Source organism: Patescibacteria group bacterium, from assembly GCA_041664365.1.
In the GTDB taxonomy this organism is placed as follows: domain Bacteria; phylum Patescibacteriota; class Patescibacteriia; order UM-FILTER-42-10; family UM-FILTER-42-10; genus JAHJEX01.
In genome coordinates this window covers 1-104871 of record JBAYKW010000003.1, presented here as the reverse complement: position 1 = coordinate 104871, position 104871 = coordinate 1, and the positions used below count along the sequence as shown (strand labels likewise).

Genomic DNA, 104871 nt, shown 5'->3' with positions numbered 1-104871 from the left:
CGACACACAAGTGTGTGTCGCGTAGGGATGAGAAAGCCGCAGCGATGTGCGAGTTCTCGCCAGAGGCGAGAGGCGAGCACCGCGAGGCGGGGTCGACCGCGATATTCGTCAGAATATCGACGGGTGACCGAATCTCTCTCCGCCAAGAGAGTGCGGACTACCGATTAGGTAGTACGCAGTCTCTTCGAGAAAAGCATTCGAACGGGTGCGAGCGAGGCAAAGCCGAGCGACAATCAATCCGAGTATACGCAGGATTGATTGGCACCCCGGACAACGAGTCCCGCCAAAGGCGGGACGAGGCGAAAATCCCTCTCTCTCCGCCATTCGACTCCTCCTCGCTATCGTTCGGAGTCGCTCATGGCCTATCGGCCACTCAATTAGTACCTAACAACTGAATCGAATGCCTCGAGTGAAATCGAGAGGCACTAGCTCGTGGTCTACAGCGTTTGATAACGCTTCCGACCACTTTAATGTGGAAATAGAGTGCCCTGAGCAAAGTCGAAGGGCATAATGATGAATAATCTGCTATAATATAAGTACATTTTACTATTGATATTAAAAGCATGGATATCGACATTATCAAACCAGACGCAACAAAGGATGAAACAATATCCTCTCAGGATTACGGCAAAACCATAATTCAGTGGAAATTTCCTGAATACGAGGAACATGAACGAGGAATTATCTGGTATATTGTCGCGGGTATCGTATCTGCAGCATTTCTTACATATGCAATTGTTGTATCAAATTTTCTTTTTGCAATAATCATAGTTATTGTTGATTTGATCATTCTAATTCAGATCAACAGAAAACCGGACCGCATAGATTTTAAAATTACTGAAGAAGGATTAATGATCGGATCCTCTTTTACTCCATTCAGAAATATTAGTAAATTCTGGATTATCTATAACCCACCAAAGGTTAAAACTCTATACATTAATTATAAATCTACAATCAGACCTGGCATCACCATCCCTCTGGAAAACAAGAACCCGTTGCGGGTAAGAGAAGTATTACTTAAATACATCGAAGAAGATATTGAAAAGGAAGAAGAATCAAACAGTGAACAGATTAGAAAGTTTCTCAAATTATAAATCCGCATTGAAAATCTGTTCGCGAAAATCATGCCTTGTTAAACACATGCGGTCATAGCTCAGTTGGATAGAGCGTAGGATTGCGGATCCTAAGGTCGGAGGTTCAAGTCCTCCTGGCCGCACCATGTATATCATATTATGGCAACCGAATTAGCCACTTTAATATCAGAATTCCCGACAGTAGGCCCCCGTACAACTCAACGCTTGAAGAAGCTAGGAATTGAAACGGCAAAGGACCTGCTTTTTTATTTTCCTTTCCGTTATGAAGATTACAGCAATATATCCAGCATTGAAAAAGCTCCGCACAATCAAACAGCCACAATCAAAGCCCGCGTTGATCTGATCCGGAACAAACGCTCCCCGAGAAAAAGGATGATTATAACGGAAGCGATGCTGAGCGACGAAACCGGATCAATCAAAGCCGTCTGGTTCAGACAGCCATACCTGACAAAAACCATATTACCCGGAGACGAACTGTATCTCTCAGGTAAAATTGAAGGCGATTTGTTTTCTTTTCAGATGATTAATCCTGTATATGAAAAAGTAAAATCCATCCCCCTGCATACTGCTCGGCTTGTACCGGTCTACTCCACGACCTCGGGCATTACCCAAAAGCAAATAAGATTTCTGGTAAAAAACGCATTTCCGGCCATCAATAGTATCGATGATTGGCTGCCGACCACTATCAAAAGAAAATATAATTTTCTGGAATATGCTGAAGCGATAAAACATGTTCACTTTCCGGAAACGAAAGAACTGCTTAGAAAAGCAAGGTCGAGAATTGGTTTTGATGAATTATTTATTATTCAACTGGGTGCGATAAAATCAAAACTTGACCTGGCAAAAAAACAGGCGCCAACAATTAAATTTCAGGAAGAATTAATAAAAAACTTTGTTACTAAATTACCGTTTATTCTGACTGAAGCGCAGAAAAAGTCCTCCTGGGAAATAATAAAAGACCAGGAAAAAAATAATCCGATGAACAGGATTCTGGAAGGCGACGTAGGATCCGGTAAAACTGTTGTTGCGGCACTCGGAATGCTGAACACAATCGCAAACGGATATCAGACAGCACTGATGGCGCCGACGGAGATATTAGCCCAGCAACATTTTGATACTTTAAACAACCTTTTTCGAAAAGAAAAGGATATTAATCTCTGTTTACTTACAAGCAATCACATTAAAATTGGGAAGGGAGATGTAATTTCCAAAAAAGAATGCCAGAAAATGATTCAATCAGGAGAAATTAATGTTATAGTAGGCACTCACTCCCTGATACAGAAAAGCATTGTTTTTAAGAATTTAGCATTTATCGTCGTCGACGAACAACATCGATTTGGCGTAAAGCAAAGAAAAGAAATAAAAGAAAAAAATCCAATTAACATAAAATGGACTCCTCATTTACTCTCTATGACAGCTACCCCGATTCCCCGCTCGTTAGCGTTGACTGTTTATGGCGATCTGGATTTATCAGTGATTGATCAGCTGCCGAAGGGAAGGAAAAATATTTCAACATCCATTATTCCAAAAAACAAAAGGCAGGACGCATATGGTTTTATCCGAAAAGAGATTGAAAAGGGGCGACAAATCTTTGTCATCTGCCCGCTGATTGAAGAGTCTGATGCTCTTGGTGTAAAAGCCGTAACTTCAGAATTCGAAAAGCTGAATAATGAGGTGTTTCCGGAAATTCCCATCGGCATGCTACACGGAAAAATGAAAGCGGGCGAAAAGGAAGAAGTTATGAAAAGTTTTGTCGCAAACAAGTTTAAAATACTGGTTTCAACTGCTGTTATCGAGGTAGGGGTGGACGTGCCAAATGCGACCATTATGATGATTGAAGGCGCGGAACGCTTTGGCTTGGCGCAGTTACATCAGTTTCGTGGCAGAGTGGGAAGAAGCACACATCAGTCATATTGCTTCCTTTTTACCGAACAAGCCAGCCCGGACGTGATTAAGAGGCTTCAAGCCCTGATTAAAAGCCATAACGGCTTTGCTTTGGCTGAGAAAGACCTGGAACTGAGGGGTCCCGGGGAAGTTTATGGCAGTAAACAATCGGGGTTTTTCCCTAACTTAAAAATCGCCCGGTTAACCGACTATGATCTTGTAAAAAAAGCCCGCTTAGAAGCCGGACTAATTTTAGAGTCAGATCCTGATTTGAAAATCAATCAGATACTACAAAAAAAGATTGCTGAGTTTACTAAGAATATTCACCTGGAATAATTTAAATCGTAAAAGCAATCTCTGAAGCCTCATTGATGCTTTTTACCGGATAGCAAACAGCGTCTTTATGGTTTTTTGTATTACTCGGAATTATTATATTTTTAAATCCTAGTTTCGCGGACTCTTCCAGACGCTTGTCAATATTAATTACCGGGCGCACTTCTCCGCCCAGGCCCACTTCCCCCATCACTGATAATGTGTTGGGTAATGGAATATTCTTGAGCGCGGAAATTATAGCAAGACACACGGCCAAATCAGCGGACGGTTCTTTAATCTTCACTCCTCCGACAACATTGATATGAATATCCTGATCCTCTATTCTTATACCCATACGCTTGGTCAGAACAGCCAATAACAATTGAAGTCTTTTCTGGTCAAACCCTGAAGTTTTTCTCTGCGGATAACCGAAACCGGCCTTGGTAACCAGCGCTTGTACTTCCACCAAAAAAGGGCGACTGCCTTCCATAATGCAGGTAATCACCGAACCCGATATCTGTTTTGCACGATCTTTCAGGAGCAGTGCAGAAGGATTAAGTACCTCTGCCAACCCGTGATCTTTCATTTCAAAAATTCCAATTTCGGATGTTGAACCAAAGCGATTTTTAATTGCCCTTAATATTCTTAAAGACTGATACCGGTCACCCTCTAAATAAATCACACTGTCCACCAAATGTTCCAGTGTACGTGGTCCGGCCACCGCGCCCTGTTTGGTAACATGTCCAATTATAACAATGGCGATTTTACTGTTTTTTGCCACTTCCATAAGCTGTGCTGTTACCGCTTTAATCTGTTGCGGACTGCCGGATTGGGATTTTATTTGACTTGAAGTGAGCGTCTGGATTGAATCAATAACCGCCACCTGCGGTTTTCTTTCGGACAATGTTGCGCATACCATTTCCGCATCAGTCTCTGAGATAAAGTGCAGATCATTTGCCGTTATCTTTAACCGGTCCATGCGCTGTTTTACCTGCTCTGCTGACTCTTCGCCGGACACGTAGATAACTGATTCAGTTTGGCTTATTTTTGCCGTTACCTGCAGTGCAAGAGTTGATTTGCCGATTCCAGGGTCGCCACCAAGTAGGATTACTGACCCAGATACCAACCCTTCGCCTAATACCCGGTCAAATTCACCGAAACCAGTTTTGAATCTTAATATTTCGCCCCCTTTAATGTCACTAAAAGAAATTGTCTGCGCCAAAGGAGCGGACGGCTTGTCACTCACTGTGGCGACATATCTCCCCTCCTCAAGTGTTCCCCACTGTCCGCATTCCGTGCAACGGCCCTGCCATTTCGGATATTGTGAATCACAATGATTGCAGGAAAATATTTTTTTCTCTTTCACATTCATATTTTACAGAAGAAAAGACTCCCAAAAAAAGGAAGTCAACATAAATTATTAAACGCTATTTTACCAGCTCTGATTCAATAATATTTTTCAAATCATCATAACCTATCGTTCCGCTGATTTCCTGGTCATTAATAAAATAGTAAGGTGTTCCATCGATTTCAAATCCCGCTGCCTGGTCAATACTCTCCTGAACCAAAAGCGCGGTAGTGCCGGAATCAACACAGGTATCGAATTTTTCCACATCGAGACCCAAATCCTGTGCTAAATCGGAAAACCGTCCCTTGTTTAAGAAAAAGCTATTCTCGAAAAGCAGATCATGCATTTCCCAAAACTTATCCTGTATTTGCGCGCAACGGCCGGCCATTGCCGCATCAACGCTGGAAGCGGTTGGATAATCCTTCCATACCAGCTGAACAGTATCAGGATACTCCGCTACAATCTTTTTCATTGTGGTATTCATTGACGCGCAGTGTGCACACCCGAAATCTCCATATTCAAATATTGTCAATTTCGCATCTTTTTTTCCAATAGTTGGGTCAGTATCTAACGCTTCCGGTACTGATGAATTAACAGGGACAAATGTATCATTGGCAACAACCCCTCTTTTCACAAAAGAAAAATTACTTTTTGATTCCGAGCTTTTGGATGCGGAATCGCGGAAAATTGACAAACCAAACAGGAAAATCAGCACGAATCCCATAAGACTTAAAATACTGATACCAACCAATAGTTTTGTGGAACGTACTGATACTTTACTTTTTACTTTCAAATTGGATGATGTATTTTTTCCCCGTTTTTCTATAGCCATTTTCTAACTTATTTTAGTTTAATTGAGTTAAGCTCCCCGGTAATTTTGTTTGTAAAATACAGGATTCTCTCATCCGGTGAAAGATAAATCTGATTAACAACATAACCACTGCCGTCCGCTCTGGAAGGCGTTGCGAGCTTTGTTTTAACCCCTGTTACAAGGTCGATTCTATATATGTTATCATTGACTGAATTTGCCAATTCGGGGTACAAACCGCTTCCCTTTTCAAGACCAATCGGCACCCCGCAAAAGACCGCCCCGCCACCGATCGTGCATTTACTGGACCAGGTTTTCAGACCGGTGCTTATCGTGTTTTCCCCCGTACTGTCACCGCCGACGTCAGCTATCTTTAATTCTGGCAAATAGTCAGAGTTGGCGGAATAAGTGCTATAGATCATCTGGGTGCCCGCTTCATTCCACTTGCCCTCAAAACCTCTGCCCTGCACTTCTAATAATTTAAAATTTTCTCCGTTCTGTCCGATAAAAAATATCTGCTGTGCATCGCCTTCTGAAGTTTTTCTGAAAGTAGCGACAGTCTGACTGGTCGGCGACCAGTTAATTTCAACATCCCTGTCCTTGTCCCCTAATAATTCAATCTGCCTGATTGCCGTGCCGTCCGCGTTGGATACTCCCAGAAAATTATTACTGCTGTCCTGATCAATGTATTCAAATCCCAATTGCTCACCCGTGGCAGAAAACTTAATTTCATCCATCTCTTTTGGCAAGGTCACCTGGCTTTTCGAATCGAAATCGTAGATAATACTGGTACCGTCCGGAAAACTGATTACCGCTTTATTACCCGTCGGCGACCATTCTACGCTTTCTGCGTTCGGAAAAAGATCCTCACTGATCAGAGTTTTGATTTTCCCGTCAGCGGAAACTTGATAAAACTTGCCTGTTTTTTTATCATAAAATCTTAAATTATTACCGATAATTTTTGTACTGACGATCTCACCTTCAGCTACCTGATTAGTCAGAGTGTTTCCACCATTGGCAATCGGGGAAACGACGGGCAGGCTGGAATTTGTATTTATATTTACGTTTGCTACAGGACGGTTGGTATTATCGTTTGCGATCGGCAAGTCGTCTGAATTAACAATTACCCCGTTGACATTCACCTGTCCCGGCTGTATCCCATCATCTGCGCGGAAGAAAATAACGTAAATCAGATATCCCATAAATATCACAACCGCGATAAAGGCGACGATCAGTCCCGCGATCTTAACGCTGTTTTTTATTTTCATAATATAATATTAAATATTTTCTATCTTAATTAATCTCCTGCGCAACGCATATTTGTAACTCTTCCACAACCTTTACGTGCCTCATCTGCAGGAATATATGACCCATTATCATGCAAAATGTCCAATAAAATCCAACTACATTTTGATGCATCACTTGAAAAGTTACCGAATTTACCATCCATCACGCAATGTGCCCATTGAGGAGCACCATCAGTAAAATTGACCCAACCACAATGTGAACCCACCATATACGCACCGCCTGTTACTCCAGTTATACCCCAATAAACGTCACCGCATTCTTGATTACTAATGAACCATTCGTCATTCTTTACATCAAATGTTGTTTGACTTGTATAGGTATGATTCTGCATCGTTATCTCACTTTTTTCAGTTGTTTTAACCAATGAATTAGGACCAGTAATAGTCTCAATTACGCAAATATTGTCCGGATCACTACTCCACAATCCGGCACATTTTTCCCCTTCTGCGGCATTGATAACTTTTGACGATTCACATCTAATAGGCTCATGAGCGGTTTCATCAATCTCCGCATCAAAATCACAGAGTCTACTGGCTAATGTACTATCTCTGAGTTCCTGAACAACCGGGATGGTGAGCGGTGTCAGCGCGGTGATGCTTGGATTTAACGTATTCAAAATAAAAAATGAAGTGAGCGCCAGTACCAGCCCGAAAATAGCGCTCATAATCTGCTCTTTGGCACCGCTGATGATGGAAGGATTGCCGGCCGCTGTGATCCATTTATAACCGCCGATTACCATCATCGCTGCCGCCAAAATACCGGCGGATGTTACAAAAAACTCATAGAATATCCGGATATAGTCCCCGAGATCATCCACTGATGTCTTATCACCAATCGGAATATTCAAGTCAATCTTAGCAAGTGTAATTTGTGGTATTAAAATTATACTCAATGAGACGAACAATGCTATGACAATTAGTTTTTTCATAAAGTTTTAAATTATTTATCTTCTTCTGGGAGATTTAATAGCGCCTGTCTAAATTTGAGTGCTTTATCAAGCTTTTTCTGTATTTTTTTCTTCTCATCAACAGCATCTCCTAATTCTTTATTCCTCTGTAAAACTGATTTTAATACACGCGCGGTCCAAGCTGGAAGGACATCTGCATAAGGTATAAGTTCAACAAGTGACAACATCCACCCCTCAATCTTTTCCTTCCCCTCTTGTTCAATTTTCAAAATAAACGCTGCTAGCATAAGCTGGATGTCAAATAACCAGTCAACCCACCCCCACAATCCAAAGCCTACAACATCAAGTACATCCTTCCCCAGCACCGCTGCTAACACGGTCATTAACAGGATTAACGTTTTTCTAAGACCGGCGATTTGCTCATCTATTTTTTTAATCTTGTTCCTGTATGTATTTACTTCTATTTGTATTCTTTGTAATAGACTGTAATCCCCTCCCGCACCTGCTACATTTTTATCCTTATTACTTTTTTGATTCTGACGATCTCTTTCTCTCTCTCTAGCTAACCTTTCCTCCACTTGTTGCTCCTGACTTTCCTGTACATTCATCGGTTGTGAATCGTCGTCGTCATCATCTTCATTTCCTGAAAAGTCCAGATTAGAGAGCAGATCATCCGCATTCCCCGCGCCACTCAACCTACTGTTATTTTCCCCAAGACTCGGACCTGCCATTCCTCTCTGCGCTCTGTTCCGCAATCTGTATTCAAGTTTTCTCCTTAACTGATTCGCTCCCGGTTGCTCCCGTTCATTCCTGATCCCCTTGAGCATATTATCCGCCCCCGATTGCTGCTGTGGATTCAGATCTTCCGGCAAGGAACCGGCGGCTGTCCCCTGTGAAGGCATGTTTGGGTTACCACCTCTCCGGTCGGCCAACTGGCTCATCCTGAACTGTCTTTTTCTGTTTTCAAGCTCTTTTTTTCCTTCTTGTCCGCCCACATCTCCTTTTGATTGACTCTCTGCTTTTGGAGAAGTAACAGCAGACTGTTCTTTTTTATCCGGATTCGCTGCTCCCCTTATTCTGTCTTTGTGACCTGCACCATCAAACCGGATATTCAATTTTAATGAAGAGATATCCAAATCAATTTTTTCTACCGGAAGATCAATATCAGACTCCAGAGTAGTATTTGCGGTCTTTGCAGCTACTTCTAGAGAATCCTGTACTGCAGTAGAATTGCTTAATGTATCAGCCATATACTATTGCTATTCTTTCTGATAATTATCAGCCAACATCGCAATTTCAGAGACAGATTTGATTAAGTCCTCTTTCATCTTATTTATCTCTTCCTCAATCTTTTCTTCTTCTGCCGAATCGTTAACTAATTGTATTACCTCTTGTCTTGCTTTTATCTTCCTGAAAGTTTCGAAAGTCATCACGCTTACCAAATTATCAAATGCTCTTTTCAATTCTTCCGGTGTATGATCCCGGTCAAGCACGCCGATAAAATTTTCCGTTGCCTGATCTATTTTAATACTTCCCGCCGTACTGCCTGTTTTTACCGAGATTCCGGGTCTTTCCATGATTTTTCTGGTGGAGTTAATTTAATTCTGCCAATTCGCCTCGATAACTTTCCATTCAATACCTTCTTTAATAAATTTTATTATTATATCTTGATAGATAACTTTCGCTTCTTCACCTTCATTTGTCTGGTTTCTCTGGGTAGTAACGGTAAATTGTGCTTTTTCGTCCGCTTCGTTTATTGAGTCCGTGGTAACATTCAACGCTTTTGTGGTTATGCCAAAATATTTGTCATCTGCACTGCTATTTGCCCTTTGTTCCGCAACAAATCTTTCTGCCCAGTTTTTCATGCTTGCAGTCATATATCCTTCCAGCTTGGTGATATTCTCATAGTTGCTAAAAGAGGAATAACTACCAAACCGTTCAGCGAAGTTACGGGCGATCGGTTGTAATAAAGCTTCCACGTTCGCGGTGCCGCCGGCGGTGGAAGTGCTGTTTGTATTTGTGACTGTAGTATTCGTGTTTGTTACAACGCTGTTTACATTCACAGCCTGATTTGTATTCACATTGCTATTGATGGCGGTATTTGTATTTGTCCCCGCATTTGTATTTGTTACATCAGTCCGGTCTGAAGTGTAGAAAATTATAACCACAACGATCGTGATGATCACAACCATTGCCATCATTATGATAAATGCAATTTTTAACTTTTTGTTCATGCGGATTTCTATTTAAAAATTATTTTATGCTGTTTGATTTGCCATTTCCTCTTCAAATTCCTTTTTCGCATCTTCTATTTCCAAAAGCTGCCGTGGATCTGACGTGATTAACTGATCTTCAGTATATGACGCTACTATTTTTATTGCTGCGTGTTTCGCCCCGGCAAAAAATATTCCTTCTCCCAATCCAGATTCGATCAGCAGGTATTTCTCACCCTCCGTAAGCATAAAAGTGCTCACCAGCAGATCAATTCCCGCCGGTGACTGTTTTAATAATAGTTGCAAAGAAGAGTTGGTTACAATCGCCTGTCCGTACGGAGAGCGTAAAAAGTCATTTACATCTTGTGTGATAGTAGTAACTCCCAGATAGTATTTACGGCAACGTTTTACCAGTGCGAAAATAAATTTCGCCGAATCCTCATTTTGCATCAGCCACCATGCTTCATCAATAACCAGAACTCTCTTTTTCACCTCGGACCTTACAATATTCCAGATGTAGTTGATAATTGTATAAATCCCGATCGGCCTTAGCTCGTCCTCCAAATCACGCACGCTGAATACTACTAACTGATTCTTCGTATCAATATTTGTGGGACTGTTGAACAAACCAGCAAATGTTCCTTTGGTATATTTTTTTAATCTTTCAGATAAATCAGCTCCTCCCTCCATACCCAGTAAAATATCTTCAAAATCCTGCATAATCGGCGCTTCAATTTTAGTAAGATCGGACTCCGCCGAAATATCCTTCTTGGCATATGTCTCAATCAACGCGCGGTCCACCAGTGAGTCTTCCGCATGAGTTAAATCGCCAAGCATGAGACGAACCAGGCCTTTCAGCGTAATAACCGCCGAACGGATAATATCGGCCGGTTTATCTCTGCCCGACACCGGGCGCGGCAGATCAAATGGATTTATTTTACTTTCCGAGTTCAGGGAAATATCAATATATGCACCACCCACCGCATCACTCAGATGCTTATACTCCATTTCCGGATCTATAATAATAACCTCCGTTCCCAGCATCAAGCTACGAAGTACCTCTAACTTCACAGCGTAACTTTTTCCGGCTCCGGAAGTAGCAAACACAACCGTATTGGCATTCTGCAAACTGAAACGGTCAAAAAGAATTAAGCTGTTATTATGCCGGTTAACTCCGTATAAAATTCCGTTATCTGAAGTCAGTTCGGAAGAAATAAACGGGAATGACGACGCGCACGGAGAAGTATTCATATTAAAAGTAATGTATAATTCATCGTTCCCGAGCGGCAACGTAGAATTAAAACCCTGCTCCGATTGGAATAATACTCTTTTAGAATAAACGAGTTTCGAACCGAATATTGATTCGATCCTTTCAGTAATTTTATCCAGTGTTTTAACATCGTCCGAATAAGCAGAAACGTACAATGCGTATTGAAAAAACTTTTCAGTTCCCTGAGTGATTTCATCCCGGAGCATTTCGATATCTTTCAAAGCAGTTTCTCTCAACGGGTCGCGTGGCGCACCTTTTTCTGCATCCGAAAGTATCTGCGCTTCAAGGGCGCCGACTTTGTTTTTTAATTGTTTTAAAATTGCTTCAGGTTTGACAGGATAAAAATACATGGCAATATCCATCGGGATATTGAGGTTGATTACCGGAGCAAACCATCCTACAGCGATATATCTGGGATAAGTCACCACAAAAACAGTACTGACAAATTTCGTGCCCAGTTGAACAAAACGAGACTCAACTTTAAATGCGGACGGAGCGATAAGATCACGCACAGAAACCACACCCCGCTGGAAAGACCGCTCGGCTTCAAGAATCTCCTTTTCCTCTTCAGCCAATGTCCTCGCTCGTTCTGCCTCTTTTAATGAAGACGCCGCTTTCTTTGCTTCTTCATCATCTTTGATATCTGCTTTTTTGAATAGTTGGACCATAGTTTTCCTTTTTATTTTTTATCCTCTTCTTCCATGATGCTGGCATCTTCTTCCACCTGAAGTTTATCCAAGCCGACCAGCTGTTCCTGACTGAAGATTTCCGGGTTATAAGTGTTATAGAACAGCTCAATGATACTCTGGGTATCCAGCTGCACTGATTTTAAACCGATAGATGACAGGCCATCAGTCACATAATCGACTCTTTTAAACAGCTCAGTTCTGTATTTGTCGAACTTCTTTCTTTTAAGATGAATAACAGATGTTGGAGACAATGCTTCTTTCAACCTGGTAAAATATTTTTTTTGTTTGTCTGAAACAGGTGAATAGGGAACAACAACGTAAAATCTTTTACTCATGATATCTGCTATCTCCACCAGCTCATTAATATATTGGCGGTATTCTGCTGTTTGCATTCTGAGCAGTTCGTTGGTTTGTTCCTTTTCAACTTTCTTAAGTCTATCCAGATATTCTTCAATGTTTAATCTTCTGGACTGGATTACTATCTGAATAGAGAAATCGAATGAATTCAAAAACTGCGTATAACCCTGAATAACAGCGATCTGCTCGTCTTCTGATTTTAATGCAAAGTTGATTGAAGATACTAAAATTATCGCCCTTAATGTCCCGTCTTTCAAAGCAACCACGTTATCTTTGATTTCAAGAATATCAAGATGGCTCTGGGTGGAAGCTTTTGGTTTTTGTCCTGCTAGCTGTTTAGAATGCATATTTGTTTTGATTAGACTTAAAAATTGACATCATCTTCGTCCTCTTTAAACGCCCCTCCCGTGTCGACTACCAGTGACAAACGAGTCAGTTTTGAATTTGTAACAGCCATTTTTGGAGCTACAACCACGGCAGTTTTAATGGAATTTTTATGGCTTATTTTACTTGCTCCGCTGACCACTTCTTTGCTCCAAATCTTAATTTTCGGCTTCCTGATTGTATACAGGATATTAAGAAAAAAATAATGGAAAGGCTGACCGTTAATTTTAGCGAATGCAACAATGCCGGCCAACCCGAACATAAACAGGGCAGCAAAAATAAATGTTATAAATCCTAATACTTGGTATTCAATGAAAATGATTCCGAATGCCACTAGAAAAATTATAAATTGCCGGACGGAAATCGGTCCGATAATTTTATCTTCTACTTCAATAAATTGGGGAACTACAAACCGCATATTTTAAAATCTTAACTGTCTATTTAGATCCCCTACCGCTTCAAACTCTTCATCGGTCAGATAGGAACGGCCGTCCATTTTCCTGCTTGTTATCACATCCTGGACGGATTTTCCTTTATTCATACCTTCATTACCGATGTCTAGATATATCTGATAAATCTCCGATTTCTTCCAGGCTTGGATCGCTTCCGCTTTCTTGGTATATGATTCCTCTTCCAACAGATCAACTTTCTCTTTTATTTTTTCAATTGACTGCTGGGGGTTCCCGCCGAGCCTTCTAAAATCCACCAAATTCAAGCTTCTTATTTCCTCTATCGGACCCATTAATCTTGGCGGCGTCTTGATATCCACAATTTTTGGCCTGCTGTCAAAAACCGGCATCGGTCTTTGCATCTTTGGGATAATTGGAATCCGTCTATCAATAATCGGCTTGTTAATGACCGGCTGTGGTTCCGGTTTGACCGCATTTTCTAATTCATTTTTCTTCTGCAAATGCAGATTGAGAACCGCTTTCTTAATCTGTTCATTTGCTACTGCTTTTCTCATCCTTTCCTGCTGCTCTCTCTCTTTTTCCGCTTCCTGCAACTTCATCATCTGCCGGTATTCAATTTTTTTGATCTCGGTTTCATTATGAAAACTCAGCGCCTTCTCTGCGGTTATTTTCACGATCGATTCCGCAATCTCAGGTTCAAGTTCTAAACCGCCGACTTTTTTTGAACGGACCAAAAGCTCTCTTAATTGGACGGAAGTTCGAATATCTCTCAGACGGGATGTTATTAGGCTTTCAAATCTTTTTTGCAAAGATTCATCAGTAAAATTTAATCCGACCTGATTTGCAATCTCTTTAACAACTGTGCCGTAATCAATAGTTCTGGCCGATGAGGAAATTTCCTCATTATGCATTTTTTTCACTTCCTCCTCATCCTCTACATCAAAATAAAAACTTGCGTTAACTCCTTTATTCGGAACCATCCGATCTTGAAAAACCGGTTTTAGCTGAGAAGCTGTTACCGTACTTACTTCGTCCTGTTTTCTTGGTAGGGGGGCCGGTTTAACGGATGGCGTTATCATCTTTTGATTAGCCAACTGCGCAACCGCTTTTTTGATAATGGATGGATCTATTTTACTCTTTGTTGGCGCGGAAACCACCGGCGCAGAAGCAACAACAACCTCGTCCTCACCCATTAATTTGGCTCCTTTTACATAGCTGTACTGCCCTTTTTGGTCTTTAATTAGAATTCTGGCACCTTTTAAAATCTGCTTTTCTTCATCGTCTTTCTTTCCGGAAGCAACATTTACTTTCACCGATTTTGCTGTGTTGATTTTGTTTTTTTGATCCTCCATTTTATTTCAGTGTTGTTATTGGTCTTGATTGCGTAATATAAATTTTATTTTTTTCCATCGCCCATTCTATGTCTTGGGGATGGTTATAATGTTTTTCTATTCTTTTGCAGACTTCGGCAAGTTGAATGATTTGTTTGCCTGTGAGTTTCTGCTTTTCCTGCATTGATTTTACAACAGTGACTGTTTTTGTTCCCTTACTACCATTCTGAACAATCATTTTCTTTTGCTCAGAGATATTAATATCTAAAATGATTTTATTTTTCTTATCTACCACATAGGTATCCGGCGTAATCTGTCCTGAGACGATTGATTCACCCTGGCCGAACCCCGCCTCAATCACCATCTGATCCAGATCGTTGGTAACCGGGTGGGCTGTAAATGTCACGCCGGATATTTCCGAATTAATCATCTTTTGGACTACGACGCCGACACTTACTTTGGTCTTGTGCAGTTTTTTCTCAAAGCGGTAAAAAATCGCGCGGGGGGTAAACAGCGATGACCAACATTTACGCACTGTTTCAACCAAATTTGCTTTAGTAATAAACAAATATGTTTCCAGTTCGCCCGCCCAGGATGCAACGGATGAATCCTCGGCTGTCGCGGAAGAACGGACAGCAACATATTTGGTTTTCAATTTATTAAAAGCGGTCTGGATCTCTTTTGCGATATCATCCGGGACAACTAATTCGTGGATTAATTCCCGGATTGCATTGGAAACCCGGTCCACACTGTTAATATCACTCAAATTTACCTTTTTTAACAATGCGTCTATCTCTACATCCAGGTCCGTTTCTTCCAAAAAACGCTCAAATGTGCCGGAAAGTACCACAAACCCTGGTGGAACTGGCAATTTTGCCTTTGTCATCTCACCCAGTTGTGCGCCCTTTCCTCCCGCTTCTGCTACACTTTTTCTATTTAATTGTGAAAAAGTTTTGGTAAATTTTGCCATGAAAAATCTTTTATATTATAGCATAAGTGATAATAATTAACAACATACCGTGTGAATAGTAACTCATATTCTAGCTTGAATAATTTCTCGAAGTGTTGCGGATAAATTAGATTGCCAAATACTCAATAACCATACAATCAGTACATATAATAAATAGTTGATTCCACTTGATTTTTTTGCTAACTTATGGTACAATAAGATGGTATTCACACAAATAACGTAATATTCAATGAATTTAGATACTGTTCGAAACATTATACTGGCGGTTGGATGGCCAGTATTGTTTTTTTTCAGTATTTACATCTTTAAGGTGGGCAAGCAAGTATATTCCGTAATCAAAGACTCTCTGGTAGGTAAAATCACCAAGGCACTGGTTTATTCGATGCTCGTTGAGATGTATTCTCTGGGAATTGTCAGTACTGTGTACCTCGTTGATAACGCTCAAGGTGTTTATGTTGTTCTGCCGGTGTTTATTATTTGGGGAGCGGTTTTTATGTGGAGTATTAAGACAATAAAAATATCTAGCGAGGAGACTAAAAAAATAACAAATAATTAACTAATAAATTTATGTCACTAGAACTTATGAGAAATGTAATATTATTCATTGGTTGGCCAATATTGATTGGTGGCTCAATCTATATTTTTGTCAAAGGCAGAAGCGTTTACCAGTTAGTTAAAGGATCGCTGGTCGGTAAAATAACAAAAGTTTTGGTTTATACTATGTTGGTAGAGATGTATTCCCTGGGGATAGTCAGTACCGCATATATGTTTGAAAATGCCAAAGGAGTTTATTGGGTACTGCCAGTTTTTGCTGGCTGGTTTGTAACATTTGTTTGGACATTGAAGGCGCTAAAATCTGCCGGTGAAGAAGCCAAAAAAATTACCCAAGGATAATAAAAAATCATTAACATTAAAAAAATGGCAAACGGAGAAGAATATAAAAATATAATGAGCGAGATGATAAAAAAGCAAATTGTCATCTTAGGTCCGGATATTGCGATCATGAAAGCAAAAAATGTTACAGAATTGGCAATCAGCGCTGACGGTGAAGTAACTGAAATCAACGGCGATCCACAGGTGGCATTACAAAGATTAATTGATGAATATGTCGCGCTGTCCGGATTAATTGTTAAAAAGACAATGGAACCATTACTGGCAAAATATCCTTCTGTTGTAATCGAAAATAAACAATAAATTACAGCTGGACTCATGGATCAAGCGAATGTATCAGTGATATTTGTTTTTTCGATTGTAATCATTGCGGTTATAGTCAGTTTTTGCGTTTATATCAGAAAATTAAGAGGCACATTAAAAGCTGAAAGTGAAAAAAGAGAATCAGAAAATAACCGGCGCATGTATGAACTTTCCATACTTAAAGAAATCGGGGAAAGGGCAGGGTATTCTTTAAACACCCAGAGAATCGCCGATATTATCACCGGATCGTTAAAAGAACTGATTGATTATTCCACTACCTCTTACATTTTGGAAGATACTCAAAAGAAGGAATTGCTTTTCAAGTGTGAAGTTGAAGAGAGCGTCAGTCCTAAATTCGTGGAAGATGTAAAGGGAAAAATGGTAGCAGCACTATCAGTCCTGACAGATCAGAATTATCAGAATAGAACAATCGAAGAAGTAATTGCCGGTACCATCTTGGATGATGATAATAATGAGCCATTGAGCTCATTTTTTAATATCCCATTAACTGTTGGCAACAAAGTAGTGGGAATATTAAATGTATCAAGCACCAAAACCGGACTATATAAGGAAGATGAAATGACTATTCTGTATAAGATAACCGCGCAAGCATCCAATGCCGTAACACGTCTGCAGGATGTATTAGACTCGGAGCAAAGCAAGCTTAACGCCATGGTAGTCAGTATGGCTGACGGAGTCCTAATGATTGATAAAGACAACAGGGTTTATGTCACAAATCCCAAGGTTAAGGATCTTCTAGGTATCGAGAATAAAGAAACATCCATATTTGACATAATCGAAGCTTTTGAAGGAAAAGTAGACTTCAGGACAAAACTGGAAGAATGTATTAAATTGAATCGGCAGGAAGTAATCGAAGAAACATACATCCAACACCGATATATCCGGATTTTGTTTTCACCGGTTAAAGATAAAAACAGTGAGACACTCGGCGCCGTAATTATTCTGCACGACATAACCCATGATAAGGAACTGGAAAAAGTCAAAGAAGACTTTACCAACATGATGGTGCACGATTTACGGTCTCCTTTAAACGGCATTCGGTTGATTTCCGAAATGCTGCAGGATAAAAAAATGCCGAAAGACCAGTTTTTACAATCCGCTAAAATGATCCACGGCAGTACAACTAACATTTTAGAACTGGTTAACGATTTGTTGGATGTTGCCAAGCTGGAAGCGGGTAAATTTATTGTCACTAAGTCAAAGGGAGATTTAAAAAGAGTTATTGAAGAAAGAATCAATTTTTTCCAAAGTTTAGCAAGTGAAAAAAATATTGTTTTAAATTCTTACTGGGGACCGGATATTGAACAGGTTCCATTTGATGAAAAAGAGATAATTCAAGTTCTAAACAATTTACTTTCCAATGCCATTAAATTCACGGAAGAAAAAGGAGTCGTGAAAGTTCAAACATTGCTTCTGAAAAAAGATGAGGACATAGAAAGCAAAGCGAAGCAGGCGGGAATCAAATGGTTTATTTCAAATTCATCTGAGGTTTTGCAAAAACGAGAAAAAGATGTCATAATTTGTGCAGTAACAGACAATGGCTCTGGTATTCGAAAAGACCAGATTAAAAAGTTGTTTAATAAATTTGAGCAGGCGGAAGGGCAAAAAAAGACCCAGGCAAAAGGAACCGGTTTAGGTCTGGTTATTGCGAAAGGAATCATTGAAGCGCACGGCGGACTGGTTAGCGTTGAATCAACTGAAGATAAGGGTAGTACATTTTTCTTTATCTTACCTTTAGAATAAATTATTATGACAAAAAAAATCTTAGTAATTGATGATGATAGCGCTATTCAACAAGTTATTAAATCATCCCTTGTTCCTGAAGGGTACGATGTCAGGACAGCGGATAATGGGCAAGCAGGTTTGGATCTGGTAAAAGAATTCCAGCCGGACGTAATTATGCTGGATATTATGATGCCAGTGATGGGGGGTTTTGATTTCTTAAAACAAAATAAAGAATCAACGATACCTGTTATTGTCCTTTCATCTCTAGGCCAAGACGGTAACGAAGAAAAAGTTAAAGCTTTAGGTGTCAAATATTTCCTGCAAAAGGACAATATCCATATAGATGATATTAAAAAGTTGATTTCCAATATTCTTAACTCTGCACCAAAGCAATAGAATAAACCAAATTAAAAAAACCCGGCTGATCTGGCCGAGTTTTTTGTTTTTAAATACTCTCTGTCATTCTGAATTTATCCCCCTGGGTTATATCTTTCCACAGGATGAAGTTCTTCATAAAATTCGGCAAGCTCTCTTATTCTATCCCCGTCCAACCGCATTTCAAATTGCGGTCTGTCTGGATCATCAAAGGTCACCACTAAATCCTGGAATTCACCATTTTCATCAGTAACAATTTCAATATTATAAGAATCAGAAGGCTGCGAAGGCCCGCCAATATCATCAATATTGTCAAAGCCAACCTGTTCTGTGCCGTCTTCTTTCTTAATGACTAAAGCCTGTTGAAGTAAAATTTCAATAGTTGGGCCATGACTGCCGGCGGGTATTAATACTCTTGAATTATTTTTTAATTTTTTTACTAGTTTTTGATAATGCTCCACCAAATAAGCAAAAGCACCTGCCTGTTCCCTTTTCCATGCTTCCGCTTCCGGATTATGCAAGCTGAATACGTAATTAACTGTAGCGATCTGCGCATCTTCCGCCGCCTTCGCCTTCGCTACTTCATCTAAATCATCATAATTTTCCGGCAGATTAGAATTATAAACCGCAGTATGGTCATGAGGAGCCGGCGTTTTGATCGTTTCAAAATTCAACAAATCATTTACACGAGTCACAAATTCATTTTCACTATCCAGCTCGTCCGCATAGATATGGGCAGTTTCTAAAGCCCTGCCCATAGAAACTTTTTTGCCATTTACTTCTATTTCTCTTTCCGGACCGGCACTTGAACCGATTGCTTTGATTGCATCAAAATCATCCGGTTTAATGCCTAAATCCTTTGCACGCTGACGGGTTTCCTTTCGGCCATATTCACTTAAGTTTTTTTGTTTGTCACGATCCCCATGACGCATTATTTTTAATGTAAGCGCTACGTTGCGACCCCACTCTTTTCGCTCTTGTTGTTCTGGTTGAAGACCGGGCTGTTTTGGTTTAAATCCGGGTTCTGGCATAATAATTCTTAAATTAATTAATTATATTTTCTATTATTACAGCTTTTTTACTATTCCTTTCGTTGCATCCACTTCCACCATATCCCCGTCTTTAAATACTTTGGTGGCAATTTTCGTGCCAATTATACAAGGAATCCCTAATTCTCTAGACACAATAGCAGCATGGCAAGTAATTCCCCCTTCATCAGTAACAATTGCCGATGCTTTTTTCATTATACTTATAAACTCAGGATGAGTCATGCTAGTTACTAAAATATCTCCTTTTTTAAATTTTTTCAGTTCACCATGATGTGAAATTATATTTACCCTGCCCTTAGCTTTCCCTTGGCAGGCAGTATAACCCGATAATTCCTTACTGTGTGCTATTGGTTTAATCAACGCAGTTATTGTATTTGCTTTTTTACCACTATAAATACTTAGCTTGCCTTCTTTAAGAACGAGTGCGTAACTATTTTTTCTTTCTTTTACCAATTTCTTATAGTTTATTTTTTTTGATCCCATTAATACTTCTTGTAGCTCTTCAGATACCAAATAATTTGTTTCTGTGAACAAAATACTCAACCTCTTGCTAATTTCTTGCCAAAATCCAGCATAATAGTAATAAGCATGACGTCTATAATCGTCACGCATTTCTTTTAGATAGGCAAAAGCATGAACTATCGCCACCATCTTTTTTAGTTTTTTGTCCTTAAGATTTTTTACAAATACTTTGTATTGCTTTAAATCTTTTTTTTGGTTAGTGATTAGACGTTTTAATTCGGTCTGAGAATGTTTTATCCCAGATAATTCTTCTTTAACATTATCGACTGTCAGTAAATTGTCAGTAAATTGGTAAACTGAAAGCCAGGAATTTCGACGAATATAATTTTGTAAATCTTTGTTTGTTACTTTTCCTCTCGTTTTTAATTTCAGTAATTCAACCCTTGCTTTTACTATTTTGGTAAAGCGGTAGGGAGTACCTATGGCATGCAAAATTTCAGGCTGCTCAGCAAAAATACGCTCAATTTCTCGACCCATACCTTCTAAAACCAGAAAAGCGCAAAATTGCTGCTCGGAAAATATGATGAGTTTTTTATGAAGGACTTTGATAAAACGAGCTAACTGCTGATTAGTAAGTTTGCTAAAATCTCTATCAGTAATTTTCTTAGACCAATTATTAAAATTTTTAAACGACTGTTCATAAGCAACTGCAAAGTCTTTTATGTCTTTCTTCAGAAGCAAACGTTTATAATTTTCAGTCAGTTGTCCAAATTCCTTTTCTTCAAAATAAATCGCATAGAGCTTACCATCCGGGACAACTAGTTTATTATTAGACATATTTAAATTGGCTGTTTTTTGAAAAACATGAATAAATGACTCCATCATAAATGGGGTATAATTTCTTGCCCACAATTTTTTCCAATTATATTTGTTTGCTTTACTATTCATTTCAATTTCCTAAATCATATTTTTTTGATAATTTTTACCCAACTATGATTTGCATTGACCTCTACTTCCATACCATCTTTGAGAACTTTGGTGGCAATCTTAGTCCCGATAATACAAGGGATATTTAACTCCCGCGATATTATAGCTGCGTGGCAAGTTAAGCCTCCCTCATCAGTTATAATAGCCGCCGCTTTCTTCATTGCCGGTACATAATCCGGCCTAGTCATAACAGCAACTAATATATCACCTTGCTCAACTTTATTAACTTCCCTAGCACTATGGACTATTCTAACCTGACCGCGTGCCTTTCCCATGCAGGCAGTCAGCCCTCGAAAATCATCAACATCTGATAACTTTTTATTTCCTAATATTTCATGCATCACATTTTTATAATCCTTACCGACCACTGCTTCGTGTCCATTTAAATCCCAATAAAAAACACAAGCTTTGATTCTTTGTTGTAATAATTTTCTATTTACCTTATTTTTAAATATTTCACTTACTTCGCGTGGTGATAAATATTTTATTTCTTCCGGAGTAATACCCGTACGACGACAAATCTCTTTTAATATCAAATAGGTATAATGCGCAATCCAGAATGTTCCCCGCTTTCTTTCGTCTTGCCAATATGTAAAATCCTCTGATGTTTTTAATAAAAATTTTAATTCCTTGCTTATTTTCAATTCTACAATTAATTTATCTTTTAACAGCCTACTTCTGGTCGGTGTATTTTTAATATTATTTATCTTTTTATCAATATTGGTCTTTTGTGAAAGAATCTTTTTCAATTCATTCGCGAAATGATTGAATGTCAGTATGTTGGCATCAATATAATTGTTTCTAATCCAGAAATATTTTTTCTGATACTCCTTCAATAATTTGTTTTTATTTTCTCCCCTCTTAACAGCCTTTGCAATTTGCAAGAGCTCTATTTCCGCTTCATTAATAAAAGACAAATGAACTGGAGCAGTCAGAATAGAAAATACTTCCGCAAATCTTAATTTTTTATTTATTGGATTGACATCGTATATTTTTTGTATCATTTCGGCTACAATTTCATCCGTTCCTAAAGCGAATCCATCGATAATAGAACTACAACTGTTTTTATGTAAGATTATTTCCAGAAACTCATCATGTAACTTTATTAACTCTTGATTTTTTAGAATTTTTAAGTTGACTTTATCAATTTCCAAACACTTTTTGTAAAAACTATCTTGCTGTGGCTGCCAAGCAGAAATCATAGTACGACCCAGTTGATAATTTTTTTTACCGGCCTTCAATACAGCCGAGTAGACCCTCTTCATATCTTCTATTTCAATATACCAGTCAGCTTTGCCATCATTAAAAAAGCAATAATGGACAGCATTATGCGTTCCCTTTTTCTTTTTGATATCTACAGTTATTTCCGCTTCTGCTATTGTATGGATTAAATATGGCGCTCCATCAAACCGCTGATGGTACCATTTTTTACCACTCCATTTTTTAAGATTTTTTTTCAGCAGACCTTCTACATATTTCATAAAACTATTTTAATTTTTTTATTATACCGCGATTTGCGTCTACTTCCACGAAATCTCCGTCCTTTAATATTCTGGTCGCAACTTTAGTGCCCAGTACGCAGGGAATATTAAGCTCCCTGGAAATAACAGCCGCGTGAGAAGTAAGCCCTCCCTCATTTGTAATAATGGCTCTAGCATGACGGATAATTGGCATGAAATCCGGCCTGGTCATATCAGTTACCAGTATCTCTCCTATCTTAAATTTTCTAAAATCTGACGGTCCCAGAATTACGCGTACCTTACCAGTAGTTTTTCCTTGGCATGCTGAAATACCAATGAAAGATCGCTGTCCTTTATTTACCGGCAATCTGTTTTTTATCCTATCTCCCTCTAGATACATTAAATTATTATCAACTGCCACAAGTGAGACCTTACTCCTTTTTTGCAGTTTCCTCCTAATTATCTGTGGTGAAAAAACTAAATCACTGTATTCAAACCAGAAAGACTTAACAGCTAAACTCATTGGCACACCAGACCTTTTGACTGCTTCATCTAAGAATCTAGATAAAGTGTAAGAACCAATATGATTGATATACTTTCTTTTATCACGAATTATTTCCGTCGGTTTTAAAATATCGATAATTAATTTTTCCTCAGGTAAAAGTTTAAAACCTTTTATTTTTTCAAATGATTGATGTTTGGATGCCATAGCAGTAGCTGCCAACTTAAGGACTCTACTTGCATTCAAAGGTTTTGTGTAGATATAAGCCGGGCCCATATAGTAAAATTCTTTAATATACTTTTTTATTAAAGCATCTTTTTGTCTTTTACTTTTTTCTTGCTTGATTTTTAAAAGTAGTTTTTCACTATCCACCATGAAACTTTGGTGTTTACCAGCCAAAAGCTGGTTAATAATTTGCGGCGCCTCTTGGTACCGGAAAAACAGTGATTCAGTGATCCGAGCCGATAAAATAGCTTCATAAACAAAAGTTGGCCCCCCTAAGCCAAAATGATAAGCATAGTGATTAACATAAGACGTCATCTGGTCAACTAATTGGCGATTACTAAGTTTAGGTATTTTGGCTATGAGCTTATCTGAATATTTCTTAAAATCCTTGGCTTCTTGAGTAATTAAAGTAGCAATATCTTGTATATATTTAGGACCATTTTTTCTTACATAAACTAATAGCTTATTAGTCTCTCCTTCATATTTAGCTTCATCTATATATTCGTCGGCATACTTCTGACGACAATTGATACTTAAACCATAAAAAGGGAATTTAATTAAATGCCGATAATTGTTAGCTTCAACTACTTTGAGTGGTATAGAAGCCAAAAATGGTTCACAGGAGATCCCCGACGTTTTGTCGGCAATGAATTTGATATCCAAATTAATTCTAGCTTTATCTTTTAGCATTGTCTTATTCTTTTGCTCTTTCTAATATTTTAACTAAGCCTGTTTGAGCATTGATCTCCAGTAAATCATTGTCCTTAATAATTCGAGTACCATTTTTAGTATCTATGACGCACGGCACTCCCAGCTCTCTTGAAACAATAGCGGCGTGGGAAGATAGCCCGCCTTGATCAGCAACAATCGCAGCAGCTTTTTCCATCGCTGGGACAAAGTCAGGCGTAGTAAACTGAGCTACCAAGATGTCCCCTCTTTCTATTTTACCAATATCTTTCTTGTCTAAGCATATTTTGGCCCTCCCCCTGATTATCCCGCCCAAACTAGCCATTTTACCTTGCAATTCATTAGAATCCACAATCTCAACACTATATTTTTCTTCTAACTTTTTTATTTCCTTAGGATCAACAACTAATTTTGTTTTGGCATCTTCAACAACCATGGCATAGTTGGTAAAACGACGTTGCATTTCGGTCTTGTCTGGTAATATTTTACCATCTAAAGCACCATACATTTCCTCTACAGATAATTCCATTACCCAATCCTCGTTGAATTTGTTTCTTCTGGCAATTTCATGATACATAAAACTAGCTCCAAAGTCGGCTCTAAAAAAAGCCTCTACCCTTCTGTTTCTAGTATAGGAATGTAAACGAGCTTGTTCAATTGTACGTTTAAAATCAGCTTCTGGTTTAATTTGACTTAATGCCCAGTTATAATCCTCTTTTACTTTTTCAGGCGAACTATTATTGATCAATTTATTAAGACCTTCTTTGCTATGCAAAGACTCTTTTATCCTATCAATTATATCTTGTCTAGTATAAGGCTTACTGGTAGCTAAACCGCGATTGATATAAGCGAATCTATCTAAATGATTATTTAAATCATTGTCTGCTGATTTTGATAAGTTATTTAAATCTTCTTTATTCTTTTTAAATTTATTTGCGATTGTTATTAATTTCCACCTTTCTTCAGCTACTTCAGTCATTTCCTTAGGGTCAGTAAAAATCAAAACTAATTTTCTAAAATCAGAGTTGGATATTTTTATATATTTTAGCAAAAATTCCTCTATTCTATCTTCATAATAAATATCAATCGGGTACTGTGCATACCATGAGCATGATAACAATTTATATTTATTTAACAGACTATCTAAAGTTTTTTTCATCTCTAAATTACTTTTTTTTGACCAATCAGTTTTTTGTAATTTTAAACCTAAATTATAAAGTTCTTCTGAATTTTTAAGTTCTCTGTTGCAATAGTTATCAAGCCAATAATTATCCTGCTTTAAGTTATTAATTATTTCTGTTTCAAAAGCATCATATTCTTTTGCCGGCCAGTACATCATATGATTCAAATAAACTCGATTTACTATATGATTCTTAAAGCCAACTTGATTGGCAATTTCATGGCTAAAGCTAGAGTTAATCATAAAACGCAAAAAAATTGGTAATTTACCGGACGGCTTAATCCTCCACTCTCCTGATCTTATTACTGCTCCCGCCATAAAATTTTTATTTAATGATTGATAAAATTACTATTTTCCTCCCGCTTCCATCATTTCTTCTAGCATCTCCCTGGGAATCATCTCATCAATTTCAAAAGCTTCACCGCGTTCATCTTCTGGTTTTGAATACTTGATACGCATTTGCGTTTCACCATTTATCACATCAATTTCTATATCAAAACCCTCAGCAAAATTAAAACCGTTATTATTCAATGCTTGCACTAATTTATTTCGCACTTCCACGCCTTTTAATTTTTCCACTACCTTACATAAAAAAACATCTATCACACCGGCATGCGAACCCATGAATCTCTCCAGCGTATCACTATATTTTTCTTTTTTATCCTCATCGCTGACAATCTGATCAAAACGGGACGCAATTGTCATATACTTATTAAGTATCTCTGAAACATTAGCTGCTGATTTAGCATATGTTGTACTATCGTTATCACCCGCATTTTTGGCTATTTCATCACTATTCTCAACAACAAATTTTAATGCCTGTCCATTTTTATAAGCTTTAGTAGCCTCAGCTAATAATCCCGGATCGTCATAATGAAAACCCAGTCGCGGATCTACTGCTAATTTGGTACCTATTTTAATATCTTGGTCTAATATATCCCTTAATTCATCCAATGATTCATCTCCACTAATATCTTCTCGTCTTTGAGCTCCGGCTAGGTCAAAACCGGCCATTTCTTGAGATCTAGGTATATCACTACCAAAGGCCATAGCTGATGGCTTAGCTTCCGGTCTCATTAGTCCAGTTTCCAAACCTTGACGGCGGCCAGCGGCTGTCAACATCTGTTCTTCGTTTGTTCTACCTGGGATAGACTCCTTTTCTCCATGGCGAAAAAAATGAAGTAAAACTCTAGAAGTATATTCCCTTTCTCTTTCTGGATTTGCTAATTGTTGTTCTGGTTTAAAATGATCTGGCATATTTTAAATAAATTATATTAAATGTATTAACCTTAAATCTTTTTAACAACTCCCCTTGTCGCGTCTACCCCGCACCACCTTGGGTGCGGGGTTGTCCTGTACCATTTAGTGGTACAGGACACCTCGATAGAATGAATATATTATCACAATTTTCTCACCATTCCTTTAGTAGCATCCACCTCCACCAAATCTCCGTCTTTGAATACTTTTGTCGCAATTTTTGTGCCGATTACGCATGGAATACCCAGTTCCCTGGCAATAATAGCCGCATGCGAAGTAATCCCGCCCTGATCAGTTACGATTGCCGAAGCTTTTTTCATTGCCGCGACTATGCCAGGATTAGTTGCGATTGAAACTAAAACATCGCCGTTTTTCATTTTTCCCATGTCAGAAGCCCTGATTATCAATCTGACCTTCCCTTTCCCTCTCCCCACGCATCCGCATTGTCCGTTTATTTCTGTGATTTCCTCATTAACAGTCATTGTGGTTTTTTCAGCCATTTTTTTTGCCTGATTGCCGGTATATATTTTCTCAATTCCCTTTTCTACATAATACACGCAGAATTTCGTCCTTTTTTGCAATGTTTTCTTATCCGGTTTCTTACCCCCAATCAACGCATCTCTGACCTCTGATTTCATCATAAATCTTGCCTGCATGAGTGAAATATCCAGCCTTCTGGCAATTTCACCTAAAACCGGCTGCATGTTGTAGATTGTGTAAATTTGCGCGAACCGGCCATGGATTTTAGTTACCATGAATTCTGACCAACCGGCTAAAATTACCCTCCAATCCTTACCAATCTTCAGTTTTTTAATTAGCGCATTCTTTTTTGTTATCAAATTTTTATGCTGATTGATTTCATTTTTCAATATTTCCCCGAAGTTAACGTCTTCACCAATCAGCTTCACTAACTCTTTGAGATAATAATCATATGTATAGATATCGTCACGGCCAATCCACATATATCTAACATAATGGTATTTAATGTAGTGATCCTGAATTAATTTCAGAATTTCCATCTTAATATTATCCTTTATATCTGCAACCTTCTTTTCAAAAGCCAATTCATATTCGGGTGCATGATTCTCCATCCCATTTGGCAATCCATTGTACTCCATAAATTCCTGATATAATCTCTGGAAAAGTTTTTTATGATACGGGTCTTTCTGGATTTTTGACGCGATAGTCAGAAATTCTTCACGTTCAATCTGGATTAGAGACTTGTTTTCGGGAGCAGTTAAAATTACCAGATATTCATTTATTTTATCTTTTTCCACCCCAATCGACTTCAAATATTTTTTCATCTCTTCGGTAAAATTTCCGTGGAACATGTCGGCTGCAACCGGAAGCCAGTACCACTGATAATATTTTGTGTGAACTTCATCGTGTCTCTGATAAAAAAACCATAACTGTTTTCTAGTGAGTTTTTCTAAATTCTCCTGCGGGAGATTATGCGCAAAATAGCGCAGTTTGTCAGACCATTTTACAATCTCTTCATTCGCTTCCGCTGCAAACTGAAGGTTTTTAACAAACCTTTCAACTAGATGCTGACCCTGTTTGAATGAATCTTCCTCGCCAAAATAGAACCACATATGGTAGCCTCTGAAAATAGTCATAACTTTTTCATTGGCATATCCTCCCGGACGGGCGAACTCATTAGCAAGGCAGGATAACCAAATTTGAGAAAAAAACAAATCAATATCAGGGATGTCTTCAGCCAGCATCCATGAATCTTGGTTATTAATATGCTTAATTTTCTTTTCAGGCATTCTATTCATTTAATAAATAAAAACAGCCTATATTGCTGTTATATTATACCATTTGTAGGCAATTAGAAAAAATGCTTAGTTTACTAAATTTAAATTATTCCTCCACATAACGAAGACCAATTACCACCCCATAAAACAGGGCATTCTCTTACCTGACCTTTCGTTTCTCTTCTGTATATGAGGTAGTATTGTTGAGGTGCATTTTCATCTACTGCCCATCGTGTATAAAAATATAAATAATGTTCATTAGTTTCATCATTTGTTGTGTTCAACGGATCATTAGGTAGTGTCTGCATATACTTTGGTATCAATGATGGTATCCAGCTATTTGGCTCAACAAATGAATTACAGCCTGCGACAGATGTCAAACCAATACACCATGGATCAGGATAAGATCCATTATCGTGATAATAAAGCTCCAGTGCATTCCTTATTGCATGAACATCAGCCAATCTTTTTGCATCGCGCGCCTCTGCGCGGGCGTTTTGCATTGCTACGAAAGCAATGGAAGAAATAAGACCGATGATTGCCACGACAACCAACAACTCTAACAGAGTAAATCCTTTATTATTTTTCATATTGTTTTGTTTTACTGTGGCAGAAAGAATTTGCCGACAGCAATATTAACACCAGCTTGCATCTCGTTTGGAAAAACCACAACTTCGTAAAGAGGATATTCGCCCATTCCTTTCCAAATCTTTACCACCGCCCGATCACCGGACTGTACGGCAGTTACGATCTCATCTTTACCATCATAATTAAAATCTCCGGTAGCCAAACTCACCCCTCCCCGGAATTCCGGATGATAGGCAAAGAATCCGTTTCGGTATAAAGCTATAGAACCGTCAGGTAAACGACGAAATATTCTGACAAATGGTCCGCCGACAGCAACCGGCGCTGTTATTATTTCATCTCCACTGTTTCCGACTAGATCTCCGGCAGCTATATTTACTCCTCCCCTGAAATTCGTTGGATATGCCATGAATCCTAAAATATGCGGCCAGATTTTATTACCTTCATAATGGAATATACGGACATGCGGACCACCGGTTAATTTACCCGGCGCCGTAATGATATCGGAATGACCATCCCTATCTAAATCACCGCTCGCCACATTCCAGCTCCCGCGCAACCATTGATTGTATGCGAAAAAATTCTCAATTGTAGGACTATAGGTACCGTTACGTTTGCCGAATATCCTTATGTTCGGACCGCCACCGGATGCAGGAGAAACAATTATTTCCTTTCCGCCTTTATCATCGACATCTCCGATCGCAACCTTCACACCATTGCGATATCCCGCTTGGTATGCGGTAAACTCATAAAGCAACCTGCCCTTCCAGGTAAAGACTCTTACTTTAGGTTCATACCCGGGCCCCGGTCCGACTACAATTTCGTCAATTCCGTCATTATCAAGATCGTCTACAGCAACATTAACTCCACCGCGGAATGATGTTGAATAGGCATAGAATTGTGACAATAATTTTCCGGTTTTTGAAAAAATTCTTACCTGCGGCCCTCCACCCAGATTCGGTGCAGCAACGATATAGCTTTCCTGGATTTGAGGCTCGTCACCACCACTGGGCGGTGTAGTAGGTTCATCCACCGGTGGCACAGTTGGTGGAACAGTTGGTGGTTCTGTCGGTGGAATTTCAACTGTACACAAGTTCGTCAGATATGGAATTTCCTCCTGTGTTCCGCAGTTGTTTAAATCACTGCAAGTTCTGGACTGAGTTCCATTTACGCATTCTGACCAGACAGAACATGTCCATGATTCCACGCAGTCTGTTGTGTGCGATGCAATATTTGAAAGCGCCGACCACAGACCTTCATTATCGACAGTTTTAATTGCAAAATAGTACGTTGTATTTGGCGCCAGACCCATTACAACAAATGATTCCGCGCTACCGGCAGTTAAAGGCGCGGGAACATCAGAAACAACCGAAGCAGCAGTCCAGTTAGAATCGTTAATAGACTGGGTGCTATAACGGATATCGTAGCCAACTGCCGTGCCGGAAAAACTATCATCCCCCGGAGCAGTCCAGTTAATGGTTACTGAATTTGCTGATGTAGCGCTAAACCCCGCCTGGACCTCTGGCAAATATGACTGGTTCCCGTATGGATACAACATACTATACGCAAAACCGATAAATGCTGATACTAATGCTATAACAGCAATATAAATATTAATTCTGACCAGAACTCTTGGCTTATTCTTAATCATTAAAACTGTATTCATATGCATCTATTCAGTATATAAATCGTTAATTGTCCCCGGTGGTGTACTGTCTTGCGGCGGTAAAGGATTAAGTAATATTCTCCCATCGTACCAACTCATGGTAACTGAATCTGTTTCACCGCCCAGATTAGCGACTGGGTCTTGTCCGCCGTTCGTCGCATCCAGATACCGGTATGTTCCGCCGAGGTTAATGGTAGATGATCCGGAAGTATTATTAAGCAGGACTATCCCGTTTTCAAAGTCACGGCGGTACACATTTGATTGTACCATATAATAGTCCCCTTGCGGTTCACCGAGATATCCGCTACCAGTTTCAAGAATGTCAGTCGGTCTAGCCGTTTCCGTATCGATCCAGTATTCATCAAACCACCATGTATTGTTCACATTTTCAGCTCCCGAGTTTGGATCAAAATAAACACCGGCTAAGAGACTTGCGGTCAAGCCATATCGCATAGACTTATAGAATGACTGAGTACCATACGAACCGCTAATTTTATACAAATTATCATTCATTCTCGGCTCTTTTGAATTATTCTGCCAATAGAGAAACCCCTGCACGTTATTCGGATCAAAATATTGTAAAAATGTGCTGGGGGTGAAAAAATGTTCGAGATGTTTTCCGTTGAAGTCGGAATGCACAGATGCATTACCGTTGCCTACCATCAATACTTCCTGTCCCAATTTCTGGCGTGAACGCAACATTATATCATGAATACCGTTCGCCCAAATCTGCTGTGCTTTCAGCCGATCTGCTGTGATGTTTAAATCTTCATCTATGCCGTCGTTATCAAAATCACAATTTTCAACATAACTTGCCGGGTTTCCGTTATAATCATACAAAAACCAAAAATCCGGTCCGACCACATCCCACCAAATACCATCAAAATAGGAAAGGCGATCAATTAAATCCTTCTCCGTATGATCTGCACTCTGCTCACCAAAAGGAACATTAACATTAAGATTATAAAGATCATTACCCGCATAATAAAGGTTTCGGCAAAAATCACCCGGAACCTCAGAACTTTGAAGACGCCAAGACTCCAAAACGCGATCCGATTCAGAATGATATGCTACACCTCCATAATTCTGAACGCCTATCATATCCTGATAAACAAGGACAACTTGGTTCGGATTTAATGTTTTGAGTTGTTTAATCGGTCCGGGTTTTGTAATATTACTCTTTGATGTATTAACAAAATCAAATTTAGCAAGGTATGGGACTTCTGAATCTAATACTGTATTACCCCACCAAATCTTTGAAAGTTTAGGATAGGTCAGTTTCGGCTCAGGCAATACACGGTAGCGCCGGAAGAACGCGTAATCATCAGCTTCGTCGCCCACCCCGTGACATTTGATAGCAACCGGAAATTGTTCGACAATAGTATCTACATTATATGTAATTGTATGTGAAGTCCCCGTCCCTTCTGTAACCTGCGGTAGGTTAGCGTATGAGTCCGGCACAGCTCCATAATGACAAGTCATGACGGTAGGTGTATTAAAGCTGACAGTAAATGTGTCTGTATTTAGTATGAAATATCCCGCCGGGCTGGTTACAGTAATTTTTTGTCCGGCGACAGTTGCACTGTCCGTCTGAGGAATACCACCGTTAGTAACGCTCAATTCTACAGTATCACCTTCACTAACAATCCCGTTGTAATAGATATCACTTTCTGAATACGGCATGCCACGGACATAAGAATCTTTTATCTGATCTGTTGATAATACATCATTTGAAACCCTGATCTCATCCATTACAACATTTGTATTTCCAATCATAACATTTTCCGCGCCGACAACGATTTCCGGAAAGTGCTGGTCCGCTTCATAATCTCTGCGTGATACCTGTTCACCATTCAAATAAACTTTTGCCACTTTATCCGTGACAGACCATGTTGCTACAAAGTGAAAAGGTACTCCTACTGGGATTGTATAGTTGCTCGTGCTGGCCTGAACAGCCAATTCCCATCCGTCAGAAAAATCATACATGGTAAAACTTATTACATCGGTATTATGCACATTCACTATAAAAGAATCACCTGTACTGGAATTGTGATAATAAAGAATATACGGACTACTATCAAACTCCGGATCGTCCAGCGGTTTTTTTAGTGTCAGCCAAAGATCAAGTGTACCCTTTGTAACGTCAAGATTGCCGGTCATCGGATAATCTGCTGTTCCTACCATACCCTGGCCGAATTTCACTGATTCATATGTAACAGAACTGCTGGTTATCGGCTCCTCGCCTGTTATCGTTCGTAAATCACCGTCAAAATGCGAAAGAAATGTTGTTGGGACTGTTCCGCTTTGGACCGGTTCAGCGTTTATTGTCCATTCATAATTAGACCCTTCCATAGCATCAGTATGTGCAATAACCTGACTTCCTACATATGGCTGTACTATTTCAGCATATGAATCTGTTGCTCTTGTTTTTTCTATTAAATTACCGCTCCTACCTAAATAAAAAACCGCCGACAACACGGCGGCAGTAAAAACAAAAATAACAACTACTTTAGTCATTATGTTGCCTAATCTAAATGCGCTGATATCATTACGCATAGTTTTTTTATACTCATGTTACCACTTCATGATAACAGAAAATATGGTTTTTGTCAATAAGCGTTACTTACCATTAAATGGTCTTAACCTTTTCACATGCAATTCTTTAAGTAGCATTCAAATCGTTAATTGTTCCCGGTGGTGTACTGTCTTGCGGCGGTAAAGGATTAAGTAATATTCTCCCATCGTACCAACTCATGGTAACTGAATCTGTTTCACCGCCCGGATTAGCGACTGGGTCCTGTCCGCCGTTCGTCGCATCCAGATACCGGTATGTTCCACCGAGGTTAACGGTAGATGATCCGGAAGTATTATTAAGCAGGACTATCCCGTTTTCAAAGTCACGACGGTACACATTTGATTGTACTATATAAAAGTCCCCTAGCGGTTCACCGAGATATCCGCTACCAGTTTCAAGAATGTCAGTCGGCCTGCCTGTTGCGATATCGATCCAGTATTCATCAAACCACCATGAATTGTTCTCATTGTCAGATCCCAAGTTAGGATCAAAATAAACACCGGCCAGAAGGCTTGCGGTTAAGCCGTATCGCATATATTTATAAAATGTCGAAGTTCCATATGGATAGAGAATCTCATACAAATTCTCATTCATTCTCGGCTCTTTTGAATGTGCTTGCCAATAGAGAAAACCCTGCAGGTTATTCGGATCAAAGTAATATGAAAATCTGCTGGGGGAGAAAAAATGTTCAACATTTTTTCCGTTGAAGTCGGAATGCACAGATGCATCACCATTGCCGGCCATCAGAACATCTTGCCCCAATTTTTGGCGTGAACGCAACATTATATCATGAATACCGTCAGCCCAGATTTGTAATGCTTTAACACGATCTTCAGTCACGTTTAAATCTTCATCAATTCCATCATTATCAAAATCACAATTTTCAATAAAGCTGGGCGGGGTTCCGGTAAAATCATACAAAAACCAAAAATCCGGTCCGACCACATCCCACCAAATACCATCAAAATAGGAAAGGCGATCTATCAGATCCTTCTCCGTATGATTTGCGCTCTGTTCATTAAAAGGAGCATTTACATACAGGTTGTAAGGATCATTATCGGGAAAATAAAGGTTTCGGCAATAATCACCCGGGACTTCAGAACTTTGAAGACGCCAAGACTCCGACACGCGGTCCAATTCAGACTGATATGCCACGCCGGGATAATCCTGGACGCCAATCATATCCTGATAGACAAGTGTAACTATGTCCGGGTTTAACGTTTTGAGTTGTTTAATCATTCCAGGTTTTGTAACATTACTTTTTGACGTATTAACAAAATCAAATTTAGCAAGATATGGAATTTCTGAATCCAACACTGCATTACCCCACCAAAGTTTTGAGATTTTAGGATAGGTCAGTTTCGGCTCAGGCAATACACGGTAACGGCGGAAGAATCCATAATCATCAGCATCATCACTTGTTCCCTGGCATTTGATCGCCACTGGGAATTGTTCAATTATACTGTCCACCGCGTATGTAATCGTATGTAACGTTTCCGCACCTTCCGCAATCAACGGCAGATTATCATACGCATCCGGCACTGTGCCGTAACGGCAGGTCATCGCGGTAGCGGTATTAAAACTAACTGTTAAGCTATCAGTATTCGGTACAAAATAACCGACCGGGCTGGTTACAGTAATTTTTTGTCCAGCGACAGTTGCACTGTCTGAAAGCGGAATTCCGCCATCCGTAACAGTAAGCTCAACCGTATCGCCCTGACTGATAGTACCATTATAATAAACATCACTTTCTGAATACGGTATGCCACGGACATAAGAATCTTTTATCTGGTCTGTTGATAATACATCATTCAAAAACCTGACTTCGTCAACCACTACGTTTGTGTTTCCAATCCTAACATTTTCCGCGCCGACAACGATTTCCGGAAAGCGCTCGTCCGCCTCATAATCTCTGCGTGATACCTGTTCACCATTCAGGTATAATTTTGCTGTCTTTTCCGCGACAGACCATGTTGCTACAAAGTGAAAAGGCACTCCCACCGGAATTGTGTAGTTGCTTGTATTGACCTGAACAGCCAGCTCCCAACCGTCTGAAGAATCATACATTGTAAAGCTTAAAACATTTGAACTATGGACATTCACCATGAAAGAATCACTCGTACCGGAATTATGGTAATAAAGAAAATACGGACTACTGTCAAAATCTGGATCGTCCAGCGGTTTTTTTAGTGTCAGCCAAAGATCCAGCGTACCCTTTGTGACATCAAAATTGCCGGTCATCGGATAATCAGCCGTACCGACCATCCCCTGGCCGAATTTTACATCCTCATAAGCAATCGACTCACTCGTGGCTGGATTCTCACCCGCTGCAGTTTGGAGGCTACCATTAAAATGCGCAAGGAATTTAGTCGGTACTATTCCGCTCTGCTGGGATACCTCATTCACTTTCCACTCATAGGTTGAATCTTCTGTGGCATCAGTATGTGCAATAACCTGACTCCCTGCATAGGGCTGGATAATCTCAGCATATGAGTCAGTTGCCTTTGTTTTTTCCACTAACTTTCCGCTTTGCCCTAAATAAAAAATCGCCGAAAAAACGGCGGCACTAAAAACAAAAATAACAACTACTTTAGTCATTATGTTACCTAATCTAAATGCGTTGATATCATTACGCATAGTTTTTTTATAATCATATTACCACCTCAGGATAACAGATTTTTTGTCTTTTGTCAATAATATTCTATTTGCTTACTTTTGTTATTACAATTTTTTCCTCAACTATTTCTATTACATCATCATCTTAAAAAAATATTATCATTACCACGTAACTTGCTAAATAAAAATTATAATAAACTTAACAAAGTTGAATAAAAGTACTATAATTGTAATGTGAAAGCCATTAAAAACATACTTATGAATAATCTTTTTGAATTTTCCAGCTTATTTCTGACACAACTATCTTCCACTTATGCTCAAGCTGCTATTTGGTTAGAAGAAGGTAAAGATAAACAAATTGCTACCTTTGATTTAGTTGTCAGAGATATGCCAAAAAACAGAAATTATATGGTCTGCGGAGGTTTAGAAGAATTAGTAAATTACCTGACAAATTTACGCTATTCAGAAGAACAAATTCAAATACTTATTGATGGTAATTTAATTACCAAAAAATTTGCCGACTACTTAAGAAAATTTCGTTTTACTGGTGATGTTTCTGCCATGCCAGAGGGAACTATTTTCTTCCCCGGAGAACCGATAATAAGGATAACCGCGCCTTTAATTGAAGCCTCGGTTATTGAAACCGTTATTTTTGGCATTACCGTTTCCAATGTTTTGTTTATGTCCAAGGCGGCTAGAATTAGTACTATTAGTAAAGATATTGTTTTGGGTATGCAGCGATCTCAATCCTTTGAATCAGGGATGAAAGGTTTGCGCAGTGGATATATTTGTGGACTGCATATTAATGCCTGGCCGGAATTTATTAGAAAGTATAAAATTCCCCAGCAAGAAAATTACCTTGTATTAGGACAGCATTTTTTTATTAAATCATTTACAGAGGAGCTGACCGCTTTTAGAAAAATGGTTCATTATTTCCCTGATAACGGGGCATTCATGGTAGATACTTATGATATAAAGCAAGGGATAAAAAATGCAATAATTGTTGCCAAAGAATTACAGAAAAAAGGGGGTAATCTGAACTATATTGGCATAGATTCCGGCGATCTCGGCAAACTATCATTTGTTGCCAAAAAAATGTTGGATAAAAATGGTCTCCATAATGTAAAAATCATGGTAGCCACTAATCTGGATGAATATAAAGTGAAAAAATTATTAGCTGATAAAGCGCCGATTGATTCATTTGTTATCGCCACAGAATATGCCACCATGTCTGACTCCCCCAGTCTTGAAGTTGTATATAAAGTTGCGGAAATTAGAGATGGTAAAAACATACATTACACGGCGAAATTAACTCCTGGCAAGCAAAGTTATCCCGGTAGAAAACAGGTTTTCCGAAAATATAAGAATAATAAAATAGCTTATGATATTGTTGGTTTGGAAAATGAAAATTATGGCTCCCCATTACTTAAAAAAGTGCTAACCAAAGGCAAATTAGTAAAGAAATTACCGAGTCTTGATGAAATAAGAAAATATTTCAATAAACAACTTAGCACTATACCTGAAAAACTTTTAGACATCGATAAACAACACCCATATCGCGTGGACATTAGTAAAAAATTAGAACAACTACTGGACCAGGTCAAAAAAGAACACCTAAAATAAGCAATACTAAAACAAATAAACTACCCAGAAATGGGTAGTTTATTTGTTATCCTGAATATCAAATATTTTGATTTTTACCGGAAGAGATTAGTGCCACCATGAGGAATCCCTGCCGGAGGCGGGTGCGCCTCGGGCGCAGAACCTTTAACTTTATTCCCCGAATCACACTGCAATTTTATTCGATTGATTATAATGGTGCGCCCGACAGGATTTGCCAGCCCAAGGCTGGTCCGCCTCTGGCGGAAACCGTTATTCCTTATTCCACTATGATCATCCTATGTTAAATTTTGGTGCGCCCAGGAGGGCTTGAACCTCCGACCTTAGGATCCGGAATCCTACGCTCTATCCAGCTGAGCTACGGGCGCCCGACTACGCTCCGATTGAAATTGGAGCTTCGACGGGCAAACATTGTTAATTGAATAACTGCTTGCCTTCCGAAGCTCAAATCTAATTAAACGAAGGGAGGAGTTATGGGCACGAATAAGACAAGGCGAACGAGTATCTTTATATAGTTTAAACCCGCTTATTGATGTATTATAACGTTCTTGCGATTATATCTGCAACGGACAACACTTTCAGTTTACTAATTTTCTTTACGGAAGGCAATCGGATAGTATCAGTAGTAATTATCTCTTTGACTGCCATTTTTTTTATCCTCTGTATCGCTTTACCGGATAAAACAGCATGAGTCGCTGCAAAATATATATCATTTACTCCAAGTTTTTTTAAAACATTTACATTTTCTGCCAATGTTCCCGCCGTATTTATTTCATCATCAACCAGCACAACATTCTTATTTTTCACTTCCACTGCTTTTCCAGAAATATCCATAAGTTTTAGGCTATGTACCTTATCATGCTCAGTTCGCTTTTTTTCCATTACCAAGGCCGGAATTTTAAGTAAGGAGGCAAACCGGCCAGAACGATTTATACTTCCTTTATCGGGGGCAACTGCGGCATCTATCTTTTTATTTTGGAAGTATTTCACAAATAATGGAATCGCGGATATTTCTTTGACCGGAATTTTGTAAAATCCTTTTATTACAGGGCTATGCAGATCTACAACAACAAGTTTATCTATTTTACAGGCCTGCAAAAGCCCCCCAATTAGTTCTGCTGATATTGCATCCCCCTTTTGTGATTCCTTTTCCTGCCTGCGATAAGGATAAAACGGCAATAGCACTATTATTTTTTTTGGTCGTAATCTTTTTACCGCATCCAAAATTAATAAAAGCTCAACTAAATGTTCATCTGCCGGCATAGAACCTGATTGCAGGATAATTACTTCCTTTTCTTTTAAATTTTCCCCGACATTTACATATTTTTCCCCGTCTCTGAATTTTTTGATGGATAATCTTCCCAACCTGATACCCGTCTTTAAAGCAATTTTTTTTGCCAAGGGATTATTTGAAGATCCACTAAGTAAAATCCGCTTCATTTGTTTGAATCAGTAAAACCCTCGGATTTTGCCAGTGACACAAATTCATTCCACTTTTTCTGGTCTTTCTGCCATTCTTTCAGGTTCTTCCAAATATCATACATATAGTCCCCTAATTTTTTTGAAATGTAACCATTCTTCACCATGAACTTAACCAGATCATTATGTTTTACAAACGAATGAATTTTAATTTTATGTTTTGCATAGAATGGAATATACTCTACCCCGGCATCATAAAGGACCAGTACATCTTTGACAACCAGACCCTTTTTCTGCAGAGTTTTAATAAAGCGCTCTTTGGTACTGCCGGTACCGATCCCGTCATCTACCACCAACACACTTTCCCCTTTTCTGTATAACCCTTCCAATAAAGTAACCAAAGAACCATCTTTCTTCGTTTTTTGCCGAAGATAAATAAACGGCTTATGCGATGCAAGCGATACGGCCATGGCTAAAGGGGTGCCGGAAACCATTGTACCGGCCACTAGATCAATACTTTTACCTTTCATAAAATCAGCTATTTCTTCTGACACTACTTTCATTTTGTCCGGGTGGGAATAAAGACGCTTGCTTGTTATGTAGATAGGTGACGGTTCGCCCAGTGATCCGTAAAACTTACCGAAAACAAAAAAACCAAAGTCACTGAGTAGCTTGGCGATACGCTTATTCATCCCGTTAGAGTTAGGAAGCGCTTAATACGATTTTTTAGATATCTTTTGCCCATACCAGATTTCAAATATTTTTCCCTAGCAAAAGCATCATTTTTATTAAGACACACTTCATAATAAATTAATTTAAATGGCCCTCGACCTTTAGTAGAATTTACCATACCGTTATTGTGTTCCTTAAAGCGCTTTCGTAAATCATCAGTACAACCGGTATACCAATGTTTATCTTTTTGGCTTTGTATTAGATAAGTATACCATATACTATTTTCTCTAACGGGATTCATAAAACAATAAATATTAAATCATTAGATAGTACCTACAATCATAATGGATTTTTCACGTTTTGAAAACCCCCTATTTTAGCCAAGAATTAGTCTTTTAGGATTGACAAAAAGTGAAATTAGGTATATAATGGCCGGTTAAACTCAAACACTGGAGAGAGAAGTGGGCATTCCGTCGAAAGTGAAATAATTCGTTTTTAGAGGAGTGCCCATTTTACTGGCACATTGACATAGAGCACAACTAGTCCAGAAATTATTCTGGCTGGTTTAGAATCACCACCGTCCCGGAGGCAAGTGACAATGGGAAAAAGAGTGTTCATTCAGGGGGACCGCGACCTCGGTGGCGGTAGCTTTGCTGAAGCCGCGATGAAAATCGCGATACTTCTCAATCAGAAGCGCTGGGAAGCCAACGTGGGCATCCAGGGCGATCTCGTCCGGATCTTTGATGAGTCTGGCATCCTCTGTCATGGTCACATTGCGGCTCCCCTCCGCACTGTCCATGTCGGGAGTATTCGGACGATCACGGACTGCAACATCATCGCCCAATCCCTTCCGAGGGAATACCGTCAAGGAGGCGTGGCGGATCCTTTCGTCACCTGGAGCCTTCGTCTCGGCATCTGGGCGTCCCGATCCGACGCTTTCCTGTTCTTCTCCGGTCGCGAAGGAACCATCGCACACCTTGTGCCGATCCTCGCTTGGAACCGCAAGTCTCTGGCCAAGGAGGGACGGGCCAAGAAGGTCGTGCTGTTCGGTTGGTCGCGTGACCAAATGTACGCTCTGCGGACGCTCGGCCTGTGGTCGCCGGCCGACAAATGGCTGGCCTTCCACGAAAACGAAGAGATGGCCGTGGAATTCCTCACCAAGGAAGGCTGACAATGCGCTTCGTCAAGCCTATCGTGCTAGTGCTCGCACTAGCGTGTCTGCTGATTTCGGTAAAGAACCATCGCGGTGATGGACCTTTCGCCACGATCGGCACCCTGCTCCTTTTCGCTGGCGCCTTGGCGTAAAACCTGGCGCCCTCACCTTTTCCCCCGCGTTTCGTACTGATTGATTTTGGTACGGTGCGCGGGGTGTTTTATTTTGTCAAAGCTTTTCTAAACCAATCAGCGGTATTATTTTTTTTCTTTGTAATTAGCGCCAAACCTGTTTCTCTGATTTGGCTTTCCCAGACCGGTGACTTTTTGTAATAAGAGCCCGACCGCCCGTCCGTACGAGAGACCATGTAAACACCCGTCCAGACAATGGTTCTTTTCATAATGCCGTCGCGCTCTTGCACTGACAAACCCATGGTCATAGTTGTTTTAAGATATGCTTTGGTGAAATTTATGATAAAATTCCGGCAATCAATGGCAATTTTCTTTTTTCCTTCCAACATTTTTATAACCCAGTGCGCCAGAAACACCCCGTTATCCAGAGCAGGATCGTGATACATAGCAAAATCAAAATCCAGTACCGAAAAATTTTGCCGATTAACAAAGATATTTTTGTTGACCGGATCTCCCCAGATCAAGGATTTTTTTGCCCGATCAGACTGTCGGATAAACGCACGAATTGTTTTATCGGGCAGGATCTTTTTCGCTCCAAATAGAATCCAGTTTCTCCATAGACGATAAATTCTTTTTTGCCAGGCCGAGCGGTTGAAAACGGGTGGGGTGTTATATGTTTTACCGTGCAGAGTGCCAAAAAAAATGCCAAATTTCCGTGCCAGCTGAGGATACACTTTATGCTGATCAAATTCTTCGATCAGTATCTTCTTTTTCCCCTGAATATCATCCATCACCAAAATATAATTTTTCAGATCAACATATAATACCAAAGGCACAATTCCTTTACCAAACAATGATTCTAATAACTTCAGCTTTTCTCCTTCAATTATTACCCTCTCGGGATCCACGCGAATTCTCCTGTTTCTTTTCGTATAACCATCTGACTGCTTAAGAAATAAAGTCTTTTTCCCCTGATTGGTAATGCAGTGCACCCGGTAAACAAAACTAGCGTTAGTATATTTAGTTATCTCCGTGACTTCGGTAATTTTTAATAACCTGAAAGGAAGCGATTTATTGACTTGGTTCAATAAATACTCAGCTATATTTTTTTCTGATAGAATATATATTCTTCGCATTATAATTACATTTTACTCCTGACTAATTAATTGTAAACCCAACAAAAAACAGGCTTTCCAGTCTGTTTTTTAGTTGCCAATAAGTAACTAGATCTGATCCGGAATTGACAGTTTAACTCCTTCATCTTTTATTGCTTGCCACATATATTTTCCGCTCATCAAATCACCATAGACCATCCCCTGTACGGATGTCTGCCCCTTTTCCACCAAAATATTTTCCAGCTGTACGCCAAATCGGGCGGACTCCGCATCATCCAGATTCATTTTCTCCCGGAATATATGCTGTAGAAATATACTTAAATAGGGCGCCGTGAAACCATTACGCTGAAAATCAGCGGTTATTTCCGGTTTGTATTGCTTTTGCAATATTTCTTTAGCCAATGCGCTGACTCTTTCATTCAGTTTAAATTCTTCCGTCAAATTACCCTTATCCGCGATTACGCGCAATGCAGCTATTGCTTTGTATTTATCTTTCCGATCTACCGCATCCATCAGTATCGAAACAAGCGCCTGTAATCCTGTATTACTAGTCTCCTCGAGGCTGTTCTCCTCGTTATGGATCATAATCCTCTCCCCTTCTGATCCGAGAAATTCCATAATCAGTTTTTCCCGCTGTAATTCTTTCTCCGTTTCGGTCATTTCCGCCGGCGCATCATCAACATTATAATTCATGTTACGGATACTTTTCATCTTTTCCACCAATGCTATCCAATCCTTCATTTTTATCTCTTCAAACTGGCCTTCGCGGATGGTACCGACTCTGTTTTCTGTATCAACTGGAATTGGTTCTTCATTTCCCTCAAGAGTCAAAGACGATCTGCCACAACGGCGATAGATATTAAGTAGTACTCTCAGATTTGTTTTTTCCGTTTCTGACAGTTTTTTTGTATTATTTCCATTTACAAAATATTGGTTCTCCTTTACCCGGTCAAACATATTGGTCCCCAATTCTGAAGTAAAATCCAAAATCCAATTTGCAATTGTCGGATCTCTTTTTTCCTCATCCGCCTGAAGCTTGTCTTTCGTTATTAACTGGACATTTCTTTCCAAAGCTTTTCTGATTGCCAGTTTCAGCTTATCCCGATCCTCCGGTAATAAGTGATTCAATAAATTAATTTTCAGTTTTTCCTGGATATCCACCAATTCCGACATTGCCATCCCTTCCATGTAATATTTTTCAAACATCTCCAATACATCCGGGTCTTTCAGAAGTGGAAGAGCGACCCAGCGCGCGCGGATTAAAATAGACTGATATTCCTTAAATAAATCCGGATTTTTTACATTGAAATTCGGGGTATGCCCGAACAGAGCAAGCAGCATGTCGGAGATATCTTTGGCCAGTGCTATCTCGTTGTTAAATTCAACATAATCAATATATTCCTTGTATTTTTCAAGTAATTTTAAATCTTCTAAATCCGGTATATTATTTGTATTTATTTTATCAGTCATATTATTATCCCTTTACTTTAACATACGTAAACTCCTCATCAATTGTTGTGATCTTCTAATATCAGCCTGAGTTCCGCTTTCCTTATCCTCCGATTGAGCAAGTATTAGTAAGTCATCGTATAATTTTCTGAATCCACCCTTTCCTCCTGCCTTCACATCCCCATCAAATGTACCTTTACTTATTGCCTTTTCCCTCATAAGGTCAAATAGCGGTTTATTTCTTTCACCAAGTAAATGCTTTGCCGCATTAGCATTTATATTCTGTCTCTCAGCAAGAAATGAATATCTTTGCCAATTCATAATTTCCGGAACAGCATATTCATTGAGTACCGACTCGCGTCCTTTAGTATGGTCGGAGTCATCCTTCCACATTTCAGTAGAAAGTGAGAGCCGGTTACCGAGGCGGTATAAAGCTGCGGGATCTCTTTTGGATCTTTCTGTCGCCACTCTCGCGCCTTGTTCCGCGCGGGATCTCTGCTTAAACTGACCATCAGGAGATGTGCCAACTGCTTGTCCAAAAGTCCAATGTTCAACATGTTCCGCCGCGCTCGATAAATCACTCTCCAGCGCCAATGTAGATTGATGACTATAGCCCAGTTGTTTCTCAAATATTTCATTCATAAATACATGCAGGCCCTCAATACCGGCTGACATGGACTGGCCGGCTTTGAAAACCATCCTAGCCCCATCTGACTTAATTGTTGTAAGCTTGCCGTCCACATCTTCATACCAGTCCGATTGCGCACGATGATCCATAACCACTTCATTTAAATGCGCTGCTTTTGCCGCCGACATTGCCACCGCAGATGCATCTGTTACATTCCCCCTCGCAACAGCATTTTGCATCAATGCCATCAATTCGTCTTCGTTAGTAGTATCTATCTTTCTTGCTGCTTCACTAACCATGCTTCTTCTTTCTAAGTTTGCTAAAAAGTCGATCGGGCGAAAGGCGGATTCTTCTTTGATTCTTTCCTCAAGATCAACAATTATTTTATGTTTTTTTGCTGCTTCGTCCGCATAGTTTTTCCGCACAGTCTCATCCATATCTTCCCTGCCTGCGATTTCATTGAATTTATCCGCTTCTTTTTTCAAAAATTCTATCTGCGGCTCGTTGGCTTCTCTTTCTTTGTCAGTTGCCTTGGCGTTATCGCTAACTTTTCCCGTAGTTTCATCAACTTGTAAAGCGTTTCTGTCTTTTTTCAGCTCTGCCAGCATTTTTCTCAAAAGATCTGTACTTTCGCCTAAAGCAGCTTTCCTATTTATATCATCAGTAACTACTTTTATCTTTATGTCTTTAGCTTTGATTTGACTATTTCTGTCATCTTTTTGAGCATCGCTAAGTCCACCATCCAACAGAGCTTGGCGGGCCGCTTCCTTTTCCGCAGCCATTTCTTTCAGTCTAGCTCGTGCAAATTCACGCTGTCTTTCCGATCTTGTTACTTTTTTACCACTAGCATCTATCCCATCTGTCATATTGTTGAATTCGTCTAACTCCGACTGTTTCTTTGCTTTTTCCGCTATTGCTTTTTCTCGTCGGGCACTCAATTCCGCTATTCTTTCTGCCGGTTCTACGGCTCGTAGTTTTTCTGAATCCTTGCGTTTAGCTTCAGCAATCGAAAATAGTCGCGAACTTTCTCCCGGCGATACTTCAACATCTTTGATTTCTGCCTCTATATCAACCGCTTCTTTTTCCAAAGCTATTTGCTTTGTAGTATCCGTAGTTGCTGCTGCTTCATCACGTTTGGCTTTAGCTTTTGCTTTGAGCTCTTCCATTTCATCCAATTTCTTTGCAGCCGGATCAACTAGTGTATCTATTTCACCAGCTTCTTTTTCCAAGGCAGCCACCCTTGCTTGTGCCACTGCATCAGCCCCAGTAGGATCTTCTCTTCTGATTACTTCTGCTTCCTCACGTTTATCATTGGCTTCTCTTTTGATTGATTGTATTTGTTCCGGCGTCCAAACACCAGAACTAATTGTATTCTGGATCTGAAATGCCTGATCGTCCAGATCGGACGGTTTCTCTTGGCCCTCTGCCAATCTGCGACTTTCACGGAGTCGATTAGCTTCCGCACGTTTAGCTTTGGCGGATTCTGCAAGATAACCTTTTTCGTCATCAGACAACACACCGGCCCCGATCCTTACATCAATTGCATCCGCCTCTTCAGAAAGTTTAATGTCCCCGGTATCTGCAGATTGCTTACGGAGGACTTTTGATTGCGCTTCAAGTGATTTAATATCACCCGGTAACAACATACCGCTACTAACTTGATTTTCAATTTCCAATGCCTCCGCATCCAGATTATCGGGTGTATGATAAACGTTATCTGCCGCCTCGGCCTGAACTTTTATCCCTTTAATTTCAAAATCAATACTCTCAACCTCCCCAACGGCATGATCCAAATCGCCACCAGCTATATCAGTATATGCTTCCGTGGTATTTTGCTGTTGACTCATTTCCTGCAGTTTTTTCATTTCTTCTTCCTGGCGGTGTCTTTCCGTATCCATAGCCGTAATATCACCTTGCTTTCCTTTAAACAGATGCTTAATACCTTTATTATATAAAAACCCTTGGGCATAATTATCCACCCAGGATGATGATCCCGCCCCCAATATCCCTCCCGTAAATCCTCCTTGTTCCAGCCTTCTGCCGGTTTCAACCCTTCCTGTACGTTCTTCCTGATCGCGTTTTCGGTCAAAACCACCCTTCATGGTGCGAAGCACACTTGCCGGATTCAGATCAACTCCTTGCATAAAACCCCTTCCTTCCGCATTCTTCTTGCCTATTCCGCCGGCTCTGATCTTTCTGGCACCCCATGCCCATGCTTGTGATCCTTTACTAAACGGCTTGGTGACGGCGCCCATGCCGATTTTTTTCGCCATAGCCGGGAATTTAGCAGCTGTACTTCCTCCCATCACCCCTAACTCTTGTGTCAACATGATTCCGGTTAATAAAAGGGCGATGGTAATTATGTAGTTGAACATGTTCTGAGTATTCATAATTGCCGAAGCACCTTTCGGCAGTTGTGTATCATCAAGCTCATCAGAAATAGGTTCGTTGGTTATTCCACCAATGCTCGGATCAGATAAATCAATCGGCGCACCGGCGCTGGTGGAAATGATGGAAAGCGACAACCATAAAAAGAAAGCCAAAATCGGTCCGGATGAGAGATTCTTTCCCAGCTCCGACCACCATCTGGAGGCATACCGCGACGTGTTAGGTAGGACCGATGCAACATAAGCTATCGGGGAAAGTATAACTAAAATCCAAATATTCAGGATTCTATAGATAAGGATAACCAGCATGGCAAGGATGACCGCAATCGCGACCACCAGCATGGCGTTAGCCAGAAAAACCGCAACTAGCACAGATACAACCCCTAATTTTCCATCCGTTTCCTTGGCAAAACTGACCATTTGATTCAAATTCAGGCCGACCGTAAGCACAATCGGAGCTGAATCACTGAACGAATCCACAAATGTCAGCATGATCACCTGTGAGAAATCCACAAACAATCCTGTGATTGTCTTGCTGAAATTTATCAGGATTATCATGATAATCATTTTCGTCAAAAGACTGCGGGCATGGTATGCCTGGATCTTCATAATGGTACCGAAAGCAATCACGATCAGTATTACGATAAACATCATGTTGGACAGATCTCTGACGATTGTCCAACCGATATGCACCGCCGGTGGAGCTTTCATATTGACGAAATTATTGAAGCGGAATATCTTGATCGTCATTTCAATCAGCAGACCGAGCAATGCACCGAGTAACTCCAGTATTTTACCGCCGAACGAACCAATGACACTGATAAATCCATCTGCAACCCAATTTGCTTTTGTTTCCCCTGGCATCAACAACCCGACAAACACAACTAAAAGCAATACACCAATAATTGGTAACAGTGCTTTTCTGAATCGAGAAAAATTCTTTCTGAACATTATTTATTTTGCTTAGCTTGGGTAGACACGGATTATACCGTCATATTCTGTATACTCATGGTAAGGAAATAATCCATTAATATCACATTGTCTATAATTTGGACCCGGAGGCAAAACAGCATTGTTGCAGAAACCCCAATTGTCTTTCAGCATGATTTCAATCTGGTATTCCCCCGCCCCTGGACCAACAACATCATCATAGGTATGTGAGAATAGATGCGGTTGACTCGGATCAGATTTCGGCGCGCCATTCCACACAATAGAGGTTGGCGTTGAACCATCACCCCAGTCCACAATTATATTCTTCAACTCCTCCTGCTCAGCATCAACAAAACTGGTAAACGACAGTGTAACTGAACCTCCACCATTCATCACCACATCGCCGGTTGTTCCGTTGACCAGTATATTACTAACCTTCGGTAAAATCGCGCAGTAGTCAGTTTCTGGTCCTGGCCAAATTGGGCGCGGTCCTGTTCCGTTTAAATTACATAAAACCATATTATCGAATTTATCATTCCATACCTGTCTCCACGAACCGCCAAAATCAGGGACATCAACATAAGAACCAGTTGCATCATCCCAGCGCCATGATCCATAGACATTGGCAAATATTCTTTGTAACCTTTCTAGAGCCCATGCATTTCCTGTATTTACTGGCCCATCACCCTTCAGCTTCGCATCAGCGCCAACACATGAACCTGCTGTTCCGCAATCTGTATCAGTCGTACATTCAATCGTCTGATCACCACTACATAAACCAACTCCTACACAGACTGCGCGATCATCTTCTGTTCCCTGACAATCCGCATCCGAAGAACAGGAATATTGTACACTGCGATGTACTGAATCGTTAGCTCCACCAAAACAAACTTTTGGCACACAACTGGTACGATCGCATAAACCACCTAGAGGACAATCCGCGTTTACTTCACAATAAGTAGTGGGGCTATTATTACATCTTGCACTACAGCTGTACGACTGCCCCAGCCTGGTGTTGTTTACTGCAGGCGATGGTGAACTATCAAGTCCTTCAAGTAATACCGGTAGTAGACCAGAAGAATCTTTGCCCCACGATTCACCCGGATCAGCACCTGCTCCGGCAACCATTGCGCCAAACGGTGCAGCGTCAGAACTGTAAGAATATAAAAGGTCCTGAATGATATATGAGCTGGCAGATGCTGTTCTTTGCGCCCATGCACTGTCGTCGGTTGAACTGACAACTTTAGCGACTTCCTTACAAACATCACGCAAATATATCGTACCTGTTACCCACATACCACCCCAAGCTTGACTTCCATCAACCATATGCACTCTGAAACTGTCTAACAATTGATTACCGTCAAAATTTACTTTGAAATTGAAACAGTTTTGAGAACCGCATTCAATCGATGCGTCTTTATCTTTGAACCAGTTACTTTCATCTCCCTGCACTGTCCAATCATTTGCTTTATTTGCGATCCAAGTTGTTTGACCCTGTGGCCAATCGCCATGACTTGATCTTTGTGCCGTCCATTCAATTCGGTCTATTTCCCATTCATAGAATTTATCCTGTTCTAAAGCATCGACAACTAAATAACTCATTGTTGCCCCACCAGTACAGCCGCAAAAGCCATAGAGATTCGCGCTTGTTCCTCCACCAATTACTCTACAAGGAGCATGATTCTCTACCATGCCACAGGCTGTATCTTCTCCACCATCACAATCACTATCCGCACCAGCCTGAATATTTGCCCAATTTGTTTTTATCGGATGACGATACCCATAAAACTGACCGAGCATTTCTGAAACCGGCATGTTAATGTCTCCCTCTTCATCATCCGGACAAGATGACTGCGCGCCATTAACCATTAAGTCATTAAACGTACTTGTTTCATTATAATTACCAGTTGACTCCACGCACATATAAAGAGGTCTCCTGCCTTGATAACCGGCCGGTTCCACTGTACCGAATACACTGGACTCGCCGGAGATCGCATCTACCGGCCACCAGGTGATACATTTATTCGGGTTGGTCGGGTCTGTCTCAATACAGTACCCCTGCCAGCCGTTGAACTGCACCAGGTCGCTGTTGGTATATTGGCAGACTTCCGAATCCTCCCTAGGATAAGCACGGCAGGAGCGTTTGATATATTGTTGATCACCATCTGTCGTTGATAAATTTGTTGTCGGAACGACTGTCATCCCCGGTGCTCCCGGTGGTTGCCATAAGAAACTTAAACTGGAATTTCCTTCATTTTGGTAATATTCTATTTTTATTGGATGCGATCCGGTATCAAGTCCATTGACAGTAAATGTAACCGTACCACTCCCATCACTCCACACATTTGAAGCTGGGATTGGCGTATCGAGGTCATCTATAAAGAACCTAACTCCGTCGTCGTGTTGCAGTTGGAACTGATGATTACCGGCTGTTTCCACTAGCAGTTTTCCGGTCCAGCGCACCGCTATTTTCTCATCTGCACCAGTTACGTCAATCAAGTGCGGGCCCATGCTCGCGGCATCGTAATCCAGATACTCACTGACATGCGTTCCTAAATATGTGCCGAATACCCTATCAAGTTGTGTTGTCAGATGGCTTGGACCGATTATATAATTCAAAGGTATCGGGAAATCGCGAGCACCATCAGCAATATCCGCTCCGATTGGTCCTTGATCAACACCGTCAAAATAGCGCTGGCAGAAATTAGGAAGAATGGTTCCATTACAATCATTGTTTGTATAAGTACCGGCCACACTCCCTAGCTGCACACCGCCGTCATCTCCATTATTAATCCACTCGAGTTTTATAGGATGCCACCCGGCGGTAAAATATCCGCTAAACATATACCCTTGAGTTGCAACACCACCGCCATATTGGTCAAATATTGGTGTAACCATATCATCAACATAGAGCCTGAAACCGTCGTTAATATTCACAAATACCGTATGGAAACCGCTGGAGTCAATTAGGATTCCGCCATTCCATGTCGTAGTCTCATTTGGAGTAGACCATCTTTGCCCTGTAGGTACATTATGTACTGTACAAAGTGGTGGTAGATATGCATAATCACCATGGACACAATATTCATATTCATTGATTTGAAGATCAGTTCCAGTATATGTAGTTGTACCTGAATAACTATATGACAGACCGGGAATACCTGAATTATCATAGATAAGAGTGTAATAATCACCACGAATTCCGGCTGATTCAGATGCTTTCACTGTCAGTGCCGGCTTCATAGAAACATTATCGATAGCAAAGGGAACATTACCACTCATACTTCTAATCAAAAGGAAAGTTTCCGCATTTTCATCCGGTATACCCGTAACCACCACCGGTTTCAGAATTTGCTCCGTCCAGCCGGTTGAACCATCGAAATAGCCTAAAATATTTTCTCCAACAATATTGCCGGTGAAACTATCAATTTGTGCAAGAGAGATTGAAATTTGTTCCTGCCCTGCTTCAGGCATATTGATAAATCGGAAATCAAGACTGGCAATATATTCAGCTTTATTTAATATATTCGTTCCCAAGCTGGTCTTCACACCCAATCCAGTGAACGAACAAAGTCCCCCGCCAGTACATTCAGTACCGGCTAGGGTACATAGCGTTCCTTCGTTAGTTGAGTCACTATCGCACACCCCCAGTGATCCTGCCGTATAAAGCAGATAGTTGTTTTCATCGAGTGCCGCATTTCCATCTTTGATCGTATCTCCTTCAACAACTGAAATAGCACTGTCCATTCCAATATTCGGGTAAAGAGTTGTCCATGTTTGTTCATCATTTACATCAAGACAATCAGGATCAGTTGGCGAATCCTCATCTGGTATACAGTGTTCATTTATAATACAAGAAGAATCTTTATTCCCCATATCTGAACTACAAACCATAAACTGGGATAATGCGTCAGATTCAAAATTGCCAAAACGTACCAAATCCTTGGTTACCGCTCCGCCCAACCCTACTTCATACATCTCCGAATAAGGATAGTATCCTTCAATAATATCGCATTCATCCCCATAGCCGGCGCAGGCAGTAGCTTCGGTGGCAACCGTGCAAGCCACAGAATGGTCGGTTCGACAGCCATAATGCAGACCGGCGCTGACAAAACCGGAAAGGTTCTGGAATTCATCCAGAGGATACGCCGGGGTATCGCCGGTTACATTGACCGGCGCCGTATCAATCGTGCTGGCACAGGAACCGTTTGACCCAGCCTCATCGCACAGACCGATTTCAAAACAAACATCTTCTTTTGTTTTGCCGTCACCGTCGGTATCCGTTTCGTCGTCCACTTCAAATGAAGTTTTACAATATAGCCATTCTTCACAAACCCGGTCTCTTTTCACCTTCAATACAGTGTTGGAATCAAGCGACGGACTCTCGGCAGTAATGGCATATGGATCACAGACACCTGCATCAAGACAATCCGCTGCATTAGTGCAAGGATCACCCGGGTTCGTCCCGCCGACGCAAGTGCCGTCTCTGCCCAATACCGGCGCTCCAAATTCCGGATTCGGGAAACAAATTCCGGTTCCGCAATCAGCATCAACATCGCATTCATTTCCATAAGTTGATGGATCAGTAAGATCACAATAATTTTTTATACCATCCGGACTTAAATCCGCTGAATAGTTGAGAGATTGTTGCGTGTCACTAAACAGCTTACATCCCTTTTCTTCGTTGACCACACCGTTACAACTGGTTGAATCAACTGTTGATTTTATATTGTAGTATGTCGCACATCCCGGAAGTCCGCCCGGCGTCTCCACGCAATTTTCATCATAAAACGCTCCGTTTTCAAACGGGCAGTTTGGCTGACAGCCAACCGGATCCATCGGATCGCTATACGCCGTGCATCCGTTAGCTTTCGAGTCGCACAAACCGACCCACGGTATGCAGGTGCTTGATCCTGTACAGGCGACTGGATTTTCCGGATCACAAATTGTCCCTGCCGGCGGTCCGCCTAGTGCTCCTTCCGTACAAACAAATGCTGGAATCGCCGGATTAGGCGGAGTTGGTGTCTGATCGCAGACCTCTTCGGTGCCGACAACATACCAATTAAATTCATATGTCCCCAGTAGTTGCTTGTATTCACACGTCCGGCCGTTTGGTTGTTTGAAAAATGTTTTACCACCGCTATCTGAAAAGCCGTATTCCTCACAACCTACCTCGGTTTGACCACACCAGATATCATCATAATCTTCCGGGTTGTCCTTTAAATAGGTATCTTCATAAGAAACAAGATTGTTATTCGCATCAATGATTGGTTTACCGAGTTTTTTACACCCTTTATCCTCGGCAGCACAATATTTATCCGGATCATTAATCAGTGTAACCACTTGATCAATCGGAATAGTTTCGGCGCTAAGCACTCCACTGCCGTATACCTGTGTAAACGGATTACTGTTATTCTGTGTATCAATTAGTGCTTCACATCCCACCGTGTCTTCCGAACACAATTTTGTGAATGATTTTAGATTGTGAGTTACATTTTCCCAATCAGAATACGCCTCGCAGTTTTCCGATCCATAACAGGTTCTAAACGACCCGCGGATCAGGTATTGACTGCTGGATGTCTCAATCAGTTCGATGTTATCAAAATAGTCATTAACACCGGCTAAGCCCTCAATAACCAAACCATCCGGCACGACATTACCAACGTAGTCATTAGTATCAATATTCACCGGACCAAGTGTATATTTATTCCAATCACTAGTCAAAACTACTGAAGCGGGGAATGTTGCCGGATCCGCATCAGCAAAATAACCATTATTATTTAATGCGTGGTTAAACCGAATAGTCGGGGCTACGCTGGTACCTTTTGCCCAGAAACTCAACATATATGTCTTTTTATTTTCCAGTGTTTCATCAAGCGGTTCCTTATTCACTGGATTTGGTGACGCTATGTTCAGTGAATGACCGTTAAGCATAACTGATTCAGGACTTACAACACCTGCACTCCAACCCTGATTGGTACCGTCTTCAAAATCATCATAATTAACCTGTCGGTAATTGTATCCCGCATTTCCCAGGTATTCTCTGCACCCGGCAAATTGTGCCGGACATGACCGGCTTTCGCTTGGCGATCCATAATACGTCAGGTTGTCTATACTGTTTCTCTCCGGGTGGCAGTCTTCTGTTACTGATATAGTTTGCGTTTTATACCGATAAAATATATTTAAATTTGAATCAAAGAATTGTGTACAATCAGGATTTATACCGTACTCACTAGTACAATCATCAACAGTGTTTAATGAATCTTCACAATCCAGCGGGAGTGTCGGTCCGACTTCCAAATGAGTACAAGGGGCCGGAAATGCACCGCCAACATCACTGCGTTTCAGTCGGAATGCTCTTAACTGGTATCCGGCTACCGCGTCACCTTCCCAGGCATAATATGAAGCAATGTCCGTATCGGCTGGCGTAACGCATTGTTTCAGAAAAGAATAATATTCCTTTCCTTCTCCGCCGGCCGAAACTTCATCCAAATTCGTAAATTCTTCACAACCAACATAGGCTGCGGAACATTGCGCGCCTGTGTCCGGAACAAATGATATAGCCGGGAGGCAGTATCCTGCCGGACAATCACCGGCAACTAAACACGCATTGCCCTGGTTTGCCCCGCCATAACAATACATGCCGGAACGTTCAATATTATCCGGGCGCGGTACAACGTTGGTTAGTTTGACCTCCTCAAAAGCTTTGCAACCGACATCTGCACTATCACACTGATCTTGTGGTCTAACCTGCCCAGGGATCACGGAACCACCGGCAAGCGGTGTATAGTTCTGGCACCCGACATCATCCGGATTACAACTTTCCCGCTCTCCGGTTAAATAAACTCTATTTATCGCTCCATAATTTTCATACTGGCCGGCACTTTCCGCTTCTTCTATTTTGGCGGCGTCTATAATTATATTACAGCCGGTGTCAGGAACAATGTTTAATAGTAAATAGGAAACGGCAGGATTGAATGAATCAGGATGTGCATATGTGACTTGATATCTCTGCCATTGATCATTCAGATTATCTATAGTTGTTGAGGCCAACGCAGGGCCGACCGCCTGTAATAGTTCTAATCGAGCGGTATCTGTACACGCAGGATTAATCAGATCCGGATCTCGCATTGCATAAAAAGAATACGTAAATATCCTGTTTCTGACAGGTGACCCGGCATCAATTCCATAGATTATATAAGGTCCAGGCACAGCAGCTGAATGCAGATTCATAACCGTTACGTCTGAATATGGGGAAACACCCAGCGAAGTGATCGTATCCGCTTCGGTAACTGCTCCGTTTACAGCGGACCATGAATTAGTGAAAATATCTGCATTACCATCGTCGGGGGTGCCTGTATAATATTCAAAACTGGCATTGCTGATTAAGTTGGAGCCATGGTCGGTCCTAACAAATTCACTACATCCGTCCGCTCCGGCAGTACAACTCTCCGCATTGGCATTCAGATGCGATAACCAGCTTGAGGCCAAGGCTGGCTCTGCAATTCCACCGCCCGGAGAATTCGGATCATAATTCCAATAGCCATAGTCCTCCGTGCCGGCAGCGCCATCATCATTATAATAACATTCCCATCTTTCATCGGTAGTATTATATTCCGAACAATACCACTGACAACCGACATTATCCGCAGAACAGCCGTTAAAGTCCAATGTCTTCGCCAGATATGAAGCGGGCTGACCCTGTCTGTTGGTATAGGTTGTACAAGTATTATAATAATCAGGGCACGATTCACCGTTAAACCGCCAAATCGGATCTTCTTTGGTACAGTAGCCATACTGCTGGCAGTTACCATTGCCGTCTTCTACAATACAGGACTGATCATCAACGCATGATGTGTTTCGTTGGATTTGGCGGATTTTTGGCGTCTCATTTATTCCGTCTTCATCAATATATTCATCAAAAAGAAACGTTTCATTGTAACCGCTATTGACACACATCGTGGCCGGTGCTTTCAAAACCCAATCCGGATCAATTAACTGATAGTACTGTGATGCTGGATCGTCGTACTCTCTGATTAATTCATTCAGGGTTTTAGTTCCTCCCCCGAATTCTCTGACGTACGATGCAGCCAGTTCCCAACTTACCGGGATCACCCGATACCTTCTAAGCAGGACCAAACTGCGGTATGGATAACCCTCCTGGTAATTCAACTGGGCTCCACCATCTCCATAACCGAAAGGCTTGTCACCATTAATGTAGCCTGATTCAATCGCTTCTTCCAAACGAAGCTGCTGTTCTACCGCTGTTCGGAAACTAGGATCAATCGCGCAGTTTTCCGGCTCGGCGAAATCCGTCGGGCAGGTCGATAGTGTATTTAAAATGTCCACGGATCCTCCGGCACCAAGTGAAGGCTGGTTGAATGATGCAAATTTTGCTTCCGCCGCAGCGATGCCCGATGTCCTGCCGAATTTACCCTGAACTGATCCGGTGCTGTCCGCATTCGGGTTTAAACCTTTAACCAAGATAAATTCCATATACTTCTTAACCAAAGTATTACTAAACACACCGATCATGTCAGCAATTATAGAACCGGTTGTTACTTTTTCAGGTGTTGTTGTTTCCGTTAATGCAACTTCCGCCACTGCCTCAACCTGTGCCGCCGGTGTTTTAGTATCACCGGTAATCGCACTAACTAGATTATTAAAATCCTTCGCCTGTTTTGCTTCTTCCGCTTTTTCCGCTTTTTCCTTTTCAGTCATTGCCCCTCTATAGACCGAAAGGTACTGGGAAATTTCCGCCTGGTCCTCGCCGAACATTTCCGGGAATCCTTTGAGTAGAGCTTGGGAAAGCTGGGCAGGATCCACGCCTTTAATGGCAAAACCCAGTTTCGCATCCACTTCATAAAAATCATTCAGGCTCTTCTTACCCAACCTGCTCGTGATTGAGGAAAGTGTACACTTTGCCTGCCTTGGCGGTCCTGCGTACCCCAAATCAACATTGATTGATGCCTGGATTGAAATTTTCAGTTTCGGGTCTATGTCGCAAAGACTTTTACCCCAAGCTGCTGTAGTTATCTGGTCAAGATAATCACCGACCGCCGCATTGGCAGCATCTGTGATTGATTTACTAAACGGCTTAGTATTAAATAACGGTTGTTGGCCCGCCGCTCCGCTGGCAATTTTAACAGCAGCATCATAAGCAAGTTGCTGGGTAAATGTTTTCAGTGCATTTTTATAAGCAATATCTCCTGATTTTTTTACAGCTGAGGTTACTGCGTTCCACAACTTTGCCGGAATATCTCCAATAACAGTGGAAAATGTAACATCCCCAACTCCAAAAATTGCGTTCGCCGGTTTTGGCGCTAATAAAAAAAGCTGCACGAAAAAAGCAACGAAAATAAAAACACCAAATATTGATTTTTTAAAATGGCGTTTTGGATTTTTTTGGTTGCTCGGCATATTACTTGGTTGTAATAATTAAAACCTGGAAAATTATAATTGTTCCTGTAAAACTTGCGAGTATAAAAGCACTAAAGTTTCGTCATCCACCTGACTTAGTTCGGACTCACTGATTCCACTGCTGATCAGCAGTTGCCTGATCTGCGCGGCATCCAGCTTCTGCAAAGCATCCACCGTTATTTCCTGTCCTGCTGACTCAGTAGGCGCCCCGCTATTTGTGTTCCCGGTCAGATCATCCAAATCTATGCCGGTATCAATAACAGTTTCCTGATAGACTGATCTTAGTGTCGCATCATCCATTGCATCAACGATATTTGCCGGTGCGCCGATCTCTTTCAATGTGGCCCTCAGTTCTGCAGACGATATTTCAGGCGCTGTTGCTCCGGAATTATTATTGCTGTTTGCTGTCGGATCTGTTTCAGCCGTTGTGATTACACATGTTTTTCCTTTCGGGCAGTTCGGATCATTACCACTGTCCAGTTCTTCTTTGTCTGAGATATTATCACTGTCTGAATCCGCAACATACGGGCTGGTTTCGTATATATTGAGCTCATCATAATCATTTAATCCGTCTTGATCCGTATCTTTTCCTTTAAGAAAAACCAACTGTTGGTAGTCAGGATCATCATTTACCAATGTACTGTCATCAACGTCCTGATAATCGGATCCGGCGAGGGGGGAAGTAATAGTTTTCGAAATTTGGAAAATACCTAGAATTAAAGCACTAGATCCCACAAACAAAAGCGCTCCAAATATAATATTCTGCCTTTTTCGCGAATCTATTTGTGTCTTTTTATCTTTATTTTCCTGGGATGAGACTATATCCATAACTCTTCTTAGAGTGTAAAATAGCTCAAAAATATGCGCCTCAATTATATCATAATAACCCCAATGTGTCAAACTGCTATACCCATATAATAACGATAATTCTAATTATTGTCTATTAATTAATAATATCCTTATTTATAAGGGCATTTGTTATCATTTTCCAGCTGTTTATTTGGATATCTTGAGGCCTCAGTTCTGGCTTTATATCGCATTCTACCAGTATTTGCCTGATAATATCAGCGTTTGTGTGGAAACTATTAGTAAGATTATTGTGAATTTGCTTACGTTTGGCGGAAAAACCGGCTTTTACAACCTGAAAAAACTGTTTTTGGCTGAATTTATAGCCATTTTTCCTGTTTTCCTCCTGAATTTGGCTATCAGTCTTTATCCCATCGATCATGATTACCGCACTATCCACTTTGGGCTCTGGCCAAAAACATTCCTTCGTAACTTCTCTCACAATATGCGGATTGCCAAAATATTGAATAGAAACAGCCAATAGACTGAGCGCACCAGGCTCAGCGGTAATCCTTTCTGCTACTTCTTTTTGAATCAAGACTGTCATTGTTTTTGGCTTCGGGTCCTGTTCTAAAAATTTTCTGAGTACATAGGATGTTATATTGTACGGAATATTCGCCACAATTCTGTATTGCTTCTTACCAACCAGTTTGCTTATTTCAGTTTTAATAATGTCCTGATGAATTATTTCAATTGAGGAATATGATTTTCCCAATTTGTTTAATGCAGGGATAAATCTTTTTTCCAGCTCAACCGCCCATACTTTTTGCACTTTTTCTGCGAGCTTTTTAGTCAACGGACCAAATCCTGCGCCAATCTCCAAGACGTTATCGTCAGGTTTAAGCTGTGCTGATTCTACGATCGCATCCAGGACATCTTCATCAATCAGAAAGTTCTGACCGCTCTCGCGTTGCGGGTGGATCCCGTAATTTTTTGTCAGGTATTTTATTTCGGCTTCAAGACTGTTCAAAATCGGTTTATTTAATACTAAAATGTAATGTTTCCTTTTCTTAATGTCACTATTTTGTTTGATTTAATTTGTGCAATTGTTGACGGCACAACACTCGGCAATTTACCAGCATCAATAATTACTGAAACCAGTCCGTTTAAATTAGAAATCTGTTTTCTGACCATACTTATGGAATAACATTCTTTTTCTTTGGAACTGTTGGCACTGGTACTGATCAAAGGACCACCTAATCCTAATGCAATTGATTGTGCAATCAAATTTCCGGATACTCTCAGCGCCAAATTCCGTTTTCCTGCTGTCAGAAGAGAGGGGATATTATTTTTCTTCTTCAAAATTAATGTCAAAGCTCCCGGCCAATATTTTTTTGCCAGTTTAAGGGAAACAGAATCAAATGTTACAAATTTTTTTGCCTGCAACATACTGCCCACGATAACCGGCAGTGGAAGTTTAGCTGATCTTTTTTTAATTGAATATATTTTTTTGATTACTTCAATATTACATGCGTCACCGCCAATCGCGTAGGCCGTTTCAGTAGGATAAATAATTATCCCCCCCGCTTTCAGGAGGGAAATAATTCTTTTTAAATCTTGATTAGTGAGCTTCTTACTTTTAAGGAAATATTTCTCCATGAGTATCTATAATACATTAATAAATAATGATACCAAGGCAGCCAGCGGGAAAGCTAAACCCATACCACCAAAGGCGATTGCCAAGAGCATAAAGCCCAGTATAATAACCCGTCCTAAACTGATAGCCATTTCCCGCAATACAGTATATTCATCAACATAATGACCGGAATCAGCCGCTTTTTCGTACATTAGCGCATCAAACGGAGTGCGCATGACAATCGTTGCAAAACTGTGGTATGTCGACGCGATAAAAATTTGGAAACCGGTAGTAACAAAAGTTTTGATCAGCCAGCCAACCGCATAAAGAATAGAGCCGGTACGCATCAGTTTCTTCTTGCGCATCTGGTCCGTGAACTTTCCCATACTCAACTGGATAATAATTGTTAACAATACAACGATCGAGGAAATAATTCCGATCACCAGATATTTTCCGTCTAAAATTTGCCAGACAAAGATCGGCCACAATACTACTCCGACTGAATTTTCCGCACCATCTGCTCCATAGGCTAAAAGCATCCTCCGGTTTTTTTTATGGAAAAGTTTTTTGAATGTTTCAAAATATCCGAAGCTGTACTTTTCATAGACCGCCCTGGTTAGAAGAAAAGGGATTAGTGACAATGAAATTAAAATAATTACAACTACAAACAGTATTTGAAAATTAAACTGGTCCAAAATAAACCCCCCGGTAAACGGAACAGCGATGCTGACTAGCGATGCGATTGCCGCCAGAAAGCTGATCTGTTTTCCCCGGTTGCGCCGATCCGTGAATTCGGCAAAGTCAGTGTGATATGGGACCCAATAAAACATCCGGTAAATTGTCAGGAAAACTATTGATAAAACAGTGAATAAAAGAATGTTGGTTTCAAAATAGTAATAACAAATATAATGTAAAACTAAGAAAGGGATACTCAAAATGAGTGTCTTTTTCAGATTGATCCTGGACATAACTTTGGCTCCAATCGGACACATAAAAAAATAGGCCAGATAGCCTATGAGAAAGTTGGCAATTACATAATAGATATTCTGGTCATAAACCAGATAAAGAAAAACGGGCAAAAAAAGCCCGAGCATTCCGTTCGCCACCTGCAGAATCACCCGATTCATATACAGCGAAATTACCCCTGAAGAAAGTTCACTCTTCAGATAGAATTTTGAAAAAAATCCGCTCATCTTATTTGACCACAATATTTAACAGCTTGCCCGGTACAAATATTTTTTTGATGACTTGCTTATTTGCAATCAGTTTCTGAATTTTACTACTTTGCTCTACATATTGTATCACATCTTCCTCTGTAGCGTCAGCCGGCATCAGACTTTTATCCTTGAGTTTGCCGTTGATTTGTATGACGAATTCGATTTTCTGATCTTTAACCAGTATTGCGTTAAATTTCGGCCAGGATTCCGAATGGATAGATTTATTGTTTCCAAGCTTTATCCATAACTCTTCAGTTAAATGCGGGGCGAATGGAGATAATATCAGTAACAGTTTTTCCATGGTACTTTTATCAACTTTATTTTCTCCCTGCATTTCATTAACCAAAATCATTAAAGCAGAAACAGCAGTATTAAACCGGAATTCATCGATGTCTTCCGTTACCTTTTTGATTGTTTTGTGGAGCAGACTCTTTGTCTTTTCATCAACACCCCCACCCCTCACCCCTAATCCCTTAACCCTATCCCCTAATAAATAAACCTTATCCAAAAATCTTCTTACACCAACAATCCCCTTCGTGTCCCAAGGGATCGCTTCGGCAAACGGTCCCATAAACATTTCATACATTCGCAGAGTGTCCGCGCCGTACTCTTTAACTACATCGTCAGGATTGATCACATTGCCCAGCGACTTGGACATCTTCTTTCCGTCTTCCGCCAGAACCATGCCGTGGGAAATCCTTTTTTGATATGGCTCCGGAGTCGGCACCAGTTTCAAATCATAAAGCGCTTTGTGCCAGAATCGGGAATACAGAAGATGCAAAGTAGTATGTTCCATCCCACCGTTATACAGATCCACCGGTAGCCAGTACTTCAATGCTTTTTGTGAAGCAAATTCCTTGTCGTTATGTGGATCAGTATAGCGCAGAAAATACCAGCTGGAACCCGCCCAGTTCGGCATGGTATCTGTCTCTCTTTTTGCGGGACCACCACATTTAGGACAAATGGTATTAACCCAATCTGTAATTCCCGCCAGAGGTGATTCGCCGGTTTCCGTCGGTTCATAATTTTTTACTTTCGGCAGTTCTAGAGGCAGATCTTTTTCCGGCACCGGAACGATTCCGACCGCTGTCTTTTTTCCTTCCATTATTTCTTCAAATATTTCTGGAAAAGTAAATGCTCCACCTTGAGATATTGAAAAATGATTTCTACTTTTTAACATTCTGAAGTCTGCCTTTAAAACTTTTTTGTAATGTTCAGGAACTGTACTCGGAATATAAAAATCATTATCAGAATAATAATATACTATTTTTTCCGTATTATTATGTACTGATTTATAGAGAATCTCCGGCTGGTTGAATTTATGCTGATATTCCACCGGATCATCGGGATGCTTTTTCGCATAATCTTCCCAGTCCATATCACGATAGGTCGGAGCAACTAAAATAAGCTTGCCAATTTTTTTATTCAGATTGGCAACAAAATGCAACGCGGCAGGACCGCCCAAAGAATGTCCAATTACCACTGAATTTTCATTGAGCCTGTCAGTATATTTATCCAAAACTTTAAGCCATTTCTCCAAAACAGGCTCAAAAGGTTCAGGCATGTCAGGAGCAATAACCTCGTGGCCCATTTTTTCCAGCTCGTCGGCCAGCCAGCCGTACCAGTTATTTCTGCCGTAACCCCCGGTTCCGTGGATGATTAGCACTGTTTTTTTATCTTTTTTCTTGCATTGTTCACAATGAATTAGTGGTATCGGCTCACCCCAATAATGCTGACGGGAAAATATCCAATCACGCAGTTTGTAGTTAACTTCTTTTTTTCCATTACCTAATTTTTCTAACCAAACTGTAATTTTTTTGATTCCTGCCTGCGAATCTATACCATTAAACTCACCAGAGTTGATCATCTTGCCTTCGCCGACATAACATCTATTGCCTATCAAAAGCTCTTGATGCTCTGTTTTTGGATCCCATTCACGTCCTAACCATTGAGTAAGTGTAAGAGTGACTTCTGGATGTTTTGATTCATGGAATTTAAAAGAAGAATTTATTATATTTGACGGGTTTAGATCTTTTTTGTCTGGATTAATAACACACCTTATATCTAGATTGAATCTATTAGCAAACTCGAAATCTCTTAAATCATGCGCCGGCACAGCCATAATCGCGCCGGTACCGTATCCCGTCAAAACATAATCCGCAACCCAAACCGGAATCTCTTCACCACTAGCCGGATTGATCGCTTTAATTCCTTTCAATTCAACCCCGGTTTTGTCTTTAGCCAGATCTGTTCTTTCTAAATCGCTTTTATTCTGAGAAGCATTAATATATTTCTCCAGCTCTTTGACATTAGAAATTTCCGGTTTCAATTTCTCCACCAGTTCATGTTCCGGTGCCAGCACTAAATAGGTTGCACCAAATATTGTGTCCGGCCGGGTGGTAAAAACTTCTACGTGATATTTAGAATTTTTTAATTTAAATTGAACCCGTGCGCCTTCTGAACGGCCGATCCAGTTAATCTGCTGAGATTTTATTTTTTCCAGATAATCCACCGTATCCAGATCGTCAATCAGGCGCTGGGCATACTGAGTTATTTTAAACATCCATTGTTTCAAGTTCTTTTTGGTTACTTCAGTACCACAGCGTTCGCACTTGCCGTTCACCACCTCTTCATTGGCTAGTCCGATCTTGCAGGAAGGACACCAATTAATCGGCATCTCCGCTTGATAGACCAGACCTGCCTTGAAAAGCTTTATAAAAATCCACTGCGTCCATTTATAATATTCCGGATCAGTAGTTACTACTTCTCTGGACCAATCAAAGGAAAGCCCCAGGGATTTTAACTGCTTGCGGAAGCGTCCGATATTCTCATCCGTGATATCAGCCGGATTTTTTTTGACTTTGATTGCATAATTTTCCGTCGGCAGGCCGAATGCATCGAAACCAATAGGAAACAGGACGTTATTGCCTTCCATGCGTTTTTTGCGCGCAACAATGTCGAGCGCCGTGTAACTGCGCGGGTGTCCGACGTGCAATCCCTCCGCTGACGGATACGGAAATTCAATCAAACAGTAGAATTTGTCCTTTTTGGTGTCGTCTTTCGTCTCATAAAGACCTTCCTGCTCCCACTTTTCCTGCCATTTTTTCTCAATCGATTGATGATCGTATTTTTCTGCTTCCGGCATGCTATTATTCATTCCCATTAAAGTCATTTAAGCCCCTGTTTACGGTATTTTACCACCTTTCCGGACATAATGGAATTCACAAAACCCAGATAAAATGGGGGTAATCTGCGAAATCTGCCATTTTTTTTGGCTAATTTTAGCCGTTATTTCAGATTATTTTAGAAAAAAAATTTGACAAATGAAAGTAGCCATGATAGCTTATTGAGTATCCTAAATTGTTGGATACTGAAACCTTGGTTTAGGTAATATATTATGAAATACTAAAACAACTAATAGCTATCTTCTAACCATAGAACATGGCTTTTAATTTGGGAGAAATCAATTAGTATTCAAATTAAAAAAACACTTAGTCATATACTGGTAATTTTCTTAAAAGGTCTTATCTACCTGAAGAGAGCACTTTTCTTTTTGGGTAAATATCTGATTGTTGTTCCGCTACAAAAAATAGGAAACTTCATATTCTATTTCCTGATTGTGAGAATGTATAAAGTGTATCTGACAGTGAAATCACAGCTGGGCTCAATCTACCGTCCGGCTAAAGGAAAGCTGCTCTATTCGCTCACCACCAGATACGTTGTCCATGCATTAATAATCCTTTTGACAATTATCGTTACCACCAACAATTTGAATGCCAAGGAACTGAATTCAGAGGTCGGGCAAAATAATATTCTTGCTTCTCTCATTCAACCGCAGGGTGAAGAATTATTTGTAGAAACATCGGACACAACAATTGATAATAATTCCATGTTTGCGGACACAACCGGAAGCGTTGCAAGCTCCCAATATTTCGGGAATGATGAAACTATGATTGTAGACAGTGCATCCATCACCGCTGAAGGAGCAATTGTCAAACCAAATCTGATTGCCACTACGATCGGTGATCGGGTCCGCGAATCAGTGGTCTATCATGAAGTCCAGGGTGGAGAGACAGTCAGCGATATTGCATCACAATATGATATTTCTACCAACACAATTCTTTGGGAAAACAAACTTGGTGCCAGAGATTTTATTAAGCCCGGTCAAAAATTAACAATCCTGCCGGTCTCCGGAATTTCCTATCAGGTTAAATCCGGCGATACCCTGGATAAAATAGCGGAAAAATACGAGGCTGAAGCAAGTGAAATAGTTGAATACAACCAACTGGCTTCCGCTGAAGCAATTTCCAAAGATCAGATTATTATCTTGCCGGGCGGAGAACCGCCGGCACCGCCGGCACCGGTTGTCCAGCCGACATCCCGTTTTGCTTCTGTTTCTAATTTCTTTGTACCGGCTGACGCAACTCCGACCTATGGAACAAAACTACAATGGCCAACACCGAGCCGTCGCATTAATCAGTATTACGGTTGGCGACATACCGGCATTGATATTGACGGTGACACCACGTCACCGAACTATGCCGCCGATACCGGACGCGTTACAGCTGCCGGGTGGTCAGGCGGGTACGGGCTTATGGTGATGATTGACCATGGTAACGGTATGCAGACGCTTTACGGCCATTTCAGTAAAATAGCGGTTAGTGTCGGTGATAATGTCAGCAGAGGCCAAACGCTAGGTATGATGGGCTGTACTGGATGGTGCACCGGAAATCATTTACACTTTGAAGTGATCGTTAACGGCAGGAAACAGAACCCCCTAAGTTACTTATAAACTTTAAAGGCGCTCCGATATCCGGGGCGCTTTTTTGATTGGAAAATGATATAATTAATTCGCTATGGGAAACCTATACACCATTGCCACACCTATCGGAAACTTGGAGGATATCACTCTGAGAGCTCTTAATACACTCAAAACGGTTGATATCATCGCTTGTGAAGATACCAGACATACTTCCATTCTTCTAAATCACTATAGCATCAATAAACCGCTGGTCAGTTATCATCAGCACAGCAAGATCGCTAAAATTGATTACCTGATCGGAGAATTGAAAGCAGATAAAAATATTGCGGTAGTAACCGACGCCGGAACTCCCGGTATATCCGACCCCGGGCAGGTTCTGATAAAAAAGGCTATAGAAAATAATATATCTGTAATACCAATCCCAGGACCGTCTGCGGTTATTACAGCGCTTTCTGCCGCAGGAGTGCCGACCGATTCTTTTGTATATCTAGGATTTCTTCCACATAAAAAAGGAAGGAAAACAATACTGGATTCTTTTAAAGACGAAAAAAGAACCATTGTTTTTTATGAATCAACGCACCGTATAGAAAAACTGCTGGGAGAATTAAAAGATATATTAGGAGATAGAAAAATTGTAGTAGCTCGTGAATTGACCAAAATTTATGAAGAATTCTTAAGAGGCACTGTCACTGAAGTACAGGAAAATTTAAAAATTACCAAAGGCGAGTTTGTGGTAATTATCAGCGCCATTAAATAACGAACTGTCATTCTGAATTTATTTCAGAATCTCCGTGGATGCTGCCTGCCCCGCTGCCTTGCGACAGCTAGGCGGCCGGGGAATCAAGTTCAGCATGACAAATGTATAAGTATAATATAAAAAAGAACTGTGACATTCACAGCTCTTTTTTATTTTTTAAAACTAGAAAGTTGCCCCAGGCTCAGTAATCATTCCCGCGCCGAAATCATTTACCATGAGTTTATTCGGATCCATACTGACCGTGATTGGTGTCGAGGCTGTGGTTCCGTCCTTATATGTAACCACTACGTTAAATGATAATATACGGTTTATTGAAGCCGATGTATGATTGGCATACTTCAGTATATTGCTTGAATCATGTGATCCAGTAGTATCAATAATATCGTCTTCATTGTATATCACACCCGGACGGCATTCAACACGTACCTCGACTGATGATGCTTGTGTTTCACTCCCACTGATCCAAGTACCAAGATTGGACGTATTAGAGACCGTTTCACAAGTACCCATGGCGCTCATATTATTAATACTGACATTCTCCGCAGCTACAGCAGATGCCTCACTGGTTGTTTTTACTGACACATGTCCGAGCATATAGTAACCAGGCTCATGGATTTTTGTCGTGGAAAATTCCTTAGCACTGACAGTTGCATACGTAGAATCAATTGTTGCATACTTACCGGCCGCTGCCTGCATATTACTATTTGATACAGCGACATTTGCATTCGCTGATTGGTTCACATTTGAATATGTGTTTGTATTTGAAATATTAATGTTAAGATCATCCCCGGCATCCTGAGATAAAAAATACCAGGTCAAACCACCCCCAATTATTACTACTGCTGCGATAATACCAACGAGCATTACCGGGGCAAAACCTTTTTGGTTATTCATACCATTTTTAATTAATAACTTAATTAGTGAATTGAAATGTATTAATCATATCTTCCATAACAGATAATGATCCATTCTGACCATATGTAAAGTCAAACAATCTATCATCCTGCTTTAATAGAAGCATTCTTCTTTCACTTTCCTGACCATTTTCATCATTCAAAAATAAACGGGTTACTGTAACATCATTTGAAATAAAGGATTCTTTATCATAGTAAGAAAATTTACCATTTATAAAATCATCAACACTTGATGATTGACTTACTTTCCAGATAAGAAGATTTACCGACTCAATGTCATTTGGAATTGTTCCAAGAGTATATTGACTTGGGTTGCTGTAATTAGACCATGAAGTATCACCCCCAATATAAGTCTGCTCGCCAGCTCTATAAGTAAAATCGGCTTCGGAATAATTCGTGTCTACATACCAATTATCAGGATATTTTATTGTGTATGCATAACGAGTATTTGTATATGTTTCCCAATCTGCAGTTTCATCCAATGCACTATTCGTGTTTATGGTTACAGTTGTATTAGTATTTGTTACGTTATTTGTGTTTTGAATTGTGTTGTTGTTTGTATTAATTGTGCTATTTGTATTTACCTTTGAATTAGTATTCAATGCACTGTTGGTATTTGTATTCATTACACTATTTGTATTTTCGATTGTATTCTTTGTGTTGGTATTACTATTGGTACTATTTTGAGATGTGAAGTACCAAATTACACCGCCCCCAATAATTACTACCCCGGCAATGATAGCTACTATTACTACTGGGACAATCCCTTTTTGGTTATTCATACAATTTTTTAATTAGTGAATTGGAATGTTGAAAGTATTTGATTTGCTAGTGCAATAGTGTCTTCCATCGGATGTGTATTACCCGGATTCTGCTCAATATGAATTGTATAATCGCTAAAAGCAATATTAACTACTATCCCAGCAGAATCACCCTCATATCGCCCATTGTCATTTCCAGTTGTACGTTTATAATCTCCCCCGGCAATAGTGATGGTATCCTCAACAATGTTATTCAATCGAGCATTGTCCTGATCATAATATTCAGCATTATTAATTACTGCTAAAAAAGCGTTTGAAGAGCCAATCTCGTTGAATTGTACATCACCAGATGCCAAATAAATATTGCCACTTGCTTGCTCAATATCAACTGTCGAGGGATAACTAAAAGATAATCCATAAGTATCATTGGTATGTGTCTGCCAACCACTTGCCGCTGATGCAATATATCCATGAATATCTTCAGCAATGATATTTTCAATCAACATTCTATTACTTTCATCAGATGAATCATAAATGAACAAATCAAAATCATCAGATTTTTTATTATATGTATAACCGGATGGATTAGTTACCACCTCAACATTATAACGACGATATAAGATTTTATTATCGCCTATAAACACAGGATTTGTGTATGCTAGATCAGTTTGCGCTTCAATAATAGTTGATGCTTCATTTTGACTCAGATTTAGTAATTGTATCGATTCATTACTTCCTAATTCTTCCCAACGACTACCAAAGTAGTGTATTTTTTCATCCCATACAACAAGCTCACTATTATAATCATAATTTGAACGGATCCTCTGCATATTATTCTTATACTCCGGATCATCGTAATTGATAAGATTAAAATCTTTTTTTATTTCATTATTTTCAACAGTAACCATTCGACTATTTGTCATAGGGATTGGAGCATGTTGAGAAAGCAAAAATGAACCATTCACAGTTGCATCAATCGGCCAATCTATTCTTACCGGTAACCAAGAAGTTTCATTTCCGTTAAAGTCGAAAGTTCCTGAATTAGAAAGATATTCATCAAAAAATGATTTATTCCCATTAAGATCCGTAATATAAATTCTATCGTGTCCTGGACCACTACACTCATAATCATCGTTAATATAATAAACTACATAATTACTTTCTGGTACCCAACCTTCAATACCTAATAGATTTATATCATTCCCCCACTGGCAAACATCATTACCATATATATTGCCAATCTCAGCATCAGTCTTACCGGTGTCGGCAATTTTTGTTTCACTTGTTCCATCAATATCACTATAATAAACTGCCTGATTTAAATATTCATTTTCCTGATTATTATATATTTTTTTCACATATGCAATTTTACCGCCATCGGGGGACAATAGAATATCATGATAATATGTCAACGGTTCATTTAAAACAATACTATCTAATCGCGTACCAATATTATATATGTGTACCTCTGTTTCTAAATCATCCTTTTTTGATACATAAGCAATATTTTGTCCATCTTTTGTAATATCATAATCAATTATTTGAGATATCTCTAACACAATTGAAGTATCTCCGTTCTCTGTATTCAGAGAAAATATTTTATCATCACTTAAATAGGAAATAAATGAAACTTGATTTACAGAATTATTATCTGTCGTGCTATTAACATTTTGATTAACCGAAATATTTGTATTGGTAATTACTTCCGTAAATGTTTTACCTCCCGCTGCACATTGCCTAGGATAACTTTCCATTACCGGATACCCGGCCGCCTCACATTCAGTAAAAGAATTTATTGTAACTGTTGTATTGGTGTTTGTGGTATTGGCATCATCTGAACGACCGAAAACAAACCACCATGCGCCGACAAAAATTACAGCCGCTACGGCAAACGCACCGATTGCGATTATTATATGGGTAAGTCCTTTTTGATTAATCATATAATTAAAATAAATTATTCTATAAATTGAAATGAATTATAAAAAGTTTCAAATTCCAGATTGCGACCGGCACCGTCATTGATGGCATAGAGTGTATCATCATCCTCAAAAAATATTTGTACATGTTCCCAACCCTCTATTGTTTCCGTCGTTACCGTAACTCTAGTTGCCTGTTTACCGGCAATCGTGATTCTATCTCTTATTTCTCGGCGGTCTGAAAACTGATCGCCCATTTTGGCGATTAAAGAATCCATGTCGGTTGAATCAGCGTTATAAAGCAAAACGGACCAGATAGTATCCCCTATTGTCTCTGGTGATGAAATAGTTACAGTTTCCGATGCGAGATCTGATCCGGATATATCGGTACGAGCTTCCCAACCGCTCGGGTACTCTATAGTAAACTTCGGATTTTCATATATCTGCAAACCTGTATCTTGGGTATTTGTATTTTCAGATTCATTTGTATTCTGAATATTAGTATTTGTAGCCGTATTCGTATTAAGAACATTTTTTAGTTTAATACAACTGCACTGGCAAACCCCGTTGACCAACCGATAATTACTGCTGGTCCCCACTGAGCAAGCCGCCTCTTCCTGACACTGACCGATACACTGTTTAACTACGTTGTTGGATGGATCCAGACTGCTTCCAATATAATTATTAAAAAACCATAAAAATCCATACGCAAAACCGGAAATTAAAACAATCATTATTATGGCGATTGTTATGGAGATAATTATATGGCTGTAATTTGACTGACCCTTCATATTTTGATGATAAATATACCCCTTCAGTATATACCATTTTTTCTGTTTGTTATAGATTAAGGATTTATGATTAAAGTTAAAGATATTCACTTAAATCTTAAAACTTACAACTTTAATCTATACTGCAGCGCCTCGGCAATATGCTGAGTCTGGATTCTTTCCTCTTGTTCTATATCGGCAATTGTTCTGGCAACTTTCAATACTCTAAAATATGCTCGTGCTGACAGGGGGAATTTTTCCACCGCTTGTTTCAAAAGAGTCTGTGCATTTTTATCCACCTGACAATAGCGGTTTATTTCCTTTTGAGTCATTTCAGAATTCTCCAGAAGTCCTGCCGGTTTTAAACGGCTGTTCTGGATTAATCGCGCTTTCTTTATCTTTCTTCTGATCTCGATGGTTTCAAGCATCGAACCCGGCTCTCTAACCAGTTCAGAAAATTCGATCCTAGCCACCTCCACATGTAAATCCATCCTGTCCAAAAGCGGACCGGATACTCTTTTCTGATAATTTATTATTTGATTCGGTGAACATCGACACACCTGTTTGGGATCGGAGAGATAACCGCATGGGCAAGGATTGGCAGCAGTGATCAGCATAAACTTAGCTGGAAACTGAATAGTGCCCGAAACTCTGGCCACTGTCACTTGCCCATCCTCCAAAGGCTGGCGAAGACTTTCCAGAACGATTCTCGGGAATTCCGGCAACTCATCCAGGAACAATACTCCCCGGTGAGCAAGCGATATTTCGCCAGGCTTTGGAGTTCTGCCGCCGCCGATCAGTGCGGCGGCAGATGCGGTGTGGTGTGGTGATCGGAATGGCCTCTTTGACACCAACGACCCGCCTTTGGCCAGTAATTTTGCAACACTGTAGATTTTGGTTACTTCAAACATTTCTGATGTCTGAAGTTCAGGCAAGATTGAAAGGATACTTCTGGCCAGCATAGTTTTACCGGTGCCCGGAGGTCCGGTCATGAAGAGGTTATGTCCTCCTGCCGCAGCAATAACCAGCGCGCGCTTGGCAAACTCCTGGCCTTTTACCTGAGAAAATGTTTCATCAATATTTTCATTTTCAGTAAGCCTTTCAATATGATGTGATGTTGGGATAATTAAACGTGAATTATCTAAATGATTTACAAGTTGCATCAGGTTTGAGACAGCAAATACTTTTATCCCAGAGATGACCCGCGCTTCCTCAATATTTTCCGCCGGGAGAAATATATTTTTAATATTATTTTGTTTCGCCATCATAACGATTGACAATATACCGCTGACCCTCCGCACCGTTCCATCCAAAGCAAGTTCCCCGATGAATATTGATTTTTCTTTCGGTAAATTTATATCAACACCCCGTGTTGCCATATAAATCCCTAGTGCTATCGGCAAGTCAAAAGATGAACCTTCTTTTTTTAGATCCGCAGGCGCTAAATTTACAGTTACCCTGGTCCTTGGGAAAGGCAAACCGCTGTTGATAATCGCCGAGCGCACCCTGATCTTCGCCTCTTGCACCGCTGTATCCGGTAGACCGACCACAATCAAGTTAGGCAGGCCAGAGGCTACGTCAGCTTCCACCTCAATTATTTGGCTTTCAATACCGACCAACGCGGCGGAGTATAGTTTTGAAGGCATACTATTTACAATAAAAATAAGGCATCGCAAGACGCCCATTGCTTATCTATTTATTTCCTATATGTTAGCACCAACCCACCTGACAGTCAAACTGCCCACGTTTTAGTTAATATTATAAAAAAGAATTAAACGCTATATCGGCAAATTATTCCGGTTATATTGTTCTATAATATTATAAATTATTTCTCTGTTGTCTGACTCGTGCAGACGGTTCAGTTTCTGCATTCCGCACTTTTTACAGACATGCACAATCTTCTCCTCTTTGTTTTTGATAATCAAATTGATCGGCTTCATCACACCATTGCAGACTGAAGATCGGTCACCGGGAGATTCATCTACGTGCAAGGAATACAAACAAAAAGGACAATGATTGGTATACCCGTCACCTTCGACTTTCTTTTTACAGTTAATGCAAATAAAGTTTTCTTTCTTTTTAGTGAATTTTTTCATCATGATATTCAGATGAATTAAATAATTTTAAAATTATGATTATGGAACCGGTGACAATCAGACAATCAGCCAGATTAAAGACAGGCAGAAATCGTAAATTTACAAAATCAATAATCGCACTATGGTTAATCCGATCGAGCAGATTAGAGAATGCTCCAATTAAAATTAAAGATAATCCTGAAATCAAATATAAATTTATTTTCCGATATGCCAAATTTAAAAATGAAGCGACAATCCCGATGATAAATACCGTTATTATATAGATTAAGATTTTTGGTAGTGGTACGCTAAAAATTATTCCCTCATTCAAATACAATTCTAACCGGAATATACGAAAAAAAGTTATCGACGAGATATCGGATAATGAATTAAGAGCCCACCATTTCAATATCCGATCTATAACAAACAAAAAAAAGAATCCAATATTAATAAGCATCAGTTGTTTGGACTCTTCTTTCATTTAGTTTTTATTGAGCAGATTTATGACACTCCATGCAAAGCGTTGCCGCTGGGAATGCTTCCAAACGCGCCGGATCTATTTCTTTCCCACACTTAGCACAACTGCCATATGTACCATTCTTAATTTTTTCCAATGCTAAATCAGTTCTTTCCAAAGTCTTTTCCAAACTTCTTTCCACTGAAAGGTTATCCTGAAAATCGGCAACCTCAGTTGCATTTTCTTCATCTTTGTCTCCATAGCTTGGGAAACGGGTGTTAAAATCATCTTCCTTGTTTACATTCTTGTCCGCAAAACTACCTAACTCACCGCGTAATTTAGCCTGTTGCTTGAGAAGCTCTCCTTCTATCTTCTTTAAAAACTCTTTATCCATTGTTTTTTCTTTATTACTTATAGATACATTATACAAAATATTGAGAAAAGAAAAAGGGCGCAACTAGCGCCATTACAAAGTTATTTAAGCACTGTCACGCCCAAGGCCCTTGCCCAACTCACTTTCGTCGTGAGACGATCGCTCGATTGGTGTCGCAAAGACTTTAAGCATTTTCTTTCCTATGAGGGTTTTAGGGAGAAAATGACGATTCTCTACCATTTTTGTGGTTAACCATATTTTTATATATGTTAACCGCTTTTATTTTTGTTTTGTTCCCTCTTCAAAATAGTAAAGAACTTTGTCCCTACAAGCGTCTTATAGGGAGATATTCCTTGCTATTCCGTGTGGTAGATTAGATTTTCAATATACGCTTGTATAACGTGAAATTACTTCACAAAGGTAGTATATCATATTTTTTACCTCATGTCAACAGATTTTAGTGAAAAATTGACATAATAGGCTAATTTTAGCCAATTTATATGCATTTTTCAGTTGAATACATAATGACGGGTAAAACATTTGCTAATATATCAATGTTTTCAGCTTTTTTTGCATTATCCATCAATAGATATTCATATGGTTTTGTTGCTAAACAGCGGGAATATAAGCCTTTTTCATATCTTTGAGTGATATCATTAGCGGATAAAAGGGCTAAACGAGTGATTTGGTCTGATGATGATACAATCACGTAATCTGCGACTTTGACGTACGAAATAGCAGATTCTGAGCCATCAGATAGCGTATATATTGTTTCTCCTTTGTATTCGAGGGTTGTTGGTTTAATATTTTCCGGTTTTGGCACTAATTCGTAAACAACTGTGCCATCCGGCAAGGTTAAAGGTACTTTTTCCGGGAATTTTTTAGCCCAAACCTGCGCAACAAGCTTGCTGAAGCTCTCCCATTGCTCCGATTTTGGATCATTTAATCGTAGAACAACCCCCGGCGATAGTCCTTCTTTCGGGTAAAAAAAGAGTGCCTGTTGGTATGTTGGCACTGGAAAATCATCAATATTGCTCCCGGTAAAGAAATCAAACGTTAATGGTCCGACAATATAGGCCAAAGTGCTGTCTTTTGGCACAAATTTTAGTAATTCAGAATAGGACTGTTCTTTATGCTTTATTTTGTAGGAAGCTGTGATCTTTTCATAGTAATTGATAATCTGATCCCGGCTGTCCAGATGAAAAAAACTGAAACCGATAAAATATCCGATCAAGATAAGTAAAGTTATGAAACCAAAGGCAATTTTCAGTCCAATTCCCTTGCTTAACTGATTTTTAATGATATTTCTGACTTCAACAATTGTCTGATCTAATTTTCCTTCCTGATTAACAACCTTATAATCATAAATTTTTTCATATTTCAACCATTGTTTCGTATATTTCATCCGCTCTTCAACATATGAAGCATCCACCTTGCTTCTTTTTTTGATGCGATTCTCCAAAGTTTTTAAATCCGGCGGAGCAATATAAATTGACTTCACATCCGGCAGTTTTTTCTTAACAATCTGGACACCTTTATATTCTATTTTCCAGATTCCGATCTTACCAGAATTTCTAACGCGTTCAATTTCATCATTGGTCGTCCCGTAATAATTACCGTTATATGCCTCGGCATATTCTATAAAATTGCCTTTTTTGATTTTGGATTTAAAATCATTTTTACTCACAAAATAATATGGGTTGCCTTTTGATTCACCTTTTCTTTTTTCTCTGGTAGTTGTAGTAATAACCCGCTCTATATCAAAATGACTCCGGAGACCTTCAATCACCGAATCTTCTCCCGCTCCGGACGGACCGGAGATAATAAACAGTTTTTCCTTTTTCCTCATGTTTCCCCCTTAAAGATAACTTTATTATACTCTACCACAAATTGGACCGAGAATAAATCCCGTTAGATTGAGTTTTGCTCGACCACGGGATAAACTAAAACCGCCCCCTTTTCACAGGGGACGGTTGAATTCTTCGATTACTTAGTAACGGTCTCTTCGTTGGGGTCTTTGTGGTCGCTCTCCTCCTCTGCCACCACCTCTGCTAAAACCTCCGCGATCATCACCCCGGTCCTCATAACCGGCCGGTTTCGGCAGTAATACTTTCATAGAAAGTTCTACACGACCGCGTTCCTTATCAACGCCCATCACTTTTACTTTAGCGATATCACCGACATTTATTTTGTCAGTTACATTGTTCACATGTTCATGGGCAATTTGCGAAACATGAACCATTCCGTCTTTACCATGAGCCAGTTCCACTAAAGCGCCTATTTCTTTACCGCTGTTGCGGTCTGTAACAATCTTCAATACCTTACCTTCATACACCTGACCAACTTCCGGATCGCTGGTGATACCTTTGATCCATTCCAATGCTTCTTCAAGTTTGGAATCTTTGTCAGCTGTAACCATTACTAATCCGTCATCTTCAATATCAATCTGAACACCGGTTGTATCAATAATCTCATTGATTACTTTTCCGCCCGGGCCGATCAGTTCGCGGATTTTATCCGGATCAATTCTCATCGGAACGATGCGCGGTGCGTACTTTGATAGTTCTGTGCGAACGCTTGGGATTGTCTGCTCCATTACATCCAGAATTTTTCCACGTGCAATTTTAGCTTTTTCCAGCGCCCCTTTTACTACTTCTAAAGTCAGTCCGTTATTCTTAATATCAACCTGCATGGCTGTAATCCCTTTACGGGTTCCGGCCACTTTAAAGTCCATCAAACCGATGTGGTCTTCCAGCCCTTGTATATCAGTCAGCAGTTTATAATTGGACATATCTTCGTTAGCCATCAGACCGATTGAGATACCGGCTGCCGGGCTTGAGATCGGTACACCGGCATCCATTAATGCCAGAGACGATCCGCAGATTGAAGCCTGGGATGTTGATCCATTGGATGACAATACTTCTGATACCACGCGGATGGTATAAGGAAAAGATTCCTTATCAGGCAATAGAGGCAAGATTGCTTTTTCAGCTAATGCCCCGTGTCCGATTTCTCTTCTGCCGGCGGACATCATTCTTTTTACTTCTCCCACGGAGAATCCCGGGAAGTTGTAATGATGCATATAATGTTTCTTACCGGATACTTCCATTCCGTCCAATAACTGCTCATCTCCCGGTGATCCTAACGTAACTACTGATAGTACTTGAGTTTCACCACGATTAAACAGACCTGTTCCATGCGTACGAGGCAGAATTCCCACTTCCGCAGAAAGCGGTCGGATCTCATCCACGCCTCTGCCGTCCGGCCTAATACCTTCTTCCAATATTTTCTTGCATGCAACTTCATCAATCAGTTTCTCCACCATACTTAATCCTTTGACTCTGCCTTCTTTGGTTACTTCATTATCCGCTTTCAGAATTTCTTCCAGTTCATCCTTTATAGTTTGCATTGCAACTTTCTGTTCATCTTTCAGTTTAGAAGCAAAAACCTTATTGCCATTTTCAGCGGCATATTTCTTAACTATTTCTTCAACGTGTGCCAGCTCTTTCTTTTCTTCCTCAGTCGATTCGCCGAATTCCAGTAATAATTTTTCTTTTCCGATCTTGGACTGCACATCTTTAATAAAGGCGATAACTTCTTGGATATGCTTATACCCAAAATTAATTCCTTCTTCAACCGATTTTTCGTCTATTTCTTTCCCGCCGAATTCCATCATGGCTACCCGGTCTTCAATTCCGACCAGCATCAGGTTAAAATCGCTCTTTTCCAATGATTCATAGATTGGATTTAAGACCCACTCGCCATCCACCTGACCGACTTTAACACCAGCAATCGGCCCGTTCCAAGGAATGGGAGAAATGCTCAGTGCGCAGGAAGCGGCAATTAATGATACAAAATCCGGGTCATTCTCCTGATCAACAGAAAGCACGGTCAGTACCACTTGTACTTCGTGTTTCATATTCTCATCAAAGAACGGACGGATCGAACGGTCAATCAGACGGGCGGTTAATACCGCTTCATCAGTCGGCCGGCCTTCACGCTTAATAAACCGGGATCCTTTGATTTTGCCGGCGGCGTAAAGTTTTTCTTCGTAATCAACGGTCAGAGGAAAAAATCCCTGATCCTCTTTCACGCTTGGGTTGATTACAGCAGTAGCTAAAACGACAGTATCTCCATACTGGATCGTACAGCTACCATGTGCTTGTCCGGCAAGTCTGCCGGTTTCCAGGGAGAGTTTTCTCCCTGCTATCTCTGTCTCGAACGTTTTCACGCCAGAAGAGCTTGTGTTTGGACTCATAATGATTCCTTTGCTTACCCCTTTGTCGGGGCGCCTCTTCTGACTATCAGGCTTTAGACTGCAAAGGATCCTATCCCTTATAGCCTAACGGTCTGACGTCCAGAAAAAGCAATAATTAATTAGTCTTCAAAAAAGAATTCTGTTTTTATTTTTGTTAAAAAAGTTTCGGTTCCTTGGAAGTGAAACAGCTTACCACCTTTTTTTACTAAAATCAAATTCATCTGTGAACCGTCTTTATTGCTGGTGGCAGCAATTTCTGTTCCTTTAATTCCGTCAATATTAACATCTTTTTCTGATACAACAGATATCCCGCCCAGTACAGCGCTTTCCATTTCTTCATCCAGAATACTCAATTTATCGCTGTTAAAATATATTGTATATATTGATGCTGAATCTTCCTCTTTGACCGCTTCATTCTCTGAGAGATTATAGGAAAAGTTATAATCCGAATTTTCAAATACACTGGAATTACTGTTAATATTTTCAACTGACTTTGGAGTATTTATATTTTCCTGATTTGCATTTTGAGCTTGTGCCTGATTAACAGACTGATTAACCGTCTCTTCAGTATTATCAGTCACTTCATCATTTTTATTCAAGAACCAAATTCCAACCAGCACGGTTACCACAATTAGAAATGTGATAAATGGAATTCCTGATTTTAGCGCTTGCTTTTTTGGCATATTTATCTCGCGATTGGATTCCTTGGTATTTGTCTAGGTATCGCCCTGGGGATTGTTCGGCGGACCGGTCTCGCACTGATTATTCTGGATGCAGAACTGATGGGTGCAGACTGTGCCGGACGTGTTGGCATACTAATATTCCTTCTCGGTAATGCCGAATGCTTTCCTTTAACGATCAGAAATTTTGCTTTCTGCTCATTCAAGTCGATAAAGCTATCAGCTTCATCTATCAATTTTGCGGATGCTGATTTGCCGAAAGCTGCCACCTCAGTACGACAACCCAGCGCTTTGGCGTGTTTCAATAATTCAGTAAAATCACCATCGCCTGATGCCAGCACAATTACATCTAATTTAGAGGCCATACGCATGATATCCATAGCAATGCCGACATCCCAGTCACCTTTTTTGGCACCACCAATAAAAACCTGCAGATCCTTGGCCTTTACTTCGTAACCCTGATTATTCAGCGCTTCAAAAAAAGGCTCTTCCTCATTATTCTGTGAGCGAACTACATAGGCAACCGCCCGGATCAGTTTTCTTTCCGATACTGCCTCTTCCAAAATTTTTCCATAATTTACATTGGCATTAAAAAGGTGCTTTGCCGTATGGTACATATTGGAAACATCTACAAAAACCCCCACTCTTTGTTCTTTGTGTCTTATTGACATAGTTTTATCAAAAGCCGGCTTAAAAAAGCCGGCGTAATTTATTTCTTAAGTTTTAGCTTTTTAATCAATCCCTGATAACTTTCCAAATTGTCTTTTTCCAGATAACGCAGTAATCTGCGCCTTTGCCCCACTTTTTTCAGGAGCCCTCTTCTGGATGAATGATCCTTTTTGTGGATCTTCAGATGATCGGTGAGTTCATCGATCTCCTCTGTGAGGATGGCTACCTGGACCTCTGATGATCCGGTGTCGCCCTCGTGTGTTTTGTACTTATTGATTAGATCTTGTTTCTTTTCTTTCGAAAGACCCATAAAATCTCCTATATATTCGCGGATTCCCGAGTAGCGCTCCCCACCTATCGCTTCTACCGGAGAACCGCAGATTACTGATTAGACATTGCAAAAATAACAGATAGCGCCTTTTTTGTCAATTTTTAGGAAATTCCAAATATAAAATTCTAAATCTCCAAATAAATCACAATATTCCAAATATTATTATATATTTTCAATAATCTAACCTAATTTAGTTTGGAATATTGAAATTTCAAATTTGAAATTTATTTAGAATTTTGTGTTTAGTATTTGATATTTGAATAAAAAACCTATGTGTCGTACAATATACTTATGAACAATGCTCTGCAAAAGTATAAACAAAATTTTCTGGAATATCTTGAGATTGAGAAAAACCGAAGTCAGGCAACAATCCGTAACTATGATTTCTACCTTCAGCGTTTCATAACCTGGGGCAACCTCAGCAGTCCCGGAGAAATTACCGCCGAAAAAGTAAAAGGTTTCAGATTGTATCTGAACCGCGTTACAAACCAGAAAAATCAGTCATTAAAAAAAAGTACACAAAATTATCATATCATCGCCCTGCGCTCCTTTTTAAAATATCTGGCGAAGCAGGACATAAAAACACTGGTAGCGGAAAAGATTGAGCTGGCTAAAATCAGTGAACGGGAAGTTGAATTTTTGGAAGGCGACGATTTAAGGCGGATCTTGGAATCCCCCATGCAAATGGAAGAGCCGGCTATTATTAAAAAAAGAGACAAAGCCATATTAGAACTATTTTTTTCCACCGGCCTGCGTGTTTCTGAATTGGCAAATTTACGCAAAGACCAAATTAATTTGAAAAAGGATGAGTTTACCATCAGGGGAAAGGGAGAAAAATTGAGAATTGTTTTTTTATCTGACGCCTCTAAGTACTGGATTAATCAGTATCTCAGCGCACGCAAGGATGTTTCCATGAATTTATTCGTCCGTCATGACCGCGCCTCAAATAAAACAGAAAGTACGGATGCTATCACTCCCCGATCCATTCAGAGACTGATCAAAAAATATGCCAAAGCTGCCGGTATTACCAAAAATGTTACACCACATACCCTGCGGCACAGTTTCGCCACTGATCTTTTAATGAATGGCGCGGATATCCGTAGCGTTCAGGCGATGCTCGGTCATGCTTCCATAACCACCACACAAATTTACACACACATTACCAATCAGCAGTTACGGGACGTACACAAAGCGTTCCACGATACCAAAAGAAAAAAGTAATAAAAAAAGGGTTGTATTGGAATACAAACCCCGAGTCACGACTTCGCGTCGCTGAAAAGGTACATATCGATTTCGGGCTCGCCATCCTGGCCACTGAGTGGAACGCACAGAAGTATTCCACTTTCCACCGCTGAAGCGATGGCTGCCGGAGTCAACCCTCCATCCCGCAGTTCGCGGTGGGTCTGCCCATGCAGATAGACGCCCATGGGCTGATCCTCTAGGGGAATGCCTGGTAGAACATTGCCGATACCGCTCATGATTCTCACCCCCTCTCTTGTGAGTATAAAACACTTAAGCGGTCAGTTACCATAAATTAAATATGAAAAAGTGTCAATTGGCAAGCTACGATTGACTTATTATCCGAATATTGCTAGATTGAATTGCAATTATATAGTATATTCACATTTCAATACGCCCCGGTAGTTCAATGGATAGAATAGAAGCCTTCTAAGCTTTAGGTCTAGGTTCGATTCCTAGCCGGGGCACCATACGAGTCAGTATGACTTGCAGAGACAATAAGTAATATGTGTAGGTTCTGCGCCAAAGGCGCACCCGCCTCCGGCGGGGATTCCTAGCCGGGGCACCACGGGTCATCAAATATTTCAGGCTCCGTATCCGTAAAAGTATTACGTTTACTCCGCCTTCCACATTTGTGCCCCTCTCCCCACTCCGCCTATTGGCGGATCGGGGGTCCCAATATATAAGCTATACCCGAGCAAATCAGGAGCGCACAAGATAAATAATATTAAATCAACGAGCGCATCAGGAACGGAGTCTCGCCTAGCGAGACGAGTACGGATGCGCGAGTAAAGGGGGACGCGAACGGAGATCGGAATTTGTTCGGAACGTAAGTTCCGGACAAATGTAGGTCGCAGTTCGCGATCACCCGTGGTGGCCATAGTTTAACGGTAGAACAGCGGGTTGTGGTCCCGCTAGCGAGGGTTCAACTCCCTCTGGCCACCCCAAAAGAATATCTCCTAGTGATAGGAGGTATTTTTAATTTCAAAAAACATTAAAACAGAAAGGAGTTGAACGGGCAGAAGCGAGACAATCCTGAGACGAAGGCGAAGGAGCAGTCGAGCGTCGACGAATGCGACCATCGGAGCATTTGTCGCCCGCCCGCCATGACTGGCAAGTCGGGCAGACTGCCCAGGACGAGCGGATCCACAGCAGTGGGGATGCGAGAAGCTCCCCGCCTTGCCTTTCGACAAGCTCAAGGCGAGTCGAGGCGGGCCTCTGGCCACCCCACCAAAGAATCATTCCCCAAAGGAATGTTTACCTCGCTCCTGGCGGGGTTTTTTGATATACTTAGTTTATAATTATTTACATAAAAGTATGAGTAATAAAAAGACCTTACTGATTATATTGGTCGTTGTTTTCATTGTTGTCATTGTTGGGGGAATTTATTGGTATTTCATCATACAAGATAATGATATTAATACTAATACTGAAGTAATAAACGGAAACACAAATACTAACACATTTACAAATGTAAATTCTGATAAAGAAGAATTATTAATTGGGTCACTTACAGCTCAATGTGATGCAGCTAATGGAATATGGGAAAATGGTAAATGTAGAGCTAAGGAATGCTTTGATCTGGATGGGCATTTGGGAGAGAATAGTAAATACATTCCTAATCGTATGGATTATATTGGTGACAAAATTGCTTTTTCAGATAGATATATGATATATGGATCACCACAAATAAGTGATGGATGTGACGAAGGAATACTTCAAGAAGCAGTATGTCCTGAAGAAATAAATTCTGAAGAAGATTTTGTAAATAGCTATGTAGAATACAGATGCGAAGAAGGTTGTTTTGGTAAAGCAGGATCTTGTAATAAAAGTGATTACAATGTAAATGGGGTAAAAATTAAAAACATAAGATTAGGTTATAATGATAACTCATTTTTAGTTCCTCTTAGTGTAGACATTGGAGCTAATGGGATAGTTATATATGAATGGGAAGAGTCTGCTCCTGGTGCCAGTGTTATTTCAGAAAGTACATATACAAATATATACGATAGTATAATTCGCATAAATGATTTGTTTTTTGAAATGGATGATATAGATGACTTAGGAATAGCTAGTGGCTATTATTCCCCTGATAACCAGGAAACTGAATTATACTGGCTTCACTATCAATATTATTCTAAAGACGAAGAAGAAATATCTGAAAATCTAAAAACGAAAGGATTTATTTGTAATATTAATTGTCCACAAAATTTCATTGATTTAGTTAATCAGGTCAAAGATTTTACTCCTTATAATGCACCACCTAATAAACATTATGTACCCCAATTTATATATTTGGATGAATGCGAAGAATCTGGTAACAGTTTATCTTGTTGGTATAAATATATGGCAACAAATAGGCCCGATTCAATTCTTGGTGATTATGATTTAGAAAATATTTTCTTTACTGATATAGACTATAAACTTGATTCAGATAATGACTCTATACCTAATTTTAATGAAAAGTATTTAGGAACAGATATACAAAGTAATGATACAGATTCAGATGGATATGATGATTTAGAAGAAATTGAAGGTGGGTATAATCCAGCTGGTGATGGGAGAATAGAATACAAAATAAATGAGATAAGTAATATCCTTGAATCTAAATGTGAAGAAAATGGTGGTAACATTCAACAAATTGATGATAATTATAACCCAAATTGTTGGGGTATTGAATCAGAAAATGATTGTTTATTGTCATCATCTTGTCAATGGACCAATTACGATTATTGTAAACCAGAAATGATTTATTGCTTATGCGAGAGTGGCCAAAAAATATATCCAGATATGTTTCACTCATTTAATGGAACATGTAATTAATTATTAATCTACTAAAAACACCTCCATCAAATTAGTGAACCCCGTTAGAAATCCTATTTCTAACGGGGTAGAATAAGCACCCATCAGTACTCCATAAAATAATACACTAATAATTACAAATATGACTGACGAAACAATTTCTGAAAAATTAAATAACAGTGCCTCAAGATTTGGTAGAAAAATAAAACAAAGACCACTTCATTATTTATGGTTATTCTTTAGTATTACATTTTGGGGATTATTTTTACCATTATTTTTTGAATCAATATTATATTTCATTCTCGCATTCATCGTTATGTCATTTCTCAACCATATGTTTCGCCGAGAAAATGGTAAAATTACAAAATTTAGTATCAAAAATATAATGGCGGATTTTATATTTTCACTGCTAATGATATTACTATCACTTCCAATTTTATTAATAGTCGTTGTAAATGCTTTCGAGGCAATATATGATGGTTCGGCATCCTCATTCTTTGCTCCACTTGAAAAAATGTATGATTATTTACCAGATGTTTTACCATATTACTAAAATCTAAACTATATTTTGAGTACCAGGACAATCAAAAGTTCTAAATTGTACCGTGACTATTCCCCAAAGAATCATTCCCCAAAGGAATGTTTACCTCGCCCCTGGCGGGGTTTTTTGATATACTTATATTACAAAAAATATATGGCAGACAATTCTAAAAATCTTATAAAAGTTTATTCCAAATTGGGCATCAAATATCTTGATGATATTGAAAATTACTGCCCTAAAGAAATTTTTGATTTCATGGATATGCTACCAAAAAATAGCCGAGTGTTAGAAATAGGATGTGCCGGCGGTAGAGATGCTAAAATATTCATTAATCACGGATATACCTATACTGGTATCGACCTAGTTCAAAAATTTATTATAGAGGCCAGAAGAAGAGTGCCAAAAGGACATTTTAAGAAAATGAGTATTCTGGAATTAAAATTCCCAGATAGATATTTTGACGCAATATGGGCTAATGCGGTTTTATTGCATTTAGATAAAAAGGATGTACCAAAATCCATTAATAATATGTACAGAGTTTTAAAACCTAAAGGCAAGATTCATATAAGAGTAAAAAAAGGTAGTGAAACAGCAAATATTAAAGAAAAATTATCGGCTGGTCAAAGCAGATTATTCACATTTTTTCATAAAAAAGAGTTAGAGCGATATGTTAAAGCGGGTGGATTTAAGATAATACTTTCCAAAATATTACCTGATGATTTAGGCAGAGACATAAAATGGATTTCAGTTTGGGGAGAAAAAATATAACTACAATCTCATTCCTAAATACAACCCATTCAATAGTCAAATGGGTGGTTTTTTGATATACTGAATATATTAATAATTAAATACAATAATATGAGAAACTTTTTAGAAACACCAGTTGAACCTGATTATGGTTTTAAAGATTTAGGATGGATGGAAATTAAGCCTGGAACTAAAATGGAACATGTAATGGACCAAAGAACACGAGAATTAGGTGGAGAAAAAAAAGGATGGGAACATGAAAACTGGAAAGCTGAACCAAAAACATACAAGATGGACTCTGGTGTTATTGCATATGTTGATGAGGAAGGAAGATTATTCGTTGCCCCTGCAACCGAAGAACGTCGCGAAGCAATTAAAAAATCTGGATATACTGAAAACCAAGAGCTACATGTCCCATTAATTCATGGTGAAATAATTGCGGATGAAGATGAACGAGGTAACTGGGATAATATGTTTAAGGATGAAGAGGAAAATAAATAAATTCTCTCATCAAATTAGTGAAACCCAATAGAAAACCACCCCTTCAATCGCCGAACGGGTGGTTTTTTGATATACTTATATCAATGCAGGAAAATGAATTATCCTTTGGACAAATAATACTCATATCTCTAACTTTTTTAGTTGGTGGTCTTTTATTTCTTGTGCCACCTAGTTTTATACCAAGATATTTATCTGAGATAGTGGGACCAATAATAGCCTGGAGTTCTGTAGACTACACAATTCGTAAATTGCATAAGAAGGAAATCGCTATGAGGATTGTCGATCCAAATAGTGAAAAAAATGACAAAGAAATTGCTAGATGGAGAATCGCTAATAATATTGTTTTTTTCCTATATGGATTACTCTGGATTGTTTATCATTTTTTTAATCTATAAATATCTTATGAAAAAACCCATTCTAATTTTACTTATAGTAGTTTTAGTTATTATCATCGCTGGTATAACTTGGTTTATTATTTCAAAAGGCAATAATACTAATACAAATACAGTAGCAAATATTAATTTAAACTCACCTTTAATAAATAATTCCGTATTATTAAATACCAATATCCCATTAAATACAAACGAAAAAAATATTAATTTGATCTCGGAGTCGACGCATGTTTTTTCGCCAGACAATCCACCGCCACCCCGCCTCACTCAATGGGGCAACTATAAATACATAAAAGATGGCCTCAAAGCCGGGTATATACCTTCTTCTGCTGACGAAGGTTTAGACTATTGTGCCAAACAAGCAGAACAACAAAATTATTGTCGAGAAATAGTAGCTATGGGTTTTCGTGACGTATTACTCTGTGAGAAATCATCCAGCACACCCGACTATTGGGAGGAAGAACAAACAGAAAATACATACTATAAAAATGTTGGTAACTGTATTTATCGATTTATTGTCTGGTATGGTCCTTATGATTGTAAAATACATGAAGATAGTAGGATACAAGATCAATGCAATTTTAAATTAGCTTCTGGGGCTAATATTCCCGATAAGGATAAATACTGCTCCCTTATTATTGACCGGGATCTGCGCAAAGAATGTAAAAATAGTATAAATCAATTTTTCGATAGTGAAAATTTTATAGAAAATATAAAATTAATTTCGAAATCTCAATGTTATCTATTTTATCATCCTGACAAAATCGATAGTTATACGCCAGGTTCAATTTTCCGGTCACAGATAAAGAAATTAATAAATAATGTAAGTGATACTGACTGTAAGACACTTGGATATTCAGAAGAAGAAGCTCTAAAAACATTAAATACAGACGAAGACGGTGACGGATTTAATTTAGCCTGGGAATTACTCATTGGTCTTGACGACTCAAACGCTGATATGGATCGAGATGGTTATAATGATTATCAGGAGGTTAATAATGATTTTGACCCCTATGGTTATGGAGTCTTCCCGGATATTAAAGTCAGTGATAAAAATGAATTGCAGTATTAATCAAACCATAAACAAAAATCATTCCAAAAGGAATGATTTTTTGAATAATAACAATATAAATAAATTATTTGCCCCGCTGGCGATTATTTAGTTTGCGTCTTTGATCATAAAGTCCCTGTCTTTCATCAGGAGTAGGCCTTGCTTCCTCAGCGGTTAATAGATTGTGGCTAACCATATAATCCCTCAAATGATTTGATTCTATATCAGAAATAGTTCCATTTTCTTGTTTTTCAATCAATAGAATTGTCGCGTTATAATAGCGCATAAAAATATCATCTTTCAGGTAGTCAGGAGTTCCTGAAAGAAACTTTTCAAATCTCTCTCTAAAAGTTAAAGGTGTTTCCATATCGCCATATGGTGATCCTGGTACTCCCATTTTATTATCATTCGTCATGTTATTTTAGTTAAGAATAATATAATAAACTTATTAGTACAATTTTATACTGCAGTCCGATGATCGCGGATATGTTTTATGTAAATTTCAATTGTTGTAACCAGCAGGATCATGATTACCGGGCCGTAAACAAATCCTAGGATGCCAAAATACTGAAGTCCACCGATTACACCAAGGATTGTGAGCGCAGGATGCAGTTCCGCTTCTTTGGCAACCAGCTTCGGGCGCATGAAGTTATCGATATTATTGATAATGAGTACATTTACCAGAATCAAAAGTATTCCCTGCCAGATATTACCGGTAAACAACATAATAATTCCGATCGGCATCATAACAAAACCGGTCCCCACCATCGGTATCACTCCCAGGAAGATCATCAGAATCGTTAAAAACAGAATATAATCCACGCCGACGATGGCGAGAAAGATCGCGGAAATAATCGCCTGCACGATGGCAATTAGAAATGTGCCCCGCACCATTGATTTCGACATGGCAATTATACGGGTAATATAGATGGAGTCTATTCTGTCATCAAGCGGGCTGATTTCTTTTAAAAATTTAGTAAGCTTATCCTGAATAGGGAAAAGTGAATACAACACAATCAGGAATACGATCACAAAGGTTAATAACTGAAATGCGCCGGAGCTAATATCCGGCAGTCTCTCTAGGAAAAATGTGCCGATTGCTTTCGCTCCCTGTTGGATCCATTCCTCTACACCAACCTCGGTCAGCCGATAATCAATACCGCGAACTGAACTCAATATATCATTACTACTATTTACTATTGAAGTAATATTCACTTTAGTTCCACCGCCGATATCCTCATTAAACTGAATAACCTGTTTGACGGTAAGCCCGGCAACAAATACCAATGGAATAAGTACTACAAAAAACACAATTATTACCATTATTAATGATGCCAGCTTTTTCCTGCCCTTAAATATTTTATTAAAAAATTCATACGGCCGTTTGGTAAACAAAGCGGTCAGGAAAGCCAGCACAATAACCGCAATAAACGGTTTCAGCACCAAATAGGAAAGAACAAGCACTACTGCCGCCAGTATGTAGAAGAATGTTTGCCGTTGTGATGATTTGATCGCCATGACGTAATTATACAATACAATTACCCGCATTCACAACTACTATTACATTGCGGTGCTATCCAGCGTCCTCCGGATGGCAGAAGGATGTTTTTTTGATATACTGGCTATATGAAACTCAAACAAATCTTACTATTTGTTATCTCATTTTTTCTACTATGGACTGGCGCCTGGATCCTACATAATTTATTGACTGAAACTATTTGGCAGGCTTTAGAAGATTCAGAAAACCACAATATGCTTTACTGGGCAGTTATGAAGACATGCATATGGATTATTTTCCCGTTTTTTTATGCAAAGCAAATCTTCAAACTACACGTAATTAAAAAGTTTTTTGGCATTCAAAACTTAAAAAAAGGAATTATTTTTGGTGTAATCGCAAGCATTATATGGATAATCAGTTCATATTTTGTAGAAAGTATGAAGGCCAGTCAAGTCATATTCAGTTTTGCAACATCATTTACATTCTTCTGGGTAATAACCGGCACACCGATTGCAGAGGAATTCACGTTTCGAGGAGTCATCCAACCAGCACTGCAAAAATCTGGGATAAGCTTTTGGTATGTTAACATAATCACCTCCATAGTTTTTCTGCTGATGCACTGTCTCGGTTGGGCATTCCAAGGAGTGTTACAAAACAATTTATTTTCAATCTCCGCCATCAGTATTCTGCTGGTCAGTTTAATCGCCGGGTGGTTGCGACATAAATCCGATTCCCTATACAGCAGTATAATATTCCATTCTGTTAATAACTTTTTTGCTTCAATAATTTCATGACAAAGATTAATAAAAAAATTCTGGTAAATGACAAGATGCAGAATACACACTACTTTCTTTCTGAACCTACGGGCAGGAATTTTGATCCGGAATTTAAGCCGGAACTGACACCAAAACAGATGCTGGAACTGGGCATACGACAGCAGAAAAATTTAAATTGCACTGATAAATAGTCGCAAGGGCGATTTTTTGGTATACTTTAAATATGAATTTAAAGACACTAGCAAAACGAGATTGGCTGTCGCGCTGGGCTGGATCCTATACGTTTATATCCAGTTCTTATTGGAGTAGACAGTATTACATATCGCTAAAAAATCAGTTGGGTATTAATTTTAATCATACATTATTTATTCATAAAAGAGGCACTGTTGCTTTTTATATTCCTTATGACGAATTTTCCAAGCTCGGCAAATATTTGGCGAAGAAAAGCGAGGCAAATATCAGTTATGTAAAAATTCATTGTAAAGACATAAAAAGAAATGCGGATAAGCTTACCAATATTATGGATAAACTGAATAATAGCGTTCCGAGTCTATCTGATTATAAACAATTTCTGAAATATTTTGACAAACATCTAGCTCTTCATGTTTACATTAAAAAGACTGTTGACTTTTTGACTCCCAAATCTTTAACAAAGCTTATGCCGTATTTTCGCGACGCCAGACTATATACGGAGAATATTTATTCCGATAGTGAAAAGTTCTTTCGAAGTATAGCAAATGCAATCGCAAAACAGACAAATTATAATGCTACGTATTTGACGTGTTTGACTCAGGATGATTTAGAATTATATATCAAATCAAAGATATTGCCCGAAAAAAATATTCTAAAAAACCGATACAATTTTTCTGTGATCTATTCCGAAAATAAACAGACAAAAATAATTACGGGGCAAAAGGCAAAAAATATTGAAAAAAGTATATTCAAAACAATTAAGGGCAATAAGCAGAGAGAATTGAAAGGGATATGCGCTTATCAGGGTGAGGTAAAGGGTACGGCAAGAATTATTTTGGACCCTCATAATTTTAAATTGTGTAATAAAGGAGATATTTTAATTACCGGCATGACCAGGCCTGAGTTTTTACCTTTAGTAAAAAAGGTTGCGGCCATTGTTACAGATGTTGGCGGATTGTTAAGCCATGCTGCAATCACAGCCAGAGAATTTAAAATTCCAACCATAGTTGGTACGGGCACCGCAACAAAGACTTTTAAAGACGGCGAAAAAGTCATTGTTGATGCCAATTCAGGAATTATCAAATTGATTAATAATTGACCAAAAAATATGAAAGAAAGTTTTTTTGCCACACGTCATGCCAGACCGGCCAGAGACAAAAGTGATTCAGATCCTGTTTCGGAAACCTACCCCGATTTAACTCAGGAAGGCGTCATCCAGGCACAGGAGAAGGCTAGAGGAGAAATTATGGACTTAATCAATAACTCACCGGAGGGATCTGTGGTTTTTATTGGAGCAACTTCAGACCAACCAAGAACAAAACAAACCGCTGAGATTTATGGAGATGCATTAGCAGAGTACCAAGATGATACCGCTGATGATAATTTGGTGGTTTTAACTAAGAGCAGAATTGAGGAAATGTCCGGTCCGAATGGAGAAAGATCCATATCGGAAACAGTTAAATCCATTCAGAGGATCATTACAGAAAATCCCGATAAAAAAATTGTGATCGACTTCCCTCTTATGATTAAACAACTTGCCTATAAATATAATGACCGATGGACCGACGCTGATGGTAAGAAAACTGAATATTTTTCCGAAATTCTGAAAAAGCATGGCGGTGATCATGCCGCCGCCGGGAAAGATTGGATAGCAAACCAAGGAAAACTGGTTATGGAAGACGGTAGAGTAATTGAAGGCCCTAAACCGGAAAATGTTGCTAAAGAATATCTAGAAGGTATTCAAAGAGTAAAAGATTTTGTCATGAAATATGTTGAAGACCGACATGTCGTCATAGGAGAAGTTGGCCATCAATGGGATATTGACGCCCTAGTTACTTACCTTGGCAGTAACCGTGTCGATCAGGAATCCTTTGAAACAATCACCGGGGGAGATATAGCTGGTGAAGCAGAAATGACCAGTTTTGAAATCGGAAATGACATGGCAAAAGTCCATTATCGAGGAAAGGATTTTGAAATTCAGCTGTCAGAGGAATAATTTCTGATTAAAAGCCACTCTAATACTATATTAATGAGTGGTTTTTTGATATACTAAATGCATGAAATCAGGATTTCATCATTTCGTTACACACGCACAAAAATACGGTAACCAGCACCGGTCGCTTTACGCCCTCTCAATTATGATTTTGTTCTGGGCTATGTTTGATACTGTCGTAACCTACATCACACCGCTCGTTCTCACAGAACACGGTTTATCCAATACTATGATGGGAATTATTGTCGGTTCTTCCTCGGTTTTCGGTGCACTTTTTGACCTGATTATGACCAAAATCGCCCCGCGGGCGAATTTCCGGCGTTTATTCCTGGCAATGTTTGCCATCTGTCTTGTCTATCCACTTATTCTCTGGCAGGCCAAATCAATCTGGATGTTCCTTTTGGCAATGGCGCTCTGGGGAGTTTACTATGATCTGGTAAACTTTGGAAAATTCAACTTTGTCGGCCGTTTCCAAAGGGAAAGTGAACATTCTTCCAGTTTCGGGGTGGTAGAAGTATTTCAGTCAATTGGCGTATCGCTGGCACCGGTCTTTGTCGGAATTACCATTGTCTCCGTAGTTACTTGGCAATCATTTGTACTCAGTTGGGTTTTTCTCGGAATCGGCGTTATTTTCTATGTACTACTTACAGTCATCACCAGAAAACAGAATCCGATCATAAAATCTCAAGAGTCAAAACAGATACGACGTCCGCACATCAATTACAAATTACTGGGTAAGATCGGTAAAACTATGCTCCCGGTTCTGATGGCTACATTTTTACTCTATACTATAGAGGGATTTTATTGGACAGTCGGACCACTATTTGCCGAAGATGCCTTTCTTGGCGGGCCTTTAACCGGGTTATTCCTGACCGCATTTACATTACCACCGCTTTTCACCGGATGGTTTGTCGGTTCAATTACAAAACGCTTCCACAAAAAACGTACGGCATTTTTTTCACTTTTTGTCGGATCCAGTTTGATTGCGCTTTTTACTTTCATACCGACACCTCTCCTGACAATACCTCTGAATTTCATCGCCGGTATTTTTATTGCATTAACTTATCCGGCGCTAAGCAGTGCTTACGCAGACTACATTGGAGAAAGTCCGGATGTTGAAAAGGATATTATTGCACTCGAAGACATGGCTATGAATGCCGGCTACATCATCGGGCCGATGATCGCCGGTATGCTCGCGGACATGGTCGGTTTTGCGAGCGCCTTTACAGCCGTGGGTCTTTGCGGTGCAGTTGTGGCAATTTTTTTGCTCTGGAAAACACCAAAAAATATTACAATACCGGTGCGCTGATTATGTAGAACTTTAGCCAAATTTCCTCGCAATTATGTTGAGAGGTCGCCTTATGATATACTTACATTAATTGAAAAAACGATCCCAATTTAGAAAGGAGGTGAAAAATATGAAAAAAAGCTTTATGACAGCTTTGGTTATTGTTGTCTCTACTTTTGTTACTGCCGGCATTGTCTATGCCGCTACCACCCGCAATATTACCGCTACCTTGGGAGGAGTATCAGGTGACACATTTGACCTCGATGGCACTATGATGGTTGATTCGCTGAAAGTAGGAGCACAAGGAGTAGGTGGTGTAACTTTCTTCAACGGTACGATTATCAACAATACCACAAACAGCGGAGTAGATAATCCAGTGGCATTCGGTGATAACGTCAGAATTGACGGCCGGGTTTACCGCGGTGCTACCGCCGGAACAAGCGACACTATGCCGTTTATCGTGAATGATAATCTGCAAGTGGCCGGATCTTTAACCATCGATTCTCTGGCAAGTGATAATGTAATTACTACAGATAATATCGTCGATGGAACGATCACAGCTGATGACCTGTCCAGCACTACGCTGACGCAGGGAGTTCAGGGAGTGGAAGGCACGCTTACCTCGGCCGTAAATACCATCAAGACAGGTAGCGACTACGACACTCTGACCTCACTATCAATCACAACGGGCGATAGTAATCTATTCTGCAGCTGGAACGGTTATGGTGATACCATCAATGATTCTGAAATAATCAGAGTCCAAATGTTACTAGATGGTGTCCAGCAGGTTAAGACTTTTCGCTATACCAGAACTTCTATTGGTTTAACGAACGCCACTAATATGGCAACACAGGGAATCTTTGCAGTTGACGCGGGTGCGCATACAGTAGCATTGCAGTGGAATACTGAAACCAGCGCCAATATGTATTACAACACTCTAGATTGTATAGAACTATAAATTATTAAAACACCTCTCTTTCTTCGCATGCTTGCGATATTGGATTGGGAGGTGTTTTTGGATACCAAAACCCCGCTGATATAGCTCAACGGGGAATGGTTTAAAATTAATTTACCCTCTTCATTTATTCATCCAGATCACTATCGTCATTATTGTCATTCTGGTTATCATTTTCACCGTTGTTCTGACCTCCACCTTGATCGTCACTACCTTCCTCTTCATCCTCATCATCTGATGAATTTACATTGGAATCACTGCTGTCATCCGACCCTTCTTCTTCATTCTCATCATTACTTTGATTCACATTCCCGTTGGAGTTGCTGTTCTGATTTTGGTTTTGATTAGTATTGCTATTTTGATTCTGATTACGGTCCGCTGAATCATCATCGTCATTTACATCTTCTTCATCACTATTATCATCAGATGCTTCATCACTATCTTCATCCGCATCATCATTTATTTCATCTTCCCTCTCCTGTAAACGCTCCTGATGCCTTTCTTGCAGTTCTTCAAGTTTGTCACCGACTTCTGTTATAACTTCTTCAGCATGTTCGTTACCCTTTTCTTCCTGTTTTGCACGAACCTCATCTAATACTTCCTGTGCATGTTCAAGCGCCTGGTTAGTATCCTTATCAGATTCTTCAAACAATTCAGTTTTTTGTTCTGACTCAAGCTCCCCTCGTTCATGCTGGCGCTCTTCCGTAACTTGAAGCATAAATTTTGCCTTAGCTTGATCGCTGAAAGTAAAGTTCAGACGTGTCTGCTCTAGAGCTTTATCCAGGGAATAAAGCGTGTCGCCCGGTTTTGCTCCATCAGATGCGAGAACTGTTCCTGTGCCAGAAAGAATTATTATAAGCGCGATAATAAATGGTGCCATAGGATGTAATAATAAATAATTAAATATTCCCTTGCGTTTAATATATCGCTCAGCTGGAATATTTGTTACATCAGCCAACGCAGAAAGAAGTGCCTGCTTAGTACGCTCTTTAGCAATCGGATTCATTTCTGGAAATGATGCTTTCCTGATAAATTTCTCTATTTCACTATTTGATATTCTTTTTTTCATAATATTTTATATTCTTTGGAAAGCATTTCACGGATTTTGTTAAGCGCCCGGTGTTTTTCTACCCGGACAGTGATAGCTGACATGCCAGTGATTTTTGCAATTTCTGCCGGTTTCATGTCTTCTTTGTATGATAAATGTATTATACTTTGCTGCTGCTCCGACAATTTATGCAGAATTTTTTTCACTCGTGCATAATATGAATCAACATTTGCTTCCTCCGGCGCAACCTGTAATTCAGCATGAGAATCCGCCAACTCATCAATGGGTACGACTGTCTTACTGCGCCGATAATGATCAATCAGTCGATGACGCGCTATCTGGAAAAGCCAAGTGGTAAATTTTACGTCTTCCTGCTTCTTATATCGGTGTAGTGACCGGATCATTTCAAGAAATACCGTCTGCGTCAGGTCCTCGGCAGTTTCACGATGACTGACCCGAAGGATAATATACCGGTAAATACGCTCGCTAAAAAGCTCATATAACCGAGTTACACTCATTTCGTCGCCAGCCTGCGCTTCGTGCACAAGTCGCTGTATTTCTTCTGTGCTATTTTTATCTTTCATTTTAAGGTATATCGTACTGTAATTAATTTCGTTACATTTGATAGATGACTATGTTTGTATATATTAGCATATTGCCACCAAAGTCAAAAAAGAGTCAAATTACGATGTATTACGCTATGTCTTTGGCAATGGATGTGTTTTAAGTTTATGATAAGTGATAGAATAAAATGAGATAATAAATTAAATCAATATTATATGGAACAGGAAATATTACAAAAATTAAATGACCAGCAAATTCTTATTGACAAAATGTATAAGTCCATAGAAAAAATGCGTAAATATTTTCTCTGGACTTTCATTTTAAGCATTATATTTTTTGTTTTGCCTTTAATAGCTATGATATTTATACTGCCTTCATTTATTACTACCTATATGAGCAGCCTGGGAATTTAGTAAACTTTAATCCAATAAAAAACACCGGTGTATCCGCCAGCTGGCGGAGTCGGTGTTTTTGTGATAATAATTTTTATTCTTCTCGAAGCGCCTGAATCGGATCCAGCTTCTGTGCTTTGCGTGCGGGGATAACACCGGCAATCCAGCTTAATAATCCGAGACCCGCAACTACCATCAACACATCGCTGACAGCTATGTTTAATACTCCGTTTACAAACCCGATATCCGCAAGTTTTTCCTTAAAGACATTATTCACAAATGCCTGGGTTGCATAAGCAATCCCCGTCCCCACTAGCGCCCCAATAACTCCGATGATTATCGCTTCATAGGAAAATAAACTGCGAACTTTTCTGTTTGGCATACCTAGAGACTTTAAGAGTCCAATTTCTTTTGTCCGCTCAAATACTGACATTAGTTGAGTATTGATGATCCCAAATGCTGCGACAAAAAGTGCTACCCCACTGAAAGCGGAAAGTCCTAGTGTAATAGTCCCAAGTACAGAAGAAATCAATTCAGTTAAATCACTGATACTGGTAACGGAGTATTTCCCATTGATTGCCGTAATGTCATTCTTAACCTGCTCTTCAATATCAGTAGATTCAATTAAAACATTTGCCGAAAGAAATTCGTTGTATCCCGGAGTTTCTATTTTTTGATCCTGATAGATTGATGCCAGGGTGTCGATACTTAATGTGACAATCCCGCTACTTGCGACGCCCATCCTCGGTCCGAAACCCATACCTGATTCCAATACCGCAGAAATCGTAAATGCTTTCTCCAGCACAGTGGTACCCTTGCCAAAATAACCGACGACGACTTCCTTACCAATCATGTCTTCTTTTGATAATCCAAATGAATCAGCATAAGAATCCGATAAAACAATGTCCGTATCTTTCCAATCAACCGGATATATTCCGCTTAACACCTCTGTTTTATTGTATGATTGTTCCTGGACGGTATTGATCACATATTTTGTATCACTTTCAGACAGCCGGATGTATTCCAATTTTACATCATAAGCAGGCCAGGTACGTTTGACACCGGAAATCTGTAAAAAATCATCCAGCTGATCTTTGGTAATAAGCTGTACTTCTTTACCGCCGTCCGGTCCTTCCTGAATTGAATAGACTGTTTTAGCATCGGAATCGTACTCGGGGACATTCATATTTTCCTGATCACCTTCAGCGGTCAAAGACACACTCATAACCAGATTGGTCACATCTTCAAACTGTGTTTTAATCGTATTTTCGAGCGCATTACTAAGTCCGAGTGTGAGCACCAGTGTCAGCGCACCAACCGATAACGCCAGAACGGTCAAAACACTGCGTGAACGATTTCGCTTTAAATTTCTCAGTCCTCTTTTTATAATATCCCTGCGTTTCATATTTGAATCCCTTCGCCTGTGTGGCTGGTTATTTCGCCGTCCTTCAGTGTTATACTATTTGAAAATTTATCAGATAATTCTTTGTCATGTGTTACAACGATCAGGGTTGTATTAAATTTTTTGTGAATGTTGAACAAAATATCTTCAACCCGTTCGCTGGTTTTGGAGTCCAGATTACCGGTCGGTTCATCAGCAAATATAATTGAAGGTTTGCCGACAATTGCCCTGGCGATGCAAACGCGCTGTTTTTGTCCGCCGGAAAGCTGATTCGCCTTATTATTTGCTTTGTCATCAATCTCCAAAACTTTTAAAGCTTCCATCGCTTTTTCTTTTCTGTCAGTATCACCGTTTATCTCAAGCGGTACCATGACGTTTTCAAGAACTGTTTCTTCGTTCTGTAAATAGAAATCCTGGAATACAAACCCGACATCTTGACTGCGATAGAGATCGATGTCTTTTTGCGATCGGGACCAGAGGTCTTTATCTTTGATTATTATTCTCCCGGATGAAGGACGATCTAAGCCGGCCAACGCATGCATCAATGTCGATTTTCCGGAACCGGACTTGCCCAATATAGCAAGATTCTCGCCTTCTTTCAAAGCAAAAGACACGCCTTTTAAGGCTTTAAATTCGGACTCGCCCTCGCCATAGGTGCGAATTACCTCTTGTACACGTATCATAATAGCCTTTTGTTGATTTATCAGATATTTGGCACTGAGGTCAATATTATCATAGATTCTAAGTTTTGTAACTGGCCGTAGCTCTGATGAAAATTACAGTTTATAATTAAAATTGATTTTTTTTCTATTACAGTATAGAATACCTTATAAATTAATTAATAAACTATATGGCAAAAAGACGAAAAGCGGTCGGCAAAATGAAGAAATCCCATTCTCGCAAAACAAAAAAGAGATTGGCAGCAAAAAGCGTTATGCTGAAAGCAAAGAAAAAGAAATAGCATTTGAGAAAATAAAAACCACCCTTCATACTTCGCGGGATGGTTTTTGTTTAATTTAGTTTAAAAGCAAACTAACCGAACATCAGCCATTCGGGTTTTAAGATTAACATCAATCCGATAATCAACATGGCAATCCCGCCGATCAGGTGTGAAGCGCGCACGTATTTTGTTGTAATGCCGGTTATCTGCATTGTTTTCATCGCAATAAAAAATACGAAGAGATCATCTAATAGGAAAATAAATATGTACAAAAGCAAATACGCGTAATACTGCCAGGGGGCCAGATCAGAAAGGGACAGAACCTGAGTATAGACAGCGGGCAGGCCGGCGGAACATACCAGTTCCACCAGATTTACCGCCATCGCGAGGACAATTATCCCGCTGAGTGCCAGCCAGAAACTCTTTTCCTGCGTATAACGTTTGAGTTTTTCAAATGTCCGCTGCCTTTTTTCCTGGCCGGTTACTTTGCAAGACGCGTCTTTATTTGTTTTATATTCTTTCAAATAATATATTCCACCGCCTAGTGCGACTAGTCCGATCAGCGCGCGGATCCAAATCACCGTGCCAAGAAATTGAAGCAGATTGAGCCAGGCCGCCATGAAAAGAAAATAAACAGCCGCTGAAGCAAAGATAAAAGCACTGCCCAAAATCCACATTCTTTTTTTATCCTTCATTCCCAGTAGCAACCCGATCAGAAATATCAGCGTCCACATGGCGCAGGGATTAAAACCATCCAGCGCTCCAAGTACGATGGTGAGCAGTGGCAGGGAAAAATTTTCTGTTTTGATTGTGCCGAAGATCGGAACATCCAATTTATCTGGAATTGCAGAATTATTTTCTTCGGCCTGTTCTTTCGGTTCAATAACGGTCGGGGTATTTTCTTCTGTATCTTCAAATAATTGAGCTAAAGGATCAGCACATACTTTTGTCGTGCAAGCTACAACTGCCTCCTCAATACTGGCGCCCGTAGTTTCATCACTTAGATAACCGGAAAATGTCTGCTCCCCGATTACCGTAAATGGTACTCCTGAAATATTTTCATCCAACACACGACTGACTGATTGCAGTAATTTTTGATTATCTTTGTTATACCAAACTTCAAAATCACGAATCTCAACATTGGAATATTTTTCCTTCAACTGTTCCAGGAACGGCTCTTCTTTTGCACAGTGTGGACAGCCATTACCCCAGAAAAAATATATATTAATATTTTCCTGCGCTTTTACCTGATTTGCACCGAATAATAAGCAAAACGAGATTACCAACAAATAAAGAATTCTTTTACTCATGATTTTTTTAAAATGTAAAAATATTAAAAAAGTAACCAATAATCATTATACCAACAGATGTGATAATAATGAAAGCGGAGAGCAGTTTCCAGTTCATTGCTTTTTTCAGTATCAGTAATCCGGGAATGGATAGTGTCACGGTCGCGGTCATAAACGCTAATGCTGTACCAATCGCTACCCCTTTATTGGCCAGCGCTTCAACCACAGGTATTACGCTGACTGAATTAGCATACAGCGGAATCCCCATTATAGTTGCCAGCGGAACTACCCACCAGCTGTCATTATTCAGATACGTTTCAACAAAACTTTCCGGAACGTATCCATGAATGATAGCCCCGAGTCCCACTCCTAAAATGACATAAGGAAGAATACTTTTTGAAATGCGGATGCCGTCTTGCCACCACATCTTCAGCCGCTTAACTAATGGTACTTTATTGCCCTCATTTTCAGCCACTGCTTCTTTTTGTGTTTTGAATTTTAGAAAAGCCGGATTAACATGCTTATCCATTTTCAGTCGCTGGATGATCATGCCGGCAATTACGCTGATAGTAATACCCAGCAAATTATAAACAATCGTCATCTTCAACCCGAACACTGATGGAAATATGAAAAGCGATGCCTCATTAACCAGCGGCGAAGCAATTAGAAAAGAAAAGGTAACTCCCAGTGGTATCCCGGCGCTGACGAAACCGATAAATAGCGGTATAGAAGAGCAGGAGCAAAACGGAGTGATCACTCCCAAGCCTGCAGCCAGAACATAATCCAACCCGTACCACTTTCTGCTACTCAGAATATCCCTGATCTTTTCCACCGGAAAATAATAGCGCGCAATGGCCATTACATAATTTATTACGATCAAAAGTAGACCGATTTTAATCGTGTCATAAATAAAAAAATTTACAGCACTGCCGGCATAAGACCCCCTTACCAAACCAAACCACTCATAACTGATGGTGCCTGCCAATAATTCAATCGGGTAAAATATATCCATAGTTTTATTTTTTAACAACTACCTCCGCATGAACAACCGGCATTTTTATTATCATCCGGATTACAATCACAATTACTTTTATCTCCGCAACAACTGCTGGACTCGCTACCAGCCTCTTTAATACTCTTTTTGATTACCTCGCTAATTTTGTCTTGATCGCCAGGAAGTCCGGTCAGCACCGGTTTCCCGTTAACCGCCAAAACAGGACTGGTCATCATCCCCATTTTAATAATCTTCTGAATGTCAGTAATATATTCCACCTCCGCTTCCAATCCCAAATGTTTTACAGCTTGTTTTGTCTGTTCAAAAAGCTTTTTGCAGGTTGCACAGCCGGTACCTAAAACTTGAATCTTCATATTTGTATTACCTTATTTAATAATTTAGAATATTTCTCAATCACACTTTCATTTCTGGAATAAATCACTTTCGTCCCCAGTTTCCTGAAACCGACTATTTCCAGACTGCTTAATTCCTTCAGATGATGGGAAATAAGGTTTTGCGGGAGCTTTAATGTTTCAAATATTTCACATACACAAAGCTCTCCCCGTTTTAAAAGACAGAGAATTTTAAGACGATTTGGCTCGTTGATCATTTTGACAAACTGAGCCAGCTGGTCGATTTTCCGGCTTTCGCTTGAGTTTTTATCACAGCAGTTTTGTGGCATATATATCAATGACTATTGATATATGGACCATATCAGTAGAGGTGTTTACTGTCAAGAATAGATAAGAGTTTTTTACCAACAAATGCATAAATATGTTATTATTAAGTAAACAGTATATATTATTCCAAACAAACCAATATATGAAAACACAATCCAAAAAGACTAACAAAGATCTGTTTATAGTCATTATCATTATCGTTTCAATTTGCCTGTTTGGGATATTGGTGGGTTATTTCTATTCCCAATTACCGGAAAATAATCCGCAAAAAAACCAGTCCAACTGTGAAAAGGCGGGCGGTGTGTGGGAGAAAAATAGTGATAATTGCCTACTTTCATATAAAGCAGATGGTGAAATATGTACTGACGGCGGACAATGCCAGTCAGGCATCTGTTTTCCACCAGCACTATCGGAAGCACAAATGGTAACACTTGAGGATGAAGAGTTATCCGGCATTATCGGCACATGTTACACGGATGATTCAGCCGAAGGTTGTGTTAAGCAAGTAATAGATGGAGCTGTATCAATGCAGTCGCTTTGTTATTAAAATATAAATAGTTTAATTAGAACAATATGGGTAAATTTGACATTCCATTTCTAAATCCCCCGGAGGATTCATCTGAAGATAAAGCGCGCAAAGAAAGGGTTCATAATAAGTTAGAAGAACTTCAGAATGAGAAGAACAGGCTTTTCAGAGAAGCCGGAATTACAGAAAAAGGTGAAACAGAAGAGCAGGCTCCAGAGCGTATCCCGACACCGGAAGAGATTTTTTCGATCATCAAAAGTCTGACAGAGAAAGAAACAACAGAAGTCCGTAGACTTGAAGATGAAGATGGAGTGTATCTTCTGGAAGTCACGGTACCTGGTGATGCAGAAAATGAAGTGGAAGAATACGCTTATATGAGAAAAGGACGCCGGGCGGAAGGTGGTAGCGCCATCATGACCGAAATTCACTTAACTTATTATACTGATGGATTTCCGGTCAGCGGTAAGTCAGCGGCAAGATATATTAATAACGAATGGGTCATTACGCTTAATCTTACACTTAATCTGTAGTATAGTATCCTGTAACATAATTGTTATTTGTTCGATTTATTATTATAATGACCATGTCTAACAATTAAATCCTGATCGTGAAAAACGAAAATATCATCGGTATAATAGGAATAATCCTGATCGTCGGTCTGGTTACCTATTTTTCTGTTTCTTATTTTGACAATAAACAGCCGACTGTTAATGTTAATGCTAATTTAAATGGATCGGTTGGCACGGAAAACAACGCGTTGTCCGAAGCAAATATTGCAAACCATAAGACTAAAACAGATTGCTGGTTGATTATCAATAATAAAGTATATGATGTTACGGATTATTTAAGATTACACCCGGGAGGACAATCGGTTGTATTGCCGTATTGTGGAAAAGATGCAACAGTCGCCTTTTCAACAAAAGCAGGTGAAGGCAGTCATTCTCAAAATGCCATAGAACAACTCGGCGCATTATACCTTGGTGAATTGAACCAGCAGGCAGTTGCAGTAGAAACAACAATCAATGGTAATACAAATACTGCCACCAATATTGTTGCCGTTACGCCAACAACTGTCTCTCTGAGTACCAGCCTCGTTGCCCAGCATGATGCCCCTAGCGATTGTTGGATTATTATAGATAGCAACGCATATGACGTAACCAACTATCTTATCCTTCATCCTGGTGGCCGCAATATTATTATTCCTTATTGCGGAAAAGATGCCACGCAGGCCTTCAATACACAAGGCGGCCAAGGAAGCCATTCCTCTTTTGCCGATAGCCAGCTAAGTAGTTATCTAGTCGGTAAAATAGGAAGTGATACAACAACCGAACAAATTCAACAGGTACAGCAACAAATTCCGACCGATACCACAACCAACAATAATACAACGGCTAACACGGTTGTGGCACAGCCAAGCAATATTGCACTTGATACAACTTTAGTTGCAAAACACAATACAGCTAGTGACTGCTGGATAATTGTCAGCAATAATGTCTATGCTGTATCAGCATATTTAAATTCGCATCCCGGCGGTCGCAGTATTATTATTCCTTATTGCGGAAAAGACGCCACACAGGCTTTCAATACACAAGGCGGCCAAGGCAGTCATTCCTCTTTTGCCAGCAGTCAGTTAAGCGCATATTTAATCGGCGCATTGGGTAGTAATACTACCACTAATGAAATTCAGCAAACACAATTAAACGTTAATCAGTCACCGTCAGTTGGCGACGGAAATGAGGAAGAAGAAGACGAGGAGGAGGATGAAGAAGATGAAGAAGACGAGGAGGATGAAGAAGATGAATAATTTATACTTATTTTCAAAAAAAATCCACCGCTATCTGGTTATTATCATCATGTCTCTGGGTTTACTGATGACAATTTCCGGGTCATTACTTAAATTCCCAAAGATTGCATCTGAGTATCTTACCTTTATCAATATGGGATTGATCCGCTACCTGCATAACCAGCTGAGCACCTATTTCGGCATAGTTTTATTCTTAATGATTTTAACCGGTGCGTGGATGTATTTTTATCCCATGTGGAAACAGAAAAAAAACAAAGCGGATCCTGATAGCCAGAATCCACCTAATCCTGGTATATAAGTAATGGATAAGCGCCCTAAAAATAGGGCGTTTTAGTTTTGAAATATTATTTTCCGACAGCGCGTATGAATTAGTAGGAGACAAAACAAAATGATTGATTCAATAACAACCATAATCGCATTTCTGACTATACTAACCGGTGTCAGCGGAATATTCGCGATATCAGAAAGTATTTATTCAGATGAATATTCATCTAAAATTAATAATGAAAGTCAGGCGAAAGAATACGATGAAAAATCGGAAACATCCCTTTCAGATAATAACTCAAAAAGTTCAGATCTGATACCCAGCGCGTATCATATATCCAATCCAATGTTGGTATCGGATTTTGAAAATAATTACATTAAATTATACTCCGGACGCGGTATTGAACTTTCTTCCCAGCTCCTGCAGTCAATAAAAAACAGTCATATTGAAGGAGAAAGAGCTCCCCCAGTTACGACCTAAAAATAAATAAATACACCGCGGATAAGCGGTGTTTTTTATATACACAGAAATTTTATTCAGCAACCGTCGCGACATAACGATAAGCAATTGCATACACAATTATCGCTGTTAGAAATATAATGCCAATAATATAGTAATATTTTCTTTTCATGAAATATAATATGATAATGTTTTATTCATACTGAAGCCGATTTCTCCGCCATCATTAATCCACCACCAGATAAACGCTAATATCGCTAAAGCGACAACAGCCAAAAATATTATCCAAATCTTGGTGTTTTTTGATTGATTCTGCCCTTCCCCCGAAGAGGGATATTCTTCAGTCATTTGTCCATGTTAATACTCATGTATTTAATATACCACAAGATAATAAATTCTAATAACTGTCGGGATATGCTATAATTTTATCAGATAAACATTTACCGCCCAAAATATATGGCAAACAGTACACAACCGAATAAAAACACCAAGGACATCAAAAATGAAAGCATTCCAATAACTATGAAAGTCCTGCAAATTTTGCTGGGTGTGAATGCCGTTATTTGGCTGGTCTTCGGGATAATCGCTTCCTTCGGCGGTACGACAAAACCGGACTATACGAACTTGATGGAGTTTATTTCACTATTTATGTTTGTTGATGCCGGTTTATTAATATTTATCATGATCGGGACGATCAAAAAACAAAGTTGGACTTATACCGGCGGTTTGATTATTTTAGTCGTTAATATCGTCCTAAGTATTACAGATGAATTTGGTCCGGCTGACTTCATTGCATTATTTGCAGGTCTTGCCGCATTAATTTTATTGCTGACCAATAAACCTGTTTTTGACTCATTCAAAAAGAAATAATAGTATGCAAAAAAATACTACTCTGTCGATCATAAAAATAGTTGCTTGGTCTCTGACTATTTTAAGTTTAATAGCAAATATAATTAGTAGCATCGTTGTATTCTTATATGTTGGCGACTTAGATGGATTAGTAGTTCCTTTTATCCTATTACCGATGGGTGTTGTACTTGCTGTGAAATCGATTAATGGTATTAAAAAATCTCCCCAAAAAAAGGATCTTGGAATTGTTATGTTCAGAACGATAATAATACTAAATACTCTTTCTATATTATTTTCTTTTAGCTTAATTAAAGAAGGGCTTGAAGAAAAAAACAAACATGATTCTTACGAAATAACAAAATTAATAAACAATCATTAATTTCAATACTATGAAATCAGCGTCAAAAAACGTACTAGTCCTGACCGGCATTATCGCCGTGATTATCATCGGTTTTGTCGCGATCCTTTGGATATTAGGCCTCGGCAATTTTGAAGAATTAAAAAACACACTTTTTAAAACAATCGGGGTGGTAGTAGTATTGGCAGCGGTAGCCATGGCAATAATGTCCATTGTCGGTCTGAAAAAAAATCACAACGAATAGCCAATAGAATGAATAAACTTTCACAAACGCTCCTCCCTGAGGAGTGTTTTGATATATTCAAACACAAAGCAAAACGCCTCCCCGAAGGGAGGCGCTTAATCTAGTTTCGATGAAACTATACTTTGCTGACTTTGATAGCCGCTTTGCCTTTTGGAGTATCAGTAACTTCGAAAGTGACTGTGTCACCT

89 protein-coding genes, 4 tRNA genes and 4 pseudogenes are annotated in these 104871 nt (G+C 39.7%); 36 read left to right on the top strand and 61 right to left on the bottom strand.

Features of this window, described 5'->3' with window-relative positions:
- Nucleotides 1-563: 563 nt before the first annotated feature.
- The 3 genes from WCW66_03245 to recG all read left to right on the top strand — a co-directional run bounded on the left by WCW66_03245 (nucleotide 564) and on the right by recG (nucleotide 3314).
- Nucleotides 564-1094 carry a hypothetical protein gene (locus tag WCW66_03245; GenBank protein MFA6391743.1) on the top strand — a complete coding sequence of 177 codons (531 nt, stop codon included), beginning with the start codon at nucleotides 564-566 and terminating at the stop codon, nucleotides 1092-1094.
- 48 nt (nucleotides 1095-1142) lie between these two features.
- A tRNA-Arg gene (locus WCW66_03240) sits at nucleotides 1143-1219 on the top strand.
- A 13-nt stretch (nucleotides 1220-1232) separates the two neighbouring features.
- A complete protein-coding gene (gene recG, locus WCW66_03235) occupies nucleotides 1233-3314 on the top strand; it encodes an ATP-dependent DNA helicase RecG (protein ID MFA6391742.1) in 2082 nt (693 codons plus the stop codon).
- 1 nt (nucleotide 3315) lies between these two features.
- Here recG and radA read toward each other — a convergent pair whose 3' ends face one another.
- Genes radA through WCW66_03175 form a run of 12 tightly spaced genes read right to left on the bottom strand, consistent with a single transcriptional unit; the run spans nucleotide 3316 to nucleotide 15285 of the window.
- Nucleotides 3316-4662, bottom strand: coding sequence for a DNA repair protein RadA (gene radA / locus WCW66_03230; protein MFA6391741.1), 1347 nt, complete (start codon nucleotides 4660-4662; stop codon nucleotides 3316-3318).
- Nucleotides 4663-4717: 55 nt separating this feature from the next.
- Nucleotides 4718-5470 carry a thioredoxin domain-containing protein gene (locus tag WCW66_03225; GenBank protein ID MFA6391740.1) on the bottom strand — a complete coding sequence of 251 codons (753 nt, stop codon included), beginning with the start codon at nucleotides 5468-5470 and terminating at the stop codon, nucleotides 4718-4720.
- Nucleotides 5471-5478: 8 nt separating this feature from the next.
- A complete protein-coding gene (locus WCW66_03220; GenBank protein MFA6391739.1) occupies nucleotides 5479-6714 on the bottom strand; it encodes a hypothetical protein in 1236 nt (411 codons plus the stop codon).
- Between the two features lie 29 nt (nucleotides 6715-6743).
- On the bottom strand, nucleotides 6744-7682 hold the full coding sequence (locus tag WCW66_03215) for a pilin (protein ID MFA6391738.1): 939 nt from the start codon (nucleotides 7680-7682) through the stop codon (nucleotides 6744-6746).
- An 11-nt stretch (nucleotides 7683-7693) separates the two neighbouring features.
- Nucleotides 7694-8911: a hypothetical protein gene (locus tag WCW66_03210; GenBank protein MFA6391737.1), complete on the bottom strand. Its 1218-nt coding sequence runs from the start codon at nucleotides 8909-8911 to the stop codon at nucleotides 7694-7696.
- 9 nt (nucleotides 8912-8920) lie between these two features.
- A complete protein-coding gene (locus tag WCW66_03205) occupies nucleotides 8921-9238 on the bottom strand; it encodes a hypothetical protein (protein MFA6391736.1) in 318 nt (105 codons plus the stop codon).
- 21 nt (nucleotides 9239-9259) lie between these two features.
- Complete coding sequence (locus WCW66_03200; protein ID MFA6391735.1) at nucleotides 9260-9895, bottom strand: hypothetical protein; 636 nt, start codon at nucleotides 9893-9895, stop codon at nucleotides 9260-9262.
- A gap of 24 nt (nucleotides 9896-9919) precedes the next feature.
- Complete coding sequence (locus WCW66_03195) at nucleotides 9920-11812, bottom strand: ATP-binding protein (protein ID MFA6391734.1); 1893 nt, start codon at nucleotides 11810-11812, stop codon at nucleotides 9920-9922.
- Nucleotides 11813-11823: 11 nt separating this feature from the next.
- Nucleotides 11824-12537, bottom strand: coding sequence for a hypothetical protein (locus WCW66_03190; protein MFA6391733.1), 714 nt, complete (start codon nucleotides 12535-12537; stop codon nucleotides 11824-11826).
- Between the two features lie 17 nt (nucleotides 12538-12554).
- Nucleotides 12555-12992, bottom strand: a complete 438-nt coding sequence (locus WCW66_03185; protein MFA6391732.1) for a PrgI family protein — start codon at nucleotides 12990-12992, stop codon at nucleotides 12555-12557.
- Nucleotides 12993-12995: 3 nt separating this feature from the next.
- Nucleotides 12996-14336 (bottom strand): hypothetical protein, encoded by a 1341-nt coding sequence (locus WCW66_03180; GenBank protein ID MFA6391731.1) that lies wholly within the window; start codon nucleotides 14334-14336, stop codon nucleotides 12996-12998.
- Nucleotide 14337: 1 nt separating this feature from the next.
- Nucleotides 14338-15285, bottom strand: coding sequence for a PEP/pyruvate-binding domain-containing protein (locus WCW66_03175; protein MFA6391730.1), 948 nt, complete (start codon nucleotides 15283-15285; stop codon nucleotides 14338-14340).
- A gap of 229 nt (nucleotides 15286-15514) precedes the next feature.
- Between WCW66_03175 and WCW66_03170 the strand changes: the two genes are divergently transcribed.
- From WCW66_03170 to WCW66_03150, 5 genes are read left to right on the top strand one after another with little or no spacing between them, the layout of a single operon-like run.
- Nucleotides 15515-15841, top strand: a complete 327-nt coding sequence (locus tag WCW66_03170) for a hypothetical protein (protein MFA6391729.1) — start codon at nucleotides 15515-15517, stop codon at nucleotides 15839-15841.
- An 11-nt stretch (nucleotides 15842-15852) separates the two neighbouring features.
- Nucleotides 15853-16179, top strand: a complete 327-nt coding sequence (locus WCW66_03165) for a hypothetical protein (protein MFA6391728.1) — start codon at nucleotides 15853-15855, stop codon at nucleotides 16177-16179.
- Nucleotides 16180-16203: 24 nt separating this feature from the next.
- Nucleotides 16204-16479, top strand: coding sequence for a hypothetical protein (locus tag WCW66_03160; GenBank protein MFA6391727.1), 276 nt, complete (start codon nucleotides 16204-16206; stop codon nucleotides 16477-16479).
- 15 nt (nucleotides 16480-16494) lie between these two features.
- A complete protein-coding gene (locus tag WCW66_03155) occupies nucleotides 16495-18243 on the top strand; it encodes an ATP-binding protein (protein MFA6391726.1) in 1749 nt (582 codons plus the stop codon).
- 6 nt (nucleotides 18244-18249) lie between these two features.
- Nucleotides 18250-18621 (top strand): response regulator, encoded by a 372-nt coding sequence (locus WCW66_03150; GenBank protein ID MFA6391725.1) that lies wholly within the window; start codon nucleotides 18250-18252, stop codon nucleotides 18619-18621.
- Between the two features lie 74 nt (nucleotides 18622-18695).
- Here WCW66_03150 and WCW66_03145 read toward each other — a convergent pair whose 3' ends face one another.
- From WCW66_03145 to WCW66_03095, 11 genes and pseudogenes are all read right to left on the bottom strand, one after another.
- Nucleotides 18696-19631: a hypothetical protein gene (locus WCW66_03145; protein ID MFA6391724.1), complete on the bottom strand. Its 936-nt coding sequence runs from the start codon at nucleotides 19629-19631 to the stop codon at nucleotides 18696-18698.
- Between the two features lie 48 nt (nucleotides 19632-19679).
- A pseudogene (locus WCW66_03140) lies at nucleotides 19680-19943 on the bottom strand (PEP-utilizing enzyme).
- A gap of 1169 nt (nucleotides 19944-21112) precedes the next feature.
- Nucleotides 21113-21391: pseudogene (locus WCW66_03135) on the bottom strand (PEP-utilizing enzyme).
- A gap of 1192 nt (nucleotides 21392-22583) precedes the next feature.
- Nucleotides 22584-23975: a PEP-utilizing enzyme gene (locus tag WCW66_03130; protein ID MFA6391723.1), complete on the bottom strand. Its 1392-nt coding sequence runs from the start codon at nucleotides 23973-23975 to the stop codon at nucleotides 22584-22586.
- Between the two features lie 4 nt (nucleotides 23976-23979).
- A complete protein-coding gene (locus tag WCW66_03125; GenBank protein MFA6391722.1) occupies nucleotides 23980-25470 on the bottom strand; it encodes a PEP-utilizing enzyme in 1491 nt (496 codons plus the stop codon).
- A gap of 30 nt (nucleotides 25471-25500) precedes the next feature.
- On the bottom strand, nucleotides 25501-26409 hold the full coding sequence (locus tag WCW66_03120) for a hypothetical protein (protein MFA6391721.1): 909 nt from the start codon (nucleotides 26407-26409) through the stop codon (nucleotides 25501-25503).
- A gap of 143 nt (nucleotides 26410-26552) precedes the next feature.
- Nucleotides 26553-28178, bottom strand: a complete 1626-nt coding sequence (locus WCW66_03115) for a PEP-utilizing enzyme (protein ID MFA6391720.1) — start codon at nucleotides 28176-28178, stop codon at nucleotides 26553-26555.
- Nucleotides 28179-28267: 89 nt separating this feature from the next.
- Nucleotides 28268-28756: a prepilin-type N-terminal cleavage/methylation domain-containing protein gene (locus WCW66_03110; protein ID MFA6391719.1), complete on the bottom strand. Its 489-nt coding sequence runs from the start codon at nucleotides 28754-28756 to the stop codon at nucleotides 28268-28270.
- A gap of 11 nt (nucleotides 28757-28767) precedes the next feature.
- Complete coding sequence (locus tag WCW66_03105; GenBank protein ID MFA6391718.1) at nucleotides 28768-30417, bottom strand: fibronectin type III domain-containing protein; 1650 nt, start codon at nucleotides 30415-30417, stop codon at nucleotides 28768-28770.
- Nucleotides 30418-30423: 6 nt separating this feature from the next.
- Complete coding sequence (locus tag WCW66_03100) at nucleotides 30424-32973, bottom strand: putative glycoside hydrolase (GenBank protein ID MFA6391717.1); 2550 nt, start codon at nucleotides 32971-32973, stop codon at nucleotides 30424-30426.
- Nucleotides 32974-33079: 106 nt separating this feature from the next.
- Nucleotides 33080-35629, bottom strand: coding sequence for a putative glycoside hydrolase (locus WCW66_03095; protein ID MFA6391716.1), 2550 nt, complete (start codon nucleotides 35627-35629; stop codon nucleotides 33080-33082).
- Between the two features lie 237 nt (nucleotides 35630-35866).
- On the opposite strand from WCW66_03095, the gene pncB reads away from it, so the two are divergent.
- Nucleotides 35867-37231: a nicotinate phosphoribosyltransferase gene (gene pncB / locus WCW66_03090; protein ID MFA6391715.1), complete on the top strand. Its 1365-nt coding sequence runs from the start codon at nucleotides 35867-35869 to the stop codon at nucleotides 37229-37231.
- 288 nt (nucleotides 37232-37519) lie between these two features.
- Here pncB and WCW66_03085 read toward each other — a convergent pair.
- The 4 genes from WCW66_03085 to WCW66_03070 form a co-directional block, all read right to left on the bottom strand.
- Nucleotides 37520-37596: transfer RNA gene (locus tag WCW66_03085), tRNA-Arg, on the bottom strand.
- Nucleotides 37597-37765: 169 nt separating this feature from the next.
- Nucleotides 37766-38668 carry a ribose-phosphate pyrophosphokinase gene (locus WCW66_03080; protein ID MFA6391714.1) on the bottom strand — a complete coding sequence of 301 codons (903 nt, stop codon included), beginning with the start codon at nucleotides 38666-38668 and terminating at the stop codon, nucleotides 37766-37768.
- Nucleotides 38665-39339: a phosphoribosyltransferase family protein gene (locus WCW66_03075; protein MFA6391713.1), complete on the bottom strand. Its 675-nt coding sequence runs from the start codon at nucleotides 39337-39339 to the stop codon at nucleotides 38665-38667. The genes WCW66_03080 and WCW66_03075 overlap by 4 nt, the downstream gene beginning before the upstream one ends.
- Nucleotides 39336-39620, bottom strand: coding sequence for a GIY-YIG nuclease family protein (locus tag WCW66_03070; protein ID MFA6391712.1), 285 nt, complete (start codon nucleotides 39618-39620; stop codon nucleotides 39336-39338). The genes WCW66_03075 and WCW66_03070 overlap by 4 nt, the downstream gene beginning before the upstream one ends.
- A gap of 297 nt (nucleotides 39621-39917) precedes the next feature.
- Between WCW66_03070 and WCW66_03065 the strand changes: the two genes are divergently transcribed.
- Nucleotides 39918-40490 carry a hypothetical protein gene (locus WCW66_03065; GenBank protein MFA6391711.1) on the top strand — a complete coding sequence of 191 codons (573 nt, stop codon included), beginning with the start codon at nucleotides 39918-39920 and terminating at the stop codon, nucleotides 40488-40490.
- Nucleotides 40491-40692: 202 nt separating this feature from the next.
- Here the strand turns inward: WCW66_03065 and WCW66_03060 are convergent, their stop codons facing one another.
- The 10 genes and pseudogenes from WCW66_03060 to WCW66_03015 form a co-directional block, all read right to left on the bottom strand.
- The gene (locus WCW66_03060; protein MFA6391710.1) at nucleotides 40693-41739 is read right to left on the bottom strand and encodes a phosphotransferase; all 1047 of its coding nucleotides are present in this window, start codon (nucleotides 41737-41739) and stop codon (nucleotides 40693-40695) included.
- A gap of 87 nt (nucleotides 41740-41826) precedes the next feature.
- Nucleotides 41827-43188: a hypothetical protein gene (locus WCW66_03055; protein MFA6391709.1), complete on the bottom strand. Its 1362-nt coding sequence runs from the start codon at nucleotides 43186-43188 to the stop codon at nucleotides 41827-41829.
- 12 nt (nucleotides 43189-43200) lie between these two features.
- On the bottom strand, nucleotides 43201-47133 hold the full coding sequence (locus WCW66_03050) for a hypothetical protein (protein MFA6391708.1): 3933 nt from the start codon (nucleotides 47131-47133) through the stop codon (nucleotides 43201-43203).
- Between the two features lie 12 nt (nucleotides 47134-47145).
- A complete protein-coding gene (locus WCW66_03045; GenBank protein ID MFA6391707.1) occupies nucleotides 47146-56532 on the bottom strand; it encodes a PA14 domain-containing protein in 9387 nt (3128 codons plus the stop codon).
- 33 nt (nucleotides 56533-56565) lie between these two features.
- Complete coding sequence (locus WCW66_03040; protein MFA6391706.1) at nucleotides 56566-57360, bottom strand: hypothetical protein; 795 nt, start codon at nucleotides 57358-57360, stop codon at nucleotides 56566-56568.
- A 115-nt stretch (nucleotides 57361-57475) separates the two neighbouring features.
- Nucleotides 57476-58348, bottom strand: coding sequence for a 16S rRNA (adenine(1518)-N(6)/adenine(1519)-N(6))-dimethyltransferase RsmA (gene rsmA / locus WCW66_03035; protein MFA6391705.1), 873 nt, complete (start codon nucleotides 58346-58348; stop codon nucleotides 57476-57478).
- A 17-nt stretch (nucleotides 58349-58365) separates the two neighbouring features.
- Nucleotides 58366-58977 carry an L-threonylcarbamoyladenylate synthase gene (locus WCW66_03030; GenBank protein ID MFA6391704.1) on the bottom strand — a complete coding sequence of 204 codons (612 nt, stop codon included), beginning with the start codon at nucleotides 58975-58977 and terminating at the stop codon, nucleotides 58366-58368.
- Nucleotides 58978-58983: 6 nt separating this feature from the next.
- On the bottom strand, nucleotides 58984-60147 hold the full coding sequence (locus WCW66_03025) for a hypothetical protein (GenBank protein MFA6391703.1): 1164 nt from the start codon (nucleotides 60145-60147) through the stop codon (nucleotides 58984-58986).
- A gap of 1 nt (nucleotide 60148) precedes the next feature.
- The gene (locus WCW66_03020) at nucleotides 60149-62038 is read right to left on the bottom strand and encodes an alpha/beta fold hydrolase (protein MFA6391702.1); all 1890 of its coding nucleotides are present in this window, start codon (nucleotides 62036-62038) and stop codon (nucleotides 60149-60151) included.
- A 159-nt stretch (nucleotides 62039-62197) separates the two neighbouring features.
- Nucleotides 62198-63328: pseudogene (locus WCW66_03015) on the bottom strand (class I tRNA ligase family protein).
- A gap of 468 nt (nucleotides 63329-63796) precedes the next feature.
- On the opposite strand from WCW66_03015, the gene WCW66_03010 reads away from it, so the two are divergent.
- Nucleotides 63797-64963 carry a peptidoglycan DD-metalloendopeptidase family protein gene (locus WCW66_03010; protein MFA6391701.1) on the top strand — a complete coding sequence of 389 codons (1167 nt, stop codon included), beginning with the start codon at nucleotides 63797-63799 and terminating at the stop codon, nucleotides 64961-64963.
- A gap of 64 nt (nucleotides 64964-65027) precedes the next feature.
- Complete coding sequence (gene rsmI / locus WCW66_03005) at nucleotides 65028-65690, top strand: 16S rRNA (cytidine(1402)-2'-O)-methyltransferase (GenBank protein ID MFA6391700.1); 663 nt, start codon at nucleotides 65028-65030, stop codon at nucleotides 65688-65690.
- Between the two features lie 162 nt (nucleotides 65691-65852).
- On the opposite strand, the gene WCW66_03000 is transcribed toward rsmI, so the two are convergent.
- The 13 genes from WCW66_03000 to rpsO form a co-directional block, all read right to left on the bottom strand.
- Nucleotides 65853-66584 carry a hypothetical protein gene (locus WCW66_03000; GenBank protein ID MFA6391699.1) on the bottom strand — a complete coding sequence of 244 codons (732 nt, stop codon included), beginning with the start codon at nucleotides 66582-66584 and terminating at the stop codon, nucleotides 65853-65855.
- Nucleotides 66585-66603: 19 nt separating this feature from the next.
- On the bottom strand, nucleotides 66604-67386 hold the full coding sequence (locus tag WCW66_02995; protein ID MFA6391698.1) for a hypothetical protein: 783 nt from the start codon (nucleotides 67384-67386) through the stop codon (nucleotides 66604-66606).
- An 8-nt stretch (nucleotides 67387-67394) separates the two neighbouring features.
- On the bottom strand, nucleotides 67395-69305 hold the full coding sequence (locus tag WCW66_02990) for a hypothetical protein (protein MFA6391697.1): 1911 nt from the start codon (nucleotides 69303-69305) through the stop codon (nucleotides 67395-67397).
- A gap of 14 nt (nucleotides 69306-69319) precedes the next feature.
- The gene (locus WCW66_02985) at nucleotides 69320-70072 is read right to left on the bottom strand and encodes a PsbP-related protein (GenBank protein MFA6391696.1); all 753 of its coding nucleotides are present in this window, start codon (nucleotides 70070-70072) and stop codon (nucleotides 69320-69322) included.
- A gap of 104 nt (nucleotides 70073-70176) precedes the next feature.
- Nucleotides 70177-71697 (bottom strand): YifB family Mg chelatase-like AAA ATPase, encoded by a 1521-nt coding sequence (locus WCW66_02980; protein MFA6391695.1) that lies wholly within the window; start codon nucleotides 71695-71697, stop codon nucleotides 70177-70179.
- 132 nt (nucleotides 71698-71829) lie between these two features.
- Nucleotides 71830-72150 (bottom strand): RNHCP domain-containing protein, encoded by a 321-nt coding sequence (locus WCW66_02975; protein MFA6391694.1) that lies wholly within the window; start codon nucleotides 72148-72150, stop codon nucleotides 71830-71832.
- Complete coding sequence (locus tag WCW66_02970) at nucleotides 72131-72607, bottom strand: signal peptidase II (protein ID MFA6391693.1); 477 nt, start codon at nucleotides 72605-72607, stop codon at nucleotides 72131-72133. Before WCW66_02970 ends, WCW66_02975 begins: the two co-directional genes overlap by 20 nt.
- A gap of 7 nt (nucleotides 72608-72614) precedes the next feature.
- Entirely contained in the window at nucleotides 72615-72977 is a 363-nt protein-coding gene (locus WCW66_02965; GenBank protein MFA6391692.1) for a TraR/DksA C4-type zinc finger protein, read from the bottom strand.
- A gap of 475 nt (nucleotides 72978-73452) precedes the next feature.
- Nucleotides 73453-74805, bottom strand: coding sequence for a guanylate kinase (gene gmk, locus WCW66_02960; GenBank protein ID MFA6391691.1), 1353 nt, complete (start codon nucleotides 74803-74805; stop codon nucleotides 73453-73455).
- Nucleotides 74806-74946: 141 nt separating this feature from the next.
- Complete coding sequence (locus WCW66_02955; GenBank protein MFA6391690.1) at nucleotides 74947-77214, bottom strand: polyribonucleotide nucleotidyltransferase; 2268 nt, start codon at nucleotides 77212-77214, stop codon at nucleotides 74947-74949.
- Nucleotides 77215-77333: 119 nt separating this feature from the next.
- Nucleotides 77334-77897 carry a hypothetical protein gene (locus tag WCW66_02950; protein ID MFA6391689.1) on the bottom strand — a complete coding sequence of 188 codons (564 nt, stop codon included), beginning with the start codon at nucleotides 77895-77897 and terminating at the stop codon, nucleotides 77334-77336.
- A gap of 2 nt (nucleotides 77898-77899) precedes the next feature.
- A complete protein-coding gene (locus WCW66_02945) occupies nucleotides 77900-78565 on the bottom strand; it encodes an NYN domain-containing protein (protein MFA6391688.1) in 666 nt (221 codons plus the stop codon).
- 38 nt (nucleotides 78566-78603) lie between these two features.
- Nucleotides 78604-78873: a 30S ribosomal protein S15 gene (rpsO, locus tag WCW66_02940; GenBank protein ID MFA6391687.1), complete on the bottom strand. Its 270-nt coding sequence runs from the start codon at nucleotides 78871-78873 to the stop codon at nucleotides 78604-78606.
- A gap of 312 nt (nucleotides 78874-79185) precedes the next feature.
- Between rpsO and xerA the strand changes: the two genes are divergently transcribed.
- The 9 genes and pseudogenes from xerA (at nucleotide 79186) to WCW66_02895 (ending at nucleotide 86188) form a co-directional block, all read left to right on the top strand.
- Nucleotides 79186-80115 (top strand): site-specific tyrosine recombinase/integron integrase, encoded by a 930-nt coding sequence (gene xerA / locus WCW66_02935; GenBank protein ID MFA6391686.1) that lies wholly within the window; start codon nucleotides 79186-79188, stop codon nucleotides 80113-80115.
- A 413-nt stretch (nucleotides 80116-80528) separates the two neighbouring features.
- Nucleotides 80529-80603, top strand: a tRNA-Arg gene (locus WCW66_02930).
- A gap of 403 nt (nucleotides 80604-81006) precedes the next feature.
- Nucleotides 81007-81080 (top strand) — tRNA-His (locus tag WCW66_02925).
- 1465 nt (nucleotides 81081-82545) lie between these two features.
- Nucleotides 82546-82683, top strand: a pseudogene (locus WCW66_02920) (calcium-binding protein).
- Between the two features lie 394 nt (nucleotides 82684-83077).
- The gene (locus WCW66_02915; protein ID MFA6391685.1) at nucleotides 83078-83488 is read left to right on the top strand and encodes a hypothetical protein; all 411 of its coding nucleotides are present in this window, start codon (nucleotides 83078-83080) and stop codon (nucleotides 83486-83488) included.
- Nucleotides 83489-83629: 141 nt separating this feature from the next.
- On the top strand, nucleotides 83630-84244 hold the full coding sequence (locus tag WCW66_02910) for a class I SAM-dependent methyltransferase (protein ID MFA6391684.1): 615 nt from the start codon (nucleotides 83630-83632) through the stop codon (nucleotides 84242-84244).
- A 90-nt stretch (nucleotides 84245-84334) separates the two neighbouring features.
- Nucleotides 84335-84724 carry a hypothetical protein gene (locus WCW66_02905; protein ID MFA6391683.1) on the top strand — a complete coding sequence of 130 codons (390 nt, stop codon included), beginning with the start codon at nucleotides 84335-84337 and terminating at the stop codon, nucleotides 84722-84724.
- An 83-nt stretch (nucleotides 84725-84807) separates the two neighbouring features.
- A complete protein-coding gene (locus WCW66_02900) occupies nucleotides 84808-85119 on the top strand; it encodes a hypothetical protein (GenBank protein ID MFA6391682.1) in 312 nt (103 codons plus the stop codon).
- Nucleotides 85120-85126: 7 nt separating this feature from the next.
- A complete protein-coding gene (locus WCW66_02895; protein ID MFA6391681.1) occupies nucleotides 85127-86188 on the top strand; it encodes a hypothetical protein in 1062 nt (353 codons plus the stop codon).
- Between the two features lie 64 nt (nucleotides 86189-86252).
- Here the strand turns inward: WCW66_02895 and WCW66_02890 are convergent, their stop codons facing one another.
- Together WCW66_02890 and WCW66_02885 are read right to left on the bottom strand one after the other, a co-directional pair.
- On the bottom strand, nucleotides 86253-86582 hold the full coding sequence (locus tag WCW66_02890; protein MFA6391680.1) for a hypothetical protein: 330 nt from the start codon (nucleotides 86580-86582) through the stop codon (nucleotides 86253-86255).
- 44 nt (nucleotides 86583-86626) lie between these two features.
- Nucleotides 86627-87685, bottom strand: coding sequence for an AI-2E family transporter (locus WCW66_02885; GenBank protein ID MFA6391679.1), 1059 nt, complete (start codon nucleotides 87683-87685; stop codon nucleotides 86627-86629).
- 108 nt (nucleotides 87686-87793) lie between these two features.
- Here WCW66_02885 and WCW66_02880 point away from each other — a divergent pair, with 108 nt between their 5' ends.
- From WCW66_02880 to WCW66_02855, 6 genes are all read left to right on the top strand, one after another.
- Complete coding sequence (locus WCW66_02880) at nucleotides 87794-88459, top strand: type II CAAX endopeptidase family protein (protein MFA6391678.1); 666 nt, start codon at nucleotides 87794-87796, stop codon at nucleotides 88457-88459.
- Complete coding sequence (locus WCW66_02875) at nucleotides 88456-88632, top strand: hypothetical protein (protein ID MFA6391677.1); 177 nt, start codon at nucleotides 88456-88458, stop codon at nucleotides 88630-88632. The genes WCW66_02880 and WCW66_02875 overlap by 4 nt, the downstream gene beginning before the upstream one ends.
- Nucleotides 88633-88664: 32 nt before the next feature.
- Entirely contained in the window at nucleotides 88665-89732 is a 1068-nt protein-coding gene (locus WCW66_02870; GenBank protein MFA6391676.1) for a PEP-utilizing enzyme, read from the top strand.
- Between the two features lie 9 nt (nucleotides 89733-89741).
- A complete protein-coding gene (locus WCW66_02865) occupies nucleotides 89742-90629 on the top strand; it encodes a hypothetical protein (protein ID MFA6391675.1) in 888 nt (295 codons plus the stop codon).
- 61 nt (nucleotides 90630-90690) lie between these two features.
- Nucleotides 90691-91935, top strand: a complete 1245-nt coding sequence (locus tag WCW66_02860) for an MFS transporter (protein MFA6391674.1) — start codon at nucleotides 90691-90693, stop codon at nucleotides 91933-91935.
- Between the two features lie 109 nt (nucleotides 91936-92044).
- Nucleotides 92045-92872, top strand: coding sequence for a hypothetical protein (locus tag WCW66_02855; GenBank protein ID MFA6391673.1), 828 nt, complete (start codon nucleotides 92045-92047; stop codon nucleotides 92870-92872).
- A gap of 124 nt (nucleotides 92873-92996) precedes the next feature.
- On the opposite strand, the gene WCW66_02850 is transcribed toward WCW66_02855, so the two are convergent.
- A complete protein-coding gene (locus WCW66_02850) occupies nucleotides 92997-93938 on the bottom strand; it encodes a DUF5667 domain-containing protein (GenBank protein MFA6391672.1) in 942 nt (313 codons plus the stop codon).
- Nucleotides 93935-94501 (bottom strand): sigma-70 family RNA polymerase sigma factor, encoded by a 567-nt coding sequence (locus WCW66_02845; protein ID MFA6391671.1) that lies wholly within the window; start codon nucleotides 94499-94501, stop codon nucleotides 93935-93937. The genes WCW66_02850 and WCW66_02845 overlap by 4 nt, the downstream gene beginning before the upstream one ends.
- Nucleotides 94502-94696: 195 nt before the next feature.
- On the opposite strand from WCW66_02845, the gene WCW66_02840 reads away from it, so the two are divergent.
- Entirely contained in the window at nucleotides 94697-94894 is a 198-nt protein-coding gene (locus WCW66_02840) for a hypothetical protein (protein MFA6391670.1), read from the top strand.
- Nucleotides 94895-94967: 73 nt separating this feature from the next.
- Here WCW66_02840 and WCW66_02835 read toward each other — a convergent pair whose 3' ends face one another.
- The 6 genes from WCW66_02835 to WCW66_02810 form a co-directional block, all read right to left on the bottom strand.
- On the bottom strand, nucleotides 94968-96278 hold the full coding sequence (locus WCW66_02835; GenBank protein ID MFA6391669.1) for an FtsX-like permease family protein: 1311 nt from the start codon (nucleotides 96276-96278) through the stop codon (nucleotides 94968-94970).
- A complete protein-coding gene (locus WCW66_02830; protein ID MFA6391668.1) occupies nucleotides 96275-96958 on the bottom strand; it encodes an ABC transporter ATP-binding protein in 684 nt (227 codons plus the stop codon). The genes WCW66_02835 and WCW66_02830 overlap by 4 nt, the downstream gene beginning before the upstream one ends.
- A gap of 349 nt (nucleotides 96959-97307) precedes the next feature.
- On the bottom strand, nucleotides 97308-98525 hold the full coding sequence (locus WCW66_02825; GenBank protein ID MFA6391667.1) for a hypothetical protein: 1218 nt from the start codon (nucleotides 98523-98525) through the stop codon (nucleotides 97308-97310).
- A gap of 7 nt (nucleotides 98526-98532) precedes the next feature.
- Complete coding sequence (locus tag WCW66_02820; GenBank protein MFA6391666.1) at nucleotides 98533-99516, bottom strand: permease; 984 nt, start codon at nucleotides 99514-99516, stop codon at nucleotides 98533-98535.
- A gap of 11 nt (nucleotides 99517-99527) precedes the next feature.
- On the bottom strand, nucleotides 99528-99872 hold the full coding sequence (locus tag WCW66_02815) for an MTH895/ArsE family thioredoxin-like protein (GenBank protein MFA6391665.1): 345 nt from the start codon (nucleotides 99870-99872) through the stop codon (nucleotides 99528-99530).
- Nucleotides 99869-100180 carry a metalloregulator ArsR/SmtB family transcription factor gene (locus WCW66_02810; GenBank protein ID MFA6391664.1) on the bottom strand — a complete coding sequence of 104 codons (312 nt, stop codon included), beginning with the start codon at nucleotides 100178-100180 and terminating at the stop codon, nucleotides 99869-99871. Before WCW66_02810 ends, WCW66_02815 begins: the two co-directional genes overlap by 4 nt.
- A 140-nt stretch (nucleotides 100181-100320) precedes the next feature.
- Between WCW66_02810 and WCW66_02805 the strand changes: the two genes are divergently transcribed.
- The 5 genes from WCW66_02805 (at nucleotide 100321) to WCW66_02785 (ending at nucleotide 103253) form a co-directional block, all read left to right on the top strand.
- On the top strand, nucleotides 100321-100725 hold the full coding sequence (locus WCW66_02805) for a hypothetical protein (GenBank protein MFA6391663.1): 405 nt from the start codon (nucleotides 100321-100323) through the stop codon (nucleotides 100723-100725).
- Between the two features lie 26 nt (nucleotides 100726-100751).
- On the top strand, nucleotides 100752-101234 hold the full coding sequence (locus WCW66_02800; protein ID MFA6391662.1) for a hypothetical protein: 483 nt from the start codon (nucleotides 100752-100754) through the stop codon (nucleotides 101232-101234).
- Between the two features lie 77 nt (nucleotides 101235-101311).
- Complete coding sequence (locus WCW66_02795; GenBank protein ID MFA6391661.1) at nucleotides 101312-102508, top strand: cytochrome b5-like heme/steroid binding domain-containing protein; 1197 nt, start codon at nucleotides 101312-101314, stop codon at nucleotides 102506-102508.
- Nucleotides 102501-102806 (top strand): PepSY domain-containing protein, encoded by a 306-nt coding sequence (locus WCW66_02790; protein ID MFA6391660.1) that lies wholly within the window; start codon nucleotides 102501-102503, stop codon nucleotides 102804-102806. The genes WCW66_02795 and WCW66_02790 overlap by 8 nt, the downstream gene beginning before the upstream one ends.
- Nucleotides 102807-102896: 90 nt before the next feature.
- The gene (locus WCW66_02785; GenBank protein MFA6391659.1) at nucleotides 102897-103253 is read left to right on the top strand and encodes a hypothetical protein; all 357 of its coding nucleotides are present in this window, start codon (nucleotides 102897-102899) and stop codon (nucleotides 103251-103253) included.
- A 147-nt stretch (nucleotides 103254-103400) separates the two neighbouring features.
- Here the strand turns inward: WCW66_02785 and WCW66_02780 are convergent, their stop codons facing one another.
- Nucleotides 103401-103580 carry a hypothetical protein gene (locus WCW66_02780; protein MFA6391658.1) on the bottom strand — a complete coding sequence of 60 codons (180 nt, stop codon included), beginning with the start codon at nucleotides 103578-103580 and terminating at the stop codon, nucleotides 103401-103403.
- A 108-nt stretch (nucleotides 103581-103688) separates the two neighbouring features.
- Between WCW66_02780 and WCW66_02775 the strand changes: the two genes are divergently transcribed.
- From WCW66_02775 to WCW66_02765, 3 genes are read left to right on the top strand one after another with little or no spacing between them, the layout of a single operon-like run.
- Complete coding sequence (locus tag WCW66_02775; protein MFA6391657.1) at nucleotides 103689-104102, top strand: hypothetical protein; 414 nt, start codon at nucleotides 103689-103691, stop codon at nucleotides 104100-104102.
- Between the two features lie 4 nt (nucleotides 104103-104106).
- The gene (locus WCW66_02770; GenBank protein ID MFA6391656.1) at nucleotides 104107-104460 is read left to right on the top strand and encodes a hypothetical protein; all 354 of its coding nucleotides are present in this window, start codon (nucleotides 104107-104109) and stop codon (nucleotides 104458-104460) included.
- 10 nt (nucleotides 104461-104470) lie between these two features.
- Complete coding sequence (locus tag WCW66_02765) at nucleotides 104471-104683, top strand: hypothetical protein (protein ID MFA6391655.1); 213 nt, start codon at nucleotides 104471-104473, stop codon at nucleotides 104681-104683.
- Nucleotides 104684-104871 lie beyond the last annotated feature (188 nt).

What these genes read in the sequence shown, in the direction of transcription:
- WCW66_03245 (MFA6391743.1), top strand. Translation starts at nt 564, where the DNA reads ATGGATATCGACATTATCAAACCAGACGCAACAAAGGATGAAACAATA.
- recG (MFA6391742.1), top strand. Translation starts at nt 1,233, where the DNA reads ATGGCAACCGAATTAGCCACTTTAATATCAGAATTCCCGACAGTAGGC.
- radA (MFA6391741.1), bottom strand. Translation starts at nt 4,662, where the DNA reads ATGAATGTGAAAGAGAAAAAAATATTTTCCTGCAATCATTGTGATTCA.
- WCW66_03225 (MFA6391740.1), bottom strand. Translation starts at nt 5,470, where the DNA reads ATGGCTATAGAAAAACGGGGAAAAAATACATCATCCAATTTGAAAGTA.
- WCW66_03220 (MFA6391739.1), bottom strand. Translation starts at nt 6,714, where the DNA reads ATGAAAATAAAAAACAGCGTTAAGATCGCGGGACTGATCGTCGCCTTT.
- WCW66_03215 (MFA6391738.1), bottom strand. Translation starts at nt 7,682, where the DNA reads ATGAAAAAACTAATTGTCATAGCATTGTTCGTCTCATTGAGTATAATT.
- WCW66_03210 (MFA6391737.1), bottom strand. Translation starts at nt 8,911, where the DNA reads ATGGCTGATACATTAAGCAATTCTACTGCAGTACAGGATTCTCTAGAA.
- WCW66_03205 (MFA6391736.1), bottom strand. Translation starts at nt 9,238, where the DNA reads ATGGAAAGACCCGGAATCTCGGTAAAAACAGGCAGTACGGCGGGAAGT.
- WCW66_03200 (MFA6391735.1), bottom strand. Translation starts at nt 9,895, where the DNA reads ATGAACAAAAAGTTAAAAATTGCATTTATCATAATGATGGCAATGGTT.
- WCW66_03195 (MFA6391734.1), bottom strand. Translation starts at nt 11,812, where the DNA reads ATGGTCCAACTATTCAAAAAAGCAGATATCAAAGATGATGAAGAAGCA.
- WCW66_03190 (MFA6391733.1), bottom strand. Translation starts at nt 12,537, where the DNA reads ATGCATTCTAAACAGCTAGCAGGACAAAAACCAAAAGCTTCCACCCAG.
- WCW66_03185 (MFA6391732.1), bottom strand. Translation starts at nt 12,992, where the DNA reads ATGCGGTTTGTAGTTCCCCAATTTATTGAAGTAGAAGATAAAATTATC.
- WCW66_03180 (MFA6391731.1), bottom strand. Translation starts at nt 14,336, where the DNA reads ATGGAGGATCAAAAAAACAAAATCAACACAGCAAAATCGGTGAAAGTA.
- WCW66_03175 (MFA6391730.1), bottom strand. Translation starts at nt 15,285, where the DNA reads ATGGCAAAATTTACCAAAACTTTTTCACAATTAAATAGAAAAAGTGTA.
- WCW66_03170 (MFA6391729.1), top strand. Translation starts at nt 15,515, where the DNA reads ATGAATTTAGATACTGTTCGAAACATTATACTGGCGGTTGGATGGCCA.
- WCW66_03165 (MFA6391728.1), top strand. Translation starts at nt 15,853, where the DNA reads ATGTCACTAGAACTTATGAGAAATGTAATATTATTCATTGGTTGGCCA.
- WCW66_03160 (MFA6391727.1), top strand. Translation starts at nt 16,204, where the DNA reads ATGGCAAACGGAGAAGAATATAAAAATATAATGAGCGAGATGATAAAA.
- WCW66_03155 (MFA6391726.1), top strand. Translation starts at nt 16,495, where the DNA reads ATGGATCAAGCGAATGTATCAGTGATATTTGTTTTTTCGATTGTAATC.
- WCW66_03150 (MFA6391725.1), top strand. Translation starts at nt 18,250, where the DNA reads ATGACAAAAAAAATCTTAGTAATTGATGATGATAGCGCTATTCAACAA.
- WCW66_03145 (MFA6391724.1), bottom strand. Translation starts at nt 19,631, where the DNA reads ATGCCAGAACCCGGATTTAAACCAAAACAGCCCGGTCTTCAACCAGAA.
- WCW66_03130 (MFA6391723.1), bottom strand. Translation starts at nt 23,975, where the DNA reads ATGCTAAAAGATAAAGCTAGAATTAATTTGGATATCAAATTCATTGCC.
- WCW66_03125 (MFA6391722.1), bottom strand. Translation starts at nt 25,470, where the DNA reads ATGGCGGGAGCAGTAATAAGATCAGGAGAGTGGAGGATTAAGCCGTCC.
- WCW66_03120 (MFA6391721.1), bottom strand. Translation starts at nt 26,409, where the DNA reads ATGCCAGATCATTTTAAACCAGAACAACAATTAGCAAATCCAGAAAGA.
- WCW66_03115 (MFA6391720.1), bottom strand. Translation starts at nt 28,178, where the DNA reads ATGCCTGAAAAGAAAATTAAGCATATTAATAACCAAGATTCATGGATG.
- WCW66_03110 (MFA6391719.1), bottom strand. Translation starts at nt 28,756, where the DNA reads ATGAAAAATAATAAAGGATTTACTCTGTTAGAGTTGTTGGTTGTCGTG.
- WCW66_03105 (MFA6391718.1), bottom strand. Translation starts at nt 30,417, where the DNA reads ATGAATACAGTTTTAATGATTAAGAATAAGCCAAGAGTTCTGGTCAGA.
- WCW66_03100 (MFA6391717.1), bottom strand. Translation starts at nt 32,973, where the DNA reads ATGCGTAATGATATCAGCGCATTTAGATTAGGCAACATAATGACTAAA.
- WCW66_03095 (MFA6391716.1), bottom strand. Translation starts at nt 35,629, where the DNA reads ATGCGTAATGATATCAACGCATTTAGATTAGGTAACATAATGACTAAA.
- pncB (MFA6391715.1), top strand. Translation starts at nt 35,867, where the DNA reads ATGAATAATCTTTTTGAATTTTCCAGCTTATTTCTGACACAACTATCT.
- WCW66_03080 (MFA6391714.1), bottom strand. Translation starts at nt 38,668, where the DNA reads ATGAAGCGGATTTTACTTAGTGGATCTTCAAATAATCCCTTGGCAAAA.
- WCW66_03075 (MFA6391713.1), bottom strand. Translation starts at nt 39,339, where the DNA reads ATGAATAAGCGTATCGCCAAGCTACTCAGTGACTTTGGTTTTTTTGTT.
- WCW66_03070 (MFA6391712.1), bottom strand. Translation starts at nt 39,620, where the DNA reads ATGAATCCCGTTAGAGAAAATAGTATATGGTATACTTATCTAATACAA.
- WCW66_03065 (MFA6391711.1), top strand. Translation starts at nt 39,918, where the DNA reads ATGGGAAAAAGAGTGTTCATTCAGGGGGACCGCGACCTCGGTGGCGGT.
- WCW66_03060 (MFA6391710.1), bottom strand. Translation starts at nt 41,739, where the DNA reads ATGCGAAGAATATATATTCTATCAGAAAAAAATATAGCTGAGTATTTA.
- WCW66_03055 (MFA6391709.1), bottom strand. Translation starts at nt 43,188, where the DNA reads ATGACTGATAAAATAAATACAAATAATATACCGGATTTAGAAGATTTA.
- WCW66_03050 (MFA6391708.1), bottom strand. Translation starts at nt 47,133, where the DNA reads ATGTTCAGAAAGAATTTTTCTCGATTCAGAAAAGCACTGTTACCAATT.
- WCW66_03045 (MFA6391707.1), bottom strand. Translation starts at nt 56,532, where the DNA reads ATGCCGAGCAACCAAAAAAATCCAAAACGCCATTTTAAAAAATCAATA.
- WCW66_03040 (MFA6391706.1), bottom strand. Translation starts at nt 57,360, where the DNA reads ATGGATATAGTCTCATCCCAGGAAAATAAAGATAAAAAGACACAAATA.
- WCW66_03030 (MFA6391704.1), bottom strand. Translation starts at nt 58,977, where the DNA reads ATGGAGAAATATTTCCTTAAAAGTAAGAAGCTCACTAATCAAGATTTA.
- WCW66_03025 (MFA6391703.1), bottom strand. Translation starts at nt 60,147, where the DNA reads ATGAGCGGATTTTTTTCAAAATTCTATCTGAAGAGTGAACTTTCTTCA.
- WCW66_03020 (MFA6391702.1), bottom strand. Translation starts at nt 62,038, where the DNA reads ATGATCAACTCTGGTGAGTTTAATGGTATAGATTCGCAGGCAGGAATC.
- WCW66_03010 (MFA6391701.1), top strand. Translation starts at nt 63,797, where the DNA reads ATGTATAAAGTGTATCTGACAGTGAAATCACAGCTGGGCTCAATCTAC.
- rsmI (MFA6391700.1), top strand. Translation starts at nt 65,028, where the DNA reads ATGGGAAACCTATACACCATTGCCACACCTATCGGAAACTTGGAGGAT.
- WCW66_03000 (MFA6391699.1), bottom strand. Translation starts at nt 66,584, where the DNA reads ATGAATAACCAAAAAGGTTTTGCCCCGGTAATGCTCGTTGGTATTATC.
- WCW66_02995 (MFA6391698.1), bottom strand. Translation starts at nt 67,386, where the DNA reads ATGAATAACCAAAAAGGGATTGTCCCAGTAGTAATAGTAGCTATCATT.
- WCW66_02990 (MFA6391697.1), bottom strand. Translation starts at nt 69,305, where the DNA reads ATGATTAATCAAAAAGGACTTACCCATATAATAATCGCAATCGGTGCG.
- WCW66_02985 (MFA6391696.1), bottom strand. Translation starts at nt 70,072, where the DNA reads ATGAAGGGTCAGTCAAATTACAGCCATATAATTATCTCCATAACAATC.
- WCW66_02980 (MFA6391695.1), bottom strand. Translation starts at nt 71,697, where the DNA reads ATGCCTTCAAAACTATACTCCGCCGCGTTGGTCGGTATTGAAAGCCAA.
- WCW66_02975 (MFA6391694.1), bottom strand. Translation starts at nt 72,150, where the DNA reads ATGATGAAAAAATTCACTAAAAAGAAAGAAAACTTTATTTGCATTAAC.
- WCW66_02970 (MFA6391693.1), bottom strand. Translation starts at nt 72,607, where the DNA reads ATGAAAGAAGAGTCCAAACAACTGATGCTTATTAATATTGGATTCTTT.
- WCW66_02965 (MFA6391692.1), bottom strand. Translation starts at nt 72,977, where the DNA reads ATGGATAAAGAGTTTTTAAAGAAGATAGAAGGAGAGCTTCTCAAGCAA.
- gmk (MFA6391691.1), bottom strand. Translation starts at nt 74,805, where the DNA reads ATGAGGAAAAAGGAAAAACTGTTTATTATCTCCGGTCCGTCCGGAGCG.
- WCW66_02955 (MFA6391690.1), bottom strand. Translation starts at nt 77,214, where the DNA reads ATGAGTCCAAACACAAGCTCTTCTGGCGTGAAAACGTTCGAGACAGAG.
- WCW66_02950 (MFA6391689.1), bottom strand. Translation starts at nt 77,897, where the DNA reads ATGCCAAAAAAGCAAGCGCTAAAATCAGGAATTCCATTTATCACATTT.
- WCW66_02945 (MFA6391688.1), bottom strand. Translation starts at nt 78,565, where the DNA reads ATGTCAATAAGACACAAAGAACAAAGAGTGGGGGTTTTTGTAGATGTT.
- rpsO (MFA6391687.1), bottom strand. Translation starts at nt 78,873, where the DNA reads ATGGGTCTTTCGAAAGAAAAGAAACAAGATCTAATCAATAAGTACAAA.
- xerA (MFA6391686.1), top strand. Translation starts at nt 79,186, where the DNA reads ATGAACAATGCTCTGCAAAAGTATAAACAAAATTTTCTGGAATATCTT.
- WCW66_02915 (MFA6391685.1), top strand. Translation starts at nt 83,078, where the DNA reads ATGACTGACGAAACAATTTCTGAAAAATTAAATAACAGTGCCTCAAGA.
- WCW66_02910 (MFA6391684.1), top strand. Translation starts at nt 83,630, where the DNA reads ATGGCAGACAATTCTAAAAATCTTATAAAAGTTTATTCCAAATTGGGC.
- WCW66_02905 (MFA6391683.1), top strand. Translation starts at nt 84,335, where the DNA reads ATGAGAAACTTTTTAGAAACACCAGTTGAACCTGATTATGGTTTTAAA.
- WCW66_02900 (MFA6391682.1), top strand. Translation starts at nt 84,808, where the DNA reads ATGCAGGAAAATGAATTATCCTTTGGACAAATAATACTCATATCTCTA.
- WCW66_02895 (MFA6391681.1), top strand. Translation starts at nt 85,127, where the DNA reads ATGAAAAAACCCATTCTAATTTTACTTATAGTAGTTTTAGTTATTATC.
- WCW66_02890 (MFA6391680.1), bottom strand. Translation starts at nt 86,582, where the DNA reads ATGACGAATGATAATAAAATGGGAGTACCAGGATCACCATATGGCGAT.
- WCW66_02885 (MFA6391679.1), bottom strand. Translation starts at nt 87,685, where the DNA reads ATGGCGATCAAATCATCACAACGGCAAACATTCTTCTACATACTGGCG.
- WCW66_02880 (MFA6391678.1), top strand. Translation starts at nt 87,794, where the DNA reads ATGAAACTCAAACAAATCTTACTATTTGTTATCTCATTTTTTCTACTA.
- WCW66_02875 (MFA6391677.1), top strand. Translation starts at nt 88,456, where the DNA reads ATGACAAAGATTAATAAAAAAATTCTGGTAAATGACAAGATGCAGAAT.
- WCW66_02870 (MFA6391676.1), top strand. Translation starts at nt 88,665, where the DNA reads ATGAATTTAAAGACACTAGCAAAACGAGATTGGCTGTCGCGCTGGGCT.
- WCW66_02865 (MFA6391675.1), top strand. Translation starts at nt 89,742, where the DNA reads ATGAAAGAAAGTTTTTTTGCCACACGTCATGCCAGACCGGCCAGAGAC.
- WCW66_02860 (MFA6391674.1), top strand. Translation starts at nt 90,691, where the DNA reads ATGAAATCAGGATTTCATCATTTCGTTACACACGCACAAAAATACGGT.
- WCW66_02855 (MFA6391673.1), top strand. Translation starts at nt 92,045, where the DNA reads ATGAAAAAAAGCTTTATGACAGCTTTGGTTATTGTTGTCTCTACTTTT.
- WCW66_02850 (MFA6391672.1), bottom strand. Translation starts at nt 93,938, where the DNA reads ATGAAAAAAAGAATATCAAATAGTGAAATAGAGAAATTTATCAGGAAA.
- WCW66_02845 (MFA6391671.1), bottom strand. Translation starts at nt 94,501, where the DNA reads ATGAAAGATAAAAATAGCACAGAAGAAATACAGCGACTTGTGCACGAA.
- WCW66_02840 (MFA6391670.1), top strand. Translation starts at nt 94,697, where the DNA reads ATGGAACAGGAAATATTACAAAAATTAAATGACCAGCAAATTCTTATT.
- WCW66_02835 (MFA6391669.1), bottom strand. Translation starts at nt 96,278, where the DNA reads ATGAAACGCAGGGATATTATAAAAAGAGGACTGAGAAATTTAAAGCGA.
- WCW66_02830 (MFA6391668.1), bottom strand. Translation starts at nt 96,958, where the DNA reads ATGATACGTGTACAAGAGGTAATTCGCACCTATGGCGAGGGCGAGTCC.
- WCW66_02825 (MFA6391667.1), bottom strand. Translation starts at nt 98,525, where the DNA reads ATGAGTAAAAGAATTCTTTATTTGTTGGTAATCTCGTTTTGCTTATTA.
- WCW66_02820 (MFA6391666.1), bottom strand. Translation starts at nt 99,516, where the DNA reads ATGGATATATTTTACCCGATTGAATTATTGGCAGGCACCATCAGTTAT.
- WCW66_02815 (MFA6391665.1), bottom strand. Translation starts at nt 99,872, where the DNA reads ATGAAGATTCAAGTTTTAGGTACCGGCTGTGCAACCTGCAAAAAGCTT.
- WCW66_02810 (MFA6391664.1), bottom strand. Translation starts at nt 100,180, where the DNA reads ATGCCACAAAACTGCTGTGATAAAAACTCAAGCGAAAGCCGGAAAATC.
- WCW66_02805 (MFA6391663.1), top strand. Translation starts at nt 100,321, where the DNA reads ATGAAAACACAATCCAAAAAGACTAACAAAGATCTGTTTATAGTCATT.
- WCW66_02800 (MFA6391662.1), top strand. Translation starts at nt 100,752, where the DNA reads ATGGGTAAATTTGACATTCCATTTCTAAATCCCCCGGAGGATTCATCT.
- WCW66_02790 (MFA6391660.1), top strand. Translation starts at nt 102,501, where the DNA reads ATGAATAATTTATACTTATTTTCAAAAAAAATCCACCGCTATCTGGTT.
- WCW66_02785 (MFA6391659.1), top strand. Translation starts at nt 102,897, where the DNA reads ATGATTGATTCAATAACAACCATAATCGCATTTCTGACTATACTAACC.
- WCW66_02780 (MFA6391658.1), bottom strand. Translation starts at nt 103,580, where the DNA reads ATGACTGAAGAATATCCCTCTTCGGGGGAAGGGCAGAATCAATCAAAA.
- WCW66_02775 (MFA6391657.1), top strand. Translation starts at nt 103,689, where the DNA reads ATGGCAAACAGTACACAACCGAATAAAAACACCAAGGACATCAAAAAT.
- WCW66_02770 (MFA6391656.1), top strand. Translation starts at nt 104,107, where the DNA reads ATGCAAAAAAATACTACTCTGTCGATCATAAAAATAGTTGCTTGGTCT.
- WCW66_02765 (MFA6391655.1), top strand. Translation starts at nt 104,471, where the DNA reads ATGAAATCAGCGTCAAAAAACGTACTAGTCCTGACCGGCATTATCGCC.